A 114,696-nucleotide genomic window follows, 5' to 3' on the forward strand; every position below is an offset into this window, starting at 1 on the left:
TGCTCATCGGCTTGTCACGGTCGGTGATCTTCGCGTCGTCCTCGTACGCCTCTCCCGTGGCGAGGCGGGCACGCTCGCGGCGGCGCAGGATCCGCGGACCCACCAGCGCGAGGACGGCCGGGGTGAGGGTGATGGCCATCAGGATGGCGACGAGCACGGCGACGGCGCCGACGGTGCCCATCAGGCCGAGGAACCCGACCCCGGTGACGTTGAGCGCGAGCAGCGCCACGATGACGGTGACGCCGGCGAAGACGACCGCGTTGCCGGACGTGCCGTTGGCCAGCCCGATCGACTCGTGCAGGTCGGCGCCCTGCTTCAGCTGGCGGCGGTGGCGGTTGATGATGAAGAGCGAGTAGTCGATGCCGACCGCGAGCCCGAGCATCACGCCGAGCACGGGGGTGACGGAGACGAACTCCACGAGCCCGGAGAAGGACAGCGAGGCCAGCGACGCGACCCCGACCCCCAGCAGCGCGGTGAGCAGCGGCAGGGCGGCGCCGAGCACGGTGCCGAGCATGACGAAGAGGACGACGGCGGCCACGACGACGCCGGCGATCTCGCCGGGACCGAGGATCGACGGCACGGTCTGGGCGATGTCCTGCGAGGGGTGGACGTCGACACCGTCGATGCCGGCCTCGGCGACGAGGTCCTCGATCTCGGTCTTGACCTCTGCGGTGACCTCGTTGGTCGACACGTCGAACGTCACGTTGGCGACGGCGGCGGAGCCGTCCTCGGAGACTGTGCGGAAGCCGGACGAGAGGTCGGACACGGTGGCGCCCTGCTCCAGCTGGGGGGCCTGCTCGTCGATCCTGGCCTGCTGCCGGTCCAGCTCGGCCTGGCCGTCGTCGAGCTGCTGCTCGGCGGCATCGAGCTGGCCGCGGATCGAGGCGAGGGTGCCGTCCTCGCGCGCCTGCGTGCGCTGGGCGGCGAGCGCCTCGCGCCCGCCGTCGATCTGTGCCTGGCCCGCCGTGAGCTGGGCCTGGCCGTCGGTGAGCTGGGCCTTGCCGTCCGCCACCCGCTGCGCCGACGAGTCCAGCTGCTCCTGCGTGGCGAAGGGGTCCGCCACGTCCGCGACGCTCTCGACCTCCGCGACCCGGTCGAACAGCGCCACCAGCTCGTCCTCCTGCGCGGCGGTGAAGGCGGAGCCGTCGCTGGTCTCCGCGACGATCGCGCCGGCACCGCCACCGGCGCCCTCGAAGTCGCGCTCCAGCTGCTGGGAGACCCGCGTCGTCGGGGTGTCGGGGAGCGTGATGTTCGTCGACAGGGCGCCGGCGAAGGACACGTACGTCACTGCGCTCAGCGCCAGGACGGCCAGCCACGCGCCGATCACGGTCCAGTGGCGGCGGGCTGCGAAACGACCGAGGCGGTAGAGGAGCTCAGCCATGTCGGGGGACCGGCCTTTCGTGCAGGGGACGGATGGGGGCGGACGCGTGATCAGCCGGCATAGCCGGTCCGGAGCCGGTGCAGCAGGCGGTCGAGCAGGTGGTCCCAGTCGGTGCGGGCAGACGTGGGTACGTCGGTGGGCAGGTCGTGGTGATCCTCGACCCACCGCTGACCGATGGCGGCGAGCCCACTGGTCAGCAGCGTCAGGGTGAGCTCGAGGTCGAGCGCGTCGACGCCGGGCGCTCGCGCCACGAGTCGTTCACGCAGCCGCCCGACGACGTGCTCGAGCGCGGTGCGCGCGATCGTGTCGGCGCGCTCGTCGGCCGGGTCCGGTCGGCCGAGGACCCGGTGGACGGTGGCGATGGCGGCAGGCAGGTCGACCGAACGGGTGGACTCGCACAGCGCATCGAGGGCCGCACGGCTGCCGGCCGCACCCTGGGGGAGGGACGCGGTGCCGCGATCGAGGCTCTCGAGGAGCTCGACGGTGACCTCGGTGAAGATCTGCTCGCAGACGGCGACGAGCAGCTGGTCGATGCCGGAGAAGTGGTTGAAGACGGTCCGCCGCGAGACGCCGGCGACCGTCGCCACGCCCTCGACGGTGAAGCCGTCGGCGCCGTGCTCGGTAGCGAGGGCGCGGGCCGCCTCGACGATGGCGGCGTGCCGCTGACCGCGCAGGTGGCTGCGCCGGTCGGAGGGCGTCGAGCAGATCACCCTCACATTGTTGCACTCAGTGCAAATAGGTCGGGCATCGTCGCCCGACCCCGGGCTCGGTTGACGTGGTCGGACAGGATCTCCGCATGACGGATGCAGCGCCCCCGGCAGATCCCGCCCCCGGACCCGCACCCGGTCCCGGTCTCGGAGCATGGTCCGCCGCGGCGCTGGTCTTCGGCTCCTCGGCCGCCGTCCTGGTCGTCGAGCTGGTCGCGCTGCGGCTGATGGCGCCCTACTACGGGTTGACGCTCGAGACGAACACGATGGTGATCGGGTTGGCCCTGACCGCCATCGCCGCGGGCACCTGGGCCGGCGGGTGGAGCGCCGACCGCGTCGCTCCGCGCCAGCTGCTGGGACCCCTGCTCGGGATCTCCGGGGCCGCGGTCGCACTGACGCCGACCCTCGTCCGGGGTGCGGCGGCCTCGGGCAACCCTGGCCTCCTGCTGGTGATGGCGACCCTGTCGATCCTCGTCCCGGGGGCGCTGCTCTCGGCGGTGACGCCGGTCGTCATCAAGCTGCGGCTCACCAGCCTCCACCAGACCGGCAGCGTCGTCGGCCACCTGTCGGGGGTCGGCACCGTCGGGGCGATCGTCGGCACCGTGCTGACCGGCTTCGTGCTGATCTCACGCGTGCCCGTCAGCGGGATCCTGGTCGGACTCGGCATCGCGCTGCTGGTGACCTCGGTCGCGGTCCAGGTGGCCGGTCGCCGCGGCCGCGGCGACGTCGTGCTGGCCCTCGTCGTGGCGCTGGCGGGCCTCGGTGCGGCGACCTCGCCGAGCGGCTGCGACGTCGAGACGACGTACCACTGCCTCGCGGTCACCGCCGACCCCGACCGCCCCACCGGCCGGACCCTGGTGCTCGACGGGTTGCGCCACTCCTACGTCGACCTCGACGACCCGACGTACCTCGAGTTCGCCTACGTACGGGCGATGGCGGCGGTGACCGACACCGCGTTCGCGGCGGACCAGCCGCTGGCGGCCTACCACCTCGGCGCGGGTGGCCTGACCCTTCCGCGCTACCTCTCCGCGACGCGTCCGGGCACGGCGAGCAACGTGTCCGAGATCGACGCCGGGGTGGTGGCGGCGGACGTACGCCTGCTGGGCGGCTCCCTGCCGGACGGCGTCGAGGTCGACGTCGAGGACGGTCGCCTCGCGATCGCCGACCTGGCCCCCGACAGCCTCGACCTCATCGTCGGCGACGCCTTCGGGGGCGTCAGCGTCCCGTGGCACCTCGCGACCGTCGAGGCGGTCGGCGGGCTCGAGGACGCCCTGGCCGAGGACGGCGTCTACGTCGCCAACCTCATCGACTTCGGTCCGCTCGACTTCGCCCGTGCCGCCGTCGCGACGACGGCGGACGCCTTCGACCACGTGGCTCTCCTCGCCGAGCCGTCCGCGCTGGCGGGCGAGGGCGGCGGCAACCTGGTCGTGTTCGCCTCGGACGCCCCGCTCGACGTCGCCGCCGTGGTCGGGGCGATGCGAGAGCGCGACCTCGGGTGGGAGGCGCTGGAGGGCGGCGACCTGGAGACCTGGATCGGCGACGCGCCCGTCCTCACCGACGACTACGCGCCCGTCGACCAGCTGCTCACGCCGTACGCCCGCTAGCCCACCGCGTCAGCGGGTCGGGTCGACGATCGTCATGCCCGCGACCGTCGCGCGGTCGAAGCCCGGCAGCAGCGCCGCCGCCTGCTCCAGGCCGATGGTCCGCTCGACCAGGCGATGCGGCTGGAGCGCCCCGCTGCGGATCAGCTCCATCATCGGCGGGTAGTCGGCCGCGGCCATGCCGTGGCTGCCGAGGACGTCGAGCTCCCACGCGATGACCCGCGCCATCGGCACCCGGGGGTGACCCTCGACGGGCGGCAGGAGCCCGACCTGGGCGAGGCGACCACGCCGCCGCAGGCTCAGGATCGCGTCGGAGCAGGTCTGCTCGCTCCCGACGGCGTCGACCGCGACGTGGCTGCCGCCGTCGGTCAGGCGTGCGACGGCAGCAGGGATGTCGGTGCCGTCGGCGAGCAGGACGTGCTCGGCGCCGAGGTCGGCCGCGACGGCCAGCGCCTCGGGGTTGCGGTCCACCGCGAGCACCCGTACGCCCAGGGCGCGCGCGATCATCACCGCGCTGAGCCCGACCCCACCGGCGCCGACGACGGTGACCCACTCTCCCTCGGTGACCCGGGCGCGGCCGACGAGCGCTCGATAGGCCGTGGCGAACCGGCACCCCAGGCTCGCAGCGGTCGCGAAGTCGATCTCGTCGGGCAGCGCGACGAGGTTGGTGTCGGCGGCGTGGAGGGCGACGTGCTCGGCGAACGAGCCCCAGTGCGTGAAGCCCGGCTGCTGCTGGTCGGGGCACACCTGCGCGTTGCCGCCGAGGCACCACGCGCAGCGGCCGCAGCCGCACACGAACGGCACGGTGACCCGGTCGCCGACCTGCCAGCGCGTGACCCCCGCGCCCACCTCGACGACCTCTCCGGCAAGCTCGTGGCCCGGCACGTGCGGGAAGGCGATGTCGTCGTGTCCCGCCCAGGCATGCCAGTCGCTGCGGCACATCCCCGTCGCCGCAACGCGTACGACGACCCCGTCGCCGGGTGCCGTGGGCTCCGGGACGTCGAGGACCCGGGGCTGGGAGCGGACGGCGTCGATCACCACTGCGCGCATCGGGCCATCCTCGCCGATGCCCGGGGACGACGATCGGGCCGGCCCACGAAGGACCGGCCCGATCGGTTGGCGGTGGCGGTGGTGTCTTGGTTCAGGACATCTGCAAGGGATGTCTCACGACATCTGCAAGGTCGTGTCGGTGATGCTCACTCGTGTCGAGAGCGAGGCTGGTCATCACAGCCATCACCAAGCAAGGACTCACCCAGGCCGAGGCAGCCCGCACCTACGGAGTGTCCCAAGCCACCGTCAGCCGGCTCATGGCCCGCTACCGAGCCGAGGGCGAGACCGCGTTCGAACCCCGGTCCCGACGACCTCGGACCTCACCTGGCGCGACCCCACCCGAGACCGTCGAGCTGGTGCTGCGCCTACGCAAACAGCTGACCGAGCAGGGACACGACGCCGGCCCCGAGACGCTGATCTGGCACCTCGCCCACCACCACGCGACCACCCTGTCGCGAGCCACCATCCACCGGATCCTGACCCGCCACGGCGCGATCATCCCCGAGCCGAAGAAACGTCCGAAGTCGTCCTACGTCCGGTTCGAGGCAGCGATGCCGAACGAGACCTGGCAGTCCGACTTCACCCACTACCCGCTCACCGACACCGCGACCTTCCCCAAGGGCATCGAGATCATCACCTGGCTCGACGACTGCACCCGCTACGCCCTCCACATCAGCGCCCACCGCTCGATCAGCACCCCGATCGTGCTCACCACGTTCCGCGAAACCGCAGGTCAGCACGGCATCCCCGCATCCACTCTCACCGACAACGGGATGGTCTACACCGTCCGCCTGGCTGGCATCGGACGCCGCGGAGGCCGCAACGGATTCGAACAACAGCTCCGCACCTGGCACGTGGTCCAGAAGAACTCCCGCCCCAACCACCCCACCACCTGCGGCAAGGTCGAGCGGTTCCAGCAGACGATGAAGAAATGGCTACGCGCCCAACCCGCCCAACCCTCGACCATCGCCGAGCTACAGACCCTGCTCAACCAGTTCCAACACGAGTACAACACCACCCGCCCCCACCGATCCCTGCCACGACGCGCCACCCCAGCAGCGCTCTACGACACCATGCCCAAGGCCCTGCCCGGACCCAGCCGCGACACCGAGACCCACGACCGGGTCCGACACGACATCGTCGGCACCTCAGGAACCGTCACCCTGCGCATCCACGGCCAACTCAGACACATCGGCATCGGTCGAACCCACAACCGAACCCACGTCATCCTGCTCATCCAAGACCTCGAGGTCCGCATCATCAACGCCATCACCGGCGAACTCCTCCGCGAGCTCACCATCGACACCACCAAGAACTACCAACCCCAAAATGCACAAGATCCGGACCCACTTCCGTAGGTCCGGATCTTGCAGATGTCCTGAGACATCACACGGTCGGGCTGACAGGATTTGAACCTGCGGCCTCCTCGTCCCGAACGAGGCGCGCTACCAAGCTGCGCCACAGCCCGCCATTGCCCGGTCGAGCCAGTTTCCCGTGAAGGAAAGCGGCCGTCTGGGCAACGCGGGCGAGCATACCGGAGCAGTCATGACCGCCTGAAATCGCCCCGAGGCTCGAGCGGGTGTGCGGAGTCTTGCGCGGTTGGGGTGTTGCAACGGCCCAGCCGCGCGGGAGTCACCGCCTACGCGGTGACTCCCGCAGAGGTGGGCCTTCTCCGCGTCAGCGTCAGGTGCGTGACCCCGCTCGGCGAAGAGACCGCCTCGATGTCGTAGGTGCTCTCGATCCCCTCGAGCCCGTCCCAGAGGCGGGTGCCGCGGCCGAGGACGATCGGTGCCAGCACGAGGTGGAGCTCGTCGACCAGGCCGGCGGTGACGAAGTCGCGGATCGTGGCGGCGCCACCGCCGAGGCGTACGTCGAGGTCGCCGGCCGCCTCCTGGGCGATGGCCAGCGCTTCCTCCGGGGAGGTGCTGAGGAAGTGGAAGGTGGTGCCGCCCTCCATCTCGAGTGCGGCCCGTGGCCGGTGCGTGAGGACGTACGTCGGGGTGTGGAAGGGCGGGTTGGGGCCCCACCAGCCCTGCCAGTCCGGGTCGTCCTGCCAGCCGGGCGGACCGAACTTGTGCGAGCCCATGATCTCGGCGCCGAAACCGGCGTCGTGCCGGGACGCGAACGCGTGGTCGATCCCGACGCCGCCGGTCTCGCCCATGAGCCGGGTCGCGAACATCCACTCGTGCAACCGTTGGCCCGCATGCCCCATCGGGGTCTCGAGCGACTGCGGCTCGCCGGCACCGAATCCGTCCAGCGAGATCGAGAAGTTGTGGACTCGCAGCAGTGGCATCGGCGTTCTCCTCAGGTGAGCGTCATCAGGGTCGCCTCGGGGCGGCAGGCCACCCGGATGCGGACGTACGGATTGGTGCCGAGCCCGGCCGACACGTGGAGCCACGACGAGCCCTCGTCGCCGGGGGCGGAGTCGGCAGGGTGGCGGTGCAGGCCCCGGGCCCGCGCCGGCTCGATGTCGCAGTTGGTGGTGAGCGCGCGGCCCCGCCCGTCCAGTGTCGGCAGGCACACCTGGCCGCCGTGGGTGTGCCCGGCGATGATGGCGTCGTAGCCGTCGGCGGCGAACTGGTCGAGGACCCGGAGGTACGGCGCGTGCGTGACGCCGAGCCGGAGGTCGGCCGACGGGTCCGCGGCACCGGCGACGCGCGGCAGGTCGTCGTACTTCAGGTGCGGGTCGTCGACGCCGGCGAAGGCGATCGAGGTGCCCTTCACCGTCAGCGACCCGAAGCCGTTGGTCAGGTCGAGCCAGCCCGCTGCGTTGAAGCGGCCCTTGAGGTCGGGCCACGGGAGCTGCCGGCCCGAGGTGTGGCGCCGACCGGTGTCGGGCAGCACGTAGAGGAACGGGTTGCGCATGCCGGGCACCCAGTAGTCGTTGGAGCCGAGGACGTAGACGCCCGGCACGTCGAGCAGGCCGCCCAGCGCGTCGGCGACCACGGGCACGGAGCGCGAGTGCGCGAGGTTGTCACCGGTGTTGATGACCAGGTCCGGCTCGAGCGCGGCGAGCCCGCGGAGCCAGTCCTGCTTGGCGCGCTGGTCGGGAGCCATGTGGATGTCGCTGAGGTGGAGCACCTTCAGCGGAGCGTGCCCGGGTGGCAGCACGGAGAACGTGACCCGCCGGAGCGTGTACTGGCGGGCCTCCCAGGCGGCGTACGACGTCAGGCCGGCGCCGGCGATCGCCCCCAGCGTGAGCGTGCGCCGGAGAACGGGGAGGAAAGCCATTCGGCAAGGCTGCCACAATGGCGGCATGAGTGCTCTGAAGGACCGTCTCCGCGCCGACCTCACCACCGCCATCAAGGCGCGTGACGAGCTGCGCTCCTCGACGCTGCGGATGGTGCTGACCTCCATCACCAACGCCGAGGTCGCCGGCAAGGAGGCGCGCGAGCTCTCCGACGACGACATCCTCACCGTGCTCTCCAGCGAGGCCAAGCGCCGCCGCGAGGCCGCCACCGCCTTCGCCGACGGAGGACGCACCGAGATGGCCGCCAAGGAGGCTGCCGAGGGCGAGGTCATCGCCGAGTACCTCCCGACCCCGCTCACCGACGCCGAGATCGCCGACCTGGTCACTGCCGCCATCGCCCAGACCGGTGCGGGCGACGAGGGCATGCGCGCCATGGGCAAGGTGATGGGCGTGGTGACGCCTCAGGTCAAGGGTCGCGCAGACGGTGGCGCGGTCGCCGCAGAGGTGCGCAAGCAGCTCGGCTGACGGGCTAGCGGTTGCCCCGGCCTCCGCCGTTGCCGCGACCGCCGTTGCCGTTACCGTTCCCGTTCCCGCCGCCATCGCCGCTGGAGGGCGGCGGCGGGACGTAGCCGGTCGAGGTGTAGAGCGTCACGGTGTCGCCGCTGCTGAGCGACGTGCCTCCGGTCGGGGAGGTGTAGGCGACGAGCCCCTCGCCGACCTCGGAGTTGACCTGGCCGCCGTCGGCGACGGTGAAGCCGGCCGCCTCGAGGGTCGACGTGGCGGCCTCGACGGACTGTCCGGCGACGTCGGGCACGCCCGTCAGGACGCCGGCGATCTCGTCACCGGGCGGGGCCTGGAAGTCGACGTAGTCCAGCTTGGCCGAGACTGCGGCCATGGCGTCGCCCCAGATCGGACCGGCGACGGTCGAGCCGAACGCCTCGGCGATGTAGCCGCCGCCGACGGTCTGGCCGTTGAGGCTGACCCACTCGCCGAACTGGTTGGCTCCCGCCACCATGGCGGCCGTCGCGATCTCGGGGGTGTAGCCGGCGAACCACACCGACATGTTGTTCTGGTTGGTGCCGGTCTTGCCGGCCGACGGCTTGTCGATGGCGATGTTCTGGCCGAAGCCGCCGGGCTCCATCACGCCGCGCAGGATGTCGTTGACCGCGTCGGCCGTGGCGCCGGGCATGACCTGCTCGCACTCCGTGGCGAAGTCCTTGAGGGTCTGGCCCCGCGAGTCGAGCACCTGGGTGACAGGGCGGGGCTCGCAGTGCAGGCCGCGGGCGGCGAAGGTGGCGTAGGCCTGGGCGATCTCGAGGGGGTTGCTGTCGGACACGCCGAGGATCCACGACGGGACCTTCTGCGCCAGCGGCACCTTCACCCCCATGTCGGCGGCGAGCTCCAGCGGCTTGCACATGCCGGTCTGGGTCTCGAGCTGGGCGAAGAAGGTGTTCACCGACTGCTGCGTGCCGGAGTAGAGGTCGAAGGTGCCCGAGCCCGTCGAGTTGCTGACGTTCCAGCCCTCGCCGTCACCGGCGTAGGGGCCGTCGCAGTTCTCGAACTCCTCGTCCTCGATCTGCATCGACTCGGGCGAGTTGATCGAGGTGCTCAGCGGGATGCCCTGGTTGATGGCCTCGGCCAGGACGAAGACCTTGAACGTCGATCCGGCCTGGAAGCCGTTGGCGTCGCCGTACTTCTTGGGCACGACGTAGTTGAGGTAGGTCTGGCCGGCTGCCTTGTCCTTGCCCATCGGGCGCGACTGGGCGAGTGCGCGCACGTCGCCGCTGGCGGGCTCGACCATCGCCAGGCCGCCGATGGCCTGGTCGGTCGGGTAGACGTAGGTCGACACGGCGGTGTCGGCCGCCTTCTGCATGTCGAGGTCGATCGTGGTCCGGATCGTGAGGCCGCCGTTCTTGAGCGCCGTACGACGCTCCTTGGCGGTGTCGCCGAGCACGGGGTCCTTGAGCAGCCAGTTGACGACGTAGTCGCAGAAGAACGGCGCCCGCGACTGCTGGCAGCCGTTGGGGGAGTTCTTGATCTTGAGGGTCTCCTCGATCGGCGTGCTCTTGAGCCGCTCGGCCTTCTTCTCGGTCAGCACACCGAGCTGGGCCATCCGGTCGAGCACGACGTTGCGGCGGCTCTCGGCGCGCTCGGGGTTGTCGACCGGGTCGTAGCCGACGGGGTTCTTCACCAGTCCGGCGAGCGTGGCCGACTCGAGGAGGTCGAGGTCCTTGGCGTTCTTGGAGAAGAAGTGGACTGCGGCCGCCTGGACGCCGAAGGCGCCGTCGCCGAAGTAGGCGATGTTGAGGTAGCGCTCGAGGATCCAGTCCTTGGTGTGGTTCTTCTCGAAGGCGATCGCGTAGCGCAGCTCGCGGATCTTGCGGGCGTACGTCTCCTCGGTCGCGGCCGCGCGCTCCTCGTCGGTCTCCGCCTGGTAGAGCAGGGTCTGCTTCACCATCTGCTGGGTGATCGAGGAGCCACCCTGGACCGACCCGCCGTTGGCCTGGTTGGTGACGAACGCGCGGAGCGTGCCGCGGAGGTCGAGCGCACCGTGGTCGTAGAAGCGGTAGTCCTCGATCGCGACGATCGCCTTGACCATCGGCCGCGAGATCGACTGCAGCGGGACGTTGATCCGGTTCTGGTCGTAGAGCGAGGCGATCAGGTTGCCGTTGACGTCGTAGATGCGCGTCTTCTGCGACAGGTCCTTGGCCTCCAGCGACTCGGGGAGGTCGACCATCCCCGCGCTGACGTCCTTCGCGGCCACGCCGACGAGCCCCGCGAAGGGGATGGCGAGGCAGGCGGTGAGGACTCCCATGACCACCGCGACGGCGGCCATCACGGCGAGGTGGGAGGCGACGCGGCCGGCGTCGGGTCCTCCCTCGGGGCGCTGGCGGCGTGACGACATGGGCACCAGAGTACGGGGAGGACGCATAGCACCCTCAATTCCAGGCGCGCAGCCGGATAGTCACATTGGACTATGCGAATTGGACCACCTGGTCCTGTCTGGACCGGGGTGGATTCGTTTACTTTTCTACTCGAGTCGGGAATGGCCGCTATGGGGGCGGCCGATCGGCTCGACACAGAGAACCGTGGGGATCGACATGTGGGTTGAGGACTGGGCAGCACGCGCCGCTTGCAAGGCGGACACGCCGGACGCACTCTTCGTGCGCGGCGCCGAGCAGAACAAGGCCAAGGCAGTGTGCGCGGGATGTCCCGTCCGCACCGAGTGCCTGGCCGAGGCTCTGGACAACCAGATCGAGTGGGGCGTCTGGGGCGGGATGACCGAGCGCGAGCGCCGTGCGCTCCTCCGCCGCCGTCCCGACTCGTCGTGGCGCTCCATCCTGGAGACCGCGCGGACCAAGGTCGAGTCGCCCTCCGTCACGGTCTGAGTCGCCCAGCGGCGCGTCGCCATCCCTGAACGGGGAGATCGACTCAGCCCTGGTCGGCCAGCCGGCAGGCGATCATCCGCAGCCCGTCGAGGTCGTGGATGTCCCCCGGCATGGCCGGCATCAGCGCCGTGGGCACCTGCGGGTGCGAGGCGGCAAAGCGCTCGCGCAGGTGCTGCTCGCGCTCGATGATGCGCACCCGGTCGGCGTGCAGCTGCAGCAGTCCGGCGGCCAGGGACGAGGAGTCGCCTGCCCGGAGCCGCTCCGCTGCCGTGATCGCCTCCTCGGCCGACAGCTCGGTGCGCGCCGACGGGCTCACCCGGTTGATGACCAGGCCGGCCAGCGGCATGTGGTCGTCGGTGAGCCGGTCGACGAAGTACGCCGCCTCCCGCAGGGCGTCCGGCTCGGGAGACGCCACCACCACGAACGCCGTGGCATCGGCCTGCAGCAGCGCGAAGGTCTGCTCGGCACGCTGCCGGAAGCTGCCGAAGAGGGTGTCGAGGGCAGTGACGAACGTCTGGACGTCGCGCAGCATCTGACCGCCGAGGATCTTGCCGAGCGCACTGGTCACCACGGAGAGCCCGGCCGTCATCAGCCGCGCCGGTCCACGGGCCGGCGCGACGAGCAACCGGATCAGTCGCCCGTCGAGGAAGCTGGACAGCCGCTCCGGAGCATCAAGGAAGTCGAGCGCCGACCGCGACGGGGGCGTGTCGACGACGATCAGGTCGTAGCTGCCGTCCTCGAGCGCCTGCCGGTGGAGCTGGCCGAGCTTCTCCATCGCCATGTACTCCTGGGTCCCGGCGAACGAGCTCGAGAGCGCGACGTAGAACGGGTTCTCCAGGATCAGCCTGGCCTTCTCCGGGCTGGCCTGTCCTTCGACCACCTCGTCGAAGGTGCGCTTCATGTCGAGCATCATCGCGTCGAGCGAGCCGCCGGCCGACGCGTCGACGGAGGGGACCGGCCGCGGGGTGTTGTCGAGCTGCTCGATCCCCATCGACTGCGCCAGCCGGCGGGCCGGGTCGATGGTCAGCACGACGACCTGCCGCCCGCGCTCGGCCGCACGCAGGGCGAGGGCCGCCGAGGTCGTGGTCTTGCCGACGCCACCCGAGCCGCAGCACACGATGATCTCGGTGGAGTGGTCGTCGAGCAGCGCGTCGATGTCGAGCAGCGGCACCGGTCGTTCGGTGGTCATCGGGGTGGGGCTCATGCCATTCCCTGTTCGCGGAGGAGGAGCGCCAGGTCGATCAGGGCCCCGCGGTCGATGCCCGCGGCGAGGCGCGGCAGCTCGTAGACCGGCACGTCCTCCGCGTTGACGAGCACGCGCTGGTCGTCCTCGAGCTGACGGCGTACGGCGTGGTCGCGGGCCTCGTCGATGAGCGAGGCGACCAGCGCTGCGTCGACGTCCACCTTGGCGCGCTTGAGGTCGGAGGCGATCCCTGTCGGGTCGACCTCGTCGTCGCGGACCAGCGCCAGCGCGTGCGTGCTGAGAGCGCGGGGCCGGACGAGGTTGACCACCACGCCCCCCACGGGGAGGCCCGCGTCGCGGAGCTCCGCGATGCCGTCCGAGGTCTCCTGGACCGGCATCTCCTCGAGGATGGTGACGAGGTGGACGGCGGTGCGCGGCGAGCGCAACAGCTCCATCACCTTGTCGGCCTGCGACTTGATCGGACCGACCTTGGCGAGCCCGGCGAGCTCGGAGTTGACCCCCAGGAACTGGCCGATCCGCCCGGTCGGCGGCGCGTCGAGCACCACGGCGTCGTACGTGATGGCCGCGCCCTTGCGTCCCTTGTCCGACCTGCGCGGGCGCTGGACGGCCTCGTAGACCTTGCCGGTGAGCAGCACGTCACGCACGCCCGGCGCGATGGTGGTCGCGAAGTCGATGACCCCGAACCGGTCGAGCGCCTTCCCGGCGCGGCCGAGCTTGTAGTACATCGCGAGGTACTCCAGCAGCGCGGACTCCGGGTCGATGTGGAGCGCGTGCACCTGGCCCGCGCGACCGTCGCGGTCGGGGGCGCCCTTGGCGATGCGACGCTCCTCGTAGGGGAGCGGGTCGACGTCGAACATCCGGGCGATGCCCTGTCGGCCCTCGACCTCGCACAGGAGCACGTTCTTGCCGGACGTGGCGAGGGCGAGCGCGAGCGCGGCGGCGACGGTGGACTTCCCCGTGCCGCCCTTGCCGGTCACCACGTGCAGGCGCACCTTGGGCCAGTCGCTCACGTCGCCAGCCTAGGGGGTGGCTCCGCACACACCCGGGGGTGCGAACTGTGGTCCCCGCCCACACAGTGGGCGTCGTCACACGGCCGCTAGGGTGCGGGACATGGACAAAGTGGTCACTTCGGCGGCCGATGCGGTCGCCGACATCCCGGACGGCGCCACCCTCGCGGTCGGCGGTTTCGGCCTGTGCGGCATCCCGTCGGTGCTCATCGACGCGGTGCTGCAGGCGGGCACGACGGACCTGCAGGCGGTCTCCAACAACTGCGGCGTGGACGACTGGGGCCTGGGCCGGCTGCTGGTCGAGAAGCGGCTGCGGCGGATGATCTCCTCCTACGTCGGGGAGAACAAGGAGTTCGCCCGGCAGTACCTGAGTGGCGAGCTCGAGGTCGAGCTGACGCCCCAGGGGACGCTGGCGGAGCGGATGCGTGCCGGTGGCTCGGGGATCCCGGGCTTCTACACCGCGACCGGTGTCGGCACGCAGGTCGCCGAGGGTGGTCTGCCCTGGAAGTACGACGACTCCGGCAATGTGATCGTGTCGTCGCCACCGAAGGAGACCCGCGTCTTCTCGACTGCCGAGGGCGAGAAGGAGTACGTCCTGGAAGAGGCGATCGTGGCCGACTTCGGGCTCGTGCGGGCCTGGAAGGGCGACCGCCACGGCAACCTCGTCTACCGCGACTCGGCACGCAACTTCAACCCGCTCGCCGCGATGTGCGGCCGGGTCACGATCGCGGAGGTCGAGGAGCTGGTCGAGCCCGGCGAGCTGGACCCCAACGACGTCCACACCCCGGGTGTGTACGTGCAGCGCGTGGTCGCGTTGACCCCGGAGCAGGCCGCGGACAAGCGGATCGAGCGGGTCACCACGAGGCCACGACCCACGGCTGCCGCTCCTGCCGAGGACGCAGCGACGCACGGACTGGGAGGCTGAGCGAGATGGCAGAAAACAAGGGCTGGAGTCGTGAGGAGATGGCCGCGCGAGCGGCCTCGGAGCTCAAGGACGGGTCGTACGTCAACCTCGGCATCGGGCTGCCGACGCTGGTGCCCAACTACGTCGCCGACGACGTGGAGCTGGTGCTGCAGTCGGAGAACGGGATCCTCGGCGTGGGGGCGTACCCGTTCGACGGCGAGGAGGACCCCGACCTGATCAATGCGGGCAAGGAGACGGTGACGCTGCGCAAGGGTGCGTCGTTCTTCGACTCCGCCCAGTCGTTCGGGATGATCCGCGGCGGCAAGATCGACGCCGCGATCCTCGGTGCGATGCAGGTCTCGGCCACTGGCGACATCGCCAACTGGATGATCCCCGGCAAGATGGTCAAGGGCATGGGGGGCGCGATGGACCTGGTCCACGGCGCCAAGCGGGTGATCGTGCTGATGGAGCACACCGCCAAGGACGGCTCGCTGAAGATCCTCGACGAGTGCGACCTGCCCTACACCGGCAAGCGCGTGGTGCAGCGGATCATCACCGACCTCGCGGTCATCGACGTGATCGACCCCGCGACCGGTGAGGTGGCGGCGTCCGGCACCCTCGGCGACCGGGCCCTCAGGCTCGTCGAGCTCGCCCCCGGGGTGACCGAGGACGAGGTGCGGGAGAAGACCGGCCCGACGCTCGTCTGACTCCTCCCCCCCTGCGATCACCGGGTACCCGGAGGTTGCAGAGGTTCCCGCCCGTTGCAACGGGCAAGAACCCGACGAAGAGGGCAGGAAGGCCGGGGTCGGGCGGTCCGCCGCGGCGGCGTACGTAGGGACGTTCCGGGGTTGTTGGGCCCGTCCCAGCCGCCATTTCGTCCCCAACCAGCCGGGCGGGAGGTGCGGGGGAACGGCCTGCATGTGCTATCTCTAGTAACTCACTAGACAACATGCTGAAAGGACGCGCCCCGTGGAGCTCCTCTGGTACATCCCCAACCAGGTCACCCCCGGCCACCGCTCGGACACCACCGTCGACGGGCACAACGGCCTGCAGCGACTGACGGCGCTCGCGCGCCACACCGAGGACCACGGCTGGGGCGGCGCCCTGATCGGGACCGGGTGGAAGCGGCCCGACACCTTCACCGTCGCGACCGCGCTGACGGCGGCCACGACGACCTTCAACCCGCTGATCGCGATCCGCCCCGGCTACTGGGAGCCCGCCCATTTCGCCTCGTCGGCGGCGACGCTCGACCAGCTGGGTGGCGGCCGGGTGAAGGTCAACATCGTCTCCGGGCCCGACCACCAGCCGCAGTACGGCGACGACGAGGGCGACCAGGCCACGAGGTACGCCCGGACGCGCGAGTTCATGCGGCTCGTCCGTCGCTACTGGACCGAGGACGACATCACCTTCACCGGCGAGCACTACCGCGCCACCGGTGCCACGCTCGAGCACAAGCCGGTCGCCCGCGAAGGGCGACCGCATCCCCAGCTCTACTTCGGCGGCGCCTCCGAGGCCGCCCAGCGCACCGCGGCCGCCGAGGCGGACGTCCAGCTCTTCTGGGGCGAGCCGCTCGACGGCGTCGCCGCGCGCATCGACCACCTGAAGTCCCTCAGCGCCGAGCTCGACCGTGATCTCCCACCGCTCGAGTTCGGCCTCCGCATCACGACCCTGGTCCGCGACACGACCGACGAGGCGTGGGCCGACGCGGAGGCGCGGGTCGCCGCGATGGCCGCGGGCTCGCACGAGTGGGAGGCCGACCCGGGGCGCCGCGTCGCCGTCGGCCAGCAGCGGCTGCTCGACCTCGCACAGCAGGGTGACGTGCTGGACGAGTGCCTCTACACCGCCCCCGGCCGCGTGGGTGGTGGCGGCGCCGGCACCACCTGGCTGGTCGGCTCTCCCGACGACGTGGCCAAGGCGCTCCGGCGCTACGCCGACCTCGGCGTCACGCACTTCGTCCTCAGCGACACGCCCTACGAGCGGGAGATCGCCCGCGTGGGCGACTCGCTGCTGCCCCTCCTGCGCTCGGCCTGACGGCCCTGCCTCTCACGGTGGCCGGAAACACGACGCGCCCCAAAGTCGGGTTTGTCGAGTCATTTACATTAGTTTGAAGACACCACCCCATAAGGAGATCTGTGATGTCACGTAGTGGGCCCCGTTCCCGATCGATCCGTCGCCCCCTGGTCCGCCCTCTGGTCCGGGCCGCCCTGCTCACGACCGTCGGCATGCTGGCACTGTCCGGCTGCGGCGGCGACGAGGCCGGCCCCCGGCTGGAGCTGAGCGCCGCCCTGCCCGACACCCCCGCCGACGGCACCGTCCTGCGGGTAGGTGATCCCGCCACCCAGGTGGCGCTGGAGACGTCCGGCCTGATCGACGAGCTCGACGTCGAGGTCGAGTGGGCCAACATCACCGGTGGCCCCAAGACGCTCGAGGCCTTCCGCGCCGATGCCATCGACATCGGCTCGGTCGCCGACATCCCGCCGCTCTTCGCGCACTGGACCGGCACCGACGTCCGCATCGTCGCCGCCCGCGAGACCGTGGAGCCCGAGACGCACCCGACGTACGCCCTGGGTGTGGCGCCGGGCGTCGAGGTGAGGACGATCGAGGACCTCAAGGGCAAGAAGATCGCCTACAGCCCCGGCCAGGCGCAGGGTGCGCTGGTGCTCAACGTGCTGCGCGAGGCCGGGCTGACCCAGGACGACGTCGAGTTCGTCGAGATGCAGAGCGTCGACGACGCCTTCTCCGTCGCCCTGGCCAGCAAGCAGGTGGACGTCGCGCCGCTCGGCCAGACCCTGGTCAAGACCTACCTCGCGAAGTACGAGGTGGACGGCGCCACCGCGATCGACCCCGGGGTGCGTGACGACGCGTGGACGCTCTACACCCCCACGACGGTCCTCGAGGATGCCGACAAGGCCGCCGCGATCAAGGAGTACGTCGGCGTCTGGGCGCAGGCCCAGCAGTGGATCTCCGACCACCCGGACGAGTTCGCCGAGGCCTACTACGTCGACCACGAGGGGCTCTCGCCCGAGGACGCGGCCTACGTCGTCGACGCGCTGGGTGAGTTCACCGTCCCGACCAGCTGGGACGACTTCATCGCGCGCCACCAGGAGACGGTGGATACCCTCGTCGAGGCCCAGGACCAGGAGCCGCTCGACGTCGCGACGCTCTACGACCGTCGCTACGAGAAGGCCATCGCCGCGGCGGTGGAGGGCTCATGACGACCCTCACCGCCCCGGCCCGCGCAGTGACCACCGCCGGCGTCGAGGACGTACGTCCGGTGCGGCGCCGGCTCAGCCCGGGCACATCGATCCGCTTCGGCGGACTCATCGGCATCGCCCTCCTGCTCGCGGCCTGGGTCGTCGGCTCGGCGACCGGGCTGCTCGACCCGCGCACCCTGACGGAACCGTGGACCGTCGTCGAGACCGCGGGCACGCTGATCGAGAACGGCCGGCTCCAGGAGAGCCTGGTGACCTCGGGGATCCGCGCCGCGCTCGGACTCGGTCTCGGCGTCCTGGTCGGCACGGTCCTGGCCCTCATCTCGGGCCTGTCCCGGATCGGCGAGGTCGTCATCGACGGACCGGTCCAGGTCAAGCGGTCGATCCCGACCCTCGCGCTGATCCCGCTGCTCATCCTGTGGCTGGGCATCGGGGAGCCGATGAAAGTCATCACGATCGCGCTGGCGGTCTTCGTGCCCATCTACATCCACACCCACAACGGGCTGCGCTCCATCGAGGGCAGGTACGCCGAGCTGGCCGAGACCCTGGACGTGACCCGCTCCGAGTTCGTCCGCCACGTGGTCCTGCCCGGCGCGATGCCCGGCTTCCTGCTCGGCCTGCGCTTCGCGGTGACCTCGTCGCTGCTCGCGCTGGTCGTGGTCGAGGTCATCAACGCCACGAGCGGGATCGGCCACATGATCACGCTCGCGTCCAACTACGGGCAGACCGACATCATCGTCGTCGGCCTCGTCGTCTACGCGCTGCTCGGCGTCACCGCCGACAGCGCGGTCCGGCTCATCGAAAGGAAGGCACTCTCATGGCGTCGTACGCTCGCGAGCTGACCCCTGCCGTCAAGGTCCAGAACCTGCACCGCAGCTTCAACGAGGCCGGTGGCGTGCTCAACGGCCTCGACCTCGACATCGCGCCCGGGGAGTTCGTGGCCCTGCTCGGCCGCAGCGGCTCGGGCAAGAGCACCCTGCTGCGCTCGCTCGCCGGTCTCGACCGCGGGGTCGCCGGCACCGGTCGCATCGAGGTCCCCGAGAAGGTGTCGGTGGTCTTCCAGGACTCCCGGCTCCTGCCGTGGAAGCGGGTCCTCGACAACGTCACCCTCGGCCTCCGGGCCGACGACGCCGCCCAGCGCGGCGAGAAGGCGCTGGAGGAGGTCGGCCTGGCCGGCCGCGAGAGGGCCTGGCCGCACGAGCTCTCCGGCGGTGAGCAGCAGCGTGCCGCCCTGGCCCGCTCGCTCGTCCGCGACCCGCAGCTGCTGCTGGCCGACGAGCCGTTCGGTGCGCTCGACGCGCTGACCCGGATCCGGATGCACACGCTGCTCCGCACGCTCTGCGAGGTGCACCAGCCGGCCGTCCTGCTGGTGACCCACGACGTCGACGAGGCGATCGTGCTGGCCGACCGGGTGATCGTGCTCGACGGCGGTGTCGTGCGCCACGACGCGCAGATCGAGCTCGACGGCCGCCGCTCGGTGGCCGACCCGGCATTCGCCCGGCTCCGCGCCCGCCTGCTCAGCGAGCTCGGGGTCGAGGACGACCACGACGCGGCGCCCGGACGTCGTACGGGGTCCCACCTCGGCGAGAGGGCCGCCTCGTGAGCCGGCAGCTCCACCTCAACCTGTTCATCTATCCCGACGGCCACCACGAGGCGGCCTGGCGGCACCCGGACAGCGAGACCGACCGGATCCTCGACATCGACTACTACCAGGAGCTCGCCCAGAAGGCCGAGGCCGCGAAGTTCGACGCGGTGTTCTTCGCCGACGGGCCGTCGCTGGCGGAGAACATCAGGTACGCCGCCCGGTTCCGCCTCGAGCCGATCACGGTCATGACGGCGATCGTCGCGGCGACCGAGCGGATCGGCGTGATCGGCACCGCGTCGACGACCTACACCGAGCCCTACAACCTGGCGCGCCAGTTCGCCGCGCTCGACCACCTGAGCAAGGGGCGTGCGGGCTGGAACATCGTGACGACCGGGGCCGCCAACGCCGCCCTCAACTTCGGTCTCGACGCGCACCCGCTGCACCGCGACCGCTACGCGCGGGCCGAGGAGTTCGTCGAGGTCATCACCAAGCTCTGGGACAGCTGGGAGGACGACGCCGTCGTCGCCGACCGCGAGAGCGGGCTCTTCGCCGACACCGACAAGATCCACACCATCGACCACGTCGGTCGGTTCTTCCGGGTCAAGGGGCCGCTCAACGCACCCCGCTCGCCGCAGGGGCGTCCCGTCTACGTCCAGGCCGGCTCGTCGGAGGACGGTCGCTCCTTCGCCGCGCGCTGGGCGGAGGCGATCTTCACCGCGCACCAGACGCTCGGGTCGGCGCAGGAGTTCTACACCGACATCAAGTCCCGCGCGCGGGCCCAGGGCCGCGACCCGCGAGGCCTCAAGGTGCTGCCGGGCATCAGCCCGTTCATCGCCTCGACGGCGAAGGAGGCCGAGGAGCTGCACGAGCAGCTCAACGACCTGACCCAGCCGGAGTACTCGCTGGCCCAGCTCCACCGCCTCACCGGCGTCGACCTGTCGTCGTACGACCTCGACGGGCCGTTCCCGCGCGAGGTGATCGACGCCGACCTCGAGCGCAGCGAGGGCAGCCGGTTCCAGCTGGTGCTCGACATCGTCGAGCGCGAGCAGCCGACCCTGCGCCAGCTCTGCCACCGCCTCGCCGGTGCCCGCGGGCACCGGGTGGTCACCGGCACCCCCGACCAGGTCGCCGACACGATCCAGGAATGGTCCGAGCGGGGCGCCGCCGACGGCTTCAACGTGATGCCGCCGTGGCTGCCGGGCGGGATCGACACCTTCATCGAGGAGGTCGTGCCGATCCTGCGCGAGCGCGGGCTGTTCCGCACGGAGTACACAGGGAGGACGCTGCGCGACCACCTCGGTATCGAGCGCCCGGCCAGCCAGTACGCCCCTCGTCACGCACCCGTTCTCGACAAGGAGACAGCATGAGCTACGAGCACTACCGCCCCCTGGGCCGCACCGGTGTCCAGGTCAGCCCGCTGACCCTCGGCGCCATGATGTTCGGCGCCTGGGGCAACCCCGACCACGACGAGTCGATCGCGATCATCCACCGCGCGCTCGACGCCGGGATCAACGTCATCGACACCGCCGACGTCTATGCCCGCGGTGAGTCCGAGGAGATCGTCGGCAAGGCGCTGCAGGCCCGCAGGGGCAGCCGCGACGACGTCTTCCTGGCCACCAAGTTCCACGGCAACATGCATGACGACGACCCCAACCAGGCGGGCAGCTCGCGCCGCTGGATCGTCCGGGAGGTCGAGGACTCGCTCCGTCGGCTGCAGACCGACCACATCGACCTCTACCAGGTGCACCGGCCGCGTCCCGAGGTCGACATCGACGAGACCCTGGGCGCCCTCACCGACCTCGTGCGCCAGGGAAAGATCCGCTACATCGGCACCTCGACCTTCCTGCCGTCGCAGGTCGTGGAGGCCCAGTGGGTCGCGGAGAAGCGCCAGCGCGAGCGGCCCGTCACCGAGCAGCCGCCGTACTCGATCCTGGCCCGCGAGGTGGAGCGCGACATCCTGCCGACCGCCCAGAAGTACGGCATCGGCGTGCTGCCGTGGAGCCCGCTCGCGGGCGGTTGGCTCTCGGGCCGCTACCGGCGCGGCGAGGAGCCCCGGCTCACCTCGAGCCGGCTCGAGCGCCAGCCGGCGCGGCACGACCCCGCGTCGCCGGAGAACAAGGTCAAGCTGGAGGCGGTCCACCAGCTGCAGGAGCTCGCCGACGAGGCCGGCCTGTCGCTGATCCACCTCGCGCTGGGCTTCGTGCTCGCGCACCCGGCGGTGTCGTCGGCCATCATCGGCCCGCGCACGCTGGAGCAGCTCGAGTCACAGCTCGGCGTCGAGAAGGTGGTCCTCTCGGCCGACGTGCTCGACCGGATCGACGAGATCGTCCCGCCCGGCACGACCCTCAACGAGGCCGACCGCGGTTACGCACCGCCGGCGCTCGTCGAGGCCGTGCTGCGTCGGCGCTGAACGGGGGGCAGCCGGGGGGTGGGCGGGGTAGTCCAGTGAGTTCTGGTGGTCGGGTGGGGCGGTCCACGACCATCCCTCACTGGACTACCCCACGGGGTGAGGGGCTGTGAGGCTTCTCTCGTCGGGGAACATCCACGGCCCGGGAGCCGCTGAGGAAGGTCGTACAGTCCTCAACCTTCTGGAGGCAGCACCTACATGTCCCGTGCATTCGAGTCCCTCACCATCGGCCGCTGGCAGCTCCCGCAGCGCTTCGTGATGGCGCCGCTGACGCGCAACCGCGCCGGCGCCGGCCACGCGCCGACCACCCTCAACGCCGAGTACTACGCCCAGCGCGCCGGCGCGGGGCTGATCGTCACCGAGGGCACCGCGCCCAGCGAGGTCGGCCAGGGCTACCTCGACGTGCCGGGTCTCTACACCGACGAGCAGGTCGCCGGCTGGCGCCTGGTCGCGGACGCCGTGCACGCCCGTGACGGGGTCGTCGTGGCCCAGCTCATGCACGCCGGCCGCATCGCGCACGCCGACAACAAGGACGGCGCGGAGACCGTGTCCGCCAGCGCCGTGCAGGCGCCCGGCGAGATGGTGACCGCCTCCGGCCCGCAGGCACACGACGTGCCGCGCTCGCCCGGGACCGACGAGATCGCCGGCCTGGTCGCCGACTTCGTCACCGCGGCCCGCAACGCCGTCGAGGCCGGCCTGGACGGCGTCGAGGTGCACGCGGCCAACGGATACCTGCTGCACCAGTTCCTCGACCCCACGATCAACCTGCGTGACGACGTCTACGGCGGTACGCCGGAGAACCGCGCGCGCTTCGTCGTCGAGGTCGTCACGGCCGTGGCCGAGGCCATCGGCGCCGACCGGGTCGGCCTGCGGCTGAGCCCCGGTCACCAGTTCAACGGCGTGGGCGAGGAGCTCGGCCCCGACCTGAGCGCCACCTACCGTGCCGTCGTCGACGGGATCGCCCCGCTCGGCCTGGCCTACCTGAGCCTGCTCGCCAGCCCGCTGGAGCCGCTCGAGGCGCTCGTCCGCGACCTGCGCGAGCGCTTCGCCGGTGTGGTGCTGCTCAACGACGGCTTCGGTGACCTGACGACGCTGAAGTCGGTCGAGAACCTGCTCGCGACCGGCCTGGCCGACGCGGTGGTCGTGGGTCGGCAGTTCCTGGCCAACCCCGACCTCGCCGAGCGGTGGCGCACCGGTGCGGAGCTCAACGAGCCCGACCAGGCCACCTTCTACGGCGGGGGCGCCGAGGGCTACACCGACTACCCGACGCTCGAAGCCTCCTGAGGCCTTCGCGCACCCAGAACGTCCGGCCGGCCCATTCCCCCGTGGGTCGGCCGGACCTGCGTCCGGCTCAGGCAGCCTGCGGCGCTGCCGTACGCCGAGCGGCGAGCACGCCGAGCAGCCCGATGCCGACGGCGATGCCGTAGACCACCGGGAACGGATCGACGTCGGAGCGCACGGCGACGGCGTACGCGATCCCGCTGATCGAGAGCGCCAGTGCGGCGCCGAGGGAGTCGGCGACCGACAGCGCGGACGAGTTGAAGCCGCGGTCGGCGTCGGTGGTGACGGCCAGCATCGCCACGCTGGTGCGGGGGTAGGCGAAGCCCATCCCGACGCTGGCGAAGACGTAGGCGGCGACCGGAGCGACCGCCGGGAGGTCGACGCCGCGTGAGCGCAGGAGGACCACGACCGCGACGCCGGTGACGCCGGCCAGCACGACGGTCGTGCCGAACTTCATCGCCGCCACGTTGGACACCTGGGTGCCCAGGCGGGAGGAGACCTGGCTGGAGGCGGCCCACACGACGCCGACGCAGGTCAGCGCGATGCCGGCCTGTCCGGGGGTGAGGTCCCACCGCTCCTGCAGGGCGTAGACGATGTAGGCCTCGGCGCAGAAGAAGGCGGCGCTGAGCAGGCCGCGGGTCACGATGACGGCCGGCAGGCCCCGTCGCGCGAGCAGCGCACCGGCGGGCAGGAGCGGCCGCAGCCCCACGATGACGAGGACGAAGGCGACCGCCGCGGCGACCAGGGTCAGACCGCTGCCGGAGCCGAGGAGCTCGAGCGAGAGCACGGCGACGGCGGCGAGGACCGCCCACCACTGCTGCACGCGCGACGTCGTCCGCGGTGTCTCCGGGGTGGGCAGCGAGCGGAGCGAGGGGGCGACGAGGACCGCGGCCAGTGCCACCAGCGCGACCATGCCGAGGAAGACCCAGCGCCAGCCCACCGCGTCGGCGACGAAGGCTGCCACCGCCGGTCCGAACAGTGCCGGCAGCACCCAGGCGGCCGCGAACGACGCGAAGATGGCCGTACGCAGCGCGGCGGGATAGATCAGGCCCACCACGACGTAGATCGCGACGACCATCGCGCCGCTGCCCAGCCCCTGGAGCACGCGGCCGACGACGAGGACCTCCATCGACGGCGCGGTGCCGCACACCACGAGCCCGAGGGAGAACATCGCCATCGAGGCGAAGAGCGGGCGCAGCGCGCCGCTGCGGTCGGTCCACATGCCCGACGCGACCATGCCGACGACGCCACTGGCGAAGGGGGCCGCGAAGGCGAGGGCGTAGTAGTCGAAGCCGTCGAGGTCGCGGGCCACCGTCGGCATCACGGTGGTCACGGCCATCGCCTCGAAGGCCGCGAAGGCGATGAGTGAGAAGAGGCCCACGGTGGTGGCGACGTACGCCGGCGACAGCAGGCCCTCGCGCGCGGAGGTCGGCGTGGTCGTCACACCGACGACGGTAGGTCCTCACGTGCACGTGAGGTCAATCAGAGGGCGAAGCCGGCCGGCCCGTCGGAATATCCCGGCCGCCGCGGACGCTGGGCCCACAGTGACTGCACTCTCCGTCCTCGACCTCGTGCCCGTCCGCAGCGACCAGACCACCGGCGACGCCATCGCGGCCTCGCGCCGGTTGGCGCAGGCCGCCGACGACCTGGGCTACCGCCGCTACTGGGTGGCCGAGCACCACAACATGCCGGCCGTCGCCGCGACCAACCCGCCGGTCCTGATCGCGATGCTTGCCGCCGCGACGTCCCGGATCAAGGTCGGCTCGGGCGGCGTCATGCTCCCCAACCACGCCCCGCTCGTCGTCGCCGAGCAGTTCGCGCTGCTCGAGGCGGCCTTCCCGGGCCGCATCGACCTCGGCATCGGCCGCGCGCCCGGCACGGACCCGCTGACGAGGTACGTCCTGCGCGGCAGCAACGCCGAGTCGGCCGACGAGGCCGTCACCAAGTTCCCGGAGTACGTCGACGACATCCGCACCTTGATGACGACCGATGGCGTCGAGCTGCAGATCGGGCCGCGCCGCCAGCCGCTGCGCGCGACGCCGGCCGCCACCTCGATCGCCGACATGTGGCTGCTCGGGTCCTCGGACTACTCCGCGCGGCTCGCTGCGGAGAAGGGCCTGCCGTACGTCTTCGCGCACCACTTCTCCGGCGAGGGGACCGGCGTGGCGCTCGACCTCTACCGGTCGTCGTACAGGCCGTCACCGGAGTACCCGGAGCCGCGGACCTTCCTCACCGTCAACGCCGTCGTCGCCGAGACCGAGGAGGAGGCGCGTCGCCAGGTGCTGCCCAACGTCCAGCAGATGATCGCGCTTCGCACGGGCGCGCCGCTGCACCCCCAGCGGCTCCTCGAGGAGGCCGAGGCGGTCGAGATGACGCCGGAGCAGCGTGCCTTCGGGCACGCCATGGCCGGTCGCTGGATCGTCGGCTCGGCCGACCAGGCCCGGGTGCAGCTCGACGAGCTGGCGACGACGTACGGCGTCGACGAGGTGATGATCCACCCCGTGGCCGGCGCCACGGCGGGCACCGACGTCACGACCTCGCCGAACCGCGAGACCACGCTGCGGCTGCTGGCGGCCTGAGCTCGGACCCTCAGTGGCGTTCTTCGAGGCCGACGGCTTCGCGGAGGTCGTCGACCGCCTCGCGGAGGTCGGGGTCCTCGGACACGCGGGACTCCATCAGCGCGGCCAGCGCCTCGGCGATCACGTTGAGCTTCTCCTGCATCGCCTCGTTGTGGCGCCGACCGGCGTTCTCGAGCAGCACCAGGAGCAGGAGCGACAGGACCCCGCCGAAGGTGTGGATCGCGAGCTCCCACTTCGTGGTGCTCTTCCACAGCGGATAGCTGGCCGCCCAGAGGACGACCACGGCCACCATCAGGGCGAAGAACGGCGGGCGGCTGATCAGCTTGGTCGAGACCTCGACGAACTTCTCGAACGGGTCCAGCCCGTCGTTCTTCTCACGGCTCTCGGCCGCATCGGTGCGCTCCATGGTCGGAATGTAGCGGTGCCGGGGGCCGAGTAGGGTGCGGGCCATGATCCAGTGGGAATACCAGGTGGCGCCGATTCCGCTCCACAACGAAGCGCTCATGCTCAACAACTTCGGCCAGGACGGCTGGGAGCTGGTGGCCATCCACACCAACGCCCAGGGCGGTCTCGTGGCCTTCCTCAAGAAGCAGAAGGCCTGACGTGGGAGCCGAGGCGCGGCTCGCCGAGCTGGGCATCACGATCCCCGAGGTCGTCCCGCCGCTCGCCGCCTACCAGCCCACCGCCCGCAGCGGCAACCTCGTCTTCACCGCCGGCCAGCTGCCGGCCCGTGACGGCGAGATGCTCGCCATCGGCAAGCTCGGCGGCGAGGTCACCGAGGAGCAGGGCTACGCGTGCGCCCGCCAGTGCGCGCTCAACGCGCTCGCCGCGGTGAAGGCCGAGATCGGCTCGCTCGACGACATCAAGCGGGTCGTCAAGGTCGTCGTCTTCGTCGCCTCGACCCCCGACTTCACCGGTCAGCCCAAGGTCGCCAACGGTGCGTCGGAGCTGCTCGGCGAGGTCTTCGGCGAGGCCGGCAAGCACGCACGCTCGGCCGTCGGCGTCGCGGCGCTCCCGCTCGACGTGCCCGTCGAGGTCGAGATCATCGTCGAGATCTGACCGTGCAGCGCCTCCCGCTTCCCGAGGCCCTCGTCGCGCACGCGCAGGCGTACGCCGCCGGTGACGCGCCGGCCGCCGAGCCGCGCGACGCCGCGACCGTGGTGCTGCTGCGGCCCGGCGCCGACGGCTCCGAGGTCTACCTCCTGCGCCGGCAGACCTCGATGGCCTTCGCCGGCGGGATGTGCGTCTTCCCCGGCGGCGGGGTCGACCCGCGCGACTTCGACGACGAGCTCGTCGACCGCGGGCTGTGGTCCGGCCCGTCCCCGGCCGAGTGGGCCGAGCGGCTGGGGTGCGACGAGCCGAAGGCCCGCGCGCTGGTGTGCGCGGCGGTCAGGGAGACCTTCGAGGAGTCGGGCGTCCTGCTCGCCGGCGCGAGCGCCGACGAGGTCGTCGCCGACACGACGGGCGAGGACTGGGAGGCCGACCGGGTCGCGCTCGAGACGCGCGAGCTGTCGCTGACCGCCTTCCTCGAGAACCGTTCACTCGTCCTCCGCACCGACCTCCTCGGCGCCTGGTCGGGCTGGCTGACCCCGGTCTTCGAGCCGCGGCGCTACCGCACCTGGTTCTTCGTGGCCCGGCTCCCGGAGGGCCAGGTCACCCGCGACGTCTCGACCGAGTCGTCGTCCGTGACGTGGTCGGGCGCGCTCGAGGCCGTCGAGCAGGTCGAGGCCGAGCAGATCATGATGATGCCGCCGACCTGGCTCACCTGCCTCGACGTCGCGCAGCACGCCGACCCCGACGCCGTGCTGGTCGAGGCGCAGGGACGTCGGGTCGAGATGTTCATGCCCGAGGTGGTCGCCGACGGCGACGCCTACATCCTCTCGACACCGCCGGCCTACGCCGCGCTGATGGCTGCACGATGACCGATGCGGGGTGGTCCGGAGGTTCCTTCGGCGACACCGGCACCTGCGTGCTGGCGCCCAACGCCGACATCATGACCCTCGACGGCACCAACACCTGGGTGCTCCGCGACGCGGCGTCGTCCCGGTCGGTCGTGGTCGACCCCGGACCCTCGATCGCGTCCCACCTCGACGCCATCGACGTCGCTGCCGGTGACGTCGCCGTGGTGCTGCTGACCCACCACCACGCCGACCACAGCGAGGCCGCGCGGGAGTACGCCGAGCGGCACGGGTGCGGCGTACGCGCCCTCGATCCCGCGCACCGCCTCGGCTCCGAGGGGCTGGGGGACGGCGACGTGGTGGCCTTCGGCGACCTCGAGGTGCACGTCGTGGCGACACCCGGCCACACCGCCGACTCGCTGTCCTTCGTCGTCCCGCAGGACCGCGCGGTGCTCACCGGCGACACCGTCCTCGGTCGCGGCACCACCGTCGTCGCGCACCCGGACGGCCAGCTCGGCGCCTACCTCTCCTCGCTCGAGCGGCTCCACGCCCTCTGCGGCGAGCAGGGCATCACCTCCGTCTGGCCGGGGCACGGGCCGGTCATCGACGACGCCCTCGGCGCCCTCGACTTCTACCTCGCCCACCGCCAGCAGCGGCTCGGCCAGGTCCGCGAGGCGCTGCGCGACCTCCACGCGATCGAGCGAGAGGGCGGGTCCTTCCCGCACGAGACCCTGCCGCGCGCGATCGTCGAGGTCGTCTACGCCGACGTGGACCCGGTGCTCTGGGGCGCCGCCGAGCTGTCGGTGCGTGCCCAGCTGGCCTACCTCACCGAGCGCTGATCCCGCCCTCCACGGAGGGGCTTGCGCGACGTGACCGGCGGGAGTGGAGTGGGGGCATGACCGACTCTCCCCTGGACCAGCTGTCGCGCGCGCTCGACCAGGCAGGTCGCGCCCTCGACGCCGTCAACGACGACAACCTCGACAACCCCACGCCGTGCTCGGACTGGACGGTCCGGCAGCTGGCCGCTCACGTCGCCACCGGGCCGGGCACGTGGGCGAGGATGGCGCAGGGCCAGGAGGTCGACTGGAGTGCCATCCCCGAGGTGCCGGACGGTGAGCTTGCGCAGACCTTCCGGGCCGGCGCCGACGAGCTGCTCGCGGCGATGCAGCAGCTCCCCGCCGACCAGCAGCGAGGCGTGGGCTTCCAGGTGGCGGAGTACGCCGCCCACTCGTGGGACCTCGTCCGCGGCACGGGCGCCGACCTCGCGCTCGACGACGCGCTCGCCGAGACGGGCCTGGCGGCGATGCAGCAGGGGCTGACCGGGGAGAACCGCACGGGTGCCTTCGGCTCCGAGGTCGCGGTGCCGGCCGACGCCGGGGCGTACGAGCGGCTCGTCGCCTTCTCCGGTCGCGACCCGCGGGCCTGAGCCCGTCGTCGTACGGACCCAACGGCCGCGCGTCTGCGGTCGCTGAGCGTGGCGGCCGGCCGGCACAGGGCGTTGGGTCCGTACGACGACGCGCGTCTACGGGAGGAACCGCCGCCAGAGCCAGCGCAGCCCCATCAGCACGGCGATGGCTGCCGCCACGCCCAAGCCGATCATCCAGGAGATGTCGCGCTCGTCGACCGGGCTCGCGCTGAAGTCGTGGGTCAGCTCCTGCGCGGAGGTGCCGTCGAGGTCGGGGATGAGGTCGACGGCGAGGCTGAGGCTCGACGACGTCGGGACGTCACGCACGAGGATCCGGTAGGTCCACTCCGACTCGGGTCGGTCCGGCGAGGTGAGGAGGACGAGGTGCTCGCCCTCGACGTAGCTGCCGGCAGGAGCATCGACCTGCGCCACGAGCAGGGAGTTGTCGGCCCAGCCGATCGGGGTGACCACGGCGCCGTCGGGGTAGAGGTCGGCGGGCAGGTCCCGCGACGGGTCGCTGCCGGTGGACGTCTCGAAGGGGACGGCGGCCACCGGCTCGTCGTCGAGGGGGTACGGCGCGCTGATGCCACCGCCGGGTGCAGTGACGCCCGTCAGGGCAGACGTGCTGCTGTCGCCGGTCTCGGGGTCGATCGTCCAGGCCTCGACCGGAGGCTGGATGTTCTCGGCGGTGGAGCGCCCGTAGAGGTCGACGGCCAGCTGGCCGTCAGCGGTCCAGGACATCGCGCGCGGGGTCCCGGTTCCTGACGGCGTGTCCACGAGCTCGGCCTCGCCGGTCGTCAGGTCGACCACCCGGTACCAGGCGGTGGTGAAGGTCTGCCGGCCCGGCTCACGCTCCATCCCGCTCGTGGCGGGGTAGGCGATCCGCCGTCCGTCCGGTGACACCGCGAGCAACGGCCCGGTCAGGTGGTCGCCCATGAGCTCGAGGACGTTCTGCTCCGGGAAGTCCGGCAGCTCGACGCGGTTCGCCTCTCCCGTCTCGGCATCCACCAGCACGGGCACCCCGGCGGCGTCGACGTACGCCACGGACGCGCGGCCGATCGCGAGATCGGTGAGCGGCTGCCCGTCCCCCTCGGGGATCACGCTCGGGATGGCTCCCTCGCGGGCGACGCCGCCGGCGGGCCCGACCGGGTCCGGACGGACGGCGATCGCGCCCGCAGAGACGACCACGCCCACGACTGCCACCGCGGCAGCAGCGCGTACGACGCGCGATCGCCGTCGCGCTCGCCGACCGCGGTCCCAGGCGGACGGGTCGGGGGAGAAGGACTGGGTCTCGGCGAGGGCGGAGAGCTCCTCGCGCAGGTCTGTGTGTGAGGGGCTGGTCATGAGTCTGCTCCCACCAGGTCGGCGAGCTCGGGGGCGAGGACACGCAACCGGCGCAGGGCCTGGCGCGACATGGACTTGACCGCGCCGCTGGAGATCCCCAGCGCGGCGGCCGTCTGGACCTCGGTGAGGTCCTCGAAGTAGCGGAGCGCGAGCACGGTGCGCTGACGCGGAGTCAGCCGGCGCAGCGCCTCGTCGAGGGTGAGCCGCAGCGTCGGGTCCGCGGCCGGCGCGGGGGCGTCGTACGACGCCAGTGGCGACTCGGCGAGCTTGCGACGGCGCCACCAGGAGATGTTCTGGTGGTACATCGTGCGGCGTACGTAGGCCTCCGGCGAGACCTCGATGCGCTCCCAGTGACGGGCCGCCTGGACGAGCGCGGCCTGCACGAGGTCCTCGGCGAGATGGTGGTCACCGGTGAGCAGGTACGCCGTGCGCGCCAGTGCGGCGCCACGTGCGTGGACGAACTCGTCGAACCCGGATCGATCGATCATCGTGCACCCCCTTCGCCTTGTACGACGCAGGGGAGTGCGGTGCCGGGGTCCAGGTGGGCCGAACTATTTCTGGGACGGTGCAGGATCAGCGCGCGCGGCGCGAGAGTCGCTCGAGGTCCATGATCACCACGGAGCGGGGCTCCAGGCGCAGCCAGCCGCGCGAGGCGAAGTCGGCGAGCGCCTTGTTGACGGTCTCGCGGGAGGCGCCGACCAGCTGGGCGAGCTCCTCCTGCGTGAGGTCGTGGTGGACGTGGACGCCGTCGTCGGCGGTGCGACCGAAGCGGTCGGCCAGGTCGAGCAGCGCCTTGGCGACGCGACCGGGGACGTCGGAGAAGACGAGGTCGGCGACGACGTCGTTGGACTTGCGGAGGCGACCGGCGAGCTGCGAGAGCAGGCCGCGGGCGACCATCGGGCGGCCGTCGAGCCACTTGAGGAGGTCCTCGTGGGACAGCGAGGCGAAGGTGGCGTCGGTGACCGCGGTGACGGTGGCCGAGCGCGGGCCCGGGTCGAAGAGCGAGAGCTCGCCGAACATCTGGCCGGGGCCCATGATGGCGAGGAGGTTCTCGCGGCCGTCGGACGCGGAGCGGCCGAGCTTCACCTTGCCCTCGGTGACGACGTACAGCTTGTCGCCGGAGTCACCCTCGTGGAAGAGGACGTCGCCGCGCCGGAGCGTGGTCTCCGCCATGGAGCCGCCCAGGGCGGTGGCCGCCTCGTCGTCGAGCGAGCTGAACAGCGGTGCCTGCCGAAGCACGTCGTTGTCCACGTCATTCCTCCATGTCGGTGCGCCCCGTGCCATGCCCGTTGCCGAGTCCTCGGGATCGGGCACGATCCTAGCCGTGCTCTGGGTCACAAGGGCCACTCCGGGCGGATGCGGGGCGGTTCGCGCCGCGTCCGGGAGCGCCGAAGGGGTGTCGGAGGCGGACCGTAGGCTGGGACGGTGCCTGCCCCGACCGCGATCGCCAAGCCCGACACGACCCTGGTCCGCCGGGCGCGCCGGATGGACCGGATCCTCGCCGAGACCTATCCCGACGCCAAGGCCGAGCTCGACTTCACCAACGCCTTCGAGTGCCTCGTCGTCACCGTCATCTCCGCGCAGACGACCGACCGCCGGGTCAATGCCGCCAGCCCCGCGCTGTTCGCGGCCTACCCCACGCCCCAGGCGATGGCCGCCGCGCCGCGCGAGCACATGGAGCAGCTGCTCGGGCCGCTCGGCTTCTTCCGCGCCAAGACCGACTCGCTGCTCAAGCTGAGCCAGGCGCTCGTCGAGGCCTACGACGGCCAGGTGCCGGCGCGCCTCGAGGACCTCGTGACCCTGCCCGGCGTCGGCCGCAAGACCGCCAACGTCGTGCTCGGCAACGCCTTCGACAAGCCCGGCATCACCGTCGACACCCACTTCGGCCGGCTGGCCCGCCGCTTCGGCTGGACCGAGGAGACCGACCCGGTGAAGGTCGAGCACGCCGTCGGCGCGCTCTTCCCCAAGCGCGACTGGACGATGCTGTCGCACCACCTCATCTGGCACGGCCGGCGCCGCTGCCACGCCAAGAAGCCTGCCTGCGGCGCCTGCCCGCTCGCCAGGCTGTGCCCGTCGTTCGGCGCCGGGCCGACCGACCCGATCGAGGCCGAGAAGCTCGTCACCACGCAGGGACCCGCATGAGGAAGGCGCTCCTGCTCGCCGTGGTGCTGGTGACCTTCGGAGCGCTCTACGCCGTCTGGTCCTACGACGACGGCGGCGGCATCGACGTACGCCCTCCGGACGTCGAGGTCGACACCCCGGCGCTGCGCGAGGCCAAGGCGCGCATCGGGATGGAGGACTGTGCGCCCGGCGACGGCGAGCCGGTCGAGGGCGGGCTGCCCGAGCTGACGCTGCCCTGCCTCGGCGGTGGCACCGACGTCGAGCTGTCCTCGCTGCGGGGGCCGATGGTCATCAACCTGTGGGCGTCGTGGTGCGGCCCGTGCGAGGAGGAGATGCCTGTGCTGCAGGCCTTCCACGAGCAGTACGCCGACCGGGTCGCCGTCCTCGGTGTCGACAACCAGGACGTCTACCCGGGCCGCGCCCTCGCGCTGGCGGAGAGGACGGGTGCCACCTATCCCTCGCTCGTCGACGTCGGTGGGGAGGTCCTGTCCGAGGAGGCTTTCGCCGTGGCACGACGCGGGCTGCCTGCCTTCGTCTTCATCGACGAGGAAGGAAAGGTGGTCGGCTCCACCAACGCCAGCGGTGGCGTCGAGTCGATCGACCAGCTCGAGGACCTCGTCGCCGACTATCTCGGGATCGAGCTGTGATCGAGTCGGGGGCCGCGCTGCCCGGCTGGTTGGCGCCCGTCGTCGAGGCGGCGTCGTCCATCACCGTCGACGAGCTCACCCGCTTCCAGCCGCCGGAGGGCTCCGGTGCGCGGCGCGGGGCGGTGCTGATGGTCTTCGCCGACCGGCACGACGGGCCCGCGCCCGACGACCTCGCCCACCGCGGCGAGCTGCTGCTCACCGAGCGCGCCCACCACATGCGGTCCCACCCGGGGCAGGTGTCGTTCCCGGGCGGGTCGCTCGACGAGGGGGAGACCCCGCGCGAGGGCGCGTTGCGCGAGGCGTACGAGGAGATCGGGCTCGAGCCCTCCGAGGTCGAGGTCTTCGGTGAGCTGCCGGAGCTGTGGCTGCCGCCGAGCAACTTCGCGGTCACGCCGATCCTGGGCTACTGGCGCGACCCGGGCGAGGTGCGCATCGAGAGCCCCGACGAGGTGCACGCCATCCACCACGTCGCGATCGCCGAGCTGCTCGACCCCCAGCACCGGATCAACGTCCGCCACCCCAGCGGGTGGACGGGCCCCGGGTTCCTCATCGGGCCCGACAAGGACGTCATCCTGTGGGGCTTCACGGCCGGCATCATCGCCCGGCTCTTCGGCTACCTCGGGTGGGACGAGGACTGGGCCCAGCAAAGCGGTGGGGCGCGCGTGCGTGACCTGCCCGACCACATGCTGCAAGGTGTCCCCAGCGGCACCGACCTGGCGCCCAACACCAAGCTCGAGGAGTAGTCGGATGAACGTCCTCGACTGGTGCCTCGTCGCACTCGTGGGGATCTATGCCCTTTCGGGCTACTGGCAGGGATTCATCACCGGCGCCTTCGCCACGGCGGGCCTGCTGATCGGTGGCCTGCTCGGCATCTGGGCCGCCCCGACCGCGCTCGGCGACGCGGCACCCTCCCTGTGGGTCTCGCTCGGCGCGCTCTTCATCGTCATCATCTCGGCGTCGCTGGGCCAGGCGCTGTTCCAGTACGTCGGCTCGCGGATCCGTGCGCGGATCACCTGGCAGCCGATCCGGGCGGTCGACGCCATCGGCGGATCCGCCCTCAGCGCGGTCGCCGTACTGCTGGTGGCGTGGGCGCTCGGTGTCGCGGTGTCGGGCACCCGCATCGGCGCGATCACCCCGCTGGTGCGGGACTCGACGATCCTGGCGAAGGTCGACGAGACCCTGCCGGCCGACTCCGGCACGGTGCTGCAGACCTTCAACAACGTCGTCGGCACGACCTTCTTCCCGCGCTACCTCGAGCCGTTCGCGCCCGAGCGGATCGTCGCGGTGGAGCCCGGCGACCCGCGGATGCTCACCGACCCCGACGTGGTCGCCGCCCAGGTCAGCGTCGTCAAGGTCAGGGGCGCCAACGGCTGCGGCGGCGGCGTCGAGGGCACGGGCTTCTTCTACGCACCCGGTCGGCTGATGACCAACGCCCACGTGGTCGCCGGCGTCACCCGCCCCGAGGTGGAGGTGGGCGGCTCGACCGTCGTCGCGTCGGTCGTGCTCTACGACGCCGACCTCGACATCGCCGTGCTCGCGCTGCCCGACGTCGGCACTCCGCACCTGGCCCTCGACACGACCGCGCAGCCGGGCGACGACGTCGCCGCCGTCGGCTATCCCGAGGACGGCCCGTACGACGTCCAGGCCGGCCGGATCCGCTCGCAGCAGCGGCTGCGCTCGCCCGACATCTACGGCGAGGGCACGGTCATCCGGCAGGTCTTCTCGCTGCGCGCGCTGATCCGCCCCGGCAACTCCGGCGGCCCGATCCTCACCTCCGGTGGCGACGTCGCCGGGATGGTCTTCGCCGCCTCGGTCAGCGACCGCGAGACCGGCTACGCGTTGACCGCCAACCAGGTCTCGGAGTCCGCGGCGCTCGGCGTGACCAGCGGATCACCGGTCGACACCGGCACCTGCGTGCGCTGAACGGCGTACTTCGCCGGGGGCGGAGCGAGCCCGAGGCTCAGCCGTTGCCCTTGAGCGCCGCGGGGATCTGCTTGCCCTGCTTGATCGCCTTCTCCGGCGCCTTGACCTGCTTGACCTGCTTGAGGCCGACGAAGGCGAGGAGGCCGGCGATCAGGAGGTAGAGCGCGAACACGATCAGGAACGCCCAGTGCAGGTCGAGGCCGTCGCCGTTCCAGTGGATGAAGTAGGCGAGCGAGACCGACAGCATGATGATCGCCAGCAGGCCGAGGAACGCGGCCGCGCCGAAGAGGCCGATGCCGACCCCGCCGTGCTTGACGCTGACCTTGATCTCGCTCTTGGCGAGCTCGATCTCCTTGGAGATGAGGGTCGAGATGTCCCGCTGCGCGTCCATGACGAGCTTGCCGAGCGTCGGATCGCCATCCTGGACATCGTGGCGGGCCTTGATCGGTTCGTTGGCCATCGGGAGCGGTCCTTCGGTGTACGCCGGTGAGCTGACGGCAGCGACCTTATCAACGTGATCCCCTAGACTGACCTCTCAGGTGAGCCGGGAAGTCTGGTCGGCCCGTGGACACGTCTGCGGTGATGTCGCTACGACCACCCCGAAAGGTGTGCCACCGCATGGCTTCACGATCGAAGAACCCCCACGACGACCCGCGCAACAACGGGGGCGACGACCTCTGGGAGTCCGGACCGTCCTACATCGCGAGCAACAAGCCGCTCGCCCGACTGGTCGCGCGTCCGGTGCGCGAGTTCCTGCGCGTCGAGGCCGCGGGCTCGCTCCTGCTGCTGCTCGCCGCGGCGGTCGCGCTGCTGTGGGCCAACAGCCCGTGGGCGGAGTCGTACGACGCGCTCTGGCACACCCACCTCGTCCTCGACGTCGGACCGCTGCACCTCGACGAGTCGCTGCAGCACTGGGTCAACGACGCCCTGATGGTGATCTTCTTCTTCGTCGTCGGCCTCGAGATCAAGTACGAGCTGGTCAACGGCGACCTGCGTGATCCCAAGACGGCGGCTCTGCCGATCATCGCGGCGGTCGGCGGGATGGTCGTGCCGGCCGGTCTCTACCTCGCGCTCAACCCGCCCGGCAGCGCCGGCGGCGACGGCTGGGGGATCCCGATGGCCACCGACATCGCCTTCGCGGTCGGCGTGCTCGGCATCCTCGGGCGCCGGATCCCGTCGGCGGCGCGGCTGTTCCTGCTGACGCTGGCGATCGTCGACGACATCGGCGCGATCCTGGTGATCGCCGTCTTCTACACCGCCGACCTCTCGCTGGTCTGGCTCGCGATCGCGTTCGCCCTGCTCGGCGCGATGGTCGTGGCCCGGCTGCTCCGGGTCTGGACGGTCGTCGTCTACGCGATCCTCGGCGTGGGTGTCTGGTTCGCGCTGCTCGAGTCGGGGGTGCACGCCACCCTCGCCGGTGTCGCGATCGGCCTGCTCGCCCCGGCCACCCCGCTCCTCAAGGAGGAGGTCGCCCGCCGCCACGCCCGGGCCGCGCTGCGCGACAACGTCCTCGACCCCGACGAGCTGGCGCGGCAGCGCTTCCTGCTCAAGGAGTCGGTGTCGGTGGTCGAGCGCCTGCAGAGCACGCTGCACCCGGTGTCGGCGTACGTCGTGCTCCCCGTCTTCGCGCTCGCCAACGCGGGCGTCGAGCTCGGCGCGATCGGCAAGGTCTTCACCGAGCCCGTCGGGCTGGGCATCATCCTGGGGCTCGTCGTCGGCAAGCCCGTCGGCATCCTCGCCGCCTCGTTCCTGGCCGTACGCCTCGGGCTCGGCCGGCTGCCCGACCACACCACCTGGCCGATGGTCCTCGGGCTCGGCGCGGTCGGCGGCATCGGCTTCACCGTCTCGATCTTCATCGCCGGGTTGTCCTTCCCGGGCTCCGACCTGCTGACGGAGGAGGCGAAGATCGCGATCCTGCTGGCGTCGCTGTTCGCCGCGGTCGTGGGCGTCGTGCTGCTGCTCGCCGCGACGCGCGCGTCCGAGGACACGGCCGAGGAGTCGGCCGACGCGGCACAGCCCTTGGGGTGACGAGTACACAAGACACATGGCTCTCATCAGCAGCTCCGGCTTCGCACACGTCCGCCTGACCGTGACCGACATCGCGCGCTCGAAGGAGTTCTACGACCGGGTCTTCGGGTGGCCGACCGCGGTCGACAACTCGGCCCGCGCCGACGAGCCCGGTGTGCGCGACTCCGCCGAGGAGTTCTTCGGCGGTGCGGTCTACCAGACCCCGCAGGGCACCCTCTTCGGTCTCCGGCCCGTCGGGTCGACCGGCTTCGACGCCGACACCACCGGTCTCGACCACGTCAGCTTCGCCGTGGACTCGCGCGACGACCTCGAGGCGGCCCGGGTCGCGCTCGGCGAGGCCGGCATCGCGCACGGTGAGGTCCTCGACCTCGCGGACGCCGGCATCGCGATCCTGTCGTTCCAGGACCCCGACGACATCAACATCGAGCTGACCGCGCCGCTCGGCTGAGCTCAGGCGGAGGCCGGCAGCAGCACCCGGAACCGGCACCCCGCCGCAGGCGCCGAGGTCGTCCCGACGTTCTCGACCGCGACCCGGCCGTGGTGCGCCTCGACGATGCCCTTGACGATCGCGAGGCCGAGGCCCGCGCGGGAGGTGTGGACGTCCTGCAGCGGGTCGTCGGGCGTACGCGCGCTGGTGCCGCGGTAGCCCACGTCGAAGAGTCGCTCGCGTGCCTCGTCGGGGATGCCCGCGCAGCCGTCGGTCACGGACAGCTCGACGCCGCCGTCGACCGGTCGGGCGGTGACGTGCACGGTGCCGTCGGCCGGGGTGTGCCGGATGCCGTTGACGATCAGGTTGGCCAGCACGCGTGAGAGGCCGGCCGGGTCGGCGGCGACCTGCAGGCCGTGCGGGACCTCTCCGCCCAGCGTGATGCGGCGGGCACGCGCCACCGGGTCGGCGGCGGCGATCGCCTCGCTCACCAGGTCGCCCACGACGATCGGCTGCGGCTCGACGACGAGCTGGCCGGCATGGATGCGGGAGAGCTCGAAGAGGTCGTCGACCATCTGCACCATCCGGTCGACCTCGCCGCGGATCTGGCGGTGGTAGCGCGCCGGGTCGGTGGCGATCGAGTCCTCCAGCGCCTCGGCCATCACGCGGATCCCGGCCAGCGGCGTACGCAGGTCGTGGGACACCCACGAGACCAGCTCGCGGCGCGACTCCTCCAGCCGGTGCTCGCGCTCGCGTGCGTCGGCCAGGCGCTGGTGGGCTGCGGCCAGCTCCTCGGACAGCTCGCGGAACTCGGCCGGGCCACGTCCGGCGGCGACCACCGTCTCGCCCGCGCCCACCCGGCGTACGTCCTCGCGCAAGGCCCGCGACCACCGCACGAGGGCGGTGGACAGCACGAGCGCGACGACCAGCGAGACGCCGGCGGCCGCGCTCGTGACGATCAGCACGACGGAGCGGTCGTGGTCGGAGATGAGCATGCGCCGTGAGATCACCTGCACGGCGACCAGCACGGTGAGGGTGGTGACGGCGCCGACGACGGCGAGCAGCCAGTGGAGGGAGCGCTGCCGGAGGGTCCAGCCGGCCAGCAGTCCCAGCACCCCGACGGCCAGGCCGCTGCCGATGGCCACGGCCCAGATCTCGGTGAGGTCGCTCATGTCGCCTCCTCGTCCGTGGCGGTGGGTTCCCAGCGGTAGCCGACTCCCCAGACGGTGAGGAGGCGGGTCGGCGTGGTCGGGTCGGTCTCGATCTTCTCGCGGAGCCGGCGGACGTGGACGGTGACGGTCGACTGGTCGCCGAAGGACCAGCCCCACACCTGCTGCAGCAGGTCGTCGCGCGAGAAGGCGATGCCGGGCCGGGTGACGAAGAAGGCCAGCAGGTCGAACTCCCTGCCGGTCAGCGGGGTCGCCGCGCCGCCGCGCGTCACGAGGCGCCGGTCGCGGTCGACCACGAGGTCGCCGTCCTCGATGACGGTCGGGGCGTCGGTGTCGACGCCGCCGGACGAGCGGCGCAGGATCGAGTCGACCCGCAGCACCAGCTCGCGCGGGCTGAACGGCTTGGTGACGTAGTCGTCGGCGCCGATCTCCAGGCCGACGACGCGGTCCTGCTCGGCCCCGAGGGCGGTGAGGAGGACGATCGGTACGTCGGACTGGCGCCGCAGCCGGCGGCACACCTCCAGCCCGTCGATGCCCGGCATCATCACGTCGAGCACGACCAGGTCGGTGCCGACCTCCCGCACCGCCTCCAGCGCACCGGCCCCGTCGACCGCCTCGTGCACGTCGTGGCCGGCGTTGCGGAGGTAGCCCACGACCACCTCGCGCACCGTGGCGTCGTCGTCGACCACCAGCACCTTCGCCATCCGACTCACTCCCCGGCCCGTGACCGGTGGGACCGGACGAACCCGGCGACCGCCACGACGACCACCACGATGGCACTGATCGCCCACCAGGTCGCGAGATAGGGGCGATCGAGCAGGGTCGGGTTGTCGGCCCGCGCACCGGCGCGGGTCAGGACCGGGATGGCCGCGATCGTCAGGGCGCCCCACACGACCAGGGCGATCGCGGCCGGAGCGCGCCACGCCGGGGGCACCAGGCGCGATCCCAGGAGGCACACCGCGATGACCACTCCGGAGATCACCGCGTCGTGCGCGACGACGCCCGCCCCGAGCCAGATGCCGACCTCGAGCCACTGGCCCGGGTCCTGGCGCGACAGCAGGAGCCAGGCGCCGTACGTCATCAGCGCCGCGCCGAGGGCGACGAGGACCGCACGCGTCCTCACGCCGACACCTCCAGCCGGGAGACCCACTTGGTCTGCAGCACGCCGGGCCGGTTGGGCGCGATGAGCCGGCAGGGGAAGCCGTGGTCGAGGGACAGCGGCTCGCCGGCGAGGTCGAGGGCGAGCAGGGTGCGGTCGTCACCGGCGAAGTTGGCCGGCAGGACCGTGCGCCGGAACGCGCCGGCCTGCTGGAGCGACGTGACGTCCACGTCGGCACCGGCCGTGGCCCCGGCTGCACGCAGCAGGTCGCTGACCCGGACGCCCGACCACGTGCCCTGCGCGCTCCAGCCCTCGACGCAGGCGATCGGCAGGTCGACCGTGTGCTGCGGTATCGCCCGCAGGTCGTCGTACGACCACGAGGTGGCGACGCCGCCGACGACCACCTCGAGCCGCCAGTCGGGCGCGGACGCCGACTCCACGACCCCGGCCGCCCGGGCGGACTTGTTGATCGGCACCCCGCCCGGCCCCTCGCCGGTGCGGGTGGCGAAGAGCGAGACCTGCCGCAGCCACGGGACCGTGCTGCCCGCGGTGGCGAGGACGGCGACGCCGGCGGCGGCGAACGACGTACGCACGAGGGCGCGGCGCGACAGGGCACCCGGCGCGGTCGCCGAGGCGCGGTCGTGGGTCGTGGCGTCGATGTCGGCGAGGAGGACGTCGCGGGTGATCGGCAGCTTCACGGCGATGTGCACGAGCAGCGCCCCGATCGCGACCCAGGCGAGGGCGTAGTGGGTGGTGCGGAAGGAGAAGGTGAGCCAGGGATACCACTGCGCCGCGTTGAGCACGCCGGTCGCGAGCTGGAAGATCGAGGCCGCGACGAGCAGGGCGATGGAGCCGCGCTCGAGGACGGTGAGGAGCAGCCTGCGCGGGTCGCGCAGCGGCACGGCCTCGAAGAGCTTCGGTAGCACCGACCACAGCTTCACCAGCAGCAGTGGGATCGCGGCGACACCCGAGATGACGTGCAGCCCCTGGGTGAGGCGGTAGCCCGAGCTGGGGCTGGTCGGGAACGGGATCGGGTGGGACGGCAGCTGGGCGTAGTGGCTGACCAGGCCGGTGACGAAGCAGATCCCGAAGGACAGGCCGAGCCACACGCCGACGCGGGCGGCCACCGCTGGGCTGCGCAGCCGCGAGGTGAAGGAGTCCGGCGTCGGTGCGGCCGGGCGGCTCACCACGACCCCTCCCCGAGGACGGCGGCGAAGCGGTCGCCGAGGCGGTGGACGGCGGGCGAGGAGAAGCCCGCGGCCGCGGCCGTGGCCGCGAGGTCGTCGACGCCGAGGGTGGCCCAGCGGAACGGACGGCTGCGCGATTCGGCGCTCTCGAGGACGGCCCAGGCCCGGACGGCACCGGTGCCGGGTGGCGCCACCTCGACCACCACCCGGCCCCCCGGAGCCAGGAGGCGCCGCACCCGGCGCAGCAGGGCGACGGGGTCGCCGCCGATGCCGATGTTGCCGTCGGCGAGGAGCGCGGTGTGCCAGCGGCCCTCGCCGGGCACCCGGTCGAAGACGTCGCGGCGTACGGCGGATCCGCCCCGGCGGCGGGTGAGCGCCACCGCCGCGTCCACCACGTCGATCCCGAGGGCGATGTGACCTGCCGTGCCCAGGGCCTCGGTCATCCGCCCGGGGCCGCACCCGATGTCGATCGTCGGGCCGACGCAGAGGCCGACCATGGCGCGGTCGACGACGTCCGCAGGGCGGGTCCAGAGGTCCGTGGGCAGCGCCAGCGGCTGCTCCGCGAGCCCGACGACCACCGTCGGCGAGCCGTGCAGCGCGCTGGCGAAGACCTCGCTGAAGGACTGGTCGCTCATCGCGCCACCGCCGTGGTCCGCCAGGCCCGGGCGAACCGGGTGTGCGGCCACCCGGCCGCCACCAGGTCGGCGTCGGCGACCGTGTCGACGTCGGTCATCGCGGGGACGTGCCCCACGCGGCAGCCGGCGAGCTCGAGGGCGGCGCGGGTGTCGACGTAGGTGGAGCTGGTCGACATCTCCACCTGCGCGACATGGCGTACGACCTCGGGGTCGCGGCGGGCCAACGCCCACCACCCGCCGTCGGTGGCCGGACCCAGGACGGCGTCGTGGTCGTCGAGCCCTTCCGCAGCGGCGGTGAGCGCGGCCGCGGTGACGTGGGGGGTGTCCATCCCGACCTGGACGACCGGTCCCGTGCCGGCGTCGCGGTGCGCCGCGACGAGGCGCTCGGCGAAGGTGTCCCCGCGCTGGGGGCTGACCGTCCAGCCCTCGAGCGCCGCCGAGATCGCCTCGTTGTCGACGGCGTCGCGCAGGTCGCCGGCCAGGCTCAGGTGGCCTTCCGCGCCCGCTGCGCGGCAGGCCTCGAGAGTGTCGAGCAGTGCGGCCGCGGCAAGGGAGGCGGCCGCGTCGTGGCCGATCCGGGCCCCGAGCCGGGTCTTCACCCGGCCGGGGACGGGCGCCTTGGCGACGATGAGGACCTTCACGCGAGGACCTTCGCGAAGTCGCGTGCGGTCCGGAGGGTGCCGGTCACCGAGCCGGAGACCTTCGACCGTGTGCCGGCGGCGCGCGGGTGGTAGTCCACGTCGTGCTCGCTGAGGCGCCACTCTGCGCGGGTGACCGCCTGCAGCAGCTCGACGGGATAGCCGAAGCGACGGTCCTGCAGGCCGAGGTCGAGCACCGCCTGCCGTCGGGCGACCCGCATCGGCGCGATGTCGTGGGCGTCCATCCCGATCCGGCGGCGCAGCCGGGCCGTGATCAGCGCGTTGCCGGCCCGGGCGTGCCAGGGCCAGACCCCGCGCGCCACCGGACGGCGGCGGCCGACGGCCATGTCGGCCCGCCCCGACGCGACCTCGTCGAGCAGCGGCAGGAGCTGGTCGGGATCGAAGGACCCGTCACCGTCCATCACCGCGACGTAGTCGGCGGTGGCCGCCTCGATCCCGGCGTGGACCGCGGCGCCGTAGCCGGGGGTGGTCTCGGTGACGACCCGGGCGCCCAGGCTGCGCGCGACATCCGCGGTGCCGTCGCGCGATCCGTTGTCGACGACGATCACGGAGAAGGCGTCGGGCACGCGGGGCAGCAGGTCGCGGAGGGCGGCTGCCTCGTCGCGACAGGGGAGGACGAGATCACAGGTGGGCACGTCCTCGACGCTAGTGAGCAGCGGCCCCGAACTCGATGGGTCACGTCCTTACGAAGTCGTGACGTGTGGCCGCAGGACGGGTCTCGCGCCGCCGCGTCCCTAGGCTGGCGGACATGACCGAGACGACTGCCGCGACGGCCGCCACGCACCGGCGGGCCGTCGTCGGACTGGTCGTCGCAGCGGTCGTCGTGACCGCGTCGTTCGTCGTCCCGCCGCTGTCCGGCTGGGACGTCGACGCGCGCAGCGACATGCTCGGGCTGCCGCCGACCCACGGCTTCGTCGACGCCAAGGTCGCGCCGGCCAGCCTGCTCGCCGTGCTCCTCGCCGTCCTCGGCGTATGGCGGGGTGAGGCGCTATCGCGCGCGCTGTCGTGGCGCGGCCTGCTGCTGACGTCGTACGTCGTGGGGCTGGCGTGGTTGCTCGCCCTCGCGCTGGTCGACGGCGAGTCGGGCCTCACGCGGGTGATGGCCAACCAGGAGGAGTACCTCGTCACGGCCCGGCAGGTCACCGACGTCCCCGCGCTGCTGGCGGGCTACGTCGACCGGATCCCGATGTCGAGCCCCGACAACTGGCCGATCCACGTCGCGGGCCATCCGCCGGGCGCGCTGCTCTTCCACGTCGCGCTGGTGCGGCTCGGCCTGGGGGGCGACCTGGTCGCGGCCCTGGTGGTGGTCACGATCGCAGCGACCGTCCCGCTCGCGACGATGACCACCGTGCGGGTGCTCGACGCCGAGCGGCTGGCCCGGCTGGCGGCGCCCTTCCTGGTGCTCAGCCCGGCGGCGGTCTTCCTCGCCGTGTCCGCCGACGCCGTCTTCGCGGCTGTCGGGGCGTGGGGGCTGGCGGCGCTGGCGCTGGCCGCGACGGCACGTCGGCGGCGCGGGCTGCTGGGGTGGGGCGTGCTGGCCGGACTGCTGCTGGGCTGGTGCGTGATGAGCTCCTACGGCCTGCCGCTGCTGGGGATCCTGGCGCTCACCGTGCTCTGGCTCGCCCGCTCCTGGTGGCCCCTGCCCGTCGCCGCGCTGGCTGCGCTCGCCGTGGTGCTGGCGTTCGCCGCCTCCGGCTTCGCGTGGTGGGAGGCCTATCCGGTGCTGGTCGACCGCTACTGGGACGGCATCGGGTCGTCGCGCCCGGCGGCGTACTGGATGTGGGGCAACCTGGGCGCCCTGCTCGTCTCGGGCGGGCCCCTGCTCGGCGCGGGGCTCGCGGTCGCCGCCCGTCGGCACGGCGGCGAGGCGCGTACCGTCGCGCTGCTCGCCGGAGCCGCCGCCCTGACCGTCGCCGTCGCCGACCTCAGCCAGATGTCGAAGGCCGAGGTGGAGCGGATCTGGCTGCCGTTCGTGCCGTGGCTGACGCTGTCGCTCGCGCTGCTTCCGGGCGGCTGGCGACGGTGGGGGCTGGGGCTGCAGGTGGCCACGGCGCTCGTGATGCAGCACCTCGTCTACACCTCGTGGTGAGTCGAGTGCGCTCGCGGTAGTGGTCGCCGCGGGGCTGCGCACTCGACTTCAGGCCCGCAGCGGCGCCGTGGCGAAGGCGCGCAGACCGTCGTCGGGGTGGACCGACGCGGTGAAGCCCAGCTCGCTCGTGGCCAGCGCGGGGGAGGCGACCACGTGGCGTACGTCGCCGGGGCGGAAGCCGCCGGTCACCTGCGGGGCGATCTCGCGACCCGTGCCCTCGGCCACCCGGGTGGCCACGTCGAGGATGGTCGCCGGCCGGCCGGAGCAGACGTTGTACGCCGAGAAGCGGGGCGTGCTCCCGGCGACCACCGACTCGAGGGCGAGCACGTTGGCGCGCGCCACGTCGTCGACGTGGACGAAGTCGCGCACCTGTCCGCCGTCCTCGTAGACCTGCGGTGCCTCACCCCGTTCGAGCGAGGAGCGGAACATCGCCGCGACACCGGAGTAGGGGGTGTCGCGCGGCATCATCGGGCCGTAGACGTTGTGGTAGCGCAGCGCCACCGCGGCCGCGCCGGCCTGCCGCACCCACGACGAGGCGTAGTGCTCCTGGGCGAGCTTGCTGGCGGCATAGCTGCTGCGTGGGTCGAGCCGCGCGTCCTCGGTGACCAGCGCCCACTCGAGGGGGCGGTCGCAGGTGGGGCAGTGGTTCTCGAAGTCCCCGCCCTCGAGCGCGGCCACCTCGCGCGGCGGCGGCTGCTGGTCGCCGTGCTCGGGGCAGGTGTAGCGGCCCTCGCCGTAGACGACCATCGACGAGGCGAGGACCAGCCGGTCGAGGCCTGCGTCGTGCATGGCCGCGAGCAGCGCCGCCGTACCGAGGTCGTTGTGGGACGCGTACGCCGGCAGGTCGCCGACGCGCACGCCCGCGCCGACCAGCGCGGCCTGGTGGCAGACGACGTCGATCCCGAGGAGCAGATCGGTCCACGCGGGTGAAACGGCGTCACGCACGTCGAGCAGGTGCACCCCGGCCGGCGCCGCGGTGCTGCCGTGGGCGTCACCACCGTGGGCGTTGGCGAGCATAAGGTCGACCCCGACGACCTCGTGGCCGGCGTCGGCCAGGGCCCGGTCGATGGCGCCGCCGATGAAGCCGGCGGCGCCGGTGAGCAGGACCCTCATCGGCGTTCCTCGATGCCGGGCACGTCGTAGGTCAGGTCGACGCCGTCCGACCACGTGCCGCAGGCGCAACCCTCGGGGTCGGGGAGGGCCTGGACGGCCGCGGTGAGCAGCGCGGTCAGCCGGTCGAGGTTGGCGCGGAAGAGCGCGAAGACCTGCTCCTGCCCGACGCCCTCGCCCGACTCGGCGCCGGCGTCCATGTCGGTGACCAGGGCGAGGGCGGCGTAGCACTGGCCCATCTCGCGGGCCAGCGCGGCTTCGGGGGCGCCGGTCATGTTGATGAGGTCCCAGCCCTGGCTCGCGTAGTGCCGCGACTCGGCGCGCGTGGAGAAGCGCGGCCCCTCGACGACGACCATCGTCGCGCCGACGCGGACGTCCGGGTCGGCCGCAGCGAGGGCCCTCGAGACCCCCGGGCAGTAGGGGTCGGCGAACGGGAGGTGCACGGCGCCGGACTCCACGAAGGACCCGACCCGGCGGTGCGTGCGGTCGACGAGCTGGTCGGGGACGACGAGGTCTCCGGGGGCGACGGTGTCGCGGAGTCCGCCGACCGCGCACGGCGCCAGCACCTGGCGTACGCCGAGGGAGCGCAGCGCCCACGCGTTGGCGCGGTAGGGGATCCCGTGCGGCGGGTGGTCGTGGTGGCGGCCGTGGCGGGGGAGGAAGGCGACCCGGCGTCCGGCCACCTCGGCGATGGCGATCGGCGCCGACGGGTCGCCGTACGGCGTGGGGATCGTGTGCTCGGTCGCGTCCGGGAGGAAGGCGTAGAAGCCGGACCCGCCGATGACGGCGACGTCGGCGCGCGGCTGGGTCGGTGCTGGTGCCGAGGAGTGGCTCACCCGGTCGAAACTAGCGCGACCCGGCAGGGCGTACCTGCCGGGTCGCGCGTTGTTCCTCGGTCCGTAAGAACTCAGTCCTCCGAGGAGGCCGAGCCCTCCTTGCCCTTGATCAGGTCCATCACCGTCGAGTCGGCGAGGGTGGTCACGTCACCGACCTCGCGGTGCTCGGCGACGTCCTTGAGCAGGCGGCGCATGATCTTGCCGGAGCGGGTCTTGGGCAGCTCGGGCACGATCATGATCTGCCGCGGCTTGGCGATCGCGCCGATCTCCTTCTGCACGTGCTTGCGCAGCTCCTCGACGATGTCGTCGCCGCCGTCGCCCGCGGAGTCGCGGAGGATGACGAAGGCGCAGACGGCCTGGCCGGTCATCTCGTCGGCGGCACCGACCACGGCCGCCTCGGCGACCTTGGGGTGCGAGACCAGCGCCGACTCGATCTCGGTGGTGGAGAGGCGGTGGCCCGACACGTTCATCACGTCGTCGACCCGGCCGAGCAGCCAGATGTCTCCGTCGTCGTCGAGCTTGGCGCCGTCGCCGGCGAAGTAGAGGCCCTCCCAGCGCGACCAGTAGGTGTCCTTGAACCGCTGGTCGTCGCCCCAGATGGTGCGGAGCATGGCGGGCCACGGCTCGCGGATCACGAGGTAACCGCCGTTGCCGTTGCCGACCGGCTCCGCCTCGTCGTTGACGATGTCGATCGCCACGCCCGGCAGCGCCTTCATGGCCGAGCCCGGCTTGCCCGCGGTGACCCCGGGCAGGGGGCTGATCAGGATCTGGCCGGTCTCGGTCTGCCACCAGGTGTCGACGATCGGGCAGCGTTCGCCGCCGATGACCTCGCGGTACCAGATGTAGGCCTCCGGGTTGATCGACTCACCGACCGAGCCGAGCAGGCGCAGCGACGACAGGTCGTAGCCGTCGGGGATCTCGCGACCCTGCTTCATGAAGGTCCGGATCGCGGTCGGGGCGGTGTAGAAGATCGAGACCTTGTAGTCCTGGATGATCTGCCACCAACGGCCCTTCTCGGGCGTGCCCTCGTACATCACCTGCGTCGCGCCGTTGGCGAGCGGGCCGTAGGCCATGTAGGAGTGGCCGGTCACCCAGCCGACGTCGGCGGTGCACCAGTAGACGTCGTCGTCCTTGAGGTCGAAGACCGACCAGTGGGTGTACGACGTCCCGGTGAGGTAGCCGCCGGTCGTGTGCAGGATGCCCTTGGGCTTGCCGGTGGTGCCGGAGGTGTACATGACGTAGAGCGGGTGCTCGGAGTCGTGCATCTCGGCCTCGTGCTCGGCCGACGCGCCGTCGACGGCGTCGTGCCACCACACGTCGCGCTCGTCGTTCCACTCCACGTCCTGGCTCGTACGGCGTACGACGAGGACGTGGCGGACGAGGTCGCCGGTCTTCGCCACGGCCTCGTCGACCGCGGGCTTGAGCGCGCTGGCCGCGCCGCGGCGATAGCCACCGTCGGCGGTGATGACCACGTGGGCCTCGCAGTCGGTGATGCGCGAGGCGAGGGCGTCGGCGGAGAAGCCCCCGAACACGACGGTGTGCGGGGCACCGAGGCGGGCGCAGGCGAGCATGGCGACGACGACCTCGGGGATCATCGGCATGTAGATCGCGACGCGGTCACCCTTCTTCACGCCGAGCTCGGTGAGGGCGTTGGCCGCCTTCGACACGAGGTCCTTGAGGTCGGCGTAGGTGATGTCGCGGGTGTCATCAGTCGGCTCGCCGACCCAGTGGATGGCGACCTTGTCGCCGTTGCCGGCGTCGACGTGGCGGTCCACGCAGTTGACCGAGGCGTTGAGGGTGCCGCCGACGAACCACTGGGCGAACGGCGGGTTGGACCAGTCGAGGACCTGGTCCCACTTCCGGCCCCAGTCCAGGCGGTCGGCGGCCGCGGCCCAGAAGGCCTCGCGGTCGGAGTCGGCGCGTGCGTAGGCCTCCTCCTTGACGTTGGCGTCGGCGGCCAGCGCGGCCGGGGGCTCGAACGTCCGGTCCTCACGGGACAGGTTGGACAGGGTCTGCTCGGACAAGGCTTCTCCTCAGGGACGGCTGCAGCTCAAGTTACTCGTGGCGCCTCGGTTTCGACACGCTCGCTTCGCTCGCTGCTCAACCAGCGGCGACCTGGATCGTTTCGCTCGCTGATCGACCAGCGGCGTCGAGCCCGGGGCACGGACCTGGCGGCCGCTGGTTGAGCAGGGCCGCCAGGCCCGTGTCGAAACCGAGGTGGATCAGTGGTGCGTGGCGCCCTCGGCGCCCGCGCCGGTCAGCGCGCGGACCTCGAGCTCGGTGAAGCGGTCCTCCGCCGAAGGCTCCTTGCTCGTGATGGTCCCGATGTAGCCGAGCAGGAAGCCCAGCGGGATCGACACGATGCCCGGGTTGTTGAGCGGGAAGATCGCGAAGTCCGAGTCGGGGAACATCGAGGTGGGCAGGCCCGACATGACGGGCGACAGCAGCACCAGGCCGACGGCGGAGATGAGGCCGCCGTAGATGCTCCACGTGGCACCACGGGTGTTGAAGCGACGCCAGAACATGTTGTAGATGATCGCCGGCAGGTTCGCCGACGCCGCCACCGCGAAGGCCAGGGCCACGAGGAAGGCGATGTTGAGGCGCTGCGCCGGGATGGAGAGCACGATCGCGACGGCACCGATGCCGAAGGCCGCGATGCGGGCGACCCGCACCTCGTCCTTCTCGCTGACCACCTGGTCCTTCTTGAGCACGCCCTTGTAGAGGTCGTGCGCCACGGAGGACGAGCTGGCCAGGGTCAGGCCGGCGACCACCGCGAGGATCGTGGCGAAGGCGACCGCGGCGATGAGGGCGAGCAGGATGGCGCCGCCCGTGGAACCCTCGCCGCCACCGACGGCCTCGGCGAGGAGCGGGGAGGCGAGGTTCTGGTTGCCACCCGCCGCCGGGTCGACGACGTCGCGGTCGAGCAGGGCTGCGGCTCCGAAGCCGAGGATCAGCGTCATCAGGTAGAACGCGCCGATCAGGCCGATCGCCCACAGCACCGACTTGCGCGCGTCACGCGCGGTCGGGACGGTGTAGAAGCGGATCAGGATGTGCGGCAGGCCCGCGGTGCCGAGCACGAGGGCCAGGCCGAGGGACAGGAAGTCGATCTGCGACGTCAGCGTGCTGCCGTACTGCAGGCCGGGCTGCAGGAACGCGTCGCCCTTGCCCGAGTTCTCCGCGGCCGCGCCGAGCAGCGACGACAGGTTGAAGTTGAACTCCGCGAGCACCAGCACCACGATCAGCGCCGAGCCGAGCATCAGGAGCACGGCCTTGACGATCTGGACGTAGGTCGTGCCCTTCATGCCGCCGACGACGACGTAGAAGATCATCAGGATGCCGACGCCGATGATGGTGATGTTCTTGATGGCCTCGCTCTCGACACCGAGCAGCAGTGCCACGAGCGTGCCGGCGCCGACCATCTGGGCGAGCAGGTAGAAGATCGAGACGACGACCGTCGAGACCGACGCCGCGGTGCGGACCTTGCGCTGGTTCATCCGGAACGCGAGCTGGTCGGCCATCGTGTAGCGACCGGCGTTGCGGAGCATCTCGGCGACGAGGAGCAGGGCGACGAGCCACGCGACCAGGAAGCCGATGGAGTAGAGGAAGCCGTCGTAGCCGTAGACGGCGATGGCACCGGAGATGCCGAGGAAGGAGGCGGCCGACATGTAGTCGCCGCCGATGGCCAGGCCGTTCTGGAAGCCGGAGAAGGAACGACCGCCGGAGTAGAAGTCGGTGGCCGTCTTGGTCTGGCGGCTCGCCCAGAAGGTGATGCCGATCGTCAGGGCGACGACGGAGAGGAAGAGGAACGTGGTGAGGAACTGGTCGCTCATGCCTGGCCTCGCTTCGAGTCGGTGCCGGCCTGGTCGCGGTAGGACTGCTCGAGGTTGCGCGCCAACGGGTCGAGCTTGGCGTTCGAGAAGCGGCTGTAGGCGTACGCGAGGCCGAAGGTGGTCACGAACTGGAGGAGCCCGAAGACCAGCGCCACGTTGATGTTGCCCGCGAGCTTGATGGCCATGAAGTCGCCCGCCCAGTTCGACATGGCGACGTAGAGCAGGTACCAGGCCAGGAAGGCCACGGTGGCCGGGATGACGAAGCCGCGGTAGCGCTTCCTCAGCTCGATGAACTCACTGGATTCGTGCAGCCGGTCATAGACCGGATCATGGCGCGCGGCCTGGTCGGTTGCCTCGGAAGTCACGGCTTCGTCCTCTCGCACAGTGGCTGTCGACCACATCGGTGTGATCGCCGTCACCGTGGCACCCGTCACACGCCGCGGGGGAGGGGCGCGTGCGGGCCCGTCGGTCGGTGGGCACGCTCGCGCGCTCAGCGGTCGGTGGCGTACGACGAGCGGTCACCTCGGTTTCGACACGCTCGCTGCGCTCGCTGCTCAACCAGCGGTACGTCGCTGCGCTCGCTGCTCAACCAGCGGTACGTCGCCCCGGGTGCGGGCGCCGCAACGTGTCCGGCAGCAGCTGCGCCCCGGGGCCGTCCTCACCGTGGACGTCGGCCGGGTTGGAGAAGGCGCAGCTGCGCAGGCTCAGGCACCCGCACCCGATGCAGCCGTCCAGGCCGCCCTTGAGCCGCTCGAGCGCGGCGATCTGGTCGTCGAGCCGCTGCCGCCAGTGCTGGGAGATGCGGTGCCAGTCGGCCTTGGTGGGGGTGCGGTTGCCGGGCAGCCGCGCCAGCTCGTCGCGGATCTCCTCGATCGTGAGCCCGACGTTGGACGCGGCCCGGATGAAGGCGAGCCGGCGGAGCACGCCGCGCTCGAACCGCCGCTGGCCGCCACCCGAACGGTGCGCTGTGATCAGGCCCTCGGACTCGTAGTAGCGGATCGCCGACGCCGCGAAGCCGCTGCGGCTGGAGATCTCGCCCATCGGGAGCAGGTCGCGGGAATCCATCCTCACCCCAAAAGTGTCCGGCCCTTGAACTCAAGTTCACTTCAACTTGAACCATGGTGACATGGACACCAACGCCGAAGCACGGGTGGCACTCGTCACCGGAGGATCGACCGGGCTGGGCCTGGCGCTGACACGGGGCCTCGCGGCCGACGGGTGGCAGGTCATCACCGACGGGCGCAGCGAGGAGAAGTTCAAGGAGGCGGACCTGCCCGACGGCGTCACCGTCGTCGTCGGCGACCTGACGGATGCCGACCACCGGGCGCGGCTCCGGGCAGACGTCGAGGGGCGGGGGAGGCTCGACCTGCTGGTCCACAACGCCAGCACCCTCGGTCCGCTGCCGATGCGTCCCCTGGCGGAGGTCGACATCACCGACCTCCAGCACGTCTGGCGCACCAACATCGGCGGCCCGCTGGTCCTCACCTCGGCGCTCCTGCCGTGGCTGCGCGCCGCGGACGGCGTACTGCTCTCGATCAGCTCCGACGCCGCCGTCCACCACTACGGGACCTGGGGCCTCTACGGAGCGAGCAAGGCCGCGCTGGACCACGTCACGCTGACCTACGGCGAGGAGACCGGACTGACGGCGTACGCCGTGGACCCGGGCGACATGCGCACCGCGATGCACCAGGACGCCTTCCCCGGCGAGGACATCTCCGACCGACCCCTCCCCGAGGCGGTCGTCCCGCGCCTGCTCTCGCTGCTGGCCGCCCGCCCCGCGTCCGGGCGCTACCGGGCGGAGGACCTCGGATGACCGCCCTCGCCGAGACGCCGCACACGCACTTCACCGCGTCGGCCTTCGCCCCGCGGCCCGCGGAGGAGCGGGGACTCGCGCGCGACGAGGTGCGCCTGCTGGTCGGCACCCCCGACGGCCTGGAGCACGCCCGGTTCCGCGACCTGCCCGACCACCTCCGCGCGGGCGACGTGCTCGTCGTCAACACGTCCGCCACCGTGCCCGCCGAGGTCGACGCCGTGCTGGACGGCAGGCCCGTCGTCCTCCACGTCGCGCACGCACTGGACGACGGCGACCGGGTGGTCGAGCTGCGGACCGCGCCCGACGCGGCGCGCGCCCTGCTGGACGCGTCGACGGGAGCCGCCGTCAGCGTCGGCGACGTACGACTGGTGCTGAGGTCGCCGTGGCCGGACGCGCGGCCGTCGTCGCCCACGGGCGAGGGCAACCGGCTCTGGCGGGCCTCCGTCCGCGGCGACCTCGACCGGCAGCTCGACCGGGACGGACGCCCGATCGCCTACGGCTACCTCGACCGTCGCTACCCGATCAGCGCCTACCAGACCGTCTTCGGCACGCGCCCCGGCAGCGCCGAGATGGCGTCGGCCGGGCGACCGTTCACCCACGAGCTCGTCACCCGGCTCGTCACGGCGGGCGTCCAGATCGCCCCGATCACGCTGCACACCGGTGTCTCCTCGCAGGAGGCCGGCGAGGCGCCGGGGCCGGAGTGGTTCGAGGTGCCGCCGTCGAGCGCTCGCACCATCAACACCGCCCGCGCGGCCGGCGGCCGCGTCATCGCCGTGGGCACGACCGCCACCCGCGCGGTCGAGTCGACCGTCCGGGGTGGGCACGTCGTCGCCGGCCGTGGCTGGACCTCCCGCGTCATCACGCCCGGCGACCCGCCGTGCGTGGTCGACGGGCTGGTCACCGGCTGGCACGACCCGATGGCCTCGCACCTGCTGCTCGTCGAGGCGGTGGCCGGGCAGCGCCTGACCCAGGCGGCGTACGACGCGGCGGTGGCCGAGGGCTACCTCTGGCACGAGTTCGGCGACGCGGCGCTCCTGCTCCGTCGCTGAGCCGCGGCACACCCGCGAGGCTGGGGCGCCGCGGGCGCCATCGCTGGGACCCTCTGCGGTGTGGACGAGACGAGCACGAGGCGCGACGCTGCCCGGACCCTGGCGACCTGGTGGGTCGTGCTGCTGCTCGGGGTGCTGGCGGTGGGCTGGCTGATCACCCAGCCGCTGGAGTCCACCGTCGACCCGTGGGACGACAGCGTCGAGCGCTGGATCGCGGAGCGTCGTACGCCCGGCCTCGACACGGCCGCCGCCTGGGGCAGCCACCTCGCGGACACGATCGTCGGCGTGGCCCTGGCGGCGGTGATCGCCGTGGTGGCGTGGCGCAAGCAGGGGACGAGGCGGCCGCTCGTCTACTACGGCGTGCTGGTCGTCGGGACGCTGGCGCTCTACCTCGTGGTCACCGCCCTCATCACCCGCGACCGGCCGCCGGTCGAGATCCTCGACCCCGGCCTGGTCCCGGACCACAGCTTCCCGTCGGGCCACGTGGCCACCTCGATCGTGGTCTACGCCGCCACCGCGGTCTTCCTGGCGCGGACCGTGCCCGGCGCCAGCCGTTGGGTGTGGCCGCTCTACCTCGTCCCGGTCGTGGTCGTCCCGTCCCGGCTCTACGAAGGCGCCCACCACCCCACCGACGTGCTGACGAGCGTCGTGTTCGCGAGCGTGTGGGTGGCCGTGGTGGCCCGTGTGGTGCTTGCCCCCTCGCCGGAGCCTCGCGAGCCCTAGGATCGCTCCCATGACGGAGCAGCAGGCGCACCCGGCCGCCGCGCGCCGCTCACCGAGCATGGCGCAGGTGGCCGAGCGCGCAGGCGTCTCCCACCAGACCGTCTCGCGGGTCCTCAACGACGCCTCGCTCGTCAAGGAGGAGACCCGCATCCGGGTCCTCGCCGCGATCGAGGAGCTCGGTTACCGCCGCAACTTCGCTGCCCGCCTCCTCGCCACCAACCGGTCAAGGCGCATCGGGATGGTCACCGCCCACCTCGCGCTCCACGGCCCCAGCATGATCGCGCTCGCCGTCCAGGAGGCTGGACAGGCCCAGGGGTACGACGTCTCGCTGGTCGGGCTGCCCGAGTTCTCCTTCGAGGCCCTCCAGAACGCGGTCGACCGGTTGAGCGACCAGGCGGTCGAGGCCATCGTCGTGGCGGTGCCGCACAAGGACTCCGTGGAGATGACGCGGTCCCTGCAGCTCGGCATCCCGATCGTCATGGTGCAGGGCGTGGTCGCGGGGCAGCCGCTCACCGCCGGCATCGACCAGGAGGCCGGGGCGCGACGCGCCGTCGACCACCTCCTCGACCTCGGCCACCGCCGGGTCGCCCACGTGAGCGGTCCGTCCGAGTGGATCGAGGCCGACCACCGCGCGGCGGGCTGGCGGGCGGCGCACGAGGCGCGAGGCCTCCTGCCGGGTCCACTTCTCACGGGCGACTGGTCCTCGGCCAGCGGACACGCCGCCGGGCTGAGGATCGCCCAGGACCCGGACGTGACGGCCGTCTTCGCCGGCAACGACTTCATGGCCCTCGGTGTCCTGCACGCCCTGCACCAGAGCGGTCGCCGCGTGCCGGAGGACGTCAGCGTCGTCGGGTTCGACGACGTGCCGCAGGCGGAGTTCTACTGGCCTGCGCTCACGACCGTCGCCCAGGAGTTCTCCGAGCTGGGTCGTCGTGCCCTCGCCGTGGCGCTCGCTGCGGTGCGCGGAGATGCCGGCGCCACCGTCGACCTCATCGAGCCGACCCTGCTGGTCCGCGGCTCGACGGGCCCGCCCGCCCACTGACGGCCGTACGCCCCGCGAGCGGTCGTGCGCACGCTCACAACGGCGGGCCGCGGTAGCGCCCGTACGCCCTGTCCGCGAGCCCCGGGACCGGGGGGACACCGCTCGGCGCGCAGCAGACTGCGCCCCGCGCCGTCGTGGGCTGTGGCAGGGTGAGCGTTCACATCCGGGTGCGAGAAATGTTGGATCCGGGGGTTGACGTGACGGAATGTTAGCGCTCACACTCATGGCACGTGACACCGGTCACACAGGGCGAGACAGCCCGTTTCACTTGGAGGAGCACCCAGTGCTGAAGAAGACCTTGATCGCCGTCAGCGCGATCCCCCTGACCGCACTTTCCTTGACGGCGTGTGGCTCTGACTCGGCCGCGGACGGCAGCGCCTCCGAGGACGACGGCACGATCACCATGGGCTTCGCCCAGGTCGGCGCCGAGAGCGGCTGGCGCACCGCCAACACCAAGTCCATCCAGGAGACCGCCGAGGCCGAGGGCGTCGACCTCAAGTTCACCGACGCCCAGGGCAAGCAGGAGAACCAGATCCAGGCGATCCGCTCCTACATCCAGCAGAAGGTCGACGTCATCGCCTTCAGCCCGGTGGTCGAGACCGGTTTCGACGCCGTCCTCCAGGAGGCCAAGGCGGCCGGCATCCCGGTCATCCTCACCGACCGCGCCGTCGACGTGGACGACCCGTCGCTCTACGAGACCTTCCTCGGCTCCGACTTCGTCCTCGAGGGCGAGCGGGCGGGCGACTGGCTCGTCGAGAACGCCGCCGACTCCGACGTCAACGGCGACGGCACCGTCAACGTCGTCCAGCTCGAGGGCACCACGGGCGCCGCTCCCGCCATCGACCGCGCCGAGGGCTTCGCCGAGAAGATCGCCGCCGACGACACGATCGAGGTGACGGCGTCGCAGACCGGTGACTTCACGCGTGACGGTGGCAAGCAGGTCATGGAGTCCTTCCTGCAGTCCGACGACACCATCGACGTCGTCTTCGCCCACAACGACGACATGGGCCTCGGTGCCATCGAGGCGATCGAGGCCGCCGGCCTCACGCCCGGCGAGGACATCAAGATCATCACGATCGACGCGGTGAAGGACGGCATGACCGCGCTCGCCGAGGGCAAGATCAACTACATCGTCGAGTGCAACCCGCTCCTCGGGCCGCAGCTGATGGACCTTGCCAAGAAGGTGCTCGCCGGCGAAGAGGTCCCCGAGCGCGTCGTCACCGAGGAAGGTGCCTTCGACCAGGAGCAGGCCAAGGCCGCCCTGCCCGACCGCCAGTACTGAGTCGCAGCAGTCACTCGGGTGACGACGCCGCTCCCCCCACGCACCGGGCCCGACCGGCCACCCCGGCCGGGCCCGGTGATGCGGCCGCACCGACATGCACGGCAGCACGCAAGGCACGAGAGGACCTGAGATGACGCAGATGACCACGCCACCGGAGGTCGTGGCCCCACCCGAGGGTGAGCGGTCGCCGGTGATCGAGATGCGCGACATCTCCATCACCTTCGGGGCCGTACGCGCCCTCGACCGCGTCTCGCTCCGGCTCTTCCCCGGTGAGGTGCACGCCCTGATGGGCGAGAACGGCGCCGGCAAGTCGACGCTCATCAAGGCCCTCACCGGGGTCTACACCATCGACGCGGGCGAGGTCATCGTGGAGGGCGAGCCCCACGAGTTCCACTCCCCGGCCGCCTCGCAGGAGGCCGGCATCAGCACCGTCTACCAGGAGGTCAACCTGGTCCCGAACCTCACCGTCGCCGAGAACATGATGCTCGGGCGCGAGCCCCGCCGCTTCGGCGCGATCAGCGTCCGCGACATGAACCGCCGCGCCCGCAGGACCCTGCTCCACCTCGGTGTCGACATCGACCCGCGCTCCACCCTCGACGAGCACCCCATCGCCATCCAGCAGCTGGTGGCCATCGCCCGTGCCGTCGACGTCGAGGCCAAGGTGCTGATCCTCGACGAGCCGACCTCGAGCCTGGACGCCGACGAGGTCGAGAAGCTCTTCACCGTCATGCGCCGCCTGCGTGACGAGGGCGTCGCCATCGTCTTCGTCTCCCACTTCCTCGACCAGATCTACGAGATCGCCGACCGGATGACCATCCTCCGCAACGGCAAGCTCGTCGAGGAGCGGATGGTCGCGCAGACCACGCAGCTCGAGCTGGTCCGCTCGATGATCGGCCGCGAGCTCGAGACCCTCGACCGGCTCGACTGCGAGGCCCCCAAGACCGACGCCGAGACCGGCGTACCCGTCCTCAAGGCCATCGGCCTGGGACGCAAGAACTCCCTCGAGGCCACCGACCTCGAGCTCTTCGAGGGCGAGGTCGTCGGCATCGCCGGCCTCCTCGGCTCCGGACGTACGGAGCTCGCCCGCCTGCTGTTCGGCGCCGACACCGCCGACACCGGCGAGCTGACCTTCCGCTCCGAGCGCCGCAAGCTGCGCAGTCCGCGCCACGCGATCGACCGCAAGGTCGCCTTCTCCAGCGAGGACCGCAAGGCCGAGGGCGTCGTCGGCGACCTGACCGTCGCCGACAACATGCTGCTGGCGCTGCAGGCGTCGCGCGGCTGGCTCCGCCCCATCCCGCAGGCGATGCGCACCCAGCTGGTCGACGACTACATCGCGGCCCTGGACATCCGTCCGGCGGACCCTCACGCGCTGATGCGCAACCTCTCCGGTGGCAACCAGCAGAAGGTGCTCCTCGCGCGCTGGCTGATCACGCAGCCCGAGATCCTGATCCTCGACGAGCCCACCCGCGGAATCGACATCGGCGCCAAGGCGCAGATCCAGGCCAAGGTGGCCGAGCTCGCAGCCCAGGGGCTGTCGGTGGTGTTCATCTCCGCCGAGCTCGAGGAGGTGCTGCGGCTCAGCGACCGGCTGGTCGTGATGCGCGACCGTCGCAAGATCGACGAGCGGGTCAACGCCGACGTCAGCGTCCGCGACGTCCTGGAGATCATCGCCGGCGAGGCCCACCCCGAGCCCCAGGCCGAGCCGCAGTCCGAGGGAGCCACCCATGTCTGAGTCCTCTTCGCGCGCCGCACGCCTCCTGCGCCACCCGCTGCTCTGGCCGGTGCTCGCGCTGGTCGTGCTGCTCCTGGTCAACGTCGTGGTCAACCCCAACTTCCTCAACGTGCGGATGCAGGACGGCCACCTCTACGGCAACGTCATCGACATCATGCGCAACAGCGCGCCGGTGATGCTGGTGGCGCTGGGCATGACGCTGGTCATCGCCACCCGCGGCATCGACCTCTCGGTCGGCGCGATCGCCGCCATCGCCGCCGCGGTCGCGTGCACCCGGATCATCGGTGCCGGCGACGAGGCGGCGCTCACGACCGCGGTGATGGCGATGACGTACGCCGTCGTGGTCTGCGTCGCGCTCGGCGCCTGGAACGGCTTCCTCGTCTCCGTCCTCGGGATCCAGCCGATCATCGCGACCCTGATCCTGATGGTCGCCGGCCGCGGCATCTCGATGGCGATCACCGACGGCCAGATCACCACCGTCAACAACCCGTTCTTCAGCGACCTGGCCTCGGGCTTCGTCCTGACGCTCCCGCTGGCCTTCCTCATCGCGATCGCGGTGCTGGCCTTCACCGCCGTGCTCACCCGCCGTACGGCGCTGGGCATGCTCATCGAGTCGGTCGGCATCAACCCCGAGGCGAGCCGCCTGGCGGGGGTGCGGTCCCGCACGATCATCTGGACCGTCTACGCCTTCTCCGGCTTCTGCGCCGGTCTCGCCGGCCTGGTCATCGCCGCCAACACCAACTCCGTCAACGCCAACAGCCTCGGGCTGTGGATCGAGCTCGACGCGATCCTCGCCGTCGTCATCGGCGGCACGTCGCTGGCGGGCGGCCGGTTCTCGCTGATGGGGACCTTCATCGGCGCGCTCTTCATCGCGACCCTCGCGCGCACCATCCCCAACATCGGGATCCCCTCCGACCTCAACTACCTCTTCAAGGCCGTCGTGGTCATCGCCGTGTGCCTCGTGCAGTCGCCCAAGGCCCGCGCGTCCCTGCGCGTACGACGTACGGGCCCGCCCACCTCGGGACCGGCGCCCACCCCGGCACCCGCCCCCGCTCCCGCCAAGGCAGGTATCTCCTCATGAGCACCGCGACCGTCAACCCCGGCTCTGCGTCGACGTGGGACCGCGTCCGCTCCTTCACGCCGCCCCCGCGCTACTACCCGATCCTGGCGACCCTGGCCCTCTTCATCGGCCTCTTCGGTCTCGGCGGGATGCGCTACGAGGGGTTCTCCGACCCGCAGGTGCTGCTCAGCCTGCTCATCGACAACGCCTTCCTCATCGTGCTCGGCGTCGGGATGACCTTCGTCATCCTCACCGGGGGCATCGACCTCTCGGTCGGATCGGTGGTCGCGCTGTCCACGATGATCGCGGCCAAGACGCTGCAGATGGGCTGGTCGCCCTACGCCTCGATCACGGCCGTGCTGCTCACCGGCACAGTGCTCGGCCTGCTGATGGGCCTGCTCATCCACTACTTCGACATCCAGCCGTTCATCGCCACGCTGGCGGGGCTGTTCCTCGCCCGCGGCCTGACCTACCTGATCAGTGTCGAGTCGATCTCGATCAGCGACGACACCTTCACCCAGCTGGCCTTCAAGACGGTCTACATCGGTGAGTACTACATCCGCTGGACGGCGATCATCGCCCTGGCGACGGTGGCCATCGCGGCCTTCGTGCTGGCCCGCACCCGCTTCGGGCGCACCGTCTACGCCATCGGCGGCAGCGAGAGCTCGGCGATGCTGATGGGCCTGCGCGTGGCCTTCACCAAGGTCGGCGTCTACGTCATCAGCGGCTTCTGCGCCGCCCTCGCCGGCCTGCTGTTCTCCCTCTACATCCTCTCCGGCAACAGCCTCCACGCGATCGGGATGGAGCTCGACGCCATCGCCGCGGTCGTCATCGGCGGCACCCTGCTCACCGGCGGACGGGGGTACGTCGTCGGCTCGCTCCTCGGCGTGATGGTGCTCGGCATCATCAAGACCCTCATCTCCTTCGACGGCACCCTGAGCTCGTACTGGATCCGGATCATCACCGGCCTCCTGCTGCTGGCGTTCGTCGTCGTGCAGCGCTTCGCGACGCGGCGCCGATCATGACGCTGAGCGAGACCCAGCCGCCGGCCCGCACCCCGGTGATGGCCGACGTGGCGCGACTGGCGGGGGTGTCCCACCAGACGGTCTCGCGCGTGATCAACGGGCAGAACAACCTGCGTCCTGCGACCCGCGAGCGGGTCGAGCAGGCCATCCTCCAGCTCGGCTACCGCCCCAACTCCGCGGCCCGCGCGCTGGTCACCCGACGCTCCGCGACCATCGGCGTGATCGGCTCGAAGAGCGGCTACTGGGGTCCGTCGACGGTGCACCGCACCATCCAGGCGGCGGGTCGCGAGGCGGGCTACTTCGTCAGCTCGGCCAACCTGCAGAGCCTCACCCGCGAGGAGCTCGTCGACGCGATCGACCACCTCCGCGGCCAGGCCGTCGAGGGCATCATCCTGATCTCGGCGACCAACGAGGCGCTCGAGGTGGCCCGCGCCCAGGAGCACCTCGGCATCCCGGTCGTCGTCGTCGAGGGCGACCCCGACAAGACCCGCTGGACCGTCGGCGTCGACCAGGTCGCCGGCGCCGAGCTCGGCACGCAGCACCTGATCGACCTCGGGCACACCGACATCGTGCACCTCGCCGGACCGCTCGAGTGGACCGAGGCAAGGGCGCGGCTGCAGGGGTGGCAGAACGCGATGTACGCCGCGGGCCTGCGTCCCGGCCAGCCGGTGACCGGCGACTGGTCCGCCGCCAGCGGCTACGAGGCCGGCCTGGAGATCGCGGCGCGCGACGACGTCACCGCGGTCTTCTGCGCCAACGACCAGATGGCCCTCGGCCTGCTGCGCGCCCTGTCCGAGGCCGGCCGGGGAGTGCCCAGCGGCCCGCGCGGCGTCAGCGTCGTCGGCTTCGACGACATCCCCGAGGCGGCGTACCTCATCCCGCCCCTCACCACCGTCCGCCAGGACTTCCAGGCCGTCGGGCAGCGCGCGATCGAGATCCTGCGCGCCGCCCTCGGCCAGGTCCCGGCACCCGAACGCCTCATCGGCGCCGAGCTGGTCGTCCGCGCCAGCACTGCAGCGCCCGTCCGAGCAGTGCCTGTCGAAAGGACCCCATGAGCACCGCGAACACTGTCGACCACGAGCAGTACGTCGTCGGCGTCGACTACGGCACCCTGTCGGGCCGGGCGGTCGTCGTCCGCGTCTCCGACGGCGCCGAGCTCGGCACCGGCGTACACCCCTATCCGCACGCGGTGCTGGAGCGCTCGCTCCCGGCCTCGCTCGCCGGCACCGAGCGGGCCCTCCCGCCGGAGTGGGCGCTGCAGGTGCCCGAGGACTACCGCGAGGTGCTGCGCGTCGCCGTGCCCGCTGCGGTCAAGGCCGCGGGGATCGACCCGGCCCACGTCGTCGGCATCGCCACCGACTTCACCGCCTGCACGATGGTCCCGACCCTCGCGGACGGCACCCCGCTCAACGAGGTCGACGGACTCGCCGACCGGCCGCACGCCTACGTCAAGCTCTGGAAGCACCACGCCGCACAGGGCCAGGCCAACCGGATCAACGAGCTCGCCCGCACCCGCGGCGAGGCCTGGCTGCCGCGCTACGGCGGGCTGATCTCCTCGGAGTGGGAGTTCGCCAAGGGCCTGGAGCTGTTCGAGGACGACCGCGAGGTCTACGACCGGATGGACCACTGGGTCGAGGCGGCCGACTGGATCATCTGGCAGCTCTGCGGGACGTACGTCCGCAACGCCTGCACCGCCGGATACAAGGGGCTCTACCAGTCATTCGGGGGCCAGGACGGGGAGTACCCGTCCGCCGGGTTCCTCGGCGAGCTGTCGCCCGGCTTCCAGACCTTCGTCGCCGACAAGCTCGAGCACGCCATCGGCCAGCTCGGCGACCGGGCCGGCACCCTGACTGCAGAGGCAGCCGAGTGGACGGGTTTGCCGGAGGGCATCGCCGTGGCCGTCGGCAACGTCGATGCCCACGTCACCGCGCCCGCCGCGCAGGCGGTCGGCCCCGGCCAGATGGTCGCGATCATGGGCACGTCCACCTGCCACGTGATGAGCGCCGAGGTGCTCCGCGAGGTGCCGGGCATGTGCGGCGTCGTCGACGGCGGCATCGTGTCGGGCCTGTGGGGCTACGAGGCCGGCCAGTCCGGCGTCGGCGACATCTTCGGCTGGTTCACCGAGCACGGCGTCCCGGCCTACGTCACCGAGGCCGCCGCCGCGGCGGGGGAGGGCGTGCACGAATACCTCACCCGGCTCGCGGCCGACCAGGAGATCGGCGAGCACGGTCTCGTCGCCCTGGACTGGCACTCCGGCAACCGGTCGGTGCTCGTCGACCACGAGCTCTCCGGCCTGGTGGTCGGACAGACACTGGCCACCCGCGCCGAGGACGTCTACCGGGCGCTGCTCGAGGCGACCGCCTTCGGCACCCGCGTCATCGTGGAGACCTTCCGCGACAGCGGCGTGCCGGTGGAGGAGTTCATCGTCGCCGGCGGGCTGCAGAAGAACGCCCTGCTCATGCAGATCTACTCCGACGTGACCCGCCTCCCGCTGTCGGTCATCGACTCCGAGCAGGGCCCCGCCCTCGGCTCAGCGATCCACGCGGCCGTCGCCGCCGGGGCGTACGACGACGTGGCCTCCGCCGCCAAGCAGATGGGCAAGGTCAGGCGGCACGTCTTCGTGCCCGACGAGGCCCGCGCCGCGGCGTACGACGCCCTCTTCGAGCAGTACCTCGCGCTCCACGACCACTTCGGGCGCACCACCACCACGATGCGCCGGCTCAAGGCGATCCGCCGCGACGCGGTCGCGCGCAGGACGTACGAGGTGTCCGCATGACCGCCGTCTCCGACGCCACCGACACGATCCTGCGGCTCCGCGCCGAGGTGTGCGCGCTGCACGAGCAGCTCACCCGCTACCAGCTGGTCGTGTGGACCGCGGGCAACGTGTCGGCGCGCGTGCCCGGCCAGGACCTCCTGGTGATCAAGCCCAGCGGGGTGTCGTACGACGACCTGACGCCCGCCAACATGGTCGTCTGCGACCTCCAGGGCCGCGTGGTCGAGGGCGAGCACGCCCCGTCGTCGGACACCGAGGCGCAGGCCTACGTCTACCGCGAGATGCCGCACGTCGGGGGAGTGGTGCACACCCACTCGACGTACGCCACCGCGTGGGCGGCGCGCGGCGAGGCCGTGCCGTGCGTGCTGACGATGGGCGCCGACGAGTTCGGTGGCGAGATCCCGGTCGGGCCGTTCGCGATCATCGGCGACGACTCGATCGGCCGCGGGATCGTCGACACCCTGCGCGACAGCCGCTCGCCGGCGGTGCTGATGCGCAACCACGGCGTCTTCACCATCGGGCCGACCGCGAAGGCGGCGGTCAAGGCCGCCGTGATGTGCGAGGACGTCGCGCGCACCGTGCACATCTCCCGCCAGCTCGGCGAGCCGCTGGCCATCGACCAGCAGCACGTCGACGCCCTGTTCGACCGCTACCAGAACGTGTACGGCCAGCGCTGACCGCGCGATCACCTCCACCACGACCGCCACGAGCAGTCACCACCACCTGATCCACGAAGGAAGTCCCATGAGCATGACGTCGACGCCCACGCCCGAGGTCTGGTTCCTGACCGGCAGCCAGTCCCTCTACGGTCCCGAGACGCTGGACCAGGTCGCGGCCCAGTCGCAGGGGATCGTGGAGCGCCTCGTCGAGGTGGGCGACCTGCCCGTCAACGTCGTGTGGAAGCCGGTCCTGATGGACGCCTCCTCGATCCACCGGCAGATGCTCGATGCCAACTCGGACCCGGCGTGCGTCGGTGTGGTGGCGTGGATGCACACCTTCTCCCCGGCCAAGATGTGGATCGCGGGCCTCGACGCGTTGCAGAAGCCGTTGCTGCACCTGCACACGCAGGCGGGCATGGAGCTGCCGTGGTCGACGATCGACATGGACTTCATGAACCTCAACCAGGCCGCCCACGGCGACCGGGAGTTCGGCTACATCCAGTCGCGCCTCGGCGTGCTGCGCAAGACGGTCGCAGGCCACGTCGACTCGCCGCTCGTCGCGCAGCGCATCGGCCACTGGGCCCGCGCCGCGCTGGGTCGCTCGGAGCTGCGCAGCCTCAAGCTCGCGCGCTTCGGCGACAACATGCGCGACGTCGCGGTCACCGAGGGCGACAAGGTCGAGGCCCAGCGCCGCTTCGGCGTCTCGGTCAACACCTACGGCGTCAACGACCTTGTCGCGGTGGTCGACGCGATCGGTGACGACGACATCGACAAGCTGGTCACGGAGTACGCCGACACCTACCGCGTCGCGCCCGAGCTCCTCGTCGGTGGCGAGCGGCACGAGTCGCTGCGCTACGGCGCCCGCATCGAGCTCGGCCTGCGCTCCTTCCTCACCAGCGGCGGCTTCAACGCCTTCACGACGAACTTCGAGGACCTCGGCGGGCTGCGCCAGCTGCCCGGCCTGGCCGTGCAGCGGCTGATGGCCGACGGCTTCGGCTTCGGCGGCGAGGGCGACTGGAAGACGTCGGTGCTGCTGCGCGCCACGAAGGTGATGGGCGAGGGACTGCCCGGCGGGACGTCCTTCATGGAGGACTACACGTACCACCTGGTTCCGGGGCAGGAGAAGATCCTCGGCGCCCACATGCTCGAGGTCTGCCCGACCATCACCACCCAGACCGCGTCGCTCGAGATCCACCCGCTCGCCATCGGCGGTCGCGAGGACCCCGTACGCCTGCGCTTCACCGCAGACCCCGGCCGCGCCGTCGTCGCCGGCCTCTCGGACCTGGGCGACCGCTTCCGCCTGACGGTCAACGACATCGACGTCGTCGAGCCCGACGAGGACCTCCCCAACCTCCCCGTGGCCTGCGCCGTCTGGGAGCCGCGCCCGTCGCTGTCGACCTCGGCGGAGTCCTGGCTGATGGCCGGTGCCCCGCACCACACCGTGCTCTCGAAGGCGGTCGGCGTCGAGATCCTCGAAGACTTCGCCCAGATGACCGGTGTCGAGATGGTCGTGATCGACGACGACACGACGACGCGGTCGTTCCAGCGGGAGCTGCGGTGGAACGCTGCGTACCACCGGTTGGCGGAGGGGTTGTAGGAAGGAGCGGGGGATCCGCGCGCCCCTGGGTCGACACCGGGTGGGAAGTCAACTCAGGTTGCTGTTGAGGTGCTCCCCGCGGATCGCTGAAGCTCACGGTCGGCCTGCATCAAGGCCTCGACCCGACCCTCATGGCTGTGCCTCTTGAGGCTCCCGCTCGGAAGCGGCGGCAGCGCTCGTCAACCGCGGCCTCACAGTAGGGGCACGAGACCATCCTCGCGAGATCCCACATGCCGGCGCTAATGGGGTCGTGCTTCATCTCGGCCTCCTGATCGGTATATCGAACAGAGTCCCGTCGCGCGGGCAGCAGGCAATTGCGGGCGGACGAGGCAAGGGCACTCGCGGCGGTAAGACGTGGGCTGCTCCGCGGACGAGTTGAACCCCCGCACGATGCGCCGGGTCCGTGACCGCGGCTATCGGAATCACCTTGGAACCGTGAGCGAGCTGAATATTCAGCCCGCGGTTCGCCCGCTCGATAACCTGCGGCTCATGACCATCGACCCAGCGTTGCGGCAGCTCGCGTCCGAGATCGAAGATGGCGCGGCGCTTCCGTCACCTCGATGCCCTGACTGCGGCGTCGGGACAGTGTCCTTTGCAGCGCCGACCAAATTTGAGACGGCCGGGATGAGAGAAGCAAGAAAGCATGACGCGTACGACCCGGACTGGGAGAAGGGAACCTTCGTCATGCAAGGCGTATGCGGTGCACACACGTGCCAGCAGGTCGTGGTTGCAACTGGTACGTGGCGGGTGGATTACGGCACGACGGGCGGGTATCCCGAGTCCTACGCCGATCAGTTCGCTGTCTTTTACAGAGTGAGGCAGGTGCATCCGCCGTTACGCCTGATGGAATTACCTGATGACGCCGCCGTAAACGAAGCACTCGGGGGGATCGCTGAAGGGCTGCTGACTGCCGGTGCCGTTCTATTCACTGCTCCCGGGTTGGCGGCGACTTCCCTTCGGGGCTGCATCGAGCGCTTTCTGTCCAACGCGGGAATCTCGAGAAAGACTGCGAAGGACCGGTTCCGCCCGCTTGACCGTCGACTTGTGGAATGGCGAGAGAAGGACGCCGATCGCGACGGCATCGCGGATTTGATGCTTGCAGTCAAGTGGCTTGGCAACACAGGCACTCACGAGGACAGCGTTCTAACAGCCGCCGACGTACTAGAGGGTGCCCGGCTGCTCGACGAGGCGTTCCACCGGCTTTACGTGTCTCCTGCGATCACAGCTGCGGCGGCAGCAATCAATGCGGCTGAGGGGCCGGTGACCTTCTAGAAATTCTAGCTTCGTGGATTCGCGGCGGAATGCAGCACCTCGGGCGCCGGCGGCGCTGAAGTTCGAGACGCAGTTGCACTAGACACGACCCCGGTGTTTTCACTCACGCTTGTCGTATGACGAAGATTGAGCAGAGCCTCCGCGCCGCACTGGCTGACTACGAACGCGATCTCATCGCCGCGGGGAAGGCGCCAGACACCGTGCACACCTACGTTGACCGCGCGGAGCGGTTCATCAAGTACCTCGTCGGCTCCTACGTGCCCTGAGGTAGCGGCGCTGCGACTCCGCGACGCCGCGGACGCGGAGCTATGAGGCAGGCTCTGGGGCGGGCTCAGGGCGATGCGGCCTAGAGCTCTCCTCGCACAACGACGCATCAGATGGCGATCAACTGCCGTTAGCATTCATAGATGGTGAGTGAGTTGGGCGGTCGCCGCATCACCGCACGCCAGTGGGAACTCCAAGCCGCGGACGAGTGGTTCGCGTACCGGCGAGACATGAACTCCGATAGCGCGCGGTTCGCCAGTGATTTCTGCGAGGCGGTCACGCTCCTCATCGTCCGCGCAGTAGGTGAGAACGTGGGTGCCGCCAAGCGAGTCCTCGCTCAACTTGGACTAACTCTGAGCAGGTGCGATGAGCTCGACTTCGAAGAGTTTGACCAAACACTGGCCTACGCACTGTGGCACGAAGTGGATCGATATCACCGCGTCACGCAAGCGCTAGACATGCTGTTCGAGCGTGGAGTCCTGCCCATAGCAAAACCCGCGCGCCGATTTCGGATGCTCGAGGTGGGTTCTGGTCCCGCGCCGGCGGGATACGCGACTGTGGACTATTTCGCTGCCCTCGGCGCGTGGACGCAGCAACAGATGACTGGCTTCCATAGTTCTGGTTCTGTCGAGGTGCATACGCTCGACCGCGGCCCGGCTTGGGGACAAATGATTCACCGTCTTTCCGAGGAGTTGCTACTAGTCGCTCGCAGCGGCGCCGCGCGTCCCTTCGTGCGCACGGACCGCTTCTTCGACGTCACCTACAACGATTTGCGCGGCTTTAATCCGCGCGAGTTGCACAACCAGACGCGAGACCGCCACCTGGGTCGGCTGTTGGAACCACGCTGGGCCGAGGATGATGACGGCCTCGTGGACTTCGACACGTGGTTCGCTGTGTCTGATCGTCAGATCGCGGAGACGTTGGCAGCAAAGGCTGCTCCGCCGTCAGCGTATGACCTCATCGTCGTGGCCAACTTCATTACGAATGAAGAGATGTTGCAGATGCTCAAGCCCGACGTGGAGGTTCTGGCTCGGTCTTTGGTTCCGGGAGGGGTCCTGCTCATTCTGAGTGCACCAGGCGCGAAGTACACCCCGATCTGGGAGCAGATACGCGACCTGGCCCAACGTGCCCGGCTTGAGCACGTGGTGGACGAGGTAGTTGGTGCTCATCGCGAACCGGCGACACATACGCAAGTAGCCAGCGCGACCATCAACGCACTTCGTCACCTAGACCGCCTAGTTCCGAATGCCTGGGACACAGCCGAGCTGCCGGATGCGGTCCTAGCCGAGGTCGTCTCAGCACTTTCCGTGCCTGCCTCAGCTCCGATTGAGGAAGCGGCTGCGCGGTTCGGCCCGTACCCGCACTTCCAGGTCCATGCTTTCAAGCGTGGGCACCGAGCCATTTCTCTGAAGGAGCGGAAGCGGTTCTCTCTGCGCACAGCCACTCAGAAATAGGACTCGGGGCAGGCTTCGGAGAGGCGCGTCGGTGGCTCGGGCGACCAGGAGCCCTCAGTGTTCGTTCGAGCGGGAGCTCTGCGTTTCGCAGGCTCCACCCGAGTTGGACGTGGGGCCAGCGCCATCTCAACGTCGATCGGCTGAAGGGTTCAGGCACCCTCGCGGCGAAATGACGCATGTGCGGCGCGCCAATCACAGCGTGGCGTGCGATTCGCAGCCGTACTAACTTCACCCGTTCGGACTCGTCGCGGCGTCCCTGCAAACAGATCCAGTCGCATAACAAGACGAGCCACGCGGCCGTCGGCCTCGCGCTGTTGTGTTCAGGCTGCAGACCGTACGGGGGGTCTAGGACGACTGGTGACCGGGGGTTGAGAACTCGATCGGGGTGTACCCGATCTCGGTGAGGAACCGGTTCGACAGATCGACTACGCCGTGAAGAATGCCGGCCAAAGTCGCCTCCAAAGGAAGGCCAGCGCCGCGGGCCGGGTCAGTCATCGCTGGCGCGATGTTCAGTTCGAGACGCGAGTCCTCCACTTGGAAGCCGAAGTACGCGGCGTCACCGAGTGGATCGGCGAACCTTTCCGCTGGGTTGACTCGGCACCGGTAGGTAGGGACCACCTCTGCCGCAGTGTGGTGCTTGTCCCGGTTGCTCAACTCGAGCAGCCAGCCGCTCCAGTCCGTGCCAGTGAACGGCTGTATCTCACCAATCCATTCAGCATGCTCAGCGGTCACCCCGGGTATTGACCGCCGCTTCTCCTTGCCCCACTTGCTGGCTTCATTCACCAACGGGAACTTCGTGCCACTTCGCGCCGCCCCGCTGTCCAGCCAGACCAAGTGGTAGGCGCAGTAATCCAAGGCAGTCCTCGCGTGATGCAGGACCTCGCTGGCGAGGTAAGTCAGGGTCCGCGCGCTTGCCGATTGCGACCGCGACCAGTCCTCTAGGCTCAACTCAAACTGATCGGGCGTCTCTTTCCGGGCCCGTACGACAGGGTGGCCGGTCCACTCGTCGGCGAGATCCGGGATGCGCCGCTGCAACTCTTGGAGCCGCTCAGCGGCGGTTACAACGCGCCACCCAACTGCCCGGAAGTTCGGCCTAGATGTATCCAACACTGGCACGAGTGCGAGATGTGCCTGTTGAGGTTCGTCGGTCAACACCGCTTCATCGTCGCATCGCGACCTGAAAGCGGTCGGAGTGTCGCGTGCCCGCCACGCACCTTCACCCAGGCGGAGCTCCGTCGAGGTCGTGGGCCAAATCGTGTCGCTTGGAGGACGGTGGGACGAACAGGGAAGTGTCCGCTCGGCCGTCAGTGCGTCGCGATCGGCCGACCGCCCGTCAACTTGCAAGGATTGAGACGGTGCCGTCAGGCGGCAGATAGACGCAACCCACTGCTTCGACAGCACGGCGGCGCGGGTGTCTGGCTCGATGCAGAAACGAGATCAAGAATCGCTTGGACGGTCCCGTGCGGCCGCATACTCTGTTCCCTGCAGTCTTGAAAAGCTGCGTATCTGCCACGGCTTGCCCGTCGGCGCAGCGTCGCTCGAGGTGCAACTTCCTCCAGCCCGCCTATTTAGCGGTCCAGAACGTGTGGATCCTGTTGACATCAGTTCCCTGGGGTCCCCGGCACTCCACGTGAGAACTCCTCAACGATAGGCCGGGGCATCAGGAAGTAGGTACAACTCATGAAGCGATTCATCGATGAGAAGTTCACGATGGACAACGCCCGCCAAGCGACCAAGTACGTGGTCGTGCCGATCGCAGCCATCGGTCTCGGCTTCTACACCGTGAGGAAGACGGGTTCGGCTGACGGGCTGAAGGCGGTCACCCCCTTGTTGGCGGCCGCACTGAAGTACGCCGAGTAAGAACGTCCGCTGTCGCTTGGATGGGTTCTCGGGACCATCCGGGCAACTCAGCGCGCGGTACTACCTACCCCGAATATCCATCTGCCCCGCCAGCACGTTGGGATGCGCTCGTGTGCGGCAAAATGACGGTCCCTTCGGCTGAGATCGCCGGCCTCCCCGTGGTGGCATTGCCGCGCGGAGTCCCGGGTCTCCGTATCAGCGAACGTCTTCAGCGGGGCGGGGTGGGCTTTGCAGCGGAGCCTCCAGTAGTACGGGCAGTTTCTGTCCATCCACCTCCACCAGCTCGAACCAAACGACTCTGAGGTTCGGGGGTGGCTCAGTCAGACCATCCGGAAGCGACAGAGAAATCTGACGCGTCTCACCGACGAGGGGATCAGGCCGGTACGTGAATACGAGTGTGAAGTGGAGAAAACCGTCGTCTGGCGACTCAGAGTAGAGGCTGAAACGCCCAACCAACCGTGCGCCCAGGCTGGTCTGGCCGGGCCACTGGTCGACGGGAACCTGCCCCGGCTCAACAAGTATGTCCACCTCAATCCGATCTCCCTCGCTCGGCGGTGGGATCAGGACGGTGTCTTCCTCCGCACCTTCGAAATCTGGAGGGACGCCCAAGGAGGCACGGGGAATCGCCACCGTTGCAAGGCGGCGCAGGCCCGTGTCGTCAAGAGGCTTCTGGAGGTCCCACTCTGCGTGCTTGTGCATGGCCCCATCAGGCACCGCGACCTTGTAATGGCAGCGGCCGTCCTTGTGCACCGAGATGTGCCCGAGTTGTCCTCCCGCTTGACGGTTCAGGATGTAGACCTCGCCGCCCCGTGTGATGCGGACATACCACGTCGTTGACTCCTGTCGACGAGTCTGGTCGTCGCCCGCAGCAAACTTCAGGACTGCCTGCGTGAGGCCAACTTCCGTTCGCTCAGGCATCCTTTGCCCCCGCGTTCGCGCCCGCCTCAGTCGTCAGCAATGTCTGTGCAAACGAATCCTCAGTTCGGGGCAGATCGACGTAGACCGGAGGTGTTCGCGCGTTCGGGTCCGTCATGTCGGCATCGTGCCACGCACCTACCTGCGGCGCGGACGGCTTGGAAGCTACCGCGGGTCGGCCGCTTGTTGTCATCAACAACGATCTGGGCCCTTCTGGTGCGCTGACAGGCGGTGGAATGGGGCACGCGTTGGCGCCCACCGCGTTGGATGCGAGGCTACGGAGATTGCCTGTCATGCGACTGGCAGCCCCGATGATTGAGTGGTGACCGCATTGCTAGACATAGAGCTCGCTCAACGCCTCGCCGTCGGATTCCGTGACGCCATCGCCGCGGCGGTGGCCCAAGGTCGGCTTGAGTCTCGACAATTCGAAGGCTTCCCCCGCGGCGTGTGTGGTGACTCCGCTCAGATGCTCGGTCAGTACCTCCAAGACAGCGGCCTGGGCGTGTGGAACTACCGATCTGGGGTTGACGCGGGCGGCCAGACACACGCGTGGATCGAGCAGGATGGGTGGATCATCGACATCACGGCTCCGCAGTTCAAGGATGTCAAAGAGGCTGTCGTGGTCACCGATGACGACTCTTGGTACCACCGATTCAGCAGGATCGCGTCCTACCCGTACGCGGACCTGTCAGCCGTCGGCCCAGCGATGCCTGCACTTCGCCGGGACTACGAATTGCTGGTTGCTGACGCTGAACAGCAGGGCTGATCGCGCTGTTGCGTTGCTCGGAACTAGCAATGCCGCGCTCGGCGGCGGAGCGGACGCGCAGGCTCAAGTGGCGGATAGACCGGGTGGGCTGGTGGAGTATTGCGTCGTCGAGTTCGCGGCCAGTCCTGAGTCACGAGCAGCGTCTGGACGTTCCGACGGCGAAGGAGTAGGTGGATGCCAAGGCTGAGCGGATCGGGTTTCGCTGCGCGCTACGACGGCTCCACGACCGACGACGCGACACAGCGGTGGGTCGCGACCGATGAGTCCGGGTGGGACGGAGAGCAACTCATCGGTCGCTTCGACAGGTTCATGACGATCGGGTCGGTCGCCTGCGACGACGAGCACGGCGAGAGGGTGCTGCAGAGCTTGCGACGGGCGGCGAACCTCGGTGCCACCGGCGAGGTCAAGTTCAAGCATCTCAGACGCAACCCCGGTCGACTCGAGGCGCTGGCCGAGACAATGGTCTCGACCGACCTCCTTGGCAACCGGTGCATGATCTACGTGGTCGACAAGCACTTCATGGCTGCCTCGAAGTTGGTCGACCTCCTGATCGAGGAACATACGAGTTCGCGCGGTATCAACCTCTACGCCGCAGGCGCGAACATCGTGATGGGCCGCGCGCTGACTAACGAGGCTGCATCCGAGCTCGGCGCGGAGCAACACCTTGACTTGCTGCAGAACGTCGTCGACTTTGCCAGCATGCGCAATGTGGGAGGCGGTCAGGTCAGCGTCGAAGAACTGATGGCATGCCTGTACCGCGCGCGTGCGGCCTGCGGCGCCGGCTTTGTCGCGGACGTGCTCGGACTTGCTTTGCGCTGTGAGACCGAGGCGCACGACCACTTGGCACACCTTGACCGTCTTACCCGCGAAGATACGCCCGCGGCCGCTGCTGCTCCGATGGAGCCGCTCGTCCCCTCGGTTGCTGCCCTGATCGGCTGCTGGGTTGAGCGGCTCGGGCCAATCTCAGTGCTCGCCGACGAGCAGCTGACGTTGACTGACGAGATCCTTGACGTCTTCGCGAGGCTGTCGGCCATGTCGCTGAACGACGGACGCAACGGGTGGACACGGGGACCGCACTCAGCATCGGTCCATCGAGGGAGTTCGGACGACCACCCGTCGATCCAGCTCGCGGATCTGGTCGCCGGTGCCGGGCTTGCAGTTGCGCGTGGCGAGGTGGATCCCACCCGTGGGGTGCCTCCTACTCTGCGCGCGGCGGTGCTGGGTGCACTCGCCCCGATCAGTCTGCTGCCTCACGACGAACCCGGGCAGATCGTCGCGTCGACGTAGAACGGCCTTGCAACAACGCATCCAGGTCGTCGAACTTTGCGCCCACGAGGTGAAAGGCGTGCAACTGCGGCAATTTGTCAATATCCTCCAACCACTATGACCGGGGGAGAACGGGTCGAAGTGCCGGCTTCACTCGCCGGTAAGCGGCCAGGCGAAGATGCTGGCGCATCGTCATCAGGATATTTCGGGTTCCAGCATGGCTGGGTCGCTCGCCACGCATTAGAGATGGCTGACCCGACGTGCAAACTTCAATGGATCTTGTGCGAATGGCACACCGATTTCATCCTTGGGTGGGCAGGCTCGTTCGCGCCTGTGAGCGTCAAGCATCGCGAGCCGAACTCCGGCCATTGGACCATCGCGACGATGTTCAGCGACGGTGGCTTGGAGACTCTCTATGCACGGTGGCGCGAGCTCGGTCGTCCCGCTCAGTGCAGATGGGTAACCAACGGTGGCCTGAATGGCGAGTGCCGGGCCCTCTCCGAGGCATGTGCAGCGGCGGACCGCGAAGCGATTAACGCCTGGGTTGACAAGCACGGCTATCGATTCGCTGGCGCGACTCGCGCGGATGTTGTCGAGTTCCTGTCGGCGCTTCGCATCGACAACGACAGTTCGCGCTCCAAAGAACCAGCGCGTCGTTCAGATCGACAATGCGGCTCGACCGGCACTGCGCAAGCTCGGCCTCAGTGCAGTCGAGGCTCCAGCGGTATATGACGCAGTCGTCGGAATTGCAAGGAATGCATCGCACGGCTTCGGGGAAACAGAACCTACAACTTGGTCGAGTAGTAGCGCCGATGCATTTGACGCCGCTGTGCTGGCCGTGGCGGACTCTGCCAAGCGTGTAGTCAGGCGCGAGCCCGTGGTGCAGGCTGCCCGCAAAATCGCTATGCCGGCTGCAGCGGTACCTCCGCCGACATCGGCGAAAAACACGACCCTGGCAAAGAAGCTGCGCAGGGGGAAGGTGGTACCGACTGCAGAAACCGCTGCGAGCCGCGCCCGGATGGGATGGACGGCGTTCGAGGCAACGTTCTCCGAACCTCTCCCCGTCGCTGGTCAGCTGAGCGCGTTCGAAGCACTCAGGTCGCGAGTCGTTCTGGAAGCAACTGACGCCCAAGTTGGCGCTTCGAAGCACGGCCAGCCCTACGGCAACGCGATGTATGAAGACATCCGCGCGCGGATGGGCGCACTCGCCGCCGAAAGATCGTCACTGGATGCGCTAACCCCGCAGCTGTTGATGGGCCTCGTGTACGACCTGACGGCGCACTGCGAGATCTGGTGGTCCGAGCGCTTTGATGTCGATGCCCTTGACTCGTCCTCACACCAAGGCGACGTCGCGGGTGGAGAATCATGAGCGGTCGTAGCGTGCAGTTAGACGGCCACTTGGGCCGCGTACTTATCTTGTTGCGGCACTTCGGGTCGACTGGCGAAACGCCCCTGGAGGGGCTGACTAAGCTTGCGAAGCTCGATTTCTTGATGAGGTATCCAGCCTTCACCGACCGGCTACTGGCAGAACTCGGCGCGGACTGGGAGCTCGGGACCGAGCCCACCGAGAGTGAGCAGTTAGCCGTGGAGAGCCGAATGGTCCGCTATAAGTACGGCCCCTGGGACGACCGCTACTACCCGGTGCTCGGGAGCCTCGCTGGCTTGGGTCTGATTACCGTCACGAAGAAGGGGCGCGCACTGGTGATGAACTTGACCGTGTCGGGCGCGGCGGTCGCTGCCGACCTTGCCAACCACGAGGACTGGTCACAGGTCGACCTCCGAGCATCGTTTCTACACAGGCATTTCGACGTGACCGGGTCACGGCTGAAGAAGCTGATCTACACGAAGCTTCCCGAGGTCGTCGACCGCCCAATTCGGACAACGATCTAGGAACGATCATGGGTAAGCGTTTGATCATCGAGAGCCTCGAGGTTCGTACGGCCACTCACGGCAAGACCTACGAGTTTCGAACCGGCGTCAACGCCGTTACCGGTCCCGTCGGGGCGGGCAAGAGTTCAATGCTCGAGCTTCTCAAGTACGGGCTCGGTGGCTCCGCGAAGCTCATGCCCGCCGTTCGAGACAACGTGCGCGTCATCAAAGTCAAGTTTCGAGCGGGCGCCGAGCACTGGGAGTTCACTCGAGAGCTGAGATCCAACGTCGTCCACGTCACCGACCTCACGACCCAAGAATCCCTCGGTCTATGGGCCACAACCAACCGCCAGAACGTGCGGAAGGTCGGGCCTGTGCTCCTCGAGTCGTTGGGCCTGCCCTCAGATTGGCGTATCCCCAAGAGCCGCAAGAAGCCAACAGACGAGACAGTGCCTGTGAGTTTCTGGGACGTGCATAAGTATCTCTACCTCGATCAAAACCGGATCGATACGAACGTGATTGGGCACAGCGACGCGAACCTAAACAACAAGCGCATCGCCGTCTTCGAGCTCATCTACGGCCTAGCGAACGAGCGCACTGTGGAGCTGCTCACAGAACGAGGAAGACGGCGCGGGGAGGCATCCGCGCTGCGCAAAAGCGCCGGAGCAATCGCCGGGTTCATGAACGACCTAGGTGACCCTGACCAGGCCGAGCTCGCCGCCCGAAAGGCGGGACTTCGCAATGAGCTAGAGCGCAGTCAACAGGCACTGGCCGAAGCCCGAACGGCCGCTCAAGGTGGGCTGGTGAGCGCCGAATCACTCAATGTCCTAGGCGCAGCACGCGCGCGTCTGGACGACCTGCTTGCTCAACGCGACGCGCTCAGGGCGTCCGTTGAAGAGGCCCGAAGCGTACGCGCTCAGCTGACCCTCGACGAACAGCGAATCAAGCGAACCGACGCGGCGAGCATGAGTCTTTCCGGCCTCGACTTCGTTCAGTGCCCTCGCTGCCTGCAGAGCCTGCCTGATGACCGTTTCGACGAGAGCCATTGCCACCTCTGCGGGCAACCACAGCCATCCGAGGACGTCGCGAAGCCTGCTGCGTCCCTATTGAAGGTTGTCCGAGAGCAGCGGCGCGAAACCGAGATGCTCGCTCAGGAAGACGAGGGCACGATCGAGGCGCTCAGCGCTCAAATTGAGCTCGCAGAACTTGCCGTGCTCGCTCAACTGCGAGAGGCATCCAGCACCGATGATGCGCGTCCAGTGCCTTTCATCGGCAACCTGGAACAAGCCGTCGGGCAGGTGGCGCAAGCCGAAGCAGCGATCCAACGTCTTGAAGATGTTGAAGCACGCTGGGCGATGCAGACCGGCCTACACAAGGAAGCAGATGACCTCGATGTCCTCGCCCGCGGAATGGCAGTCGAAGAAGCTCGAATCAGACTCGAACTGAGCGAGAACACTACATTCCTCGACGAACTCTCCGCACTGTTCAACGAGATCCTTCACGATCTACGGCTTCCGTGGCTCGGTGAAGATCGTCATGGTCACGTCGATCCCACCAACTACTTGCCGATCGTGGACGGCGAGTCCTTCGACAACCTCGCCGTTGGAGGAGGTCGCAAGACCATCGTGAATCTTGCCTACCACCTCGCGAACTTGTACATGTCCCTCTCTGAAGGCGACGACATGCTGCTTCCCACACTCCTCATGGTCGACAGCCCTAGGAAGAATGTCGGCGACGGGTCCTTGGACAAGGCCGTCGTAGAGTCCATTTACGCACGTCTCCGGACTCTTCAGACCGCTTCCGGCAACCGGTTCCAAATCATCTTCGCCGACAATGACATGCCTGCCGACGCTTCCAACTGGGTCTCCGAGCACATCGTCCTTGACTATGAAAACCCCCTTGTCCCGGGAGTGACTCATCGCGGCGAGGAGGAGTCAAACAACCCGCAGGATGCCGAAGAACTCGACTGACGTGGCATCTCGCCATCGCTCCAGACGCACTTCTGAGGTTGGGAGATGGGTCTCTAGGTCAGCAGTCGCGTCGACTAACCAGGCTTTCCTTTGACACGCCCTGCCCTACCGGGCTTCCAGTCCACGTTGTCATGCACGTCTATCTGGGCGGACTGAGCGTGTCATGCGCCGTCGACAGCCCTGCCCGACTTGCGCAGCCGCTACGAAGTCGTCCTACCCTGCTCAGCCAGCAGGCTCGTACTCCTGCGCAGTCCCGAAGTAGAGCTCGACGCCGTCCCCGATAGCTTCGGCCATGGCCGTCGCCTGTTGCTCGGTCAGCCTCGTCGTGCCGGTGTGGTCGACGAGGAACGCCTGGCCGTGCGGGGTGCGCCACAAGTGTCGCCCGGGTCCGACGACGCGAGTGGTGAGTCCGCCGTGAGTCTTGGTGCGGTGGTGGCGCCGGCGGAGGGGGCCGGAGTTGTGCGGGCCGGTCTGGCCGGGTGGCCCCGTGTCGTCGTAGGGGATCGCGTGGTCGTAGTCGACGCCGTCGCGGGTGGCGCTGCGCGGGGTGAAGGGGAAGCAGTCGCCACCGGTCTGGATCCACACGTGGTCCTTGATCACCTCGGGGTGCTCGTAGGCGTCGACTCGTCGGCGTTCACGAAGGTCGAGAACCGGGGTGACGGTGACATCGGCGTTGCCGAGGACCTCGTGGAGCTGGCGCACGTCGATAGGGCCGACGCCCTCGACTCGGGCAACGCCAACTCCAGAGCGAAGGGCTTCGTCGGTGAGGTGGACGAAGAGGCGTCCACGGCCGCGGAGCTTTGCCAGCCTGCGAGCGGGTAGGGCGCAGAGCTTGTCGATGGTGTCGGCCATGTGGTCGGCCGCCCATGCGGGCTGCTCGCGATCTGAGGTGTCCGTGTGCTCGAGGAGCAGCTTGAGCAGCTCAACCGGTCGTGCTAGCCAGCCCAGCGCGATCGAGCGGAGCTCGTCGTGGTTGTGGTCGTGCCCCATGCTCTCGCCGAGGATGTCGGCGACGCGGTCGACCATGGCGTCGATCCAGGCAGCGTCGCCGGCGGTGACGCGGGCGATGAGGTGCCGGTAGCCAAACTCGTCGGCACGGGAGAGGCGGGCGTAGCGCTCGTGCCGCGAGCGCTCGCGCTCGGCGCGGTGGGTCTCGGGATCGGCCTCGATGACCTTGGCGCGAGCGATCTCGAGGACGGTGGACGGGGCGTGGCCGCTGATGGCCTTCGCAACGGCGCGGTCGACCCGCCCGACCTGCTCGGACAGCAGCGCGCGGGAGAGCACCGCGACCTTGCGGGCCACCCACGGTTCGCAGCGCCCGGATTCGACGACCGCCCAGGTACGGGGGAGGCGGTGGACCAGGTCGAGCCCGTCCGCAATCAGCGCACGCGTCGTGGCCGGGTGGGTCTCGCGCGCCATCGCCAGCTCGGGGATCGCGTGCTCCCGGACGGCCGGCGTGCCGTCGCCACCCGGCGTGACCATCGGGTCGCGCTTGCTACGCGGATGACCCTGAGCGACCGACCACTGGATCGCGAGCCGGAGCTCGGCGACCTCGGCCAGGCGGCGGGTGCGGAGGGCCTCGGTAGCGCTGTCCAGCAGTGCCCTCGCCGACGCCTCATCGGCCGCCTGCGGCGGCTGGTGGGGTAGGAGGGAGGTGGACATGCTTCATTCTATCGAACAGGTGTTCGAACCACAAGAGGTTTGAAGCAGTGGGGGACAATGAATGAACGCAGTACCGCCCGGGCCCCAACGGGACCCGGGCGGCGTACTGCATCTGTCAGCGCTTGACGCGCACCTTCTTCTTCTCGGAGCTCGCGGCCACCGAGTCGGACCCGGCGTACGAGACCTTGACCGTGTGCTTCCCGGCCTTGAGTGCCAGGCGGAGCACAGCCTTGCCGTCGTCGAGTCGGACCTTGCGGACCTTGCCGTCCACCTTGACCACGACCTGGCCAGTGGCGCCGACCGACGCTGGGAGCGTCGAGACGAGCACGGTCAGCTTGGTGGACTTCATCCGGAGCTTGACCTTCGACTTCGCCTTCGCGACCGGTGACGTCTCCGCCGACTTGGCCACACCGGCCGGGCCACCGGCTCGGGTCGCGGTGACCTGCACCGAGATCCGCGCGCCCACGTCGTCCGCGCCCAGCACCAGCTTCGTCGACGCTGCGCCGGCGATCGGCACTCCGTCGCGCAGCCACTGGTAGGCGTACGTCAGGTTGCCCTGGTCCCAGCCGCCCGGGGTGGCGGTGAGGGTCCGGCCGACCGTCGCGTTGCCCGCGGCGACCGGGAGAGCGACCGAGACGGGCGCGGCCGGGGCGGGACTCGGCACCGCGGCCACGGAGAGCGAGCTCGCCGCGGACCCGTTGCCGGCCACGTCAGCCGCGCGGACGTCGACCGTGTGGGCAAGACCGTCGAGCTGCACCGGTCCCGTCCACGCGAGCCACGGACCACCGTCGAGGCGGTACTCCCGCACCGCGACACCCGAGGCGTCGTCCGTCGCCGACACCGTCAGCTCCCGGCTGGAAGAGACGCTGCCGGAGGCCACCGGCGGGGCCGTGTCGACCTTCACCGACTGCGTCCAGACCTCGCTCCACTGGCCGTTGGCCGAGCGGGCGCGCCAGGCGACGTCGTACGAGCCGGCGGGCAGCGCCACCGGAGCGTCGTACGCCGTCCACGAGCCGTCACCGATGCGGATCTGTCGCGTACCCGATCCCGAGAGCGTCAGCGCGGCGTCCGCGCCATACCAACCCTCGGCACCCGCGTCGGAGACCGCAGCCGTGACCGGGCCGCCGGTGTAGGCCAACCCGTCCACGGACGACAGCGTCGGCACGACCTTCTCGATCAGCCCGTCCGGCCCGAAGGTGAGGCGGTCGATCGTGGTCTCCCGGTGCGTCCCGTCACCGCCGGGGATGGCGAAGCGGTGGTAGGCGATGTACCACTCGTCGGTGCCCGGCACCTGCACGATCGAGCTGTGGCCCGTGCCGAGGATGCCCTGCGAGACGTCCTTCTCCAGGATCACGCCACGGTAGGTCCACGGCCCGGTGGGGCTGGTGCCGGTGGCGTAGCCGACGCGGTAGTTCGGCGAACCGGTGTCGTCGATCGCGTAGGTCAGGTGGTAGATCCCGTCGCGGTAGTTCATGAACGAACCCTCGCGATAGCTGGTCAGCCCCGACATCGCCGAGATGGTGCCCGGCTCGAGCGAGACCATGTCGTCGGCGAGCTCGGCCATGACCGGCGCGCCGTTGCCCCAGTAGAGGTAGTACTTCCCTGACACCGGGTCGCGGAAGGCCGCGGGGTCGATCGCCTGGCCGGAGGTGACGGCCTCGTTGTTGAGGATCATCGCCTGCGGCTGCGCCGTGAACGGGCCCGTCGGGCTGTCCGCGACCGCGACACCGATCGTCTTGCGGTTGAGCGAGGCGTTGTGGCCGGAGAAGTAGAAGTAGTACTTCCCGCCCCGCTCGATGATCGTCGGCGCCCACGCGTTGCCGGTGGCCCACGGCACGTTGCCGTTCGCGCCGTCGAGGGTCAGGAACGGCTCCTCCGAGCGCGTCCAGGTCTCCAGGTCGGGGGAGCTCCAGACATAGAAGTCCTTGCCGCCCCAGCCCGGAGTGCCGTCGGTCGTCGCGTAGATGTAGTAGGTCCCGTCGAACTCCGCGATGTTGGGGTCGGCGTAGAGACCCGGCAGCACCGGCGAGCGCATCTCGACGGCCTTAACCGTCCACACCCGGCTGGCCGAGCCGTTCGTGACGGTCAGCGCGACCGGCGAGGTGTAGTCGGCCGGACCGTCGGGCGAGACCGTGGCGCCGGAGACGACGGCGTACGCCGGGTCGAGGGTCGTCAGGTCCGTGCCCGGCTCCACCGGCAGCAGGACGGTGCCCGCGGTCGCGTCGATCAGGGCCGGCACCTTGAGCGAGTCGAGCTCGACACCGAGGACGTCGGTCGGCGCGGCAGCCATCTCGGCCACCTCGGCTCCCGAGAGCGCCCGCGAGTAGATGCGGAAGTCCTGCACCTTGCCGCGCAGCCGGTTGTCGCCGTTGTAGGCCGAGCGGCCGATGTAGTTGGCGGTCGTGACGCCGTCACCGATGTCGCCGGGGCGGCGGGTCACGTTGGCGTTGCGGGCCACCTGGCGGCCGTCGAGGTAGAGCGTCGAGACGCCATCGGCCAACGTGTACGTCACCGTCTTCCACGCGCCTCGGGCGAGCGCCGAACCGGACGTCATGCCCTGCTCGGTCGTCCAGTTCCCCGACGCGATCGCGGCCCGGTAGGTGCTGTTGCCGGTGGCGAAGAGGTAGCCGTTGCCGACCCCGTCGGTGCCGGTGTTGCCCAGGTTCCAGAGGAAGTAGTTGCCGGACTGGGCCGGGTCGACCCAGACCCTGCTCGACACGGTGATGTCGTCGAGGCCGCTCATCATGTTGTCGGGCAGCTTCACGTGACCGGTCGCGCCGCCCAGCGTCAGGGCACCGTCGGCGAAGGTCGCGTCGCCGGTCACCGTGCCGTCGTACCCGTGTCCGCTGATGTCCTCGGCGTCGCCGGTCAGGGGCAGGTGGGCGACGAGGCCGTCCTCGGTGCTCTGCACCGGGGGCGGGGGAGCCGGGAGGTCGGCGCGCAGGGCGTCGAGCTCGGCCTGGGTCACCGGCAGCACCGTGCCGTGACGCGGGCTGGCCGGCAGCTTGTAGTCGGCCGGCACCTTCCAGTCGGGCGCCTCGAGGTCGTCGGTGGTCAGCGGGATGTAGCCGCGGCCGCCGTACTCGTCGACGAAGAGGTAGTACTGACCGCCCGAGGTGTCACCGGGGTTGCGCTTGAAGACGGTCGGACCCTCCACGGCCGATGTGCCGGCGTCGCGGCCGATGCAGCCGTCCTGGAAGGCCCACGCCTTGGCGCCGACGAGGTCGGGCTCGGTGAGGCTGTCGTTCTTCTCCTGGATGATGTCGGAGCAGCCGGTGCTGCCGGCGCCCTCGTCCTTGGTGAAGCGGTAGTAGGTGTCGCCCTCCTTGATCACGGTCGAGTCGATGCGGGAGGTGCCGATGTCCTGCCAGACCTTGGCCTCGCTGAAGGTCACGAAGTCGCGCGTCGTGGCATAGAGCATCCGGTTGTAGGTGCCGCCGGTGTGGCCGGGGTCGTCGTCGGCGTAGATCTTCGACGCCCAGAACACGACGTACTGCTGCAGGTCCTCGTCCCAGTAGGCCTCCGGCGCCCAGGTGTTGCCCGCGGTCGGTGGGGACACCTGCACGTGGCGCTGCTCGGACCAGTTCTTGAGGTCGGTGGACTCCCAGATCTCGAGGTAGCGGCTGCCCTGGCGCTGCGCGCGGTCCCAGTCGCCGTTGCGGCCGATCGAGAGGTCGGTGGCGATCAGGAAGAAGCGGTCGCCCTCGGGGGAGCGGATGAGGAACGGGTCGCGCAGGCCAAGCTCGCCGTACGTCGACTCGAGCACCGGCTGGCCGCCGTTGAGCTCGTCCCAGCGCAGCGCGTTGTTGCCTCGGCTGGCGGCGAAGTAGATCTTCTCGCCGGCGATCGAGTTGTTGGTGAAGTAGCTGAACGCATAGCCGGCGTACGGCGCCGGGGCGGGCGCCTGCCGCACGGTGAGCGGGAACGCCCGGGTGGCGGTGGCGCCGCCGACGGTGACGGTCGCGGTCAGGGTGACGCTCGCGTCGCCGGAGCCGGGGGCCGGACGGTCGACGATGCCGTCGGGCGCCACGATCGCCGGTGCCGAGGAGGCCCAGGTGACGGTCGAGTCGTAGGTGCTCGTGGTCGGCAGCGTCAGGTGGCCGCGTACGTCGTCGGGGTGCACGAGGGCGAGCGCGGCGGCGGCCGCGTCGGCCTTGGACTGGTCGCCCTCGTCGGGCAGGACTGTCGCGTCGAACGTCTTCGTCGAGGTCCCGGGACCGCGGGTCAGCGTGGCGGTCAGGGTGACCTGCTCGGGGTCGGCGCCGGCGCCGGGCCGGGTGACGACACCGGTGCCGCTGATCCTGGCCGGAGCGCTCGACGCCCAGCTGATCGCGGAGCCGAAGGAGCCGGTGGTCGGCAGCGTGAGGTTGGCGGTCACGCCCGACAGGTCACCGAGGCTGAGCGCGTCGGTGTCGGACGCGAGCCGGTTGGCGTCGGTGAGCGAGATGTCGGCGACCTCGGAGGGCGTCAGCGCCCGGTTGTAGATCCGGAAGTTCCTGACCTTGCCCTTGAGGGAGTTGTCGGCGGCGTAGTTGGACTCTCCGAGCACGTTGTTGGTCGTGGTGCCGTTGCCGATCGCGCTCGGCAGGACAGTCACGTTGGTGTTCTGCCCGACCTGCACGCCGTCCTCGTAGAGCGTGCCGGTGGTCCCGGTCTGCGTGTAGGTGACCGTCTTCCAGACGCCGCGGGCCAGGGCGCGGGCGGGGGAGGGTGCGGTGTTCTTCTCGTTGTTCCACCACGTGTTGGTGATGCTCGCGCGGAAGGTGTTGCCCGACGCCATCAGGTAGCCCGAGCCCGAGGCGGGGCTGCCCACGGCCGGGTTGCCGAGGCCCCAGATGAAGTAGTTGCCCGCCTGGCTCGGCTCGATGAAGACGTCGCTCGACACCGTGACGGAGGACAGCCCGGCCAGGACGTTGTTCGGCAGCTTCACGTGGTCGTCGACGCCGTCGAGGGCGAGCCCGTTGGACCCGGTCCAGGTGCCACCACCGGCCAGGGTGCCGTTGCGGCCGTTGCCGGAGGTGTCCTCGACGACGGTGCCGGACTGCTGGGTCAGGTCGTAGCGCAGCAGGAGGCCGTCGGTGACGTCGGCCGCGGACGCGGCGGGGGTGAGAGGCGCCAGGAGCGCGAGGGGTGACGCCAGGAGGACGATCACCGCGCCTCGTGCCGTGCGCCGGGCGAGTCGTGTGGACAACGGGGACCTCCGAAGGATGTGAGCGCTAACAAACGGAGTGTGACTGCGGTCACGGCGTTTCGTCAATGGGCGTTTCCAATTGGAAAAATGAGGCCTTGACGGATGGCGTGTTAGCGCTAACACTCAGCCTGTGGTGCCCGTCACACCCGCGTGACGGCCCGGACCCTCGAGGACCCAGATGCCCATCACCCACCGCCGCCCGGCCGCTGCTCTCACCGCCGCCGCCCTGCTCGCCGCCGGCCTCGCCACGGCCACCGTCACCGCCGGACCGGCGGCAGCCGCCGACGAGCTGGTCTCGTGGAGCGACGCCTTCGACGGCACCGCGCTCGACGCGCGGTGGGAGGTCGTCAACCCCGACCCCGCCAACCTTGCGGTCGCCGACGGCGCCCTGCGGATCGCCGGCCAGCCCGGCGACACCTACCAGGCAGTCAACACGGCCAGGAACATCGTGGTCCTCGACGTCCCGGCGGGCGACTTCACCGCCACGGCCGACGTCTCGGCGGCCGTGGCGAAGGTCTACCAGGGCGCCGGCCTCATCGCCTGGCAGGACATGGACAACTACGTCCGCTCCGGCCTCACCTTCGTCGGCGGCCTGTCCCCGTCGGGCATCGCGGTCGAGACCGACGTCGAGAGCAACGCGACGTTCAGCGCCGTCAGCTTCGCCGACCGCCCGGCCTCCAGCGCCGAGCGGCTGCGCCTCGCGCGGGTCGGCGACACCCTGACCACGAGCTGGTGGGACGGCACGGCGTGGGTCACCGCCGGCACGACCAACGTCTCCTTCGACACCACCCAGGTCGGGGTCTACGCCCTCGCCGCCCAAGACGGCACCGTCCTCCCGGCGGCCTTCGACTCCTTCACCATCGAGCACGAGCCCGGCTCCGACGTCGCTCCGGCCGGCCCGTTCGTGCTGCAGGCCGACGGCGACGCGCCCTACCTCGTCGTCGACGGGAGCGCGCTGCGCCTCACCGGCGACCAGCCCACTGCGAGCCTGCGCCTGAGCGCCACCGACCTCGGTGACGGAGCCGTCGCGCTCGCCGCCGACGCCGGCCCGCTCGTGCTCCGAGACGGCGCGCTCGTGCTGGGCGCCGTCGACGACGAGCCGACCCCGATGCGGCTCACCGACGCCGGCGGCGGCAAGGTCGTGCTGCGGTCCGCCGCCGACCCCGAGACGTACGTCGTGCTGGGCGAGGGCGGCGCGCTCGTCGCGGGCGCCGAGGCCGACGCGGTCCGGTTCGTCCTGTCCGAGGTCGACGACGGCACGTCCACGCTGAGCATCGACGGCGACGGCACGGGTGCGTCGATCAGCGACGACATGTTCGGCATCTTCTACGAGGACATCAACTACGCCGCCGACGGCGGGCTCTACGCCGAGCTGGTCCGCAACCGGTCCTTCGAGTTCAACTCCTCCGACAACGGATCCTTCACCGGTCTCACCGCCTGGCAGGTCCTCGACCGCAGCGGCGCCGGCACCGCCGGCACCGTGGTCGACGACGACACGCGCCTCAACGCGATGAACCGCAACCACCTGCGCCTCACTGCGGCCGCGGCCGGCGACGGCGTGCGCAACATCGGCTGGAACAACGGCTTCGCGGTCAAGGCCGGAGCGACGTACGAGGGCTATGTCTGGGCCCGCAGCACCACCGCGCAGCAGCTCACCGTGCGCCTCGAGAACGCCGCCGGCGACGCCACCGTGGCCTCCGCGACCGTGGCGCTCGAGGGCAGCGACACGTGGAAGAAGTACCCCTTCACGCTGAGCCCTGCCACGACCACCGACGCCGGACGCCTCGCCGTCCTGGCCGGTGCGCCGTCGGTCATCGGCCTCGACATGGTCTCGGTCATGCCGACCGACCGCTGGGTCGGCCCGGTCAACGGCAAGTCGGTCCTGCGCAAGGACCTCGCCGAGAAGATCGAGGCGATGAACCCCGGCTTCCTCCGGTTCCCCGGTGGGTGCGTCACCAACGTCGGCACCTTCCGCACCTACGAGGAGAGCGGCTTCACCGACCGTCGCCGCACCTACCAGTGGAAGGAGACCATCGGTCCGGTCGAGGAGCGGCCCGCCAACTGGAACTTCTGGGGCTACAACCAGACCTACGGCATCGGCTACCTGGAGTACTTCGAGCTCGCCGAGGACCTCGGCGCCGAGCCCCTCCCGGTCGTCTCGGTCGGCGCCAACGGCTGTGGCGGTGCGGGCATCCCCGAGATGCACGACCCCGAGCTGATCGACCGCTGGGTCGACGACACCGTCGACCTCATCGAGTTCGCCAACGGCGGCACCGACACCGAGTGGGGCGCCAAGCGCGCCGCGCTCGGCCACCCCGAGCCGTTCGGGCTCGACATGATCGGCCTCGGCAACGAGGAGAACACCACGACGTTCGAGCAGAACTTCCCCGAGTTCCGCGACGCGATCGCGGCGAAGCATCCCGAGATCGCGATCATCTCCAACTCCGGCCCGGACTCCTCCGGCGCGCGCTTCGACACCCTCTGGGACTTCAACCGCGCGCAGGACGTCGACCTGGTCGACGAGCACTACTACCGCGACCCGCAGTGGTTCCTGGAGAACAACGCCCGCTACGACTCCTACGACCGCGAGGGCCCGCTGGTCTTCCTCGGTGAGTACGCCTCGCGCGGCAACACGATGTACAACGCGCTCGCCGAGGCGTCGTACATGACGGCCCTGCAGCGCAACGCCGACGTCGTGAAGCTCGCGTCGTACGCCCCTCTGCTGGCCAACGAGTCGCACATCCAGTGGAACCCCGATGCGATCTGGTTCGACAACGACGAGTCGTGGGAGACGCCCAACTGGGAGGTCCAGAAGCTCTTCGGCAACAACGTCGGCGACGAGGTCGTGCCCAGCACGTACGACGCCCCGGCCGACGCGGCCGAGGACATCAGCGGCGGCGTCTTCCTCTCGACGTGGGCGACCGCGGCGGCCTACGACAACGTCACGGTGACCTCCAACGAGGGCGGCGAGGTCCTGTTCTCCGACCAGTTCGCCGACGCCTCGCAGTGGGCACCGCAGACCGGCACGTGGGCGGTCGACGGCGGACGCTACGTCCAGTCGAGCACATCGGTCACCGACGCCCGCAGCGTCCCGGTCGGCGCCTACGACCAGGGCTGGAGCAACTACACGCTCGAGCTCGACGCCACCAAGACCGCCGGCTCCGAGGGCTTCCTCGTGGGCTTCGGCGCCACCGGCGCCAACAACTACTACTGGTGGAACATCGGCGGCTGGAACAACACCCGCTCGGTGCTGCAGCGCGCCAGCGGTGGCAGTGCGTCGGAGCTGAAGGCCCTCGAGAACACGAGCCTCACCACCGGCCAGACCTACCGGGTGAAGGTCGTCGTCGACGGCACGCACATCGAGCTCTACCTCGACGGCGTGCTGCAGATGGAGTACGACCAGCCCGCGCCGCCGGCCAGGCTCTACCAGGTCGTCACCCGCGACAAGAGGACCGGCGACCTCGTCGCCAAGGTGGTCAACACCTCGACGAGCCCCGCCCGCACGCAGGTCGACGTCTCCGACGCCGGCATCGAGGGCACCGCCACCGTCACCACGCTGAGCGGTGCGCCCGGGTCCACCAACACCAAGGCGGCGCCCGACACGATCAAGCCCCGCACCCGCGAGGTGACTGGTATCTCGGACTCCTTCGTCTACGAGTTCCCTGCCTCCTCGGTGACCTTCATCCGGATGCACACCACCGACGGCGTGGCCCCCGTGGTCGACGAGCTGAGGGTCATGGGCCAGGGCGTCAACGGCTGGTACGCCGATCCTGCGACGGTGCGGGTCACCGCGTCCGACGACCGGCGGGTCGCCGCGCTCGAGGTGTCCGTCGACGACGGCCCGTGGAAGCGCATCGAGGGCGCGACCGGCGACGTCACCGTCACCGGTGACGGCCTCCACACCGTGGAGGTCCGCGCCACCGACGCGGCCGGCAACGTCGGTGAGGTGCGGCCGCTCACGGTCGGCATCGACGCCACGGCACCGGTCACCCGCGCGACCTTCGACACCGCGGCCCGCACGGTGACCTTGACGGCGGCGGACGCCGGGGCCGGTGTGGAGAAGGCTGAGTACCGGCTGGCCGGCGGCCAGTGGACGACGTACGCCTCGCCCGTGCAGGTCGGCGACGCGGCGACCACCGTGGACTACCGCGCGGTCGACCGGCTCGGTCGCGTCGAGCAGGCCGGCACGCTGGACGTCCCGGCAGCAGGGACGCAGCAGGTGGCCACGAGCACGGCTGCCGTCACCTCTGCTGATCCGGTCAGCCTCGGCGGGCCGGCGCGCATCACCGTCACGGTGACGAGCCAGGGCGCCGCACCCACCGGCACGGTCACGCTGTCCGACGCCGGCGGCACGCTGGCCACCGGCACCCTCGCCGGGGGCAGGGCCGCGCTCGAGGTCGCCTCCACCGAGCTCGGTGTCGGCACCCACACGCTGACCGTCCGCTACGCCGGCGACGCGACCCGCGCCGCCTCGCAGGACACCGTCACGGTCGTGGTCACCCGGGCGTCGTCCACCACCCGGGCGAGCGTCACGCACCGCTCGCCGTCGGCCACGAAGGCCGTCGTCACCGTGCGGGTCAGGGCGGCCGTCGAGGCCACCGGAACCGTCCGGATCAAGGTGGGGACCGGGAAGAAGGCCAAGGTCCGCACGGTCACGCTCCGCGACGGCAGGGCGCGCATCGTCCTGCGCGGCCTGGCGCCGGGCAAGCACCGCATCACCGCGACGTACGCCGGCTCGCCGGACGTCGCGCGCTCGTCGGACAGCACCGTCCTGCGGGTCACGAAGGCCGGCCGATGAGCGGCGCGAGCACCACCCCGATCAAGGAGAAGTCGATGGAGAGCAGGACCCGGCAGTGGGGGCGCGCAGCGGTGCGCTCGTGGACGATCGGCGCCCTGGCGCTGGCCGCCTCGATGGGCGGTGTCGTCGCGGGAGTGGGGCCTGCGTCCGCGGTCGAGGGTGACCTCACCTCCGACCTGGTGGGCTGGTGGAAGCTCGACGAGACCTCCGGGACCGTCGCGGCCGACTCGTCGGGCAACGGTCGCAACGGCACCGTCGCCGGTGCCGCCACATGGAACGCCGGCGACGGCTTCACCTTCAGCGGCGGCGCCAGCAGCGGTGGCAACGCCATCACCCTGCCCGACAACCTGCTGTCCGGCCTGGAGGACGTCACCGTCGACTTCGACGTGTGGGTCGACCCGAGCCTGACCAGCGGCAACTGGTTCATCTACAACCTCGGCAACGCGGCGACCTACCCCAACGGCACGGGCTACCTCTTCACCACCAACGACAGCAACAACCGGCTCCGCTCGACCATCGCGGAGAACGGCTTCGCCACCGAGCAGAGCGCCTCGCGCGCCGGTCGCGTGCCGACGGGGCAGTGGCGCCACATCACCTACAGCATCGACGGCGGCACACCGGCCGCTCCGGGCACGGCCCGGGTGTACGAGGACGGGGTGCTGGTCGCGACCAACGCCAACCTCACCACCCACCCCGGGCTCATGGGCGAGCCCGACGGCACCACGACCCGCAACGTGCTGGGCCGCTCCGCCTATGCCGGCGACGCCTCCTTCAAGGGTCGGCTGCGCGACTTCCGGATCTACTCCCGGGCGCTGACCGGCGCCGAGGCCGCGGCCTCCGCCGCGGACACCAGCACCGCGGCGGCCGAGGCCGACACCGCTGCGCTCAGCCTCGGCGACACCAGCGCCGTCGTCGCCGACCTCACCCTCCCGGCGACCGGCACCCACGGCTCGACGATCACCTGGGCGACCAGCGCCGCGTCGGTCGTCACCGCGACCGGCGACGTCACGCGACCGGCGTACGGCGCCGCAGCGGGCACCGCGACACTGACCGCCACGATCACCCGCGGTGCGGTCGCGCGGACCAAGGACTTCGCGGTCACCGTGCTCCCCGAGGAGCAGTCCGACGAGGGCAAGGCCCAGGCCGCGGTCGCTGCGGTCGAGCTCGTGCACCCCGACGACGTACGCGGCAACCTGACCCTGCCCGCGACCGGCACCAGCCAGACGACGTTCGCGTGGTCCAGCAGCAACCCCGCCGTCGTCTCGAGCTCCGGCGTGGTCACCCGCCCGGCCCACGGCAGCGCGCCCGTCGACGTCGTGCTCACCGTGACCGGCACGCTCAACGGCGCCACGGCGACGCGGTCCGTCCCGGTCCGCGTGCAGCCGCTGCCGGCCGCCGCGGACTACGAGGCGTACGCCTTCGCCTACTTCGCCGGGGAGAGCACCGACGCCGGGGAGAGCATCTACTTCGGCGCCAGCCGCGGCAACGACCCGCTCGACTACGACGTGCTCAACGACGGCCAGCCCGTCCTGTCGTCGGACCTCGGGACCAAGGGCCTGCGCGACCCCTTCATCATCCGCTCTGCCGAGGGTGACCGCTTCTACCTGTTGGCGACCGACCTCAAGGCCTACCCGGCGGTCGACTTCGGCGAGGCGCAGGAGACCGGCAGCAAGTACCTCGAGGTCTGGGAGTCGACCGACCTCGTCAACTGGTCCGACCAGCGCCACATCAAGGTGTCCTCCGACTTCGCCGGCAACACGTGGGCACCGGAGGCGTTCTACGACGAGGAGGCAGGGGAGTACGTCGTCTACTGGGCGTCCGCGCTCTACCCGACCACCGACGTCGCGGGCCGCGACATCAACACGTCCTACCAGCGGATGATGTACGCCACGACGCGCGACTTTGTGACCTTCAGCGACCCGCAGCCGTGGATCGACGTCAGGCGTGGCACCGGCCGCGGCATGATCGACGCCACGATCGTCCAGGACGGCGACACCTACTTCCGCTTCGTCAAGGACGAGGCCGTGATGACGCCGCGGCAGGAGCGCTCGACCGACCTGCGCGCCCCCGTCACCGGCTCGCTGCCGACGACCACGTCGTCGCCGGGCTGGCAGCTCGTCAAGGAGCAGGTCGGCGTCGGCCAGCCCAACCCCTGGGGCGGCACCTACACCCAGGGCGAGGGCCCGACGGTCTTCCGCGACAACGAGGTCGAGGACCGCTGGTACATGTTCATCGACCAGCCGAGCTACCACGGTGGCCGCGGCTACCTCGCCTTCCGCACCGACGACATCGCCAGCGGCAACTGGCAGTCGGTGCCCACCGCCGACCTGCCCAGCAGCCCGCGCCACGGCACGGTGATCCCGGTGACGCAGGCCGAGCTCGACACCATGCGCGAGGCCTACCAGCCCGACCTCCTCATCGAGTCCGTCACCGACGCGACGGTCACGACCCGCGAGGGCACGGCGCCCGCGCTGCCCGCCACGGTGGCGGCCGAGATGGGCGACGGGACGACCGAGCAGGTGGCGGTCCGCTGGGACGCCGTGGACCCCGCGTCGTACGCCGCTCCCGGGACGTTCACCGTGACCGGCACCGTCGTCAACGGCTCGGCCGACCGTCCGGTCGCGACCGTCACGGTGACCGACGCCGCCGACCCCGTGGTGGCGCTGACCGCCGGCACGGCCGACGGTGACGAGGGCTGGTGGGTCACCGATCCGGTCCGGGCCACCGCCACCGCGACCGACGCCACCGGCGTCGAGTCGGTGTCAGTCTCGGTCGACGGCGCGCCCTGGGTCTCCACCTCCTCCGCGTCCGCCTCGGCGCTCGTGGGCGGCGACGGGACGCACACGGTCCGGGCCCGCGCGCTCGACACGACCGGCAACGCCTCGGGCGTCGAGTCGCTGGAGGTGCGGATCGACGCGAGCGACCCGGTCACCCGGGCGACGTACGACACCGACCGGATGGTCACCGTCCGCGCCGCTGATGCCACCTCGGGTCTGCGCAGGACGGAGTACCGCATCGGCAGCGGTGCCTGGACGACGTACGACGGTCCGTTCGCGGCAGGTGCGGCCAGGACGGTCGACTACCGGGCCGTGGACCGCGCGGGCAACGTCGAGGCGCCCAACACGCTGGCGCTGCCGGCGGTGGGTGGCGAGGTGGCGGTGACGTCGATCGCCGCCTCGGGCGCCGACGAGGCCCGCTTCGGCTCGTCCGTCCCGGTCTCGGTCCGGGTGGCCGGCACCAGGGGAGTCCCGGCCGGGACCGTCCGGGTCGTCAGCGGTGGCCGGCTGGTCGGTTCCGGGCAGCTCGTCGACGGGCGGGTGCGCCTCGCGGTGGACACGTCCGTCCTCGGCGTCGGGACGCACGACCTGCAGGTGAGGTACGACGGCAGCGCGGGCCACGCGCCGTCGACCACGTCGATCTCGCTCCGTGTGCTGAAGGTCGGATCGAGCACCACCGTGCGGGTCGTCCGGTCGAAGGGCGATCGCGCGACCGCGCGGGTCCGCGTCGTCACCGACCCGGCGAGCCAGTCGCCCGACCGGGTGCGGGCGACGGTGCTCCGCAACGGCAAGGTCCTGCGCTCGTCGTGGCTCGACCTGTCGGACGCCGGGCGTGCGCACTGGACGATCACGCCGAAGCGTCCCGGCGCCTACACCGTGCGCGTGGTGACCCTGGGTTCGGGGACCCACGCGCGCTCAGCGGACTCCGGCCGCTTCCGGGTCCGCTGAGGGACCGGTCTGCCGGGAGGTCGTGCGGGCCTCCCGGCAGACCGGACCCACCCCTCGCGCGTCGCGACGTCACCGACAGGATGAGGACATGACTGCTGACCGAGTCCTCGGACAGATGCCCGACGGGCGCGCCGTCCGGCTCCTGACGATCGGCGCGGCTCCCCGGCCGGTGGTGGAGGTGCTGGCGCTCGGCGCGACCGTGCACCGCCTCGAGGTGACCGGCGGCGACGGCGTGCGCCGCAACGTCGTCCTCGGCCACGCCGATGTCGACGAGCGGCTGACCAGCAGCGACTACATCGGCGGCACGATCGGGCGCTACGCCAACCGGATCGCCGGGGGACGCTTCACCCTCGACGGGCGCGAGGTCCGGGTCGGCACCCACGACCGCGGCAACAGCCTGCACGGTGGGCCGGAAGGGTTCGACGTACGACTCTGGGACGTCGTGTCGCACGACACCGACTCCGTCGAGCTGTCGCTCGTCAGCCCCGACGGCGACCAAGGCTTCCCCGGCGAGGTCCGGGTCACCGTGACCTATCGCGTCGAGGGCGACACCGTGGCCGTGACGATGACGGCCACGACCGACGCGACGACGGTGGTCAACCTGACCAACCACGCCTACCTCAACCTCGACGGCGAGGGTGCCGGCACGATCGACGCGCACCTGCTGACCGTCGACTCCGACGCCTACACACCCGTCGACGCGACCGGCATCCCGCTCGGCGACCACGCTCCGGTCGAGGGCACGCCCTTCGACTTCCGCTCGGCGGCCGCGATCGGGCCGGCGATCCGCACGGAGCACCCGCAGGTCGTGGACGCGCGCGGCGTCGACCACAACTACGTCGTACGCGGGACGGGGCTGCGCCGGCATGCAGTGCTCGCGTCGCCCGGCACCGGCACGCATCTCGAGCTGTGGAGCGACCAGCCCGGCGTGCAGGTCTACACCGGCAACTTCCTCGACGGCACCCGCCGCTCGACCACCGGCGCCCGCTACCGCCAGGGTGACGGCATCGCGCTCGAGCCGCAGCTCTTCCCCGACTCGCCGAACCGGCCGGAGTGGCCGTCCGCGGTCCTCGAGCCCGGGGACACCTACCGGTTCTGCCTGGAGTGGCGCTTCGGCCGCGCTGGCACAGTGGAGGCATGACCTCCTCCACTGTTGTCGTGACCGGAGCCAACGGACTCGTGGGCAGCCACGTCGTCGCCGCGCTGGCCGAGCGGGGGGCGACGGTGCGCGCCGTCGTACGCCGAGTCGGCACCGCGCCGAGCGCGCCGGGCGTCGAGGAGCACGTCGGCGACTTCGCCGACCCGGCCTTCGCCGACTCGGTGGTCGCGAACGCGGACGCGCTCGTGACGACCGTGCACCCGCTCGGGTCCGGGCGTGACGACCAGCGCCGTGTCGGGCTCGACGGCACGCTGGTGATCGCCGAGGCCGCCGTGGCCGCGGCGGTGCCGCTGCTGGTCCACGTGTCGACCGCCGCGGTCTACGACCGGAGCCCGGGCACCGGCGACGTCACCGAGAACTCCGACCTGGTCGCCGACGACGGCAACGACTACGCCGTGGTCAAGCGCGACGTCGACGCCGCGCTGGGCCGGCTGGCTGGTACGACCCGGGTGCTGCTGCGGCCGCCCGCGATCCTCGGCGCAGGTGACTCCTCGGTGTGGAACACCGTCCAGCCGGCGGTGATCGCCGAGGACGAGTCGCGGCGCCACGCGATCGCCGACCAGTCCTTCGCCTGGGTGCACGTCGACGACCTGGCCGCCATCGCCGCGGACGTCGCGACCGGGGCGATCGCCACCGCCAACGACGCGTCCGCCGGTCCGGTCGAGCACGGCTGCACCGCCGTCAACGTCGCTGCCGGCCCGGCCACGCAGCGCGACTACCTCGGCGCGGTCACCTCGGCGCTCGGCGTCGAGCCGACCTGGGACGACGGCGACGCCTGGACCGGGCGGATCAGCGCCGACCGCGCGCGCGGCTGGGGCTGGACGCCGCAGGTGTCGCTCGAGGATGCGCTCGCGGAGCTGGAGGCCGGCCTAAACCAAACCTCCGCTGGTTGAGGAAGTCGCGCTAGCGACTGTCACGAAACCCCTCAGCCGGGATCGGGGTCTCGCGACAGGCGCCAGGGCGCCTTCCTCGACCAACGGTGGGTCGGGCGCCTCCCTCGATCAACGGGCGATCGCTGGTTGAGGAAGTCGCGCTAGCGACTGTCGCGAAACCCCTCAGCCGGGATCGGGGTCTACCGCCGGATCATCCAGTCCTGCGGTCGCGGGAGCGGCTCGAAGCCCGCGCGCGCGTAGACGTCGTGGGCGTCGCGGGTCGCGAGGAGCACGCGCCCCAGGCCCAGCGGCTCCAGCTCGGTGAGGACTGCGTCCACCAGCCGCCCACCCAGGCCGCGACCGCGGTGGTCGCGGTCGACGTACACGTCGCAGAGCCATGCGAAGTTGGCGCGGTCGGTCACCACGCGGGCGTAGGCGACCTGCTGTCCGTCGGCGGCGAAGAGGCCGACGTTGACCGAGTTGCGGGCTGCCGTCTCGACATTGTCGCGGCTGCGGCCGAGCGCCCAGTAGGCGTCGGTGCTGAGCCATCCGTGGATCCGGTCGAGGTCCATCGCGTCGAGATCGGCGCGGATCACATAGCCGTCCGCGCCGCCGTCCGTCGTCATGCCGAAGATCCTTGCAGGGCGCCGACGTGCTTCCGGGACCACCTGTGCTCTACAGTGGAGGTGTTGAAGGGACGAACTCGTGTCGTCCTGGCCGCGCACCAAGCTGCGGCTCGTATCTCGTACTCCTGATTTCGGTTCGCTGGACATCAGTATGGATGGCTTCAGCGCCAGGGGCAGTTCGCCCCAGCACCGAACAAAGGAAAACATCATGGCTTCAGGCACCGTCAAGTGGTTCAACGCTGACAAGGGCTTCGGCTTCATCGCCCAGGATGGCGGCGGCGAGGACGTGTTCGTCCACTTCTCCGCGATCCAGTCCGGCGGCTACAAGTCGCTCGACGAGAACCAGAAGGTCGAGTTCGACCTGGCGCAGGGCCCCAAGGGTCCCCAGGCCGAGAACGTTCGCGTCTCCTGATTTTCACCACTGAGGGCCCCGACCGCTTCTGCGGTCGGGGCCCTCGTGCGTGGTGAACCTTGATGAGAGCGGCGACCGGAACGACTGGCTAGACCAGTCCGGGAGTCCTACAGTGTCGAGGTGAGCTCGGGCTGACGCACTCGTACGCCTCCGGATGGGCAGCATGATCACGACAGCCACGCACGCGACCGTCTTCTACGACGGTGCTCGGCAGTACGCCGACGAGGCGGGAGGCTTCCTCCGTGAGGGCCTCGAGCAGGGACACCGCGGCCTGGTCATGGCGCCGGCGCCCCGGATCGACCAGCTGAGGTCGGCGCTCGGTCGCGACGCCGACGAGGTGAGGTTCGTCGAGGACACCGTCGCCTACGCGCCGCAGTGGAACATCTACCGCACTCTCCTCGACTTCGCGGCCGACGCACCCGAGGTCCGCTCGTGCGTGGTCGCCGAGCAGCAGTTGCGGCACCGGACTCCTGCGGAGGTGCACGACTACCGCCGTCTCGAGGCGGCCATCAACCTCGTCTTCGCCGACCACGACGTCGACGTGCTGTGCCCCTACGACGCGGGCTCGCTGCCGGCGCACCTGCTCGAGATCGCCCTGCACAGCCACGAGTCGCTGCGCACCGACGGCCTGTCGTCACGCAACACCGGCTACGGCGATCCGACCGGCATGCTGGCCGGGCTCGCCACCGTCACGGCTGCGCCGGCCCGCGCCACGACCCTCGTATGCGCCTCTCCTGCCGACGTGTCGAGCGCCCGCCGGCTGGTCCACTCCCTCGGCGAGGAGGCGGGTCTCGCTGTCGACGTGGTGGACGACGTGGCCCTGGCGGTCACCGAGGTGCTGACCAACGCGCTCCTCCACGGCGAGCCGCCGACGCTCCTCCACGTCTATGACGAGGGGGACACCTGGGTCTGCCACGTGCACGACGGCGGCCACCTCCCGATCGACCCGCTCACCGGGCTGCTCCCGCCGGAAGAGCCGTCGGACCACGGCTACGGCCTGTGGCTCGCGCGGCAGCTCTGCACTGCCGTCGACGTCGGCGCCGACGCGTCCGGCACGCACGTCCGGCTGCACACGCGTACGCACGCCCGGACGTGACGCCACCTCACGCAGTGAGGTCGTGAGGAGAATGTGACGGTGCTGCCACCGCAGCAGCAGGTCGCCCGTCACAGTCCGCGACGACCCTCCTCGGTATGACCACGCAGACCCCCACCCGACGCACCCGCCGCTGGATCGAGGACTGGCGCCCCGAGGACGCCGAGTTCTGGGAGACCACCGGCCGCGACGTCGCCCGCCGCAACCTCGTCTGGTCGATCTTCGCCGAGCACGTCGGCTTCTCGGTCTGGCTGATCTGGAGCGTCTCCTCGGCGTTCCTGCTGGCGCAGGGCTTCGAGTTCACGCCGCAGCAGCTCTTCCTCCTGGTGGCCCTGCCCAACCTGGTCGGCTCGCTGCTGCGGTTGCCGTACACGTTCGCGGTGCCGAAGTTCGGCGGTCGCAACTGGACCATCGTCAGCGGACTGATGCTGCTGATCCCGACGCTGCTCTTCGCCTACGCCGTCCAGAACCCCACGACGCCCTACTGGGTCTTCTGCGTGATCGCGGCGACCGCAGGCGTCGGCGGTGGCAACTTCGCCTCGTCGATGGCCAACATCAACTTCTTCTACCCCTCCGACCGCAAGGGCGCCGCGCTCGGGCTCAACGCGGCCGGCGGCAACCTCGGCGTCTCGCTGATCCAGCTGCTGCTGCCGATCATGGTCGGCGGTGCCGGGATCTTCGGCCTCGTCCAGGCCTCCGGCACCGGCATCCACCTCGAGCGGGCGGCGTACGTCTATGCCGGTCTCGCGCTGCTCGCCAGCGCCGCCGCGTGGCTCTGGATGGACAACCTCGCAACCGTGACCTCCTCGCCGCGCGAGCAGCTGCAGGTCGTCAAGCAGCGGCAGACCTGGCTGCTGTCGGTGCTCTACATCGGGACGTTCGGCTCGTTCATCGGCTACTCGGCCGCGATGCCGCTGCTGATCAAGATCAACTTCTGGGTGCCCGAGCCGGCACCGCTCGGCACCGGCATCTACTTCGCGTTCTACGCCTTCCTCGGCGCCGGCGTCGGCTCGCTGACCCGCCCCTTCGGTGGTTGGCTGGCGGACAAGTACGGCGGTGCGCGGGTGACGCTCGGCGCCTTCGTCGCGATGACGGTCTTCACCCTCGGGGTGCTGTGGACCGTCGGCCAGCTCACGCCGAACCCGACCGCCGACCCCGCGATCGCGTCGCAGAATGCCGGCTGGTTCCCGCTCTTCCTCGGCTTCTTCCTCTGCATCTTCGCCGCGACCGGCATCGGCAACGGCTCGGTCTACAAGATGATCCCCTCGCTCTGGAAGGCCAAGGCGGAACGCTCGACCACGCCGGGCACACCGGAGCGGGCGGCCGCGCTGACCACCGCCACGCGGCAGTCGTCGTCCGCGCTCGGGGTGATCGGAGCCGTGGGTGCGATGGGCGGCTTCCTCGTCCCGCTCGCCTTCTCCGCGCCGTGGGTGGCCGACCCGCTGTCGTCGACCAAGGGCGCGTTCGCGGTCTTCGCGGCCTACTACGTGATGTGCGGGATCATGACGTGGGCGCTCTACCTGCGCCGACCGGTGCGGGCCCACGGGCTCGCCGCCGCCGAGATCTGATCCCCACGAGATCTGAAGGCCTGATGACGACCACCCACTGCCCCTACTGCTCGCTGCAGTGCGGCATGCGGCTCACCGGCCGGCGCACGCCCGAGGTCTCGGCCTGGGAGGAGTTCCCGGTCAACCGGGGCGCGCTGTGTCGCAAGGGCTGGTCGGCGGCCGGTCTCTACGGCAGCCGCGAGCGGCTCACCTCACCCCTCGTCCGGGACCGGGCGACGGGGGAGTGGATGGCGGTGACGTGGGACGACGCGCTCGACCGCGTCGCTGCGGGCATCCGCGCCGCGCAGGCCGAGAAGGGCCCGGACGGCGTCGCCGTCTTCGGCGGTGGCGGACTCACCAACGAGAAGGCCTACTCCCTCGGGAAGTTCGCCCGCGTCGCGCTCGGCACCTCGCAGATCGACTACAACGGCCGGTGGTGCATGTCGTCGGCTGCGTCGGCCGGCATCCGCGCCTTCGGCCTCGACCGCGGCCTGCCCTTCCCGCTCGCCGACGTCGAGGAGGCCGATGTCCTCGTCCTCGTCGGCTCCAACCTCGCCGAGACCATGCCGCCGGCTGCCCGCCACCTCGACCGGCTGCGGGCCCGTGGCGGCCGGGTCGTCGTCATCGACCCGCGGCGTACGCCCACCGGCGACCGCGCCGACCTGGTGCTGCAGCCCGTGCCCGGCACCGACCTCGCCCTCGCGCTCGGGGTGCTGCACCTGCTGGTGGCGTCGGGCGCGGTCGACGAGGACTACCTCGCCGCGCGCACCACGGGCTGGGCCGACGTACGCGACTCCGTCGCTGCGTGGTGGCCCGAGCGGGTCGAGCGGGTGACCGGGATCGAGGCGTCGGAGGTGCGGGCGCTGGCCGCGATGGTGGGTGGTCCCGAGGCTCGCTCCGCTCGCACCCCGACCACACCCAGCGAGCGGCCCAAGGTCATGGTCCTCACCGCTCGCGGCGCCGAGCAGCACTCCACCGGCTCCGACACCGTCCTGGCCTGGATCAACGTCGCCCTCGCGCTCGGCATGGTCGGCGAGCGGGGCGGCGGATACGGCTGCCTCACCGGGCAGGGCAACGGCCAGGGCGGCCGCGAGCACGGGCAGAAGGCCGACCAGCTGCCCGGCTACCGGCGGATCGACGACCCCGCCGCCCGCGCCCACGTCGCGGGGGTATGGGGGGTCGAGCCCGACTCGCTGCCCGGCCCCGGGCGCTCGGCGTACGAGCTGCTCGACGCCTGCGGCACCGACGACGGTCCCTCCGCGATGCTGGTCCTCGGCTCCAACATCGTGGTCAGCGCGCCCAACGCCACCCAGGTCACCCGACGGCTCGAGGCGCTCGACCTGCTGGTGGTCTGCGACGTCGTGATGTCGGAGACCGCGGCGATCGCGGACGTCGTGCTGCCGGTGACGCAGTGGGCCGAGGAGACCGGCACGATGACCAACCTCGAGGGGCGGGTGATCCTGCGGCAGAAGGCGATCACGCCCCCGTCCGGGGTGCGCTCGGACCTCGACGTGATTGCCGGACTGGCCGCGCGCCTCGCCTCGCCGGTGGAGTTCGCGACGGACCCGGAGGAGGTCTTCACCGAGCTGGGCCGGGCGTCGGAGGGTGGACCGGCCGACTACTCGACGATCACCTATGACCGGATCCGCGACGAGGGCGGCGTCTTCTGGGGCGGCGAGCGGCTCTTCGGCTCGACCTTCGCGCACCCCGACGGTCGTGCACGCATGTACGCCGTGGAGCACCGTGGAGCGGCCGAGGTCCCGGACGATGACTACCCGATCCACCTCACGACCGGACGGGTGCTCGCGCAGTACCAGTCCGGCGCCCAGACCCGCCGCGTCCGCGCGCTGCCGGACGACGGCCCGTTCGTCGAGCTGCACCCGTCGCTCGCCGGTCGCCTCGGCGTGGTGACGGGGGACCAGGTGCGGATCTCCACGCGGCGGGGGTCGATGACCGCGCCGGCACGGGTGGTGACGACGATCCGCCCCGACACCGTCTTCGTCCCGTTCCACTGGGTCGGCACCAACCGGCTGACCAACGACGCCCTCGACCCCGCCTCGAAGATGCCGGAGTTCAAGGTCTGCGCGGCGTCCCTCGTCCACGTGCCGTTGGTCGAGCAGGCGCCGCTGCCGGCTGAGCACGTGCCGCCGCTGGTCGAGCACGTGCCGCCGCTGGTTGAGCAGCGAGGAGCGCCAGCGACGAGCGTGTCGAAACCGAGGCTCCCCGCATGACCGACCACGTCGTCATCGTCGGCGGCGGCATGGCGTCGGTCCGCCTCTGCGAACAGCTCGCCGGCGCCGACGTACGCCTCACCGTCCTGGCCGACGAACCCCACGCCCCCTACAACCGCATCCTGCTCTCCGCCGTCCTCGAGGGCACCTACTCCGCCGACGCCCTGACCTTGCGGTCGCCCGCGTGGTTCGGGGCGCAGGGGATCGACCTGCGACTCGGCGCCCGTGTCCTCGAGATCGATCGGGAGGCGCGCGAGGTGGTGCTGGTCGACGGGGAACGGGTGGGCTACGACCGGCTCGTCCTGGCGACCGGATCGATCCCCACCCTCCCGCCGATCCGCGGGCTCGTGCGCCGTGACGGCGCCCTCCACCCGAAGGTCCACGCCTTCCGCAGCCTCGAGGACTGCACGCGCCTGGACGCATCGGTGTCGGCGCTGGTCGAGTCACCCCGCGCCGTCGTCATCGGCGGCGGCCTCCTCGGCCTCCAGGTCGCCCGCGCCCTGTCGGTCCGCGGCGTGCTCACCGAGGTCGTCGAGGGCGCCGACCACCTCCTCGCCAGCCAGGTCGGGCCCGCAGGCGGCAGCGTCCTGGCCCGTGACCTCCGCCGCCTCGGCACCGACGTCTACACCGGCGCCCGGGCGATCCGGATGACCGACGACGGCGTCCAGCTCGACAACGGCGCGCTGCTGCCGACCGATCTCGTCGTCCTCACCGCGGGTGGTCGTCCGTCGACCGCGCTCGCCCGGCGTGCGGAGCTGATGGTCGGCCGCGGGATCGTCGTCGACGCCTCGCTGACCAGCGTCACCGACGAGCGCATCCACGCGATCGGCGACTGCGCCGAGCACCGCCGTCGTACGACCGGCTTCGTCCCGCCTGCCTGGGAGCAGGCCGAGGTCCTGGCACGGGTGCTGCGCGCGGAGGAGGCGACGTACGACGGCCTCCGCAGCGTCGCGCGCCTCCGCGCGACCGGCCTCGACGTCGCCGTGCTCGGCGATCCCCGGACCGCTGAGGGCGAGGTCGTCGAGGTGACGAACCCGATCGCCGGCTCGCACCGGCGCCTCGTCGTCCACGGCGGCCGGATCGTCGCGGCGGCGCTGGTCGGTGACCTGTCGCGGGTCGGTCTGATCACCCAGCTCTACGACCGCGGCACGATCCTCGGACCGGACGAGCCCGGCCAGCTCCTGCTCCCCGAGGCCGACGACGCTCCGGCGCCCCTGCCCGACGAGGCCGAGGTGTGCGCGTGCGCGGGCGTCAGCGCGGGGGAGGTCCGGGCCTGCGGATCGGTGGCGCAGTGCGTCGACCGGACCCGCGCGACCACGGGCTGCGGCGGGTGCGCGGACGTCGTACGCCGCCTGGTGGGCGAGAGCGGCCGAGCACCCGTCCCCGTCGGCTGAGGTCAGGCGCTCGCGGGTCAGCGCTGAGGCTTGCGCGGCCCCTGGACAGCGGCCACGGCGACCTGGACCACACCGGCGCTGAGCATGCCCAGCACCTGCGCCAGCGAGCGGACGTACATGGGGGTGGGCATGGTGGTCTCCCAGGGTGAGGGCACCCGTCCGGGGTGCGACATACCGGCGGTACCCCGAATGGTCGAGAGCATGCGCCTCAGGCCGCGATCACGACCAGGGCGAGCGCGGGGAGCGCCGCCGAGGCCACCGTCCCCATGGCGCTGCCACCACGAGGCAGCCAGAGGCCGAGCAGGTCGGCCACGCCCATGGCCAGCCCCGCGAGCAGCATGTAGAGGCAGCACACGACCACAACCGTGACCCCGGTCGACTCGTCGCCGTGGTTGACCATCCAGAGACCGACCAGCGTTCCGACGCCTGCGAGCGCGTTGCGGGCGCCGATGCAGAACGACCACAGGTGGACGTGGGCGATGCCGTGGGCCTCGATGTGGAGGAAGCGCTGTACCCACGGCCGGTCGATGAGGAACGCCTCGAGCGGGAAGACGGCGATCAGGATGATGGCGGAGAGGCCGGCGCTGAGCTGGGCAACGGTGTCCATCTCAGACCACCGCGCGCGCTTCGATCAAGGAGATGGTCGAGATCGTCGGCACGACGCGGGTGGTCCGGAAGCCGGCCCGGTCGAGCAGCGCGTCGTACTCGTCCTCGGTCCGCTCGCGTCCGCCGACGAACACCAGCATGTCGAGGTCGAGGGACTTCGCGAAGTGCGGCTCGTCCCCGGACGGCACGATGCTCTCCATCAGCAGCAGCGTGGCGGTGTCGGGCATCTGCCGGCACACCGTGCTCAGGATGGCGACGGCCCGGTCGTCGTCGAAGTCGTGCACCACACGGCGCAGGACGTAGAGGTCGCCGTCGTCCGGCACGGTGTCGAAGAACGACCCGGCCTCCAGCCGGCACCGTCCGAGGACGCCGGCGCGCCGGACGTGCTCCTCGGCCTCCTCCATGACGGAGGCCTGCTCGAACAGCACCCCTGTGGCGTCGGGAGCGACCTTGAGCATCCGGGTCAGGAGCTGTCCGTGCCCACCGCCGAGGTCGACGATCGTGGCGAAGGACGTGAAGTCGTAGGCTGCCGCGACCGCCGGCCAGTCGAGCGCGGACAAGCGCGTCATCGCGTCGTTGAAGATCCCGGCGAACTCCCGGTCCTGCTCGACGTAGTCCCACATCGGCACGCCGAGAGCCGCCTCGGCTCCGGGGCGGCCGCTGGTGACCGACTGGGTCAGCTGCCCCCACACGGCCTGGTAGCGCGGGTCGCCGATCATCAGGACGACCGCGCGCATCGAGCCGTCGGTGTCGGTACGGAGCGTCGCGCCAAGCGACGTCAGCGCGAAGCGCCCGGCGCCGTCCTCGCGGAAGAGGCCAAGCGCGGCCGCGGCCCGGAGCAGGCGGTGGGTCGCGTCGGGGCTGGTGCCGAGCTCATCGGCGACCTCCCTCGGCGATCTTGCCCCGGGTGCCAGCGCGTCGGCGATGCCGAGGCGGGCGACGGCGTGGACGGTGTGTGTCGCGAAGCATCCGGAGGTGAGCTCGAGGATGCCGACCTCGGGCGGCACCATGCGGCGGGTGAGGGACTGCAGCGCCGTACGGACGGAGGTTGCGGCGCGGACGACGCGCACGGGTGGGAGTCGGGTCATGGCTGCCCCTATGATCGTCAGGGATGCTGACCATAATGGTCAGCACTGCTGACTACGTCAAGGGGAGCGATGGACCTCGCCACGCTCATGTTCGTGTCCTACCGCGCGATGGACGAGCGGGTGGTGCGGGTCATCCGCGACGCGGGGTACGACGTCACGCCGGCGCAGGCGCGGATCGCCCAGCGGATCGCCGACGACGGCTCGCGGCTGACCGACCTTGCCCAGAGCGCGCAGGTGACCAAGCAGACCGCGAGCCTGCTGGTGGCGGCGCTGGAGCGCGAGGGGATCGTCGAGCGCGTGCCCGACCCGGAGGACGGTCGGGCTCGGCTGATCCGGCTGACGGAGCGGGGCCGGGCCGCGTCGGTAGCGGCGATGGAGGTCGTGATGGGGGTGGAGAAGGAGTGGGCCGAGCACCTCGGCCCGGAGCTCACGAGAGACCTGCGCGAGGCGCTGGTCCGTCTGCGAGAGGTCACGGATCCGTACGCCTGATCGGCTGGCGACGCGGCGAGGGGCGGCCCTATCGTGGCCGCGTATCCGTCGAGGCTGCTCGGAGGTGAGGAAGCCATGGCCCGCCACCTGCCGCTGCCTGCGCCGCGACCAGTGGTCCAGAGCCTGCGCACGGCGGACACGGCCCGCACCAGCATCCAGAGGCTGTCCCACCGCAGGATGCGGGTCGCCATCGACCACCGGCCGCTGGCCGGAATCACGCCGCAGATGCTGCTCTGGTGGTTTCGCCACATCGGCGACGACCTGGTCTACGCAGGGGAGACGATGTCCGCCTATCTGGCCTGGCATCCCCTCGACCACATCCGGTGGGAGCTGGCCCGTCCGGCGCCGGGCGGAGGTGCCGGTGAAGGCGCCCGCTACCGCATCGTCGAGGCCTTCGGTCGTGACGACGATTTCTACGTCGACTCCGTCGAGCGGGTGGAGAAGCTCGACGAGACCGGGATACGGCTCGTGCGTCGTGTCGCGGGGGCGCAGGTCTTCCAGCTCGAGCACACCTGGTCCGCGGGCGTGGAGGGCACCCACTACGTCAGCGTGATGGACCTCGGCGCCCGCACCCGTGCGGCCACCGCGCTCAACCTCTACCTGACCTCGCACGTCTTCCCGGTTGCCATGGCAGAGGCATGGGTGCGGCACAACGTCGAGGAGGTCGGTGTCCTCGAGCACCTCCTGCCCGAGGTGTTCCGGCAGCGCCCGGACGAGGCCCCCGCGGCGGCGCCGTAGCCAGCAGTCGGGCTACTCGTTGGTAGGGGTGACTGTCGTCACCCGAGAGGCCCCCGCCATGCACCGACTCATCGCAGCCGCCGTCGTCAGCGCCGTCACGGCCGCCACCCTCCCGTTCCTCGTCTCGCCGGCCGCCGCGGCCGACGTCACCACGACGGACGGATGCCTCCAGAGCGTCCCGGACCCGGGCACGACCGCGCCGGTCGACATCTGCTTCACGCTCTTCCGTCCGGCAGGTGCGACGCAGGGCAGCCCGGTGCCGATGGTGCTGCACAGCCACGGATGGGGCGGCAGCCGTACGACCGACCCCGCGTCGTTCTCCTACCTCACCGATGCCGGCTTCGGCGTGCTGAGCTTCGACCAGCGGGGGTTCGGCGAGAGCGGCGGCCAGGCCTACATCGAGAACCCCGACATCGAGGGCAAGGACGTCCAGAGGATCGTCGACCTCGTCGCCGCGCAGCCGTGGGTGACGAAGCAGAAGCCCGGCGACCCGGTGCTCGGCGCGATCGGTGGTTCGTACGGCGGTGGCTACCAGTTCGTCGGCGCCTTCAGCGAGCTGCGCGACACGGGCACGACGCGCTTCGACGCGCTGGTCCCCGAGATCACCTGGTGGAGCCTCAACGAGAGCCTGCTGCCGCAGGGCGTCCCGCGCACCGAGTGGGCCACCGCGCTGATCGCCGCCGGGCTGCCGACCGACGCGCTGCCGCCGATCGTGCTGCGCGGCTTCGCCGAGACGACGGCCACGGGCAACGTGCCGGGCTACCTCCACGACTTCCTCGACAAGAACGGGCCCGAGTGGCACGTGCGCAACGGACGCCGGCTCGACATCCCGGTGCTCTTCGGCCAGGGCGAGACCGACAACCTCTTCCCGCTCGACCAGGGTCTGAAGAACTTCAGCCGTGCGCTGACCGACAGGGCGCGCGCGAAGAGCATCTTCGTCGGCTACAACGGTGGTCACACGCTGCCCTCGCTGCTCCCGGCAGGCGGCAACCTCGACATCCCGCTGGTCACCCAGGACGCCTGCTCGCCGACGCTGGGCAGCCCCTCCTTCGCCGATCTCGGACTCCGCTTCCTCCAGCAGAACCTCCAGGGCAAGAAGTCCGGCCTCACCGGCTTCGGCAAGCACCACCTGACCACCGCCGCCGGCGACCGCTGCGTCACCGTGCCGTCGGTCGCGCCCACCACGGACGTACGCCTCGGCGACGTCGTCAGCACCGTCGGTGTGGGCGCCCCGGTCGCCTACCCCGTCGCGCAGGGGCCGCTCACGATCGCCGGCTCACCGACCCTCGACGGCACCATCACGACCCTCGGCCTCGACAATCGCGCGTTCCTCGCGCTGTCGGTCGGCACCAGCCCGGTCGACGCGAAGATCGTGCAGAACAACATGCTGCCGATCCGCGAGAACGGCATCGCGATCAACAAGCCGCGCACCGGCGTCGCGCTGCCGTCGGTCGCGGTCGACGTACCTGCCGGGCAGACGCTCTTCCTGACGGTGTCGCCGGTCTCGGACATGTACGCCGGCTTCGGCAGCCGGGTCGTGGGCGCGATGAAGCTCAAGGGCGTGGTGCTGCACCTGCCGGTGACGACGAGCTGAACGACCGGTCCGGCCGGCTAGAAGTCGGGCGTGCCGCGCAGCCGGCGCGGCCTGCCGTCGGGGTCGTAGAGCCGGCGGTAGGCCGGGGCCGCCCACCGGGCCGTACGTCGTGACACCTCGGGCGGCTCGTGCACGCCGATACGGCTGCCGGGTGCGCCGACGCGCTCGCGCCACAGGTCCAGCGCACCGTCGACGTCAGCCAGCCGCGGGTCGTCCTCCGGCAGCCCGAGGTGCTCGGCCCACAGGCCCGTGCGGAGGGTGCGCGGCAGCTCTCCGTCGAGATCGACGACCGCGCAGGTGAGCTCGGAGTCGTGGGTCCACGAGCGCAGGTTGAGGTTGTCGGAGCCGATGGTCATCCACTCGTCGTCGACGATGCAGACCTTGGCGTGGACGTAGACGGGCGTGCCCTGCGCGTTCTCCAGGTCGTACATGACGAAGCGCTCACCGCCCGCCGCGCGCAGGCTGTCCCACGCGAGGCGCTGGCCGTACTGGATGGGCGGTCCGCCGATCCGGCCGTCCGACTCGGGGTAGCGCGGCACGACGGCGATGACGCATAGGCCGGGCTCGCGGCGCAGCGCGTCGGCGAGCGTGGTGGCCACGACGTCGGACCAGAAGTACTGGTCCTCGACGTAGACCAGTCGCCGCGCCCGGCTGAACGCCCGCGAGTAGCCGCGCGCGATGGAGCGCTCGCCGTCGGGCGCGAACGGGTAGCGCGGGCGCTTGAAGGGGTACGTCCGCAGGATCTGCACCTGGTGGCGCCCGGCTTCCGGTGGCGGGTCCCAGCGCTCGGGCAGCGCCTCCGGGTGGCGCGGCATCCGCGCGACCCGGTGGGCCACGGCGCGGTAGGGGTTGCGGTGGTCGAGGGGCGTGGGGTCGTCCCACCGCTCGGTGAAGGTGTCGAGCACGTGCGCGACCGCCGGGCCGCGGATCTCCGCCATCGCGTCGTGCCACGGCGGGGCATCGCCGTAGCGGTCGTCCAGCGGCGCCACCTGGGGGTCGCCGGCGTGCTCGGCGTCGTCGCGCCGGCTGTAGCAGAGGTCGATCCCGCCGACGAAGGCCACATCGTCCTCGGGCCGCCCCTGGTGGCGTACGACGAGCAGCTTCTGGTGGTGCGAGCCGCCGTACTTCACCCGCTCGTCGAGCAGCGCCTCGCCGCCGCACTCGTTGATGATCCGGCCGAGGTGACCGTTCTCCTCGCCGTTGAGCTGGCCCGGGTGCGAGCGCCACATGAGCGCGCGGACCTCGACGTCACGGGCGGCGGCCGCGCGCAGCAGCTCCGCGACGGTGGGTCCGTCCTCGGTCAGCCGTTCGTCGGCGTCGCCGCGCCAGTCGGTGAAGAAGATCCGGTCGCCGGCCTCGGTCGCGCCGACCAGCTCCACGAGCCGCGCGAAGTAGGCCGCGCCGTGCACCCGCGGGACGACGAGGTTGCCCGAGGTCCACGGACGCTCGCTCTCGGGCAGGAACCAGTCGCTCACCTGCTCAGGGTGGCACCAGTCGGGGGCCGCGTCGACGATGTGCCACCCTCAGGGAGTGGGTGTCCCGGTCCGTGCAGCGACCCGTCCTGACGCCCGTGCACCATCCCCTGCTGCGGTCGGAGCTGGTCGGCCATCCCGGGTTGGCGACCATGGAGGTCCTGCGGGTGCCCGCCGGCAGCAACCCGTCCTTCGTCTCGCGCATGCAGCTGCAGGTGCTGGTCGAGCTGTGCCCGGAGCTGGGCGACGCCTGGCCGCGGTGAGGTCGTGCCACCCAGTTTTCCTCCCTGAAACATTCCGCGAGGCCCGCGACAACATCGCATCCATACCGTCCTCGGCATGGGCACAACCAGTCGCAAGAGGATCGTCGTCGTCGGGCACGGCATGGTGGGCCACCGCTTCGCCCAGGCCGCGGTCGAGCGCGGCCTCACCGAGACCCACGACGTCGTCGTGTTCGGCGAGGAGCCGCGGGCGGCGTACGACCGGGTCGGGCTCACCGGCTGGTTCGGCCACGCCGACGGTGCCGAGGGGCTCTCGCTCCTCCCCGGCGGGGAGTACGACGACCCGCGGGTGCGGCTGGTCGTCGACAGCGTCGTGACCGAGATCGACCGCGCTGCGCAGACGGTGACCGTGGTGTCGCCCCCGCCGGGGTCTCGTGACGTGCGCCAGGGCGCCCTCCTCGACCAGCAGTCTCAGCCCGGCACGGTCACGATCCACGACTACGACGTGCTGGTCCTGGCGACCGGAGCGGCTCCGTTCGTCCCGCCGGTCGAGGGTCGCGGCAAGGACGGCTGCTTCGTCTACCGCACCATCGAGGACCTCGAGGCGATCCAGGCCGCCAGCCTCACCGCGACCAGCGGGGTCGTCATCGGTGGTGGCCTGCTCGGGCTCGAGGCCGCCAACGCCCTCGTCCAGCTGGGGCTGGACACCCACGTCGTCGAGATGGCGCCACGCCTGATGCCCGTCCAGCTCGACGGTGCGGCCGGCGCCACGCTCGTGCGGCACATCGAGAAGCTCGGCGTGAAGGTCCACACCGGCGTCCTCACCGAGGAGATCGAGGGTGGGGAAGCGGTCACCGGTCTCCGGGTGAGGCAGGCCGGCACCGAGGAGGGTGCCCCGACGACGGTCATCGAGACGCAGGTCGTCGTCTTCTCCGCCGGCATCCGGCCGCGCGACGCCCTGGCCCGCGAGTGCGACCTCGAGACGGCCCCGCGCGGCGGCGTACTGGTTGACGAGCAGTGCCGCACCGCCGACCCCCACATCTTCGCGATCGGCGAGTGCGCCGCTCCCGGCGGCACGATGTACGGCCTGGTGGCGCCGGGCTACGCGATGGCGGAGGTCGTCGTCGACGCGCTGCTGGACGGTCCGGGCACCTTCACCGGCGCCGACATGTCCACCAAGCTCAAGCTCCTCGGCGTCGACGTGGCCAGCTTCGGCGACGCCTTCGCAGCCACCGACGGCGCGCTCGAGCTGACGTACGCCGATGCGGTGAGCGGCGTCTACAAGAAGCTCGTCGTCACCGAGGACGGGTCCCGGCTGCTCGGCGGCATCCTGGTCGGCGACGCGTCGGCGTACGGCATCCTGCGGCCGATGGTCAGCAGCGGCCTCGCGCTCCCGGACAACCCCGAGCAGCTGATCCTGCCCGCGAGCAGCGGGGTCTCGACAGGCTCAACCGGCGGATGGGGCATGCCCGACGAGGCGCAGGTCTGCTCCTGCAACGACGTGACGAAGGCGCAGATCATCCACGCGGTCGCCGAGGAGGGCTGCGAGACGGTCGCCGACGTCAAGCAGTGCACCCGCGCCGGCACCACCTGCGGCTCGTGCGTCCCGACGGTGAAGAACCTCGTCGAGGAGCACTTCGCAAGCCTCGGGAAGGTCGTCGACAAGGGCCTGTGCGAGCACTTCCGGCTCACCCGGCAGGAGCTCTTCGACGTCGTCGCGGTGCACGGCTACCGGCGCTTCGACGACATCGTCGAGGCCCACGGCACCGGTCGCGGCTGCGACGTCTGCAAGCCCGCGATCGCGAGCATCCTGGCCAGCCAGACCAGCACCCACATCCTCGAGCGCGAGACCGTGGGGCTGCAGGACACCAACGACAAGTACCTCGCCAACATCCAGCGCAACGGCACCTACTCCGTCGTCCCGCGCATCCCCGGAGGCGAGATCACGCCGGAGAAGCTGATCGTGATCGGCGAGGTCGCGCGCGACTACGGGCTCTACACCAAGATCACCGGCGGCCAGCGGATCGACCTCTTCGGTGCCCGGATGGAGCAGCTGCCACAGATCTGGCGGCGGCTCGTGGACGCGGGCTTCGAGTCCGGCCACGCCTACGGCAAGTCGCTGCGCACGGTGAAGTCGTGCGTCGGCTCGACGTGGTGCCGCTACGGCGTGCAGGACTCGGTCGGCCTCGCGATCGCGCTGGAGCTGCGCTACCGCGGGCTGCGCAGCCCGCACAAGCTCAAGGGCGGCGTCAGCGGCTGCGCCCGCGAGTGCGCGGAGGCGCGCGGCAAGGACTTCGGCGTCATCGCCACCGAGAAGGGCTGGAACCTCTACGTCGGCGGCAACGGCGGCGCCAACCCAGCCCACGCGCGGCTCCTCGCCGGCGACCTCGACACCGAGACGTTGCTGTCCTACCTCGACCGCTTCCTCATGTACTACGTCCGCACCGCCGACCGCCTGCAGCGCACGTCCACCTGGATCGAGCACCTCGAGGGCGGCCTGGAGCGGGTGCGCGAGGTCGTGGTCGACGACGCCCTCGGCCTGGGCGCCGAGCTCGAGGCCGAGATGGCGCGACACGTGGGCGGGTATGCCGACGAGTGGGCCGAGACGCTCGCGGACCCGGCGAAGCTCGAGCGGTTCGTCACCTTCGTCAACGCGCCGGACACCCCGGACCCGACGATCGAGTTCACCACCGAGCGCGACCAGATCCAACCGATCGCGCCTGCGCTGATCCCCGTGGGTGCGCCGTCGTGACCGCGGTCTCCTCGCCCTGGATCTCGACGTGGGTGGAGGTGTGCGCCGTCGACTCGATCCCGTTGGAGGGCGGCGTCGCCGCGCTGGTCCACGGTGCCGCGGTCGCGGTGTTCCGGACGTACGACGGCACTGTCTACGCGATCGGCAACGTCGACCCGTTCAGTGGTGCGTCCGTCCTGTCGCGCGGGATCGTCGGCAGTCGCGGGGACGCGCCGGTGGTGAGCTCGCCGATGTACAAGCAGGCCTTCGACCTCCGCACCGGCCAGTGCCTGGACGACGCCTCGGTCAGCGTGGCGACCTACGACGTCGCGATCATGGACGACCACGTCCGCGTCGGCTCGGCCCGGGAGGTGCCGTGACGGTGACCCCCGCGACCGAGCTGCGACCTCTCGACGGCTTCCGGGTCGGCGTCACCGCCGCGAGGAAGGCCGACGAGCAGGTCGCGTTGCTGCGTCGTCGTGGGGCTGATGTCGAGTGGGCGGCCGCCTTGTCCCTGGAGCCCAACCACGTCGACCTCACCGAGCTCCTGGCCGCGACCGCGGAGGTGCTGTCCGCGCCGGTCGACCTCTTCCTCGCCACCACCGGCGTCGGGATGCGGACCTGGCTCGAGGCGGCCACCGAGGCAGGCGTGTACGACGACCTGGTCGCCGCGCTCGGCGCCGCGGAGATCCTCGCCCGCGGCCCGAAGAGCGTCGGCGTGCTCCGTCGGCACGGCCTGCGCGAGCTGTGGTCGCCGGAGTCCGAGTGCTTCGAGGATGTCCTCACCCACCTGCGTGGGCGCGACCTCACCGGCAAGCGGATCGTCGTGCAGGAGCACGGCCAGTCGCTGTCGATGGCCGCGCACGCGCTGCGCCGCCAGGGAGCGTCGGTGCTGACGGTGCCGATCTACCGGGTGGTGTCGGCGGACGACCCGTCGCCCATGTTCCACATGATCGACCTCATCGCGGACCGCGAGCTGGACGCGGTGACCTTCACGTCCGCCCCCGCGGTGGCCGCCCTGATGGAGGCTGCGGTCTCGGTCGGCCGTCGCGACGACCTCATCGCGGCCTTCCAGTCCGACGTCGTCGCCTCGTGCGTCGGCCCGGTGACGGCAGCGGCCTTCGAGATGTGGGGCGTGCCCACGATCTTCCCCGACCGCTCGCGGCTGGCCGGGATGATCAAGCAGCTCGAGACCGAGCTGCCGACGCGGCGCGACGGCGTCGACGTACGCCTCTCCGACGGCCGCACCCTGATCGTCCACTCCGACTCGCTCCTGCTCGACGGGGTGCCGGTGGAGCTGTCGCCCGCACCCCTGTCGGTGCTCAACGCGTTGCTCATCAACCCCGGTTTCGTCGTGTCCCGTCGGGCGCTGCTCGCTGCACTGCCCTCGGGCCAGGCGGGGTCGGAGCACGCGGTCGAGATGGCCGTGGCCCGGTTGCGCGCGGCGATCGGGACGAAGGCCGTGCTGACCGTGGTCAAGCGGGGATATCGGCTCGCCGTCGGGTGAGCCCGACCAGCGGGCTCAGGTCGCGCTGTGGCGCGGGGGCACCTCGCCGTTCGCGACCGCTTCGATCCAGTCGACCGCCTCGTCGGACAGGTAGGAGCCGTGGGGGTCGTCCTGCCCGGTCTGCCAGGCGTCGGCCTCCACGGCACCGCCCGCGCGGGCGATCTGTTGCGCGACCGAGGCCGTGACCTCGTCGCCGTTGTGGGCGATGAGCCAGTCCCGGGTCTCCTGCGACAACCGGGGCCACCAGTCTTCGATCGGAGCGGGCATGGCGCCACGGTAGCCCGTGGGTCCGCAGAGGCAGCCACCGGTAATCGATGGCGGTCGGCCGACCGGTCTGCCTACGCTCCCGACATGGCCTCCACGTTGCACGCGCTGACCATCCTCACGGCCGATCCCGACAGGCTGGCCAGGTTCTGGGGAGACCTGCTCGGCTGGCGGCTGGAGGACCACGGGCTGTCGCATGCGGACGCGCCGCTCCGGCTCGTCTTCGCGGCGCCCGACCTGCCCCGGGGCGGCCTCAACCAGAGCCACTTCCACCTGACCAGCAACGCCGCGTCGCAGGAGGCGACCGTGTCCCGGGCGCTGGAGCTCGGCGCGGCACGCCTCGACGTCGGGCAGCTGCCGGACGAGGACCACGTCGTGCTGGCCGACCCGGACGGCAACGAGTTCTGCGTGATCGAGGAGGGCAACAACTGGCTCGCGGGCACGGGCTTCCTCGGTGAGCTCGCTGCCGACGGGACGCGGGACGTCGGGCTCTTCTGGGCGGCCGCGCTCGACTGGCCGCTGGTCCACGACGAGGACGGGGAGACCGCCATCTCGCCCTCGGGCGGCGGGTTCAAGATCGCCTGGGGTGGGGAGCCGCTCAACGAGCGGCACGCGCGGAACCGGATGCACCTCGTGCTGGTGGCGGATGAGCTGGAGGCCGAGGTGGAACGGCTGGAGTCGTGGGGCGCGTCGGTCACCGAGCGGACCGCCGGCCACATCGAGATGGCGGACCCGGACGGGAACGAGTTCCACGTGCGGGCGGGGTGAGCGGGGACCGTCAGCGGGTGCGGAAGCGCCACGTGGCTTGCTGGTCGCCGTTCTGCCCCGGGTCCTGGTCGAGCCGGTTGCCGGCGACGTCGACGACGCGGGTGGCGATCACGATGCGGTAGGTGGTGCTGGGCTCGAGGCGGCGGACCGGGTCGATCGTGAGCCGGGCGCGGCGCTCGTCGTAGGTCAGGCGTACGGGCACGGGCTTGCGCTGACCCTTGCGGAGCAGGCGGACGTTGGCGCTGGTCAGCAGGGTCGAGCGGATGACCTCGGAGAAGGTGATCGTGACCGACCTCCTGAGGCCCACGCGCCTGGCGCCGTTGGTCGGCGAGCTGTGGCGGACCACCGGGGGACGTACGTCCGAGGGCGGGGCGGGGACGGTCTGCGGGGGGACGGCCTCGCCGGGAGGGTTCTGCCAGATCGGCGTCACCCAGTAGGTCGAGTCGCGGAAGCTGCGGATCGGGAAGGACTCGCACTGCGTCGCCACGTCGTAGCAGTGGACGCCGTTGGGATCGTCGGCCACGCCGCGCAGGGCGGTGACCGGACCACGGACCAGCTGCTCGCGGAAGTAGCCGTAGGCGAAGGCGTACCGCGTGGCCGGCGAGTAGTAGGAGGCGACGTAGGTGCGGCCGGGCGAGATCGCGACCGGTTTCGCAAAGGTGAGGTCCTGCCATCCGGTGGTCGCAGCGGGGGCGAAGGTGCCGGTCGCCAGGCGGTTGCCGTCGACGTCCCACAGCGAGCCGGTGACCGTGCCGAGGTCGACGCGGTAGACGCGGACGCCGGTGACGAGGAGATCGCGCGCCGTCTGGAACTTCAGGCCGAGCTCGACGCCGTTGCGGGCGTCGTCCGCCGCGCAGAAGCCGCGCTCGTCCAGGCGCCACGTCTCGCACTCGACGGGCGCCATCTGCGGGCTGAAGTCGGCGTCCCAGAGGGCGACCGCCTCTCCGGAGGCTCTCGGTGCCGCGGGGGCGGCCGTTGCCGGCAGCATCATCGTGGGGGCGAGGAGCGTTGCGGCGATCACCGCGACGAACCTCTTCACGCGCATCTCTGCCACTCCGTTCGGGTGTCCGCTCCCCCCACGGACGATGCTTCGACGATAGCGCGGTCCTCGAAGGGTGGCACCGGTTTCGACACGCTCGCTTCGCTCGCTGCTCAACCGGCGGCGGCCGGCTCAACCAGTGGGGCGGGTCTCAGCGCTGGAGGTCGACGGCCTCGGGGGTGTGGAGGCGGACCATGAAGCGGCCGGCATGGGCGGGCACGGAGGCCTTCGTCAGCCTGGAGACGATGACCATCGTGAAGAAGGAGGCCGGGACGGACCAGGCCGCCGGTTGGCCGAGCATGGCCGAGGTCCACCCGGAGGACGGCGCGACGGCCAGTGTCCAGGCGACGGCGGCACCCGACCCCAGGCCGCCCACCAGCAGCCCGGCCACGGCACCGACCGGGGTCAGGCCGCGCCACCAGATCCCCAGCATCAGCAGCGGCGCGAAGGTCGAGGCGGTCACGGCGAAGGCGAGGCCCACGGTCCGCGCGACGGCGACGTCCTGGGCCGGCAACGACAGGAGGAGCGGGACGACCACCGCGATGGCCGCCGCCACGCGGAAGGCGGCGACGCCGCCCAGGCGGTAGGACCCCCACCGTCGTCCGGTGACGTCCTGGGAGAGCACGCCTGCCACCGCGATGGTCAGGCCCGAGCTGGTCGAGAGGAAGGCCGCGAAGGCTCCCGCGGTCACCAGGCCGGTCAGGACGGCGCCGAGCAGGCCGCCGACCATGAGGTTGGGAAGCTCCAGCACCAGCACGTCCGAGCGACCCTCGATGAGGTCGGGGGCGTAGATGCGCCCGAGCGCGGCGTACAGAGGGGGCAGGACGTAGAAGACGCCCAGCAGCACGAGCACCGCGAGAGTCGTCCGACGAGCGGCCCGGCCGTCCGGGTTGGTGTAGAACCGCACGACCACGTGCGGCAGGCCCATCGTGCCGAGGAAGGTCGCGACGATCAGGGAGTACGTCGTGTAGAGCCCGATGCCGCCGCCCGGCGAGGCCAGCGGGATCGACCACGACGCCGGTGCCGCAGCCGACGGGTCGGCCGCGCCGTCCGCGGCCCAGACCGCCAGCAGGATGAAGATCGGGATGAGCAGGGCGGTCAGCTTCATCCAGAAGTGGAACGCCTGCACGAAGGTGATCGACCGCATCCCTCCGGGGCTCACCGACGCCAGCAC

102 protein-coding genes and 1 tRNA gene (2 of these 103 cut by a window edge) are annotated in these 114,696 nt (G+C 70.7%); 64 read left to right on the plus strand and 39 right to left on the minus strand.

Annotation, left to right across the window (positions count from 1 at the left end; genetic code table 11):
- A protein-coding gene (locus BM127_RS12030) for an MMPL family transporter (protein ID WP_091198919.1) crosses the window boundary here: on the minus strand, positions 1–1,381 show its 5' portion. The gene continues 1,124 nt to the left of window position 1, outside the view; only the first 1,381 of its 2,505 coding nucleotides appear in the window; its start codon is at positions 1,379–1,381; the stop codon falls past the left edge of the window.
- A gap of 50 nt (positions 1,382–1,431) precedes the next feature.
- Positions 1,432–2,091 carry a TetR/AcrR family transcriptional regulator gene (locus BM127_RS12035; RefSeq protein WP_157829628.1) on the minus strand — a complete coding sequence of 220 codons (660 nt, stop codon included), beginning with the start codon at positions 2,089–2,091 and terminating at the stop codon, positions 1,432–1,434.
- Between the two features lie 86 nt (positions 2,092–2,177).
- Between BM127_RS12035 and BM127_RS12040 the strand changes: the two genes are divergently transcribed.
- Entirely contained in the window at positions 2,178–3,692 is a 1,515-nt protein-coding gene (locus tag BM127_RS12040; protein WP_091198921.1) for a fused MFS/spermidine synthase, read from the plus strand.
- Positions 3,693–3,701: 9 nt separating this feature from the next.
- Here the strand turns inward: BM127_RS12040 and BM127_RS12045 are convergent, their stop codons facing one another.
- On the minus strand, positions 3,702–4,739 hold the full coding sequence (locus tag BM127_RS12045; RefSeq protein ID WP_091198922.1) for a zinc-binding dehydrogenase: 1,038 nt from the start codon (positions 4,737–4,739) through the stop codon (positions 3,702–3,704).
- Positions 4,740–4,891: 152 nt separating this feature from the next.
- Between BM127_RS12045 and BM127_RS12050 the strand changes: the two genes are divergently transcribed.
- Positions 4,892–6,097: an IS481 family transposase gene (locus BM127_RS12050; protein WP_091198923.1), complete on the plus strand. Its 1,206-nt coding sequence runs from the start codon at positions 4,892–4,894 to the stop codon at positions 6,095–6,097.
- A 36-nt stretch (positions 6,098–6,133) separates the two neighbouring features.
- Here BM127_RS12050 and BM127_RS12055 read toward each other — a convergent pair.
- From BM127_RS12055 to BM127_RS12065, 3 genes are all read right to left on the minus strand, one after another.
- A tRNA-Pro gene (locus BM127_RS12055) sits at positions 6,134–6,207 on the minus strand.
- Between the two features lie 171 nt (positions 6,208–6,378).
- On the minus strand, positions 6,379–7,032 hold the full coding sequence (locus BM127_RS12060; RefSeq protein ID WP_091198924.1) for a dihydrofolate reductase family protein: 654 nt from the start codon (positions 7,030–7,032) through the stop codon (positions 6,379–6,381).
- Between the two features lie 11 nt (positions 7,033–7,043).
- Positions 7,044–7,970, minus strand: coding sequence for a metallophosphoesterase (locus BM127_RS12065; RefSeq protein ID WP_091198925.1), 927 nt, complete (start codon positions 7,968–7,970; stop codon positions 7,044–7,046).
- 25 nt (positions 7,971–7,995) lie between these two features.
- Between BM127_RS12065 and BM127_RS12070 the strand changes: the two genes are divergently transcribed.
- Positions 7,996–8,454 (plus strand): GatB/YqeY domain-containing protein, encoded by a 459-nt coding sequence (locus tag BM127_RS12070; RefSeq protein WP_091198926.1) that lies wholly within the window; start codon positions 7,996–7,998, stop codon positions 8,452–8,454.
- 4 nt (positions 8,455–8,458) lie between these two features.
- On the opposite strand, the gene BM127_RS12075 is transcribed toward BM127_RS12070, so the two are convergent.
- A complete protein-coding gene (locus BM127_RS12075; protein ID WP_157829599.1) occupies positions 8,459–10,834 on the minus strand; it encodes a transglycosylase domain-containing protein in 2,376 nt (791 codons plus the stop codon).
- A gap of 196 nt (positions 10,835–11,030) precedes the next feature.
- On the opposite strand from BM127_RS12075, the gene BM127_RS12080 reads away from it, so the two are divergent.
- The gene (locus tag BM127_RS12080) at positions 11,031–11,318 is read left to right on the plus strand and encodes a WhiB family transcriptional regulator (RefSeq protein ID WP_091199178.1); all 288 of its coding nucleotides are present in this window, start codon (positions 11,031–11,033) and stop codon (positions 11,316–11,318) included.
- A 43-nt stretch (positions 11,319–11,361) separates the two neighbouring features.
- On the opposite strand, the gene bagB is transcribed toward BM127_RS12080, so the two are convergent.
- Together bagB and bagA are read right to left on the minus strand one after the other, a co-directional pair.
- Positions 11,362–12,522 carry an ArsA family ATPase gene (gene bagB, locus BM127_RS12085; protein ID WP_175507385.1) on the minus strand — a complete coding sequence of 387 codons (1,161 nt, stop codon included), beginning with the start codon at positions 12,520–12,522 and terminating at the stop codon, positions 11,362–11,364.
- Complete coding sequence (gene bagA / locus BM127_RS12090; protein WP_231263432.1) at positions 12,519–13,532, minus strand: ATPase BagA; 1,014 nt, start codon at positions 13,530–13,532, stop codon at positions 12,519–12,521. The genes bagB and bagA overlap by 4 nt, the downstream gene beginning before the upstream one ends.
- Before the next feature lie 100 nt (positions 13,533–13,632).
- On the opposite strand from bagA, the gene BM127_RS12095 reads away from it, so the two are divergent.
- From BM127_RS12095 to BM127_RS12135, 9 genes are all read left to right on the plus strand, one after another.
- The gene (locus BM127_RS12095) at positions 13,633–14,454 is read left to right on the plus strand and encodes a CoA transferase subunit A (protein WP_091198927.1); all 822 of its coding nucleotides are present in this window, start codon (positions 13,633–13,635) and stop codon (positions 14,452–14,454) included.
- Positions 14,455–14,459: 5 nt separating this feature from the next.
- A complete protein-coding gene (locus tag BM127_RS12100; protein WP_091198928.1) occupies positions 14,460–15,140 on the plus strand; it encodes a 3-oxoacid CoA-transferase subunit B in 681 nt (226 codons plus the stop codon).
- A gap of 262 nt (positions 15,141–15,402) precedes the next feature.
- Positions 15,403–16,464 carry an LLM class flavin-dependent oxidoreductase gene (locus tag BM127_RS12105; protein WP_091198929.1) on the plus strand — a complete coding sequence of 354 codons (1,062 nt, stop codon included), beginning with the start codon at positions 15,403–15,405 and terminating at the stop codon, positions 16,462–16,464.
- Positions 16,465–16,655: 191 nt separating this feature from the next.
- Positions 16,656–17,648 (plus strand): ABC transporter substrate-binding protein, encoded by a 993-nt coding sequence (locus tag BM127_RS12110; RefSeq protein WP_231263431.1) that lies wholly within the window; start codon positions 16,656–16,658, stop codon positions 17,646–17,648.
- A complete protein-coding gene (locus BM127_RS12115) occupies positions 17,645–18,487 on the plus strand; it encodes an ABC transporter permease (RefSeq protein WP_091198931.1) in 843 nt (280 codons plus the stop codon). The genes BM127_RS12110 and BM127_RS12115 overlap by 4 nt, the downstream gene beginning before the upstream one ends.
- Positions 18,463–19,248, plus strand: a complete 786-nt coding sequence (locus BM127_RS12120; RefSeq protein WP_091198932.1) for an ABC transporter ATP-binding protein — start codon at positions 18,463–18,465, stop codon at positions 19,246–19,248. The genes BM127_RS12115 and BM127_RS12120 overlap by 25 nt, the downstream gene beginning before the upstream one ends.
- A complete protein-coding gene (locus BM127_RS12125) occupies positions 19,245–20,597 on the plus strand; it encodes an LLM class flavin-dependent oxidoreductase (protein ID WP_091198933.1) in 1,353 nt (450 codons plus the stop codon). The genes BM127_RS12120 and BM127_RS12125 overlap by 4 nt, the downstream gene beginning before the upstream one ends.
- Positions 20,594–21,640 (plus strand): aldo/keto reductase, encoded by a 1,047-nt coding sequence (locus tag BM127_RS12130; RefSeq protein WP_091198934.1) that lies wholly within the window; start codon positions 20,594–20,596, stop codon positions 21,638–21,640. Before BM127_RS12125 ends, BM127_RS12130 begins: the two co-directional genes overlap by 4 nt.
- 195 nt (positions 21,641–21,835) lie before the next feature.
- Entirely contained in the window at positions 21,836–22,921 is a 1,086-nt protein-coding gene (locus BM127_RS12135) for an alkene reductase (protein WP_091198935.1), read from the plus strand.
- 67 nt (positions 22,922–22,988) lie between these two features.
- Here BM127_RS12135 and BM127_RS12140 read toward each other — a convergent pair whose 3' ends face one another.
- Positions 22,989–24,362, minus strand: coding sequence for an MFS transporter (locus BM127_RS12140; protein WP_139227721.1), 1,374 nt, complete (start codon positions 24,360–24,362; stop codon positions 22,989–22,991).
- A gap of 100 nt (positions 24,363–24,462) precedes the next feature.
- Here BM127_RS12140 and BM127_RS12145 point away from each other — a divergent pair, with 100 nt between their 5' ends.
- On the plus strand, positions 24,463–25,497 hold the full coding sequence (locus BM127_RS12145; protein ID WP_231263430.1) for an LLM class flavin-dependent oxidoreductase: 1,035 nt from the start codon (positions 24,463–24,465) through the stop codon (positions 25,495–25,497).
- 10 nt (positions 25,498–25,507) lie between these two features.
- On the opposite strand, the gene BM127_RS12150 is transcribed toward BM127_RS12145, so the two are convergent.
- A complete protein-coding gene (locus BM127_RS12150) occupies positions 25,508–25,903 on the minus strand; it encodes a low affinity iron permease family protein (protein WP_091199183.1) in 396 nt (131 codons plus the stop codon).
- Between the two features lie 43 nt (positions 25,904–25,946).
- Between BM127_RS12150 and BM127_RS22275 the strand changes: the two genes are divergently transcribed.
- The 5 genes from BM127_RS22275 to BM127_RS12170 are packed head-to-tail and all read left to right on the plus strand — an operon-like array spanning position 25,947 to position 28,821.
- Positions 25,947–26,099 carry a Sp36 family protein gene (locus BM127_RS22275; protein ID WP_175507386.1) on the plus strand — a complete coding sequence of 51 codons (153 nt, stop codon included), beginning with the start codon at positions 25,947–25,949 and terminating at the stop codon, positions 26,097–26,099.
- Position 26,100: 1 nt separating this feature from the next.
- Entirely contained in the window at positions 26,101–26,556 is a 456-nt protein-coding gene (locus BM127_RS12155; RefSeq protein ID WP_091198938.1) for a RidA family protein, read from the plus strand.
- A gap of 2 nt (positions 26,557–26,558) precedes the next feature.
- Positions 26,559–27,419, plus strand: coding sequence for an NUDIX hydrolase (locus tag BM127_RS12160; protein ID WP_231263429.1), 861 nt, complete (start codon positions 26,559–26,561; stop codon positions 27,417–27,419).
- Complete coding sequence (locus BM127_RS12165; protein ID WP_091198939.1) at positions 27,416–28,234, plus strand: MBL fold metallo-hydrolase; 819 nt, start codon at positions 27,416–27,418, stop codon at positions 28,232–28,234. The genes BM127_RS12160 and BM127_RS12165 overlap by 4 nt, the downstream gene beginning before the upstream one ends.
- Before the next feature lie 56 nt (positions 28,235–28,290).
- A complete protein-coding gene (locus BM127_RS12170) occupies positions 28,291–28,821 on the plus strand; it encodes a TIGR03086 family metal-binding protein (RefSeq protein WP_091198940.1) in 531 nt (176 codons plus the stop codon).
- Positions 28,822–28,917: 96 nt separating this feature from the next.
- Here the strand turns inward: BM127_RS12170 and BM127_RS12175 are convergent, their stop codons facing one another.
- From BM127_RS12175 to BM127_RS12185, 3 genes are all read right to left on the minus strand, one after another.
- Entirely contained in the window at positions 28,918–30,144 is a 1,227-nt protein-coding gene (locus tag BM127_RS12175) for a hypothetical protein (RefSeq protein ID WP_091198941.1), read from the minus strand.
- On the minus strand, positions 30,141–30,632 hold the full coding sequence (locus tag BM127_RS12180; protein ID WP_091198942.1) for a SigE family RNA polymerase sigma factor: 492 nt from the start codon (positions 30,630–30,632) through the stop codon (positions 30,141–30,143). The genes BM127_RS12175 and BM127_RS12180 overlap by 4 nt, the downstream gene beginning before the upstream one ends.
- 85 nt (positions 30,633–30,717) lie before the next feature.
- Entirely contained in the window at positions 30,718–31,395 is a 678-nt protein-coding gene (locus BM127_RS12185; protein ID WP_091198943.1) for a Crp/Fnr family transcriptional regulator, read from the minus strand.
- Positions 31,396–31,629: 234 nt separating this feature from the next.
- Here BM127_RS12185 and nth point away from each other — a divergent pair, with 234 nt between their 5' ends.
- The 4 genes from nth to BM127_RS12205 are packed head-to-tail and all read left to right on the plus strand — an operon-like array spanning position 31,630 to position 34,835.
- Complete coding sequence (gene nth, locus BM127_RS12190; protein WP_091199187.1) at positions 31,630–32,286, plus strand: endonuclease III; 657 nt, start codon at positions 31,630–31,632, stop codon at positions 32,284–32,286.
- Positions 32,283–32,912: a TlpA family protein disulfide reductase gene (locus tag BM127_RS12195; protein ID WP_091198944.1), complete on the plus strand. Its 630-nt coding sequence runs from the start codon at positions 32,283–32,285 to the stop codon at positions 32,910–32,912. The genes nth and BM127_RS12195 overlap by 4 nt, the downstream gene beginning before the upstream one ends.
- On the plus strand, positions 32,909–33,655 hold the full coding sequence (locus BM127_RS12200; RefSeq protein WP_091198945.1) for an NUDIX hydrolase: 747 nt from the start codon (positions 32,909–32,911) through the stop codon (positions 33,653–33,655). Before BM127_RS12195 ends, BM127_RS12200 begins: the two co-directional genes overlap by 4 nt.
- A 4-nt stretch (positions 33,656–33,659) precedes the next feature.
- The gene (locus BM127_RS12205; RefSeq protein ID WP_091198946.1) at positions 33,660–34,835 is read left to right on the plus strand and encodes a MarP family serine protease; all 1,176 of its coding nucleotides are present in this window, start codon (positions 33,660–33,662) and stop codon (positions 34,833–34,835) included.
- A gap of 37 nt (positions 34,836–34,872) precedes the next feature.
- Here the strand turns inward: BM127_RS12205 and BM127_RS12210 are convergent, their stop codons facing one another.
- A complete protein-coding gene (locus BM127_RS12210) occupies positions 34,873–35,295 on the minus strand; it encodes a phage holin family protein (RefSeq protein ID WP_091198947.1) in 423 nt (140 codons plus the stop codon).
- A 158-nt stretch (positions 35,296–35,453) separates the two neighbouring features.
- Here BM127_RS12210 and nhaA point away from each other — a divergent pair, with 158 nt between their 5' ends.
- Both nhaA and BM127_RS12220 read left to right on the plus strand, forming a co-directional pair.
- Positions 35,454–36,863 (plus strand): Na+/H+ antiporter NhaA, encoded by a 1,410-nt coding sequence (gene nhaA, locus BM127_RS12215; RefSeq protein ID WP_091198948.1) that lies wholly within the window; start codon positions 35,454–35,456, stop codon positions 36,861–36,863.
- Positions 36,864–36,879: 16 nt separating this feature from the next.
- A complete protein-coding gene (locus BM127_RS12220) occupies positions 36,880–37,311 on the plus strand; it encodes a VOC family protein (RefSeq protein WP_091198949.1) in 432 nt (143 codons plus the stop codon).
- Positions 37,312–37,313: 2 nt separating this feature from the next.
- Here BM127_RS12220 and BM127_RS12225 read toward each other — a convergent pair whose 3' ends face one another.
- The 7 genes from BM127_RS12225 to BM127_RS12255 are packed head-to-tail and all read right to left on the minus strand — an operon-like array spanning position 37,314 to position 42,674.
- Entirely contained in the window at positions 37,314–38,462 is a 1,149-nt protein-coding gene (locus tag BM127_RS12225; protein WP_091198950.1) for a sensor histidine kinase, read from the minus strand.
- Entirely contained in the window at positions 38,459–39,163 is a 705-nt protein-coding gene (locus BM127_RS12230; RefSeq protein WP_091198951.1) for a response regulator transcription factor, read from the minus strand. The genes BM127_RS12225 and BM127_RS12230 overlap by 4 nt, the downstream gene beginning before the upstream one ends.
- A 5-nt stretch (positions 39,164–39,168) precedes the next feature.
- Positions 39,169–39,582, minus strand: a complete 414-nt coding sequence (locus tag BM127_RS12235; RefSeq protein WP_091198952.1) for a hypothetical protein — start codon at positions 39,580–39,582, stop codon at positions 39,169–39,171.
- Entirely contained in the window at positions 39,579–40,745 is a 1,167-nt protein-coding gene (locus tag BM127_RS12240) for a molybdopterin-dependent oxidoreductase (RefSeq protein ID WP_231263428.1), read from the minus strand. Before BM127_RS12240 ends, BM127_RS12235 begins: the two co-directional genes overlap by 4 nt.
- Complete coding sequence (locus tag BM127_RS12245) at positions 40,742–41,380, minus strand: methyltransferase domain-containing protein (RefSeq protein WP_175507387.1); 639 nt, start codon at positions 41,378–41,380, stop codon at positions 40,742–40,744. The genes BM127_RS12240 and BM127_RS12245 overlap by 4 nt, the downstream gene beginning before the upstream one ends.
- A complete protein-coding gene (locus BM127_RS12250) occupies positions 41,377–42,021 on the minus strand; it encodes a TIGR04282 family arsenosugar biosynthesis glycosyltransferase (RefSeq protein ID WP_091198955.1) in 645 nt (214 codons plus the stop codon). The genes BM127_RS12245 and BM127_RS12250 overlap by 4 nt, the downstream gene beginning before the upstream one ends.
- Positions 42,018–42,674: a glycosyltransferase family 2 protein gene (locus BM127_RS12255; RefSeq protein WP_091198956.1), complete on the minus strand. Its 657-nt coding sequence runs from the start codon at positions 42,672–42,674 to the stop codon at positions 42,018–42,020. Before BM127_RS12255 ends, BM127_RS12250 begins: the two co-directional genes overlap by 4 nt.
- 113 nt (positions 42,675–42,787) lie before the next feature.
- Between BM127_RS12255 and BM127_RS12260 the strand changes: the two genes are divergently transcribed.
- A complete protein-coding gene (locus tag BM127_RS12260; RefSeq protein ID WP_091198957.1) occupies positions 42,788–44,128 on the plus strand; it encodes a hypothetical protein in 1,341 nt (446 codons plus the stop codon).
- A gap of 48 nt (positions 44,129–44,176) precedes the next feature.
- Here BM127_RS12260 and BM127_RS12265 read toward each other — a convergent pair whose 3' ends face one another.
- From BM127_RS12265 to soxR, 6 genes are all read right to left on the minus strand, one after another.
- Complete coding sequence (locus tag BM127_RS12265; RefSeq protein ID WP_091198958.1) at positions 44,177–45,241, minus strand: NAD-dependent epimerase/dehydratase family protein; 1,065 nt, start codon at positions 45,239–45,241, stop codon at positions 44,177–44,179.
- Complete coding sequence (locus BM127_RS12270) at positions 45,238–46,074, minus strand: S-methyl-5'-thioadenosine phosphorylase (RefSeq protein ID WP_091198959.1); 837 nt, start codon at positions 46,072–46,074, stop codon at positions 45,238–45,240. The genes BM127_RS12265 and BM127_RS12270 overlap by 4 nt, the downstream gene beginning before the upstream one ends.
- Positions 46,075–46,145: 71 nt before the next feature.
- Positions 46,146–48,098 carry an acetate--CoA ligase gene (gene acs / locus BM127_RS12275; RefSeq protein ID WP_091198960.1) on the minus strand — a complete coding sequence of 651 codons (1,953 nt, stop codon included), beginning with the start codon at positions 48,096–48,098 and terminating at the stop codon, positions 46,146–46,148.
- 198 nt (positions 48,099–48,296) lie between these two features.
- Positions 48,297–49,904, minus strand: a complete 1,608-nt coding sequence (locus tag BM127_RS12280) for a solute symporter family protein (protein ID WP_091198961.1) — start codon at positions 49,902–49,904, stop codon at positions 48,297–48,299.
- On the minus strand, positions 49,901–50,269 hold the full coding sequence (locus tag BM127_RS12285; RefSeq protein WP_231263427.1) for a DUF485 domain-containing protein: 369 nt from the start codon (positions 50,267–50,269) through the stop codon (positions 49,901–49,903). Before BM127_RS12285 ends, BM127_RS12280 begins: the two co-directional genes overlap by 4 nt.
- Positions 50,270–50,489: 220 nt before the next feature.
- A complete protein-coding gene (gene soxR, locus BM127_RS12290; RefSeq protein WP_091198962.1) occupies positions 50,490–50,969 on the minus strand; it encodes a redox-sensitive transcriptional activator SoxR in 480 nt (159 codons plus the stop codon).
- Between the two features lie 61 nt (positions 50,970–51,030).
- Between soxR and BM127_RS12295 the strand changes: the two genes are divergently transcribed.
- The 15 genes from BM127_RS12295 (at position 51,031) to BM127_RS12360 (ending at position 67,649) form a co-directional block, all read left to right on the plus strand.
- A complete protein-coding gene (locus BM127_RS12295) occupies positions 51,031–51,717 on the plus strand; it encodes an SDR family NAD(P)-dependent oxidoreductase (protein ID WP_091198963.1) in 687 nt (228 codons plus the stop codon).
- Positions 51,714–52,766, plus strand: coding sequence for an S-adenosylmethionine:tRNA ribosyltransferase-isomerase (locus BM127_RS12300; RefSeq protein WP_091198964.1), 1,053 nt, complete (start codon positions 51,714–51,716; stop codon positions 52,764–52,766). Before BM127_RS12295 ends, BM127_RS12300 begins: the two co-directional genes overlap by 4 nt.
- Positions 52,767–52,826: 60 nt before the next feature.
- Positions 52,827–53,489 carry a phosphatase PAP2 family protein gene (locus BM127_RS12305; RefSeq protein WP_157829598.1) on the plus strand — a complete coding sequence of 221 codons (663 nt, stop codon included), beginning with the start codon at positions 52,827–52,829 and terminating at the stop codon, positions 53,487–53,489.
- A gap of 10 nt (positions 53,490–53,499) precedes the next feature.
- The gene (locus BM127_RS12310; RefSeq protein ID WP_091198966.1) at positions 53,500–54,531 is read left to right on the plus strand and encodes a LacI family DNA-binding transcriptional regulator; all 1,032 of its coding nucleotides are present in this window, start codon (positions 53,500–53,502) and stop codon (positions 54,529–54,531) included.
- A 283-nt stretch (positions 54,532–54,814) separates the two neighbouring features.
- A complete protein-coding gene (locus BM127_RS12315) occupies positions 54,815–55,813 on the plus strand; it encodes an ABC transporter substrate-binding protein (RefSeq protein WP_091198967.1) in 999 nt (332 codons plus the stop codon).
- A 130-nt stretch (positions 55,814–55,943) separates the two neighbouring features.
- Positions 55,944–57,545 carry a sugar ABC transporter ATP-binding protein gene (locus BM127_RS12320; protein ID WP_232786064.1) on the plus strand — a complete coding sequence of 534 codons (1,602 nt, stop codon included), beginning with the start codon at positions 55,944–55,946 and terminating at the stop codon, positions 57,543–57,545.
- Positions 57,538–58,626 (plus strand): ABC transporter permease, encoded by a 1,089-nt coding sequence (locus BM127_RS12325; protein ID WP_091198968.1) that lies wholly within the window; start codon positions 57,538–57,540, stop codon positions 58,624–58,626. Before BM127_RS12320 ends, BM127_RS12325 begins: the two co-directional genes overlap by 8 nt.
- On the plus strand, positions 58,623–59,630 hold the full coding sequence (gene yjfF / locus BM127_RS12330; protein WP_091198969.1) for a galactofuranose ABC transporter, permease protein YjfF: 1,008 nt from the start codon (positions 58,623–58,625) through the stop codon (positions 59,628–59,630). Before BM127_RS12325 ends, yjfF begins: the two co-directional genes overlap by 4 nt.
- Positions 59,627–60,685, plus strand: coding sequence for a LacI family DNA-binding transcriptional regulator (locus BM127_RS12335; RefSeq protein ID WP_198554377.1), 1,059 nt, complete (start codon positions 59,627–59,629; stop codon positions 60,683–60,685). Before yjfF ends, BM127_RS12335 begins: the two co-directional genes overlap by 4 nt.
- Positions 60,682–62,406 carry a ribulokinase gene (araB, locus tag BM127_RS12340; protein ID WP_091198970.1) on the plus strand — a complete coding sequence of 575 codons (1,725 nt, stop codon included), beginning with the start codon at positions 60,682–60,684 and terminating at the stop codon, positions 62,404–62,406. The genes BM127_RS12335 and araB overlap by 4 nt, the downstream gene beginning before the upstream one ends.
- On the plus strand, positions 62,403–63,080 hold the full coding sequence (locus tag BM127_RS12345; RefSeq protein WP_091198971.1) for an L-ribulose-5-phosphate 4-epimerase: 678 nt from the start codon (positions 62,403–62,405) through the stop codon (positions 63,078–63,080). The genes araB and BM127_RS12345 overlap by 4 nt, the downstream gene beginning before the upstream one ends.
- A gap of 67 nt (positions 63,081–63,147) precedes the next feature.
- Entirely contained in the window at positions 63,148–64,659 is a 1,512-nt protein-coding gene (gene araA / locus BM127_RS12350; protein ID WP_443678030.1) for an L-arabinose isomerase, read from the plus strand.
- Positions 64,660–65,094: 435 nt separating this feature from the next.
- Positions 65,095–65,931 (plus strand): DUF4145 domain-containing protein, encoded by an 837-nt coding sequence (locus BM127_RS12355; RefSeq protein WP_157829597.1) that lies wholly within the window; start codon positions 65,095–65,097, stop codon positions 65,929–65,931.
- A gap of 116 nt (positions 65,932–66,047) precedes the next feature.
- Entirely contained in the window at positions 66,048–66,197 is a 150-nt protein-coding gene (locus BM127_RS22280; RefSeq protein ID WP_157829596.1) for a hypothetical protein, read from the plus strand.
- Between the two features lie 141 nt (positions 66,198–66,338).
- Positions 66,339–67,649: a hypothetical protein gene (locus BM127_RS12360; protein WP_091198973.1), complete on the plus strand. Its 1,311-nt coding sequence runs from the start codon at positions 66,339–66,341 to the stop codon at positions 67,647–67,649.
- A gap of 345 nt (positions 67,650–67,994) precedes the next feature.
- On the opposite strand, the gene BM127_RS12365 is transcribed toward BM127_RS12360, so the two are convergent.
- Complete coding sequence (locus tag BM127_RS12365; RefSeq protein ID WP_139227723.1) at positions 67,995–68,804, minus strand: hypothetical protein; 810 nt, start codon at positions 68,802–68,804, stop codon at positions 67,995–67,997.
- A gap of 525 nt (positions 68,805–69,329) precedes the next feature.
- On the opposite strand from BM127_RS12365, the gene BM127_RS12370 reads away from it, so the two are divergent.
- Positions 69,330–69,509, plus strand: coding sequence for a hypothetical protein (locus tag BM127_RS12370; RefSeq protein ID WP_091198975.1), 180 nt, complete (start codon positions 69,330–69,332; stop codon positions 69,507–69,509).
- Between the two features lie 195 nt (positions 69,510–69,704).
- Here the strand turns inward: BM127_RS12370 and BM127_RS12375 are convergent, their stop codons facing one another.
- Entirely contained in the window at positions 69,705–70,427 is a 723-nt protein-coding gene (locus BM127_RS12375; RefSeq protein ID WP_091198976.1) for a hypothetical protein, read from the minus strand.
- A gap of 319 nt (positions 70,428–70,746) precedes the next feature.
- Between BM127_RS12375 and BM127_RS12380 the strand changes: the two genes are divergently transcribed.
- The 5 genes from BM127_RS12380 to BM127_RS12400 all read left to right on the plus strand — a co-directional run bounded on the left by BM127_RS12380 (position 70,747) and on the right by BM127_RS12400 (position 76,295).
- Positions 70,747–71,190 (plus strand): DUF2026 family protein, encoded by a 444-nt coding sequence (locus BM127_RS12380; RefSeq protein ID WP_091198977.1) that lies wholly within the window; start codon positions 70,747–70,749, stop codon positions 71,188–71,190.
- A gap of 174 nt (positions 71,191–71,364) precedes the next feature.
- Complete coding sequence (locus BM127_RS12385) at positions 71,365–72,477, plus strand: hypothetical protein (protein ID WP_091198978.1); 1,113 nt, start codon at positions 71,365–71,367, stop codon at positions 72,475–72,477.
- An 856-nt stretch (positions 72,478–73,333) separates the two neighbouring features.
- Positions 73,334–73,825 carry a hypothetical protein gene (locus BM127_RS12390; protein WP_139227724.1) on the plus strand — a complete coding sequence of 164 codons (492 nt, stop codon included), beginning with the start codon at positions 73,334–73,336 and terminating at the stop codon, positions 73,823–73,825.
- A complete protein-coding gene (locus BM127_RS12395) occupies positions 73,822–74,346 on the plus strand; it encodes a hypothetical protein (RefSeq protein ID WP_091198980.1) in 525 nt (174 codons plus the stop codon). Before BM127_RS12390 ends, BM127_RS12395 begins: the two co-directional genes overlap by 4 nt.
- Before the next feature lie 8 nt (positions 74,347–74,354).
- On the plus strand, positions 74,355–76,295 hold the full coding sequence (locus BM127_RS12400) for an AAA family ATPase (protein ID WP_091198981.1): 1,941 nt from the start codon (positions 74,355–74,357) through the stop codon (positions 76,293–76,295).
- A 222-nt stretch (positions 76,296–76,517) separates the two neighbouring features.
- Here the strand turns inward: BM127_RS12400 and BM127_RS12405 are convergent, their stop codons facing one another.
- Both BM127_RS12405 and BM127_RS12410 read right to left on the minus strand, forming a co-directional pair.
- Positions 76,518–77,957: a hypothetical protein gene (locus BM127_RS12405; RefSeq protein ID WP_091198982.1), complete on the minus strand. Its 1,440-nt coding sequence runs from the start codon at positions 77,955–77,957 to the stop codon at positions 76,518–76,520.
- Positions 77,958–78,072: 115 nt separating this feature from the next.
- Positions 78,073–83,109 (minus strand): family 43 glycosylhydrolase, encoded by a 5,037-nt coding sequence (locus BM127_RS12410; RefSeq protein WP_175507389.1) that lies wholly within the window; start codon positions 83,107–83,109, stop codon positions 78,073–78,075.
- 217 nt (positions 83,110–83,326) lie between these two features.
- On the opposite strand from BM127_RS12410, the gene BM127_RS12415 reads away from it, so the two are divergent.
- The 4 genes from BM127_RS12415 to BM127_RS12430 all read left to right on the plus strand — a co-directional run bounded on the left by BM127_RS12415 (position 83,327) and on the right by BM127_RS12430 (position 93,723).
- Complete coding sequence (locus BM127_RS12415) at positions 83,327–87,946, plus strand: alpha-L-arabinofuranosidase C-terminal domain-containing protein (RefSeq protein ID WP_091198984.1); 4,620 nt, start codon at positions 83,327–83,329, stop codon at positions 87,944–87,946.
- The gene (locus BM127_RS12420; RefSeq protein WP_091198985.1) at positions 87,943–91,671 is read left to right on the plus strand and encodes an immunoglobulin-like domain-containing protein; all 3,729 of its coding nucleotides are present in this window, start codon (positions 87,943–87,945) and stop codon (positions 91,669–91,671) included. The genes BM127_RS12415 and BM127_RS12420 overlap by 4 nt, the downstream gene beginning before the upstream one ends.
- Before the next feature lie 88 nt (positions 91,672–91,759).
- Positions 91,760–92,812 carry an aldose epimerase family protein gene (locus tag BM127_RS12425; RefSeq protein ID WP_091198986.1) on the plus strand — a complete coding sequence of 351 codons (1,053 nt, stop codon included), beginning with the start codon at positions 91,760–91,762 and terminating at the stop codon, positions 92,810–92,812.
- Positions 92,809–93,723, plus strand: coding sequence for an NAD-dependent epimerase/dehydratase family protein (locus tag BM127_RS12430; protein WP_091198987.1), 915 nt, complete (start codon positions 92,809–92,811; stop codon positions 93,721–93,723). The genes BM127_RS12425 and BM127_RS12430 overlap by 4 nt, the downstream gene beginning before the upstream one ends.
- A gap of 179 nt (positions 93,724–93,902) precedes the next feature.
- Here the strand turns inward: BM127_RS12430 and BM127_RS12435 are convergent, their stop codons facing one another.
- Positions 93,903–94,328, minus strand: a complete 426-nt coding sequence (locus BM127_RS12435; protein WP_091198988.1) for a GNAT family N-acetyltransferase — start codon at positions 94,326–94,328, stop codon at positions 93,903–93,905.
- A gap of 208 nt (positions 94,329–94,536) precedes the next feature.
- On the opposite strand from BM127_RS12435, the gene BM127_RS12440 reads away from it, so the two are divergent.
- The 5 genes from BM127_RS12440 to BM127_RS12460 all read left to right on the plus strand — a co-directional run bounded on the left by BM127_RS12440 (position 94,537) and on the right by BM127_RS12460 (position 101,005).
- Positions 94,537–94,740 (plus strand): cold-shock protein, encoded by a 204-nt coding sequence (locus BM127_RS12440; RefSeq protein WP_091198989.1) that lies wholly within the window; start codon positions 94,537–94,539, stop codon positions 94,738–94,740.
- Between the two features lie 163 nt (positions 94,741–94,903).
- Positions 94,904–95,836, plus strand: coding sequence for a sensor histidine kinase (locus BM127_RS12445; RefSeq protein WP_175507390.1), 933 nt, complete (start codon positions 94,904–94,906; stop codon positions 95,834–95,836).
- Positions 95,837–95,931: 95 nt separating this feature from the next.
- Positions 95,932–97,401, plus strand: coding sequence for an MFS transporter (locus BM127_RS12450; RefSeq protein ID WP_091198991.1), 1,470 nt, complete (start codon positions 95,932–95,934; stop codon positions 97,399–97,401).
- Between the two features lie 23 nt (positions 97,402–97,424).
- The gene (locus BM127_RS12455; protein WP_091198992.1) at positions 97,425–99,611 is read left to right on the plus strand and encodes a molybdopterin oxidoreductase family protein; all 2,187 of its coding nucleotides are present in this window, start codon (positions 97,425–97,427) and stop codon (positions 99,609–99,611) included.
- On the plus strand, positions 99,608–101,005 hold the full coding sequence (locus tag BM127_RS12460; protein WP_091198993.1) for an FAD-dependent oxidoreductase: 1,398 nt from the start codon (positions 99,608–99,610) through the stop codon (positions 101,003–101,005). Before BM127_RS12455 ends, BM127_RS12460 begins: the two co-directional genes overlap by 4 nt.
- A gap of 208 nt (positions 101,006–101,213) precedes the next feature.
- Here BM127_RS12460 and BM127_RS12465 read toward each other — a convergent pair whose 3' ends face one another.
- Together BM127_RS12465 and BM127_RS12470 are read right to left on the minus strand one after the other, a co-directional pair.
- Positions 101,214–101,612, minus strand: a complete 399-nt coding sequence (locus BM127_RS12465) for a DUF1304 family protein (protein WP_091198994.1) — start codon at positions 101,610–101,612, stop codon at positions 101,214–101,216.
- Between the two features lies 1 nt (position 101,613).
- Complete coding sequence (locus BM127_RS12470) at positions 101,614–102,699, minus strand: methyltransferase (RefSeq protein ID WP_091198995.1); 1,086 nt, start codon at positions 102,697–102,699, stop codon at positions 101,614–101,616.
- A gap of 69 nt (positions 102,700–102,768) precedes the next feature.
- Between BM127_RS12470 and BM127_RS12475 the strand changes: the two genes are divergently transcribed.
- The 3 genes from BM127_RS12475 (at position 102,769) to BM127_RS12485 (ending at position 105,520) form a co-directional block, all read left to right on the plus strand.
- The gene (locus tag BM127_RS12475; protein ID WP_091198996.1) at positions 102,769–103,188 is read left to right on the plus strand and encodes a MarR family winged helix-turn-helix transcriptional regulator; all 420 of its coding nucleotides are present in this window, start codon (positions 102,769–102,771) and stop codon (positions 103,186–103,188) included.
- A gap of 75 nt (positions 103,189–103,263) precedes the next feature.
- Positions 103,264–103,926, plus strand: a complete 663-nt coding sequence (locus BM127_RS12480; protein ID WP_091198997.1) for a hypothetical protein — start codon at positions 103,264–103,266, stop codon at positions 103,924–103,926.
- Positions 103,927–103,984: 58 nt separating this feature from the next.
- Positions 103,985–105,520: an alpha/beta hydrolase family protein gene (locus BM127_RS12485; RefSeq protein ID WP_091198998.1), complete on the plus strand. Its 1,536-nt coding sequence runs from the start codon at positions 103,985–103,987 to the stop codon at positions 105,518–105,520.
- A 17-nt stretch (positions 105,521–105,537) separates the two neighbouring features.
- Here BM127_RS12485 and BM127_RS12490 read toward each other — a convergent pair whose 3' ends face one another.
- Positions 105,538–106,995, minus strand: a complete 1,458-nt coding sequence (locus tag BM127_RS12490) for a phospholipase D family protein (RefSeq protein ID WP_091198999.1) — start codon at positions 106,993–106,995, stop codon at positions 105,538–105,540.
- Positions 106,996–107,066: 71 nt separating this feature from the next.
- Between BM127_RS12490 and BM127_RS12495 the strand changes: the two genes are divergently transcribed.
- From BM127_RS12495 to BM127_RS12510, 4 genes are all read left to right on the plus strand, one after another.
- The gene (locus tag BM127_RS12495; protein WP_091199000.1) at positions 107,067–107,255 is read left to right on the plus strand and encodes a hypothetical protein; all 189 of its coding nucleotides are present in this window, start codon (positions 107,067–107,069) and stop codon (positions 107,253–107,255) included.
- A 76-nt stretch (positions 107,256–107,331) separates the two neighbouring features.
- Positions 107,332–109,965 (plus strand): nitrite reductase large subunit NirB, encoded by a 2,634-nt coding sequence (nirB, locus tag BM127_RS12500; protein ID WP_091199001.1) that lies wholly within the window; start codon positions 107,332–107,334, stop codon positions 109,963–109,965.
- Entirely contained in the window at positions 109,962–110,324 is a 363-nt protein-coding gene (nirD, locus tag BM127_RS12505; protein WP_091199002.1) for a nitrite reductase small subunit NirD, read from the plus strand. Before nirB ends, nirD begins: the two co-directional genes overlap by 4 nt.
- Positions 110,321–111,451, plus strand: coding sequence for a uroporphyrinogen-III synthase (locus BM127_RS12510; RefSeq protein ID WP_231263426.1), 1,131 nt, complete (start codon positions 110,321–110,323; stop codon positions 111,449–111,451). Before nirD ends, BM127_RS12510 begins: the two co-directional genes overlap by 4 nt.
- Positions 111,452–111,466: 15 nt before the next feature.
- Here BM127_RS12510 and BM127_RS12515 read toward each other — a convergent pair whose 3' ends face one another.
- Positions 111,467–111,718, minus strand: a complete 252-nt coding sequence (locus tag BM127_RS12515; protein WP_091199003.1) for a hypothetical protein — start codon at positions 111,716–111,718, stop codon at positions 111,467–111,469.
- Between the two features lie 84 nt (positions 111,719–111,802).
- Here BM127_RS12515 and BM127_RS12520 point away from each other — a divergent pair, with 84 nt between their 5' ends.
- The gene (locus BM127_RS12520; protein WP_091199004.1) at positions 111,803–112,483 is read left to right on the plus strand and encodes a VOC family protein; all 681 of its coding nucleotides are present in this window, start codon (positions 111,803–111,805) and stop codon (positions 112,481–112,483) included.
- Positions 112,484–112,493: 10 nt separating this feature from the next.
- Here BM127_RS12520 and BM127_RS12525 read toward each other — a convergent pair whose 3' ends face one another.
- On the minus strand, positions 112,494–113,528 hold the full coding sequence (locus BM127_RS12525) for a DUF4082 domain-containing protein (RefSeq protein WP_091199005.1): 1,035 nt from the start codon (positions 113,526–113,528) through the stop codon (positions 112,494–112,496).
- Between the two features lie 145 nt (positions 113,529–113,673).
- Positions 113,674–114,696 carry the 3' portion of a sodium/solute symporter gene (locus tag BM127_RS12530; protein ID WP_231263425.1) on the minus strand. It continues 492 nt past the right edge of the window, so the window shows 1,023 of its 1,515 coding nt (coding positions 493–1,515); the start codon falls outside the window, past its right edge; its stop codon occupies positions 113,674–113,676.

This window comes from Nocardioides alpinus (assembly GCF_900112035.1).
Classification (GTDB): domain Bacteria; phylum Actinomycetota; class Actinomycetes; order Propionibacteriales; family Nocardioidaceae; genus Nocardioides; species Nocardioides alpinus.

Bases quoted from the DNA above. Each gene is read 5' to 3' on its own strand.
- BM127_RS12170 (WP_091198940.1), top strand. From the start codon at position 28,291: ATGACCGACTCTCCCCTGGACCAGCTGTCGCGCGCGCTCGACCAGGCA.
- BM127_RS12230 (WP_091198951.1), bottom strand. From the start codon at position 39,163: ATGGCGAAGGTGCTGGTGGTCGACGACGACGCCACGGTGCGCGAGGTG.
- BM127_RS12070 (WP_091198926.1), top strand. From the start codon at position 7,996: ATGAGTGCTCTGAAGGACCGTCTCCGCGCCGACCTCACCACCGCCATC.
- BM127_RS12370 (WP_091198975.1), top strand. From the start codon at position 69,330: ATGAAGCGATTCATCGATGAGAAGTTCACGATGGACAACGCCCGCCAA.
- BM127_RS12400 (WP_091198981.1), top strand. From the start codon at position 74,355: ATGGGTAAGCGTTTGATCATCGAGAGCCTCGAGGTTCGTACGGCCACT.
- BM127_RS12150 (WP_091199183.1), bottom strand. From the start codon at position 25,903: ATGGAGCGCACCGATGCGGCCGAGAGCCGTGAGAAGAACGACGGGCTG.
- nirB (WP_091199001.1), top strand. From the start codon at position 107,332: ATGGGCACAACCAGTCGCAAGAGGATCGTCGTCGTCGGGCACGGCATG.
- BM127_RS12040 (WP_091198921.1), top strand. From the start codon at position 2,178: ATGACGGATGCAGCGCCCCCGGCAGATCCCGCCCCCGGACCCGCACCC.
- BM127_RS12295 (WP_091198963.1), top strand. From the start codon at position 51,031: ATGGACACCAACGCCGAAGCACGGGTGGCACTCGTCACCGGAGGATCG.
- araA (WP_443678030.1), top strand. From the start codon at position 63,148: ATGAGCATGACGTCGACGCCCACGCCCGAGGTCTGGTTCCTGACCGGC.
- BM127_RS12210 (WP_091198947.1), bottom strand. From the start codon at position 35,295: ATGGCCAACGAACCGATCAAGGCCCGCCACGATGTCCAGGATGGCGAT.
- BM127_RS12175 (WP_091198941.1), bottom strand. From the start codon at position 30,144: ATGACCAGCCCCTCACACACAGACCTGCGCGAGGAGCTCTCCGCCCTC.
- BM127_RS12420 (WP_091198985.1), top strand. From the start codon at position 87,943: ATGAGCGGCGCGAGCACCACCCCGATCAAGGAGAAGTCGATGGAGAGC.
- BM127_RS12480 (WP_091198997.1), top strand. From the start codon at position 103,264: ATGGCCCGCCACCTGCCGCTGCCTGCGCCGCGACCAGTGGTCCAGAGC.
- BM127_RS12385 (WP_091198978.1), top strand. From the start codon at position 71,365: ATGCCAAGGCTGAGCGGATCGGGTTTCGCTGCGCGCTACGACGGCTCC.
- nhaA (WP_091198948.1), top strand. From the start codon at position 35,454: ATGGCTTCACGATCGAAGAACCCCCACGACGACCCGCGCAACAACGGG.
- bagB (WP_175507385.1), bottom strand. From the start codon at position 12,522: ATGAGCCCCACCCCGATGACCACCGAACGACCGGTGCCGCTGCTCGAC.
- BM127_RS12395 (WP_091198980.1), top strand. From the start codon at position 73,822: ATGAGCGGTCGTAGCGTGCAGTTAGACGGCCACTTGGGCCGCGTACTT.
- yjfF (WP_091198969.1), top strand. From the start codon at position 58,623: ATGAGCACCGCGACCGTCAACCCCGGCTCTGCGTCGACGTGGGACCGC.
- BM127_RS12520 (WP_091199004.1), top strand. From the start codon at position 111,803: ATGGCCTCCACGTTGCACGCGCTGACCATCCTCACGGCCGATCCCGAC.
- BM127_RS12110 (WP_231263431.1), top strand. From the start codon at position 16,656: ATGCTGGCACTGTCCGGCTGCGGCGGCGACGAGGCCGGCCCCCGGCTG.
- BM127_RS12280 (WP_091198961.1), bottom strand. From the start codon at position 49,904: ATGAGCGACCAGTTCCTCACCACGTTCCTCTTCCTCTCCGTCGTCGCC.
- BM127_RS12135 (WP_091198935.1), top strand. From the start codon at position 21,836: ATGTCCCGTGCATTCGAGTCCCTCACCATCGGCCGCTGGCAGCTCCCG.
- BM127_RS12205 (WP_091198946.1), top strand. From the start codon at position 33,660: ATGAACGTCCTCGACTGGTGCCTCGTCGCACTCGTGGGGATCTATGCC.
- BM127_RS12450 (WP_091198991.1), top strand. From the start codon at position 95,932: ATGACCACGCAGACCCCCACCCGACGCACCCGCCGCTGGATCGAGGAC.
- BM127_RS12375 (WP_091198976.1), bottom strand. From the start codon at position 70,427: ATGCCTGAGCGAACGGAAGTTGGCCTCACGCAGGCAGTCCTGAAGTTT.
- BM127_RS12220 (WP_091198949.1), top strand. From the start codon at position 36,880: ATGGCTCTCATCAGCAGCTCCGGCTTCGCACACGTCCGCCTGACCGTG.
- BM127_RS12415 (WP_091198984.1), top strand. From the start codon at position 83,327: ATGCCCATCACCCACCGCCGCCCGGCCGCTGCTCTCACCGCCGCCGCC.
- BM127_RS12455 (WP_091198992.1), top strand. From the start codon at position 97,425: ATGACGACCACCCACTGCCCCTACTGCTCGCTGCAGTGCGGCATGCGG.
- BM127_RS12195 (WP_091198944.1), top strand. From the start codon at position 32,283: ATGAGGAAGGCGCTCCTGCTCGCCGTGGTGCTGGTGACCTTCGGAGCG.
- BM127_RS12065 (WP_091198925.1), bottom strand. From the start codon at position 7,970: ATGGCTTTCCTCCCCGTTCTCCGGCGCACGCTCACGCTGGGGGCGATC.
- BM127_RS12045 (WP_091198922.1), bottom strand. From the start codon at position 4,739: ATGCGCGCAGTGGTGATCGACGCCGTCCGCTCCCAGCCCCGGGTCCTC.
- BM127_RS12060 (WP_091198924.1), bottom strand. From the start codon at position 7,032: ATGCCACTGCTGCGAGTCCACAACTTCTCGATCTCGCTGGACGGATTC.
- BM127_RS12265 (WP_091198958.1), bottom strand. From the start codon at position 45,241: ATGAGGGTCCTGCTCACCGGCGCCGCCGGCTTCATCGGCGGCGCCATC.
- BM127_RS12445 (WP_175507390.1), top strand. From the start codon at position 94,904: ATGATCACGACAGCCACGCACGCGACCGTCTTCTACGACGGTGCTCGG.
- BM127_RS12465 (WP_091198994.1), bottom strand. From the start codon at position 101,612: ATGGACACCGTTGCCCAGCTCAGCGCCGGCCTCTCCGCCATCATCCTG.
- soxR (WP_091198962.1), bottom strand. From the start codon at position 50,969: ATGGATTCCCGCGACCTGCTCCCGATGGGCGAGATCTCCAGCCGCAGC.
- BM127_RS12435 (WP_091198988.1), bottom strand. From the start codon at position 94,328: ATGACGACGGACGGCGGCGCGGACGGCTATGTGATCCGCGCCGATCTC.
- nth (WP_091199187.1), top strand. From the start codon at position 31,630: ATGGACCGGATCCTCGCCGAGACCTATCCCGACGCCAAGGCCGAGCTC.
- BM127_RS12470 (WP_091198995.1), bottom strand. From the start codon at position 102,699: ATGACCCGACTCCCACCCGTGCGCGTCGTCCGCGCCGCAACCTCCGTC.
- BM127_RS22275 (WP_175507386.1), top strand. From the start codon at position 25,947: ATGATCCAGTGGGAATACCAGGTGGCGCCGATTCCGCTCCACAACGAA.
- BM127_RS12300 (WP_091198964.1), top strand. From the start codon at position 51,714: ATGACCGCCCTCGCCGAGACGCCGCACACGCACTTCACCGCGTCGGCC.
- BM127_RS12100 (WP_091198928.1), top strand. From the start codon at position 14,460: ATGGCAGAAAACAAGGGCTGGAGTCGTGAGGAGATGGCCGCGCGAGCG.
- BM127_RS12485 (WP_091198998.1), top strand. From the start codon at position 103,985: ATGCACCGACTCATCGCAGCCGCCGTCGTCAGCGCCGTCACGGCCGCC.
- BM127_RS12320 (WP_232786064.1), top strand. From the start codon at position 55,944: ATGACGCAGATGACCACGCCACCGGAGGTCGTGGCCCCACCCGAGGGT.
- BM127_RS12360 (WP_091198973.1), top strand. From the start codon at position 66,339: ATGGTGAGTGAGTTGGGCGGTCGCCGCATCACCGCACGCCAGTGGGAA.
- araB (WP_091198970.1), top strand. From the start codon at position 60,682: ATGAGCACCGCGAACACTGTCGACCACGAGCAGTACGTCGTCGGCGTC.
- BM127_RS12310 (WP_091198966.1), top strand. From the start codon at position 53,500: ATGACGGAGCAGCAGGCGCACCCGGCCGCCGCGCGCCGCTCACCGAGC.
- BM127_RS12515 (WP_091199003.1), bottom strand. From the start codon at position 111,718: ATGCCCGCTCCGATCGAAGACTGGTGGCCCCGGTTGTCGCAGGAGACC.
- BM127_RS12120 (WP_091198932.1), top strand. From the start codon at position 18,463: ATGGCGTCGTACGCTCGCGAGCTGACCCCTGCCGTCAAGGTCCAGAAC.
- BM127_RS12260 (WP_091198957.1), top strand. From the start codon at position 42,788: ATGACCGAGACGACTGCCGCGACGGCCGCCACGCACCGGCGGGCCGTC.
- BM127_RS12115 (WP_091198931.1), top strand. From the start codon at position 17,645: ATGACGACCCTCACCGCCCCGGCCCGCGCAGTGACCACCGCCGGCGTC.
- BM127_RS12345 (WP_091198971.1), top strand. From the start codon at position 62,403: ATGACCGCCGTCTCCGACGCCACCGACACGATCCTGCGGCTCCGCGCC.
- BM127_RS12080 (WP_091199178.1), top strand. From the start codon at position 11,031: ATGTGGGTTGAGGACTGGGCAGCACGCGCCGCTTGCAAGGCGGACACG.
- BM127_RS12130 (WP_091198934.1), top strand. From the start codon at position 20,594: ATGAGCTACGAGCACTACCGCCCCCTGGGCCGCACCGGTGTCCAGGTC.
- BM127_RS12095 (WP_091198927.1), top strand. From the start codon at position 13,633: ATGGACAAAGTGGTCACTTCGGCGGCCGATGCGGTCGCCGACATCCCG.
- BM127_RS12430 (WP_091198987.1), top strand. From the start codon at position 92,809: ATGACCTCCTCCACTGTTGTCGTGACCGGAGCCAACGGACTCGTGGGC.
- BM127_RS12225 (WP_091198950.1), bottom strand. From the start codon at position 38,462: ATGAGCGACCTCACCGAGATCTGGGCCGTGGCCATCGGCAGCGGCCTG.
- BM127_RS12325 (WP_091198968.1), top strand. From the start codon at position 57,538: ATGTCTGAGTCCTCTTCGCGCGCCGCACGCCTCCTGCGCCACCCGCTG.
- BM127_RS22280 (WP_157829596.1), top strand. From the start codon at position 66,048: ATGACGAAGATTGAGCAGAGCCTCCGCGCCGCACTGGCTGACTACGAA.
- BM127_RS12245 (WP_175507387.1), bottom strand. From the start codon at position 41,380: ATGAGCGACCAGTCCTTCAGCGAGGTCTTCGCCAGCGCGCTGCACGGC.
- BM127_RS12425 (WP_091198986.1), top strand. From the start codon at position 91,760: ATGACTGCTGACCGAGTCCTCGGACAGATGCCCGACGGGCGCGCCGTC.
- BM127_RS12460 (WP_091198993.1), top strand. From the start codon at position 99,608: ATGACCGACCACGTCGTCATCGTCGGCGGCGGCATGGCGTCGGTCCGC.
- BM127_RS12405 (WP_091198982.1), bottom strand. From the start codon at position 77,957: ATGTCCACCTCCCTCCTACCCCACCAGCCGCCGCAGGCGGCCGATGAG.
- BM127_RS12525 (WP_091199005.1), bottom strand. From the start codon at position 113,528: ATGCGCGTGAAGAGGTTCGTCGCGGTGATCGCCGCAACGCTCCTCGCC.
- BM127_RS12165 (WP_091198939.1), top strand. From the start codon at position 27,416: ATGACCGATGCGGGGTGGTCCGGAGGTTCCTTCGGCGACACCGGCACC.
- BM127_RS12475 (WP_091198996.1), top strand. From the start codon at position 102,769: ATGGACCTCGCCACGCTCATGTTCGTGTCCTACCGCGCGATGGACGAG.
- BM127_RS12180 (WP_091198942.1), bottom strand. From the start codon at position 30,632: ATGATCGATCGATCCGGGTTCGACGAGTTCGTCCACGCACGTGGCGCC.
- BM127_RS12075 (WP_157829599.1), bottom strand. From the start codon at position 10,834: ATGTCGTCACGCCGCCAGCGCCCCGAGGGAGGACCCGACGCCGGCCGC.
- BM127_RS12335 (WP_198554377.1), top strand. From the start codon at position 59,627: ATGACGCTGAGCGAGACCCAGCCGCCGGCCCGCACCCCGGTGATGGCC.
- BM127_RS12440 (WP_091198989.1), top strand. From the start codon at position 94,537: ATGGCTTCAGGCACCGTCAAGTGGTTCAACGCTGACAAGGGCTTCGGC.